Genomic DNA, 81,305 nt, shown 5'->3' on the forward strand with positions numbered 1-81,305 from the left:
GGTGCGCAGCAGGTCGCTGCCTTCGGCCCGGCCCCGCCCGACGTAGGTTCCCGGCGCGCGCCGCACCGCGGCCGTGCACACACCCCGCTCCCCCGCGGCGAGGTGGGGGACGACGGGCCGACCATCCGCGCAGATAATGCGCGCGGGGGCCAGAGCGGCGTCGCTGATGCGCACGGCGTGGGCAGGCCGGTTGCCGGAGTTGACCACCACGTAGCGCACCTGAGCCCGCTGTCGCCCTGTCACCCGGGCCGTCTGGGTGAGCGTCAGCGCGGCGCCCACACCCGCGTATCCGGAGCGCGCTCGCGCCCGCACCGTTGCACGCAGATAGGGCTGCCGGCCGGCGGCCGTGACCTCACCGATCCGCGTCCCCGGGCGGGCGCGTGCGGTGGCGGTGCAACGCGCCGAGCGCAGCCCGGTCAGCATCCGCACGCTGTCCCGTCCGCCCGGGCAGCGGATCACCGCGCCCGGCAGCCCGGGGTCGCGCACCTTGATCCCGTACAGATCGGCGCTGCTGTGGTTGACGAGACGGTACGACTTGACGACGACGGCTCCGGTGCGGATGCCCGGTCGCAACGCATCGAGCCCGGGGCGGGTGTTCACCGTGACTTCGAGGGCGAGCCCGGACGGTCCCACGCCGTCGGCTGCCGAGGGGCACGCGGCCGACCAGCAGCCGGCACTCAGCAGGAGACCGATCAGCAGCCATCGCACCGCTCGCAGAGCCCGCCGTCCGATGATCACACCGGCATGGTGGTCGCCCGCAGGGGACGTGACCGCTCAGGCACGCGCGCACGCTCGGTGATTCACCCGAGCGGCCGCAGCACTCTGCCGACGGGCGCCGCGGCGGTTCTACTGCTGAAAGTGGCACGCCGGGACGCTCCAGAGACGAGGTGGCCGAGATGCCGGCCCAGACAGTCGACACCACAGGCGAACAGACATCACAGCCGCAGCAGACCGACCCCGACCTGCTGATCGCCGCCTCAGTACTGCTCGCGGACGCCGCGCTCACCACCCGCAGGGCGGGCTCCGAAGTCACGGCGGCCGCCGCCAGTTGGCGGGTCGGCTTCGAGGCGCTGCGGCGTCCCGGTTGGGCCCTTGGCAGCGCCCTGTCGGCGGCCCGCGCCCTGTCGAATCCCTCAGGACTGGGCTTTGCCGTCAACGGAGGACTGGTCGGCGAGAGCGTCCGGTGGGCCGGCGCCCTCGCCCGCCGCCGGCCCGCGTGCGTGGCCATGGCTGTGGACGCCTTCGCGCTGCGCATCGAGGCCGCCGCCCGTGACCACCCGAGCCTGGCCGCCCCGCTCGCCAAGCGACTCACCGACGCCGTGATCGCCGGGCGGCGGCTCGAAGCGGTGCGCGCGGCGCGGGAGTTGGTCGATCTGCTCGGCGTCACCCGCACCCTGACCACGATCAGCCCCGTGATCATGGAGCTGCTCGCGCTGAACGGGCTCCTCGACGAGAACCCCACCAACGACAGCTTCGCCTGGGTCACCCTGGCGGGCGGTGTGCCCACCACCGACCCGCTGTTCGGTCTGCCCGCCGCGCTGATCCGCTATCTCAACCCGGGGCCGGGTCGTGCCGAACGCATCGAGGCCGACGCGATGCTGGCCCGGGTCCTGTCCCGCTCCGCGAACGACATCGTGCGCTACGTGGACGACATCTCCGCCCTGGGCAACCACGGACTGGCCCTGCTCCGGCGCATCGCCTGCACGGACGGGGCGCAGCGCTACGTGCTGCTGCTGCCGGGAACGAGTTTCGGACGGGTCAGCAACAGCACCCCGCAGGACCTCGTCGGCGCGTTCGACGCGTTGCTGCGCATCGACACGACCTACAGCCGTGCGGTCAAACAGCTGGTGCTGCGCGCCGGGGTGCCCGAGGGCGCGGAGCTGATGATCGTGGGGCACAGCCTCGGCGGCATCACCGCCATGAACCTGGCGAGCGACGCCGACTTCGTGGCGACGTACCGCCTCACGCATGTCGTCACCGTCGGCTCGCCCATCGACACCAAGCGCCCCGCCGACCCGACGACCCAGGTGATCAGCCTCGTCAACGAACACGACGTCATCCCGGGCCTGGACGGCCGCGGCCCCGCCTCCGCCAACGACGTGCCGGAGAGCTGGATCGAACTGTCCTGGATGGACGAGACGTACGACTACCCCCTCTCCCACGCCCCGCAGGCATACGCCGACACCCTGCGCAGCGGCACTGTCCCGCACCGCGCCCGCGTGAACGAGCTGATCACCCGCTACGACGGCGAGATCGTCGGCAACCAGCCCTACTTGCTGCGCGACAAGTGACGCCCCCGCACAGCCATCCCGAAGAGAGTCAGGCGATGAACGCCAGCGACACCACGACCGCTCCCCGCCGCCCCGCCACGGCCTGGCCCCTGGAGAACGCCCTGATCAGTGCCGCGATGGCGGCCCAGCGCGTCTCCTGGATCGACGCCCCGGCCCGCGCGCTCGGCCTCAAGCCCTTCACCCGGCACTCTCTGACCCGGCAGGTCCTGGTCCAGCTGCGCCGCACCGCGCACGGAAGGCCGACGCGGTTGCGCACCGCGTTCGGGACCTTCCTGATGCCGCTCACCACCGACGACGCCACTAGTCTGATCGGACAGGCCGAGGAAGCCGGCGTCCGAGGGCCCGTCGCCGCCCTCACCGCGGACGGCCACCGCCTGCGGCTGACCGAGCACGTGGCCCTGCCGGTGTCCCTGAGCATCCTGCGCGCCCGGGTCAGCGCGGCCGCCGCCGAGGAGGCAGCGGCGCTCCTGTCCGTACGCCAGGGCGACGACACCGTCTCCCGCAGCGACTGGTGCGCCCATACCCAGCGGCTCGCCCGCCGGATCGTCCTCGGGGACGACGCCGCGGACGACACCCTCGTCACCGACATCCTCGACGCGACGACGCGGGCGGCCGATGCCGCGGAACACGCCGACCGCATCGCCGCCCTCCACAGGCGGTTCGATCCCTACCTCCAGGATCCGGGCACCGGCCCGCTCACCGACGACCCCGTAGCTCTCCAGCACGCTCTGGAGATGCTCACCCGCGCTCTCGACGACACCGCGGCACAAGCCCTCGCCCTGGTGACACTCCAGCCTGCGCTGCCCGCAGCCGACCGGGCCGAGCGCGCCGTCGACGAAGCGCTGCACCGCTATCCCCCGCTGCCCGCCACGGTGCACGAGGTACGCGCGCCCTTCGCCTGGCACGGTCTCGCCGTAGAGGCAGGCACCGAGATCCTCTACGCGACCACCTGGCTGAACGACCTGGACGACGATCAGGAGCAGACCGGAGGCACTCCCACCGCCGGACTGTGCGCGGCGCCCGCCCCCTGCTGCGCCGCCGCACTCGGCGTCCTGGCCGCCACGGAACTCGTCCGTGCCCTCACCCAGCACGCGGAGCCCGCTCTGCGAGCCCCGCGCCTCAAGGCCGACGCACTGCCCGCCGAACTTCCCGCGCACTCACTCGCTCTCGCCTTCACGGACACAGAGGGCGCCACCGTGCACGCGGCTACCGACACCCCTCCTCCTCTCGACGCAGCGCAAGCGGCCGCCGTACGCGCAGCGGCCGCCGCCGGTCAGAGCCCGGCCCACTACGCCCTGCTCATCACGGCCAGCGCCAGCCGTCTGGAAGAGCACGCACGTCAACTGTCGGACTGCGCACGGCAGTCCGGCTGGAACCACGACGCGTTCGGCGAACGCTGCCGGATGACACTGCTCGCCCACGCCGAACGCTGCGCCCGCTCCGCTGCCGACACCCGCAAGGTCGCCGAGTGGCTCGCGAACTGAACGCCCCGCTCCCCCAGGCCGACCCCGCGGCGCCTACCAGAAGGGGTTCGTCCGACGTGCACGATCCCGGTCGACCATGCCCTGCACGGTGAACCGGACCTCGTCGCACAGCCGCCGCGCGGCCGCCGACCGCACGGCGAAGGAGGCCCCGTCGGCCACGGAGGCCGACACCGGCTCGCCGATGCTGATCCGCCACTTCACGGGCAGCGGCAACAGGGTGGTGACCGGGAAGTACGGCAGCGCGAACCGGCGGGCCAGCGACCCGATCTCACCGAGTTTCGGGTACGCCTCCTCGGCCCCCACGATCGCCACGGGCAGGACCGGCACACCGGTCTGCACGGCGGTGAGCGCGAAGCCGGGACTGAACGGCCGCAGGCGGTAGCGCTGTGAGAACGGCTTGCCGACCCCGTCGATCCCCTCCGGGAACACCGTCACGAGGTGTCCCGCTTCCAGCCTCTCGCGCCCCACCGTCGGGTCGTCGCAGAACACCTCATGCCGGCGGGCGTACGCCGCCAGCGGCTGCATCCGGAAGATCAACTCCGAGGCGTACATGTGCACAGGGCGACACAGTTCACGCAGCAGGACCTTGTGCAGGACCAACGCGTCGAGCGCCCAGGCCCCGGAGTGGTTGGCGATCAGGAACGCGGGCCCCGTCCGCGGCACGTTCTCCAGTCCCGACAGCTCGACGCGGAAGTAGTCGTCGGCGAGCCAGCCCAGCACGCCTTCCAGCAGATCGGTCGCGGACTCGTCCAGGGATCCTGCATGCGCTTGCGTCACAAGATCCCACTTTCAGCTGAAAACAGACCACCGCAAGGCTAAAGGTGCCATTGAGGTGGTCTCTCTCACTAGTGCCCGCTTTCGCGGCCACCGTTCACAGAAAGGCCCACCGCGTGAGCACCTCTGCGACACCCGCGACCGCCGACCTGATCAGCGGCATGCTCATCGACCACTTCGAGGTCGACCCCGCCGCCGTGCGCCCCGATGCCCGCATGGCCGACCTGCTCGCCGACTCGCTGATGGTCGTCGAGATGGCCATCACGCTCAAGGACGAGCTCGGCGTCCAGGCCACCGAGGACGAGCTGCGCGAGCTCACCTTCGCCGAGTTCGCGGCCCGCGTCGACGGCCGGCGCCCCGTATGACACGGGACACCGAGGTCCTGGTGACCGGCGTCGGCCTGGTCACCGCGGCCGGCCCCGACACGGACTCCACCTGGAACGCGGTCCGCGAAGGCCGCGCCTGCGCCCGGCCCGATCCCGAACTACACGGCCTGCCCGTCACGTTGAGCTGCCGCGTCGCCGACGTGGACGCACTGCGCCCGCGGCAGCCCGGCGCCTCGCACCTCGACCCTGCTGCGCGCATGGGCCTCGCGGCCGTCGCCCAGGCACTCGACGAGGCCAAGCTCGACCCGGCCGACTGGGACCCGACGCGCGTCGCCGTGGTCACCGGATGCTCCCTCGGCGGAATGCGGGCGCAAGAGGCCGCCGCCGCACGCTTCCGGGCCGACGGCCCGACGAGCGTCTCCCCCTACTTCCTGACCGGGTACATGCCCAACATGGTGTGCGCGGCCGTCTCGCTGCACCTCGGCGTGACCGGGCCCACCCTCAACGTCGCGACCGCATGCGCCTCGGGGGCCACCGCTCTGGGCACCGCCCGCGACCTGCTCACCACCGGTCAGTGCGACATCGCCGTGGTCTGCGGCGCCGAAGCACCTGTCAGTCCGCTCATCGCAACGGGGTTCTCCCAGGTCCGCGCCCTGTCCGACAGGGTGTCCCGCCCCTTCGACACGGCCCGCGACGGCTTCGTCATCGCCGAGGGCGCGGGCGCCCTGGTTCTGGAGCGGCCCGCACACGCGGCGGCCAGGTCGGCGCCGCGCCTCGCCCGGTTCATCGGTTACGGGGCCAGCAGCGACGCCCACCACCTGGTCGCCCCGCACCCCGAAGGACGCCACGCCGAACGGGCGCTGCGTGCCGCCCTCGCCGAGGCCGGGCTCTCCCCCGGCGACATCGGCCACGTCAACGCGCATGGCACGTCGACCCCGGTCGGCGACGCGATGGAGGCGGCGGTTCTGGCCCGGGTCCTCCCGCACCGCCCTCCCGTCACCTCCGCCAAGGGCACCCTGGGCCACACTCTCGGCGCGGCCGGCGCCATCGAGGCAGCGCTGACCGTGCTGGCTCTCCGTACGGACCTCGTGCCACCCACAGCTGGCCTGACCGTTCAGGATCCTGCGCTCGACATCGACGCCGTCGCCGGTTCCGCGAGGAGCGAGTCCTCGACAGCGGCGGTCAGCAATTCCTTCGGCTTCGGCGGCCACAACGCGGTCGTGGTCCTGGCGAGAGACTGACCGCCCTCAACCCCGCGCCCGCACCGCTGCGGCTTGAGGAACACGTCAGGACGCCGCCGCAGCACGCGTAGACGGCGTAGATGACGACGACGGCTCCGCTGACCCGGAGTTCTTGCGCCGCTTGGCGTGGAAGCACGGGCCGTCCCGCGAGAGATGCGAGGGGACGTGTACGCGCACGACACCCCCGTGGCTCCCGCCTGCCCGGCTCGTTGGACAGCCATGAGTGAACACGACGACGCCCAGGCCGCCGGCAGGACCTTGCGCACCACCCGCACCAACGGGCCCACCTCCACTCCTGCCCCCGGCCAACGCCGGGCACCCAGCCCCTGGCTGCCCACACAGGACCGTTTTACTGCGGGCGGGCAGCGCCGCCGCAACGAAGGCACCGCCGACCGCCTGCGGGCGGCGGTCCATCTGGGCCGGCTGCTCGCCGCGCACACCACGGCCGAGCTGGAGGAAGCGATCGGAGCGAACGCACGGCTCCGACTCACCGAGGCCTACGAGCAGTTGCGCGCCGAGACCCGGTCCCCCCTCGAACTGCCCGAGCCCGTACGCCAACTACGCGCGGCGCGACCCGACTGGTGGAGCCAGTCCGAGAACTGACCGCCCAAGGAGCGCGAGCAACGACCGGTGCCGAAGCCTGGTCATCCCCGCACGAAAGAAGCCTGGTTGCCCCCACACGAAGGGGGAACCGCGCCTCCCCGGGCCGCGCGACATCCAGCAGCCAAGATGAACAGCGCCTATTCCTGGCGGGGTTCTGCCACTGCCGGAGGGAGAGAGCCTTTGCTCAGTCGAGAACAGCGGTGGCTTCGATCTCGACCAAGTGCTCGGGTACATCCAGTGCCGCCACCCCCAGCAGCGAAGCCGGTGGGACCGGAGTCATGCCCAGTCTCGCCGCCGCGCGGGCCATCCCGTCCAACAGCAAAGGCATCTTGTCAGCAGTCCAGTCGACGACGCAGACCGTCAGCTTCGCCACGTCGTGGAAGGAACCGCCGACCTCGCTGAGGGCTGTGGCGACGTTGACGTAACACTGCTCGATCTGAGCGGCGAGATCGCCTTCGCCGACCGTGACCCCGTCGGAGTCCCAGGCGACCTGACCGGCGAGGAAGACCAGCCTCGATCCGGTCGCGACCGACACCTGACGGTAGAGGTCGATCTCCGGCAATCCTGTGGCGTTCACCTGGGTGATGGCCATGCCACCTGCCTCCTTCGCTCTGCGACACGCTCTCTTGTAGTTACTGGGAAACCGTAGGAGAGTGACCGCCGGCATGGAAGAACGCACTTTTCGGTGACAGGGGAACCCCACGGTGACCAAGCAGCTCAGCGGCACGCCCGAGGACGCGGACCTCCGGCGCGCGGACTCCCTGGCGCGGGAGATCTTCTCGGACGTCGCCAACAAGTGGGCGCTCCTGATCATCGAGGAACTGGGCGAACGCACGCTCCGATTCAGCGAGTTGCGGAACCAGATCGAGGGCATCAGCCACAAGATGCTCACCCAGAACCTGCGCATGCTGGAGCGCAACGGCCTGGTCGAACGGACGGTCTACCCCACTGTTCCGCCGCGGGTCGAGTACACCCTCACCGAAGCGGGCCAGGCCCTACGGGTGACGATCGACGGACTGTGCGACTGGACCCACCGGCACCTGCGCCACATCGAGACCTCCCGCCGCCGGTTCGACGCCTGACGACCGGCACGCCCGCCTCTCCTCCTGGTCAACTGCGGCCGGACCTCGGGCTTCAAGGACGCGCCGCCACTGACGGGCGAGTCGACCCGTGAGCATCCTCGGCACCACGCGACACACGTGAGTGCGATTGACCCGCCGACATGCTGGGCAGTTCTGTGCGTGATGCACGAAATAGTCCGGAGAGTCCATGTTGTCGCCATCCGTGCCCCTCCATCTCGCCCGGTTCCCCGCGGACCTGCCGACCGTCCTGATGTCCCTCGCCGAGGACCGCGCGTGGATCGCCGTCGCGGTGATGGCCGCCGCCACCGTCGCGGGCCTCGCGCTCGCCCGCCGTCCCGCGCGCCAGGCCGCCCTGACCCTGCTGCTCGCCTCCGGGGCGATGCTCACCGCCGTCGCGGTCGACCTCGTGCCGGAGACCTGGCACGAGAGCGTCGTGACCGGAGTCTCGCTTTGGCTCGCGCTCGCCACGGCGACCGGCGCCTACGCCCTGGTCGCCGCTCTCACCCGGCACCACGGAAAGGACCCACAGTCGGCCGTACGACCCGCGGCCGCCCACTCCCCCGGCCGGCACCGCCGGCTCCAGGAAACCGCCGGAGTGCTCTCGGCCGGACTCGGCGCGGCCACCGCACTCGCCATGCACCGTCTCGTCGAGGGCACCACCCTCACCCTGGTCTTCTCCGTGCCCGTGTGTCTGACCCTCCTGATCACCTCGGCGGGCAACGGTCTGGCCCTCGGCGCGATGCTCCACGAAGCCCGCCAACGCCTCGCCCCCTGGCTGCTGCTGGCCTGCGCCAGCCCCGCTGCCGGCGTCCTGTGCGCCCTGCTGCTCCCACTGCCCGCCGCGATCCTGCCGCTCGCCCTCGCCCTGGTGGCCGGGATCGTCGTCCGGGTCGCCGTCATCGTCCTGCGCTTCGCAGCACACAAACGCACCGCGAGAGGCCTGTCGACCTGGCAGGTCACCACCGTCCTCGCCGCCGCCTGCGCAACGGGCGTCCTGCTGCTCGCCGCACATTGACCCGCCCCGCCCCGCCCGCTCGACCACAGCTCACAGAAAGGCAGTCGGCCGTGCCAGACGCCCCGTCCACCGAGGGCCGCTCCGACCGTTTCCCCACCCGAGCCCCGGACCATCACGAGGTCGGCGAACGCCACCCCGCGCTCCCAGGCCAGGTACGCCCCCTGCTCACCCCCGACGACGTACACCACAAGTGGTTCACCACCGCCCGGCTCCGCGAGGGATACGACCTCGGCGAGGTCGACAGCTTCCTGCTCGACGTCGAGATCACCCTCGACCGGCTCTACCGCGACAACGCCGCTCTGCGTGCGGAGCGCGGCAGCGAGAACAGCGCCGTCCAGCATGACCCTGCTCACGCCTCCAGAGTCATGGCACTCGCCGACACGGCCGCCGGTCAAGCCCTGGCCGCCGCCTGCACCGAAGCCGGCCGGATCGTCGGCGAGGCCCAGGACCGGGCTGCGCGGATCGAACAGGAGGCACACAAACGGGCCCAGTACCTCGACAAGGACACGGCCGAACGGGCCGACCAATTGGAGCGCCAACTGCGCGAACGACAATCCGAGTTGCAGGCACTCGCCAGCTCACGCCGGTCCCTGGAGCGCCAGCTGTCGGGCCTGCGAAGTCTCGTCGCCGAGTACCGCGGCGGCGTACGCATCACGCTCGACGAGCAGTTCGCCGACCGTCTCGACGCCATGGAGCGGCACGCGGAGGCCCTGCTCAGCCACCCCATGGCCGGACATCCCATCGACGAAATGCACCTCGACTGACCCGCCTGCGACGGGCAGCGAGGCAGCAAGGGGCAGCGACTCAGCGTCCTCGGGCGCATTGCCTCGGGCACAGCGCCTCACGCCCCGAGCGCTGCGCCCGGCCGACAGCGCGAGCACACCGTCACCCGGGGCGAGGCCCTCCGTGAAAAGCGTGGCATGAGGACGTTCACGGGCGATCGATGCCCCCGATGCTGTCGAACGCCGTGATAGCCGCGGCCAGTTGTCGCATATCCGCTGACTGAGTCGCGTCGTACCCGGTGAGCACCTGGATTCGGCCCAGCCGGTACGTCAGGGTATTGCGGTGGATGGTGAGCGCGGCGGCTGCGGCCGCGCGATGGCAGCCGACAGCAAGGAACTCCCGGAGAGTCACGATCAGATGAGGATGCGCCATCAAAGGCGCGATTCTCCGGGCCAGTGCATCCCGGGCCGGGCTCGGCTTGGCGAGTTGATACTCGACGGCCAGGTCGGCAAGCCGATAAAGCCCCGGTGCACAGCGCAGACTCTCCCCCAGGGCCAGGACCTCGGCTGCTTCCGTATAGGCATCGGGGATCGCTTCGTGGCTGTGCGCGAGGGCCGCTGCCGCCATGCACCGTGTCCCCGCTGCAGCATTCAGTCGGGCGAACAGGCGGCTGACTTCCTGCTCATGCGCCGGTTCGCCCTGGAGGGCTGGCAGGAGAAGGGTGCCGCCGTCCCCCTTGAAGGTAGCCAGAACGTCAGGGAGACGGTCGAACTCGGCGCGGATCGCCCGGAATACGGTCGCGGTCGACCGGGCCGGGGCGAGGACGTCCGCCCTACCGCCGGGGCTCGCAGGCGTGCCAGGTGTCGGCTCGGGGAGTCGGAAGGTGATGACTTCGTACTGATCGGCCAGTGTCCGCCCGAACCGCTCCGCTGTCCGCCAGGCCGGGCGTCCCGCGAGGAGCGCACCGGCGAGGTGCTGGCGCTGTTCGCGGTGTTCGAAGTCCAGGTCCGCGTACTCCTGCTGATAGGCCTCCGCGACCCGGGGTGTGACCGTCCCGAGAAAGTCGAGCATGGCCAAGGCCAGAGCTTCCGGACTGAGTTCCGGACCCGCCGTGACAACCGCCTGCTGCCACGCCTCGCGGGCACCGAGGAGATAAATACGCAGGACTGCATGAAGAGGGACACCGTCCCGGGCTCTCTCGGCACCCCACGAAATGGGAAGGTCGAGTTCACGCTCGGTGGGTGGACGGCCTTCAGCGATCGTCGTCAGAAACAGCTCGATGACAGCTCGCGTGTTGGCGAGCAGGTCGCCTTCGAGGACGCTTGCCGGCAATTCTCGGTAGGCAGGGATCTCCCGCACGCACGTGTCGACGGCGGCCTGCGCCATCGCATCGACCTGCTGTCTCAACTCCGATACCGCGACCCCTGCTTCCATCTGCGCATTGTCATCGTGCACAAACGCGAGGGGAAGCAATCTGCGCAAACAGCCAGGGGACAGTTCCGGGGCTGGAGGCGCAGCCTGTGTCAACGGACCATCTCGCGCAAAGGAAAGGGACTTCCCATGGCGCGTATGACTGGCACGGCGGGCAGGGCACGGCACAGAGTCAGGCGATGGCTGGCACCGGCAGGACTGGCGCTCGCCCTCGTACTGGGCGGAGCTTTGCCCGCACAGGCCGCGGACAGCGGCTCTGGCTCCACGCGTGGCATCAACGACTTTTCCTGCCGGCCCAGCGCCGCGCACCCCGAACCGGTGGTGCTCCTGCACGGCACGTTCGCCACCTGGTACGAGGACCTCAACTACCTCCAGGCCGACCTGGCCGCCCGCGGCTACTGCACCTTCGCCCTCACCTACGGCGCATACCCCGAATTCCCCTTGGTCGGGGGCCTGAAGCCGGTCGCCGTCTCGAACGTCGAGATCAAGGAGTACGTGGAGAAGGTACGCACCGCGACCGGCGCGGCCCAGGTGAACGTCGTCGGCCACTCCGAAGGCGGACTGCAGGCCCTGTATCTCGCGAAGATGCAGAACATCCAGTCCCACATCAAGCGCGTGGTGGCCATCGCTCCACCCACCCACGGAACCAGCGCGGCCGGCCTGGTCACCCTCGGGGACAAGATCCTGGGCCGGGGCGTATTGGACAACATCGCCGCGACGCTCGGAATCCCCGTCCTGTCCGACGAGTTCCCCGGCGGCCCTGCCATCAACGCGCTCACCAACGGTCCCATCGCCCAGCCAGGCATCGACTACACCATCATCAGCTCCCGCTACGACGAACTCGTCACCCCCACGGAGACCGCATTCGTCCGCGAGACGGGCGTCCACAACCAGTACGTACAAGACTCCTGCCCGCTGGACCCCGTCGGGCACATAGGCGAGGCCTACGACCTCAACGTCTGGCACCTGGTACGCAACGCCCTCGACCCCCAGCACGCCACGTCGATCAAGATCTGTGCGGTCGGCTCCCCGGGCTAGTCCGACCGACCGGTGAAGTCCCCTCCGCAATGAACGGCGTCGGCCTCGTCATCTGCATCGACCTCGCCGACGCCCGGCAGGACCGCGCACGGCAGCGCGGCGTCACCCCGCTCGACCTGCGCCAATGCAGGAAGGGCTCGCCACTGAATGGGGGAACTACACATCACCTGGCCGCGCGCCACTCGGCAGCCAAGAGGATCAACGGCTAATCCTGACCGGGTCCTGCCACTGCCCGAAGGGAAATCCGCATGCAGCTCCGCACCGGCGCGGCCGGCGCCACACTCGGCGCCCTCACACTTGGTCTGACCATGGCCGTCACCTCCACGGCCGCCTACGCCGCCACCCCCGGCACCGTCACCGCCCGCACCGGCGTGATCGTCCGCGCGAAGGCCACCGCCGGTTCCGCCAAGCTCGGCGCCTACCGCGCCAACGCCCGGATCTCGATCCAGTGCAAGGTGAACGGGCAGAACGTCGGCGGCAACCGCCTCTGGTACAAGCTCAACGCCCGTTCCGGCTACGTCGCTGCCCGCTACGTACGCAACAACGGCACCGTCCCGATGTGCGGCCACGGGGGCGGCGGCGCGGGCGCGGGCAAGCAGGGCCCGCCCGGACCCCGCGGCCCCCAGGGACCGAAGGGACCCAAGGGAGCCAAGGGAGCCACCGGCCCGAAGGGGGCAACCGGCCCGAAGGGTGCCACCGGCGCACGCGGACCGGCCGGCCTCAGCGCCTTGCAGCACGTCAGCGCCGTCAAGGTCATCCCGGCCGGTGACAGTGCGGTCATCCTGGCGAACTGCCCGGCCGGCAAGAAGGTCATCAGCGGCGGCTTCAGCCGCGGCAACCCGAGCGACGTCGACATCGTGAACTCGCTGCCGCACGGCGACAACGCCTGGATGGTCCTCGCCAGGAACAAGGGCACCGGGGTGCAGAACGTGACCGCAGAGGCCACCTGCGCCCACGTGGACTGATCTACCGCGCTGAACCGCCAGTTGGACGAAGCTCCCTGCTCGTCCGAAGCCCCGCACCGCGCCACACCTGGAACAGGCTGGGACGCGTGGCACGGTACGGATGGCGATCGCGACGGACTCCTTTTCGGAGGCGCAACAATCGCCCTCTCGCCCCGTCTCAGTCTGGTAGCTGAGGCGGGGCGTTTCTCAACCCGTTGAAGGCACCTCGAGTCGACCTGCCACACCGGGGGGACCAGGGCTGATCGCCTGCATTTAGCCCCAGTTGGGGTCTGGTGGTTGCAGACGAACGTAAGTGAGGGCCTCGGTCTCGCTGTTGATCGTCCCCACCACCACACGTTCGTCAGGGGACGGAAGCGCCCTTGGACGCAGTCCCTTCGCGCAGAGCCACTGCCATCGCGTCACGGAAGGACCGCGGCGGCTGGTCGAGCAGCGTGCGAATGGCAGTGGCGTCGCCGATCATGTCGGCGTCACTGCCCTCGCCGACGAATCCACCGACCGCACCCGGCGGCATCTTCGCAACCCGTTCGATGAGCGGGGCGATGCGGGCGATGGCACGGCGGGGAAGATGAATCTTGATCGGGTGACTGCGCCCCAGGTGCTCGGCCGCCACATCCATCATCTCGTCCACTGTCAGCACATCGTCGCTGCCCACGTCGAAGTGCTCGCCGAACGAACGCGGTTCGTCGAGGAGCACCACAAGCTGCCGCGCCAAGTCATCGACGGCGACCGTACGGAACCTCTGACGTCGACTGCTCATCAGCACCGCCACCCGGCGCCGGGCACCCCGTTCAACGATGCCGAACCCGTCGCCGCCATGGCCCACGATCATGCCGGGTCGCAGGACCGTCACGTCCAGACCACTGGTGAACAGCATCTCCTCGATCCGGGCGCGGCCCCGCGTCCAGGAGTTGCGTGCGTTCGCGGCAACTCCAATGGACGTCACGTACAGCAACCGGTGAACGGCGTGAGATCGGCAAGCCTCGACGATATTGCCGACGCCTGCCGCTTCGACATCGATGTAATCGTCGTCTTCCTGTCGCCCTGGCTGCGGGGAGAGCGTGTGGACACACACGATCACCGCTCGGGTCTGCCGGGCGGCGTCGGCGACCGTGGGGGCCTCCAGCATGTCCCCCTGCACGACCTCGACCTCATCGTCGAACATGCCCGCGGCTTTGGCGGGGTTGCGGACCATGCATCGCACCCGATGACCGTCGCGCAGTAGGGCGGACACGACCCGCCGCCCCAGGAACCCAGTCCCACCGATGACCAGTACTGCCTGCTCGCCACCCGCCATGGCTGTACCTTCCCGGGACGGCCTGGAGGGTCATCCCTGCTCCTCCACCATGACGGATGCAGGCAAGAAGCGCCCACGGTGACCCGCTACTGAGGCCCAGCCGAGCTTTCTGGTTCCGTGACCGCCCGGTTCGGGTCACGCAAGGCCGCCAGGAGCTGCACCGCGCACCCGGCGTCGGCGCGGGCGCTGCCGGCCTCCGGTGCCTTCCCCGCGCCGGTCACCGGCGGCGCGCCCTCGCTCGCGTGTACTCGCCACGCTGCACGCCAGTTGGCACCGGACTGCCCGCCCGCCGCGCCCGGGGCGCCGTCAGCGCCTGTGGAACGGCCGCCAGTCATACCTCCGGTAGACCCAGATCCCGGTGACCGGTGGTAGCGCCAGCAAGGCGGCGCACGTGAGCCAGAACTGGTGTTGCCATCCCCACCACACCAGCGCCACCGGTCCGGCCACAGTGATGATGGCCGGCACCAGCGCAAGGATCACGTCGCGAGTGCCCGCTGGGACATGACCCGGTTTGCCACTGGCGAAGCCGTTCATGAACTGCACGCGCACGATCAGGAGGAAGGTCAGCCAACCCAACCCCCACAGCGTCATCGCGCTGGCGAGCGCCAGGCCGGCGTCCCACCACACATGCTGCTGCTCTCCCGCCATGCGGGCAGTGTGCGACTGCGGAACCGCAGGCACATGAGTACGCGTACTCAAGCTCCGAGCTAGCCGCCACGATCACCACGGCCCGCTCCCCTGCCAGGTCCGGGCATGGCTGGCCGACACCGCGGTCGGCCCCTGCGCGTCCGCGCGCAACAGGAGATATTCAGAGCCTCCAGGCGAAGAACGCGGGTCTGGGTTCCGCTCGCAAGTAAGACAGGCCCAAGTGCCCTTCTTGGACGCGCCGATGGATGATGACTCCAGTCGTCACCTCACGGAACTGCTGCGGCCGCCACAGACGGCGCCCATGAGACCGCTGGGACGTTAGAACCCGCCTTTCATCCTTCGGCCGCCCTGCGATGGGGAGGGGTCAACGTGATCAGCCCTCGCATCCGACAGCCCGAGCTCACCTCCTACCGGAGGCGCTCTCACGGGCGTCGGCTCCTGCCGCCAGGATCAGGGCGACCGCCTCGTCGAGGGCGGCGATCTCCTCCTGAGTGAGGGTCGGATTGGCGGACCGCCGGGCCCGGGCCTCATGCAGCAGCATGCCGTCGGTGCCGCCGAGTCGACGCACCAGGGCGGGGAGGACGGTCCGGGCGATCTCGGAGGCGGCCGGCATGGTGAGCGCCGCCTGCGCGAGGATCAGCGCGGCCATCGCGGTGTCCAAGCCGGGAGGTCCCTCCTGGGCGGTGGCCCAGTCGATCACCACGGGGCCGTCGAGGGTGAGGAAGACGTTCTCCGGATGCAGGTCGAGGTGGACGATGCGGTGGGAGGGGTCGGCCCCGGCCCGTGGCGGAACGGCGTGCAGTCGTAGCAGCAGATCGGCCAGCAACTCGCCCGCCTGCTCGCCGCTGAGCGTGCCCGCAACCAGCGCCTCAAGCATCGTCGGCCCCGACAGCCGCTGCATCACCAACTCCCCGGCCGTCGCTCCCGGCCACACCGCCGGCACCGGATACCCGTGCTCGGCCAGGTACGCCATCACGACCGCCTCACCGGTGGCGTCCTCACCGTCGCGGTAGCGCCGCACGACCCGGTCCTCGTCGAGGGCGAACACATCCGCCGTCCGCCCCGCCCCGATCAACTCCCCGATCTCCACATGGCAGAACTTACACCGAGCGTTGCCGGACCTGCGTCGAGTTCTTCATCGTCCTGGCCACTGCCATCGTCACCATCCGCAGCCTCATCCGCCGGACCTGCTACACCCACCGCTGGCACACCCCACCCACCAGCCCTCGCATCCGATGACCCACCGGCGGAAGCCTTTTTAGGGCAACGCCGCGGACGTCGCCATGATCGTGCCGCCTACTCCCAGCGAGAGCGTCGCCGCCCGGGACACCAAGTCCCCCGGTGACACTGAAGAATTCCGCACCCAGGTGACCAACGCCGTGACCGAAGTGGCTCAATCCACGGACGGCCGGGTCACTCTTGCGGCGATTCGGCTGTGGCTCCGCTCGGCACGTCAGCCACCGCAGCGGATGCCTCAGTGGTTGCCTCAGTCGTCGGCGGCGACGACGAGCGTGATCCGTCCAGCCGAGCGGTCGACGAGCACGAACTCGTGGAAGGAGTCGTGCACGCGTCCCCAGTCATGAATCGCCTCATCACCCAGCTCGGAGAGGTAGTAGATGCCATCGGCTGCGACCATGCGGGAGAACACCTCCCGCCGGAGCTCTGCCTCTAGCTCGGTGGGCGCCTCCCAGTGCGGATCCACCCACTTCCGCACGATCTGCGCGGCCTTCTCCTCGCTGATGGGCTCGTACAGGTCGGGGGTGATCAACCGCAGCCAATATGGTCCGTGCCGGGGCCCGTCCGGCAGCACTCCACCACCTGCATAATCGTCCCGGAACCGCTCATGCCCAATCAGCGCAGCAAGCAGCCCTCTATCGTCCACCGACTCCGCGGTGAAGCTGAGCTGCTTGATGTCGACCCACCGAGAACCGTGCTCCTTCGGATCCGGGACGTAGCGTCGAAAGTTGATAAAGACGCTTTCCTCGTGAGCGAGCCCGATGTCCATGGCGCCAGCCTAGAAGGCAGCAAGGGGATCCTTCCGACTCACCGGACGGGCCTCAGGGTCAGGCCAGGCGCTGAGTGGCCTCCGCCTGCCGGCGCGCCGCTTCCTTCGTGAAGGAAGCGATCACCTCCAGCTGTTCATCCGAGTACTGCGTGCACAGCTCGCGCAAGGAGGAGACGAGGTCGGCGAAGTAGTGCATGTTGCGGGCCGCGAACTCCTGGTTGAAGCGCAGCACCACCTTGCGGCCGTCCTGGGGATGCGGCGTCTTGCTCAGCGCGCCCTTGTCCTCCAGGCGGCCCACGAGCGCGGTCACGGAGGCGGGTCTGAGGGCCAGATGTCGGGCGAGGTCGCCCGCCGTCATCGGACCGAGCCGGGCAACCAGGTCCAGGGCCTTGATGTCGCTGGCATTGAGTCCCTGCCGGTCTGCAAGCGCCGTATGGAAGAGCACCGCGGCCGTGGAGAGCTCACGCCCGGCCAGCAGGACCTCACCCACCAGCCCCTCCCGGCCTTCCGGACCTGTGGCTTCCTCGCGGTTTGTCACCTCGGCATCCTACCCGTATTGTTTAGTTAGATCGATCAAACTAACTAACTTATTGTGATGGACGAACTCGAAGGGTCACCCGACAATGAAGGCACTCATCATCGGGGGCGGCATAGCCGGTCCCTCCGCGGCCATGGCCCTGCAGCGGGCCGACATCGACGCAACGGTCTACGAGTCCCACTCAGGCGGAGCCGACAACGTCGGCATCTTCATGACACTGGGCTCGAACGGCATCGACGCCCTGCGCTCCATAGACGCCGACGCCCCGGCCGTCGCCGCAGGCTTCCCCACCCCCGGCATCGACATGGTCTCCACCACCGGAAAGACACTGGGACAGGTGCGCACCAGCCGACCCGACGGCGACCTCACCAGCCGCACACTCAAGCGGGCCGACCTCTACAGCGCGCTGCGCGACGAAGCCCTGCGCCGTGGCATCGACATCCAGTACGGCAAGCGCCTGGTCGACGTCAAGGACACCGGAAACGGCATCCGCGCTATCTTCGCCGACGGCACCGAGGAGCACGGCGATCTCCTGATCGGCTGCGACGGACTCCACTCGACAGTGCGCACGCTCATCGACCCCACCGCCCCGGCGCCCGCGTACTCCGGCCTCATCGGGCTCGGCGGCTACACCCGCGGAGTCCCCGTGAACACGCCCGCAGGCAGCTACCAGATGATGTTCGGCAAGCACGCGTTCTTCGGCTACGCCCCCGCGCCCGACGGCGAGGTCTGGTGGTTCGTCAACCTGCCGCGCCCGAGCGAGCCTGCCCGCGGCGAGCTCGAAGGCACGGGAGCCGAACAGTGGCGCAGCCACCTCACCGAACTCTTCGCCGACGACGCGGGCCCCGCCGCCGAACTGATCCGCGCGAGCCACGAGATCCTGCCCGCAAGCCCGGTCCACGCCATGATGGGCGTCCCCGCCTGGCACCGCGGCCGGATAATCGCCATCGGCGACGCCGCCCACGCCCCCTCCCCGACTTCCGGGCAGGGCGCCTCCCTGTCCATCGAGGACGCCGTCGAACTCGCCAAGGCGCTGCGCGATCTGCCCACCATCGAGGGGGCCTTCGCTGCCTACGAGACGCTGCGCCGCCCCCGCGTCGAGCAGATCGTCAAACAAGCCGCCCGGATCAACAACAACAAGGCCGCCGGCCCCATCGGACGCGTCAGCCGTGACCTGATGATGCCGCTGATCCTGCCCCGGCTGGCCAACAGCAAGCACACGCGCCAGACCTACGGCTACCACATCGACTGGGACACCCCGACGGCGACAACAGCCAACAGCGGTGCGCCTGCGCGGAACTGAGTCGCTCCCTTGCTCCAGGTCCGGCACAGCCTGCCACCTGGCCGGGCGAAGTGCCCGCACACCCCTGCGGACCGCATCCGCGCCTTCGCGCCGCAGGACCGTCAACAGCTTCCCCAACGGCCTCGGACCCAACCCGGTGCGGGGGCTATCCACCAAGGTTCCAACGGCGTGATCACAACAGCCAGGAGGCAGATCATGTCAGTTGCCGACGCACCCTCCTGCAACTCATCCTGGGCACCGGACAAGCAAGGAGGAACAGGATGGGGCTCATGCTCGCCCCCGGAGACGACGCTGTGACCAGCCCGGACGTCTCCTGGTCCTACACCGGCTTCAACATGTTCAGGAAGTGGTTGGCCCAAGTAGAGGGGTTCACCCTTGCGGAGATGAACGGCTTCGGTGGAGACCGCAAATGGAGCGGCGTCTCCACCACGCTGACACCGCTGCTCGACCACGCAGACGACGAAGGCTCTCTCACACCCGCTCAATGCGCGGCCATATTGCCCAGGCTCGAAGCAATCGCCGGCCAATGCATCGAGAACGAAGACCCGGTCCATGAGCGACGTATCGACGATGTGCGCCAACTGGTCTGCGTAGTGAGGTACTGCTTGGAGAAGGAAGTCGCGCTCGTCTTCTGCTGACCACCGCGAACGGCCCATTGTCGGAGGCTCCACCAGCTGCGGCTCAGACCCTAGCGTGCCCGGCGAGTACGGCGGTGCCAGGCCCGATTGTCATCGCGGACGGATAGTAGAGGTCGATCGCGACGCATCACAGCCCTTCCGTGCGGCTCGAACCGCGCCGCAACGACACGCCCCTGGCCACGTCAACGCGGTCACCCAAACTCGCGGGGCGGATACCCGCGCTTGCCTGTGCGTTCGGCGAGACGATCTTCTGTCCGCACAGGGTCGCGAACTCGAGGGTTTTCGCGGGTCTGTGTAGAACGGTGCGGGGTGGGCCGGGCATCAACTCATCCGCGTAGGAGCGCAGCCACCTCGGGGAGAGATACGGCCCCCTCGGCTGCGCGGAAGTGCCCAGCACCAGGTACAACGACTTCCTCGGCTCCCAGCTGATGGCCTAGCTCGGTGGTCAGCGAAGGTATGACGAAGGTGTCGTTGTCGGAGCGGACGACGACGCGACGTCGAATGTTTCCGGCGACGCGCGCGAGATCAGGGACGCTCCTGGTGAACGAGTCCAGCTCTGGCAGCGCGGGCGCAGGTTCGACGAATCCGGATACGGCGACAAGGGCATCGAGCCTCCAGGGTGCGTCGAGGCGGCCAAGGGCATGCAGCGCCGTAACGCAGCCGAGGCTGTGTCCGACTACAGCGGTGCGGTCGTTGGGTTCGCCGAGTGCCTTTGCCACCGCCGGGATCCAGGCTTGAGGCTGGGGAGCGGCCGAGTTCGGCAGCGCCGGAATCTCGACCTTGATCCCCTGGGGTGTCAGTTCGTCGTGGAGCCACTTGAACCAGTGGCTGGACGGGGACGCCATATAGCCGTGCAGGATGACGACTCGCTCAAGGCCCATGGCGCATACCAACGTTACGCCGAGCAACCGATATTCCCCCGACGCGTATGTACCGGAACCGGGACAGCGGTCCGGGCAACACCGTGAGTCACTGCGGTAGCGGGCCCCGCCGTACCCAGCGAGAAACCCTCAATGTGTAGAGTCCGCCTCCAGCCCCCGATGCCGTGCCTGCAACCGAACCGCCCACCCAGTCCCGGGAATCATGGCTCATGACGCGTACCACGCCACCCCGCCCCGTCGACGTGGAGGCCGCCTTCCCCGAGCTGACCGCCGAGCGGCGGGCTGCAACCCGGCTGCACCCGCGTCGCGGCACACCCACGGCGCAGGACAGTTCGGTGGGCGGTGTGCTGCTGTGGCCTGCGGACGAGCCCTGGCCCAGGTGCACCGTCCCGCACAAGCGAAGCAGCGGCTACCGGATCAGCGACGTACTGCGGGAACGGGAGATCCTGGAACGGGCCTGGCGCCGCGATCCCCGGTCGGGGCCGAATTCTGAGGAATCCGAGATCCTCGCCGGATTCAAACGAGGTCGCCACGCCCCCCACCTGGCCGACACGGATCCCATCCCCATGCTGGCCGTGGCGCAGTTGTACCGCCGCGACGTTCCCGGCCTGCCGCACTCGGAGCAAGGGGATTTGCTCCAGGTGTTCTGGTGCCCCTTCGAAAAACACGGCGACAGCCGACACGACCTCCACGTGCAACTACGCTGGCGCCATGCGCGGGACGTGGTCGCGCCCCTCGAACAACAGCCGGCCCCCGAGGTCGTCGGCCGGCAAGAACTCGTTCCTTCACCGTGCGTCCTGCATCCCGAGGGGATCGTCGAGCATCCCTACTTCACGGTCCTTCCTTCTTCGTTGCAGACGCGTATCGACGCGTGGGAAGGACCGGAGGAGGACGACGCCCCCCAGTACATCTACGACTTGTCCACTGCCCCAGGGTGGAAGGCAGGCGGTTATCTCGCGTGGCGGCTGACACCCCCGCAGTCGACGCCTTGCCTTGAGTGCAGCGCAGAACTCTCCCCTGTCCTTACCCTCGACGAACGGGAGTGGGACCCCGGTACCACGTCCTGGATCCCGCTGGAGGACCGGCCGTACGCCGACGTGATGGACGCCAACACGCCTACCTGGGTATCACCGGGCCGTGGCCGACTCGTCATCGCAGCCTGCCCGAACGCAGCCGCCCATCCCCTCAGGCTCCTCACGCCATGAACCAGCAAGCACTCCGCCTGGCCCAACTCCTCCAGGTGGAAACCACTCACACCCGCCAGTCGCACTGGACGGGCATCGAGTCACAGCTTCGAGCCCCTCTGCCCGACGACCACAAGGAGTGCATCAACCAGGCCGGCGGCGGGCAGACAGACAGACAGATACCTCAACATCCTCGGCCCGTCCTACCGCAACCAGCACTACGACCTGGCGGACGCGGGCACCGAGCGGCACGAAGCCTACGAGGACACATCTTCGACTCCGAAGACAAGCCCGCCGGGCTGGAGGAGGACAAGCGCCCCCGTGTCAGCGGGGGGTACTGCGCTCAGCATGACGCACCTGCCCGTCGATGTGGCGGCTTCGAGGCGCGACTGCGGGTGCGATGGAGTTGGAGTGGGCGGAATCGGCCCAAGTGACCTCACCGGTAACGTCGTTGAGGGTGAACAGGTCGGCGGAGTAAAGCCGCTAGGGCAAGTGGGCGAACCGCGACCTGATCGGTGGCCGGCCAGACCTCGCTGGTGCCACCAGGAGAGCCATGCCGCCGCCCGTAGCCATCAGCCATCGCCTCCAGTACCGCTGTGAGCCTACGCATCCGTGAAGCCGGTCAAGCGCACGAAAGAAGCCGGTCAAGCGCACGAAAGCGGATGGCCACTCATCAAAGCGGATCACGGCGGCCTCGACAGGCATCCACAGGCGGGTGATCGACAAGGGCGGGCGCCGCGCTCGGCACCCGCCCTTCGATCGGCTGACCGTCACCTGCAGTCAAGCAACCGCGCGCCATCCCGCCCGCCGGAACAAGGCGGGAAGCTGCCCGGGCCGACAGGTACACGCAGTGATCAGCAGTTGCGCACCGGGTTGGTCTCGCTGGAGATCGCCGTGTCCTTCATGAAGCCCAGCTGGCCGTTGTCGGCGACGGTCATCAGCCAGCGGGTGGGATGCGGTCCGCCGACCCACGCCTGGCCATCGAGCTTGCAGTAGAACCAGCTCGGGTTGGAGTACATGTAACCGACGACCCTGCTGGGGTCCGGGTAGAGGTGATTGTTGCCGATGGTGCCGTATACCGGCGCGCCCGATACGTTGTTGCAGTACCACCTGATCCCGTCGCTGTCCGGTGCGCAGTTGGTTGCCGCATGAGCGGACGGCGCCGCTACCGAACCGATCCCCACACACAGCCCTACCGACGCCAGCACTGCTCCCAGTGTCCTGCGTAGACGCACGCGTCTCCCCCGCTTCCGCTCGTGATACGACGCACTGTTCATGATGTGTCGTCAGGTCACCGAGAGAGACGCGGCGACCGCGCGGAAGGTTCCGCCCTATTTCCGAAACAGGCGCTCGGGCGAGAGAAGCTGCGCTCCAAGTGACATTCAGGTCGCGGCCCGCCCAACTCCCCCTCACGATGCGCGCCTTCCAGTCCCCGTTGGATACCAGGGGAGGACCGGGGCCGGGCCTGGCTGAAGACAGTGGCGTCCACTGTGGCCGACGGCCAGGAGGGGACAGCTGGAAGGATCGGCCGTATCCGGATCCCATCCGCCCACCACCTCCGTGCCGCGCAGCGCACCTCGTCGACGGCGCAGACCGCGGCGGACAGGCCCCGAACGAAGCCAGCTCGGACGGCACCGCCCCCCGCCTACGAGCACTGGGCTTCTTCGAAGTGCACGTCGCTTCGGGCCTGGAGCCCACAGCGACCCGCATCCCGACGAGTGCGGGGCTCCGCCGAGCGGCCTGCCGCGCTGCCGCGCTGCCGCTCCATGGGGCGGCCAGTATCGGCTCAGGGGGTGGATAACCCCCAGGCAAGTCACGGGAAATCCCCGTGGGAAGCCGGACGTGCAGCTCGTAGCGTCGAAGACAGCCAACAGGTCCGGCCCGCTCGGGAGCCGGCCGCTTCCACGGGGAGTCCCCATGCGCAAGATCGTCATCGTTCTCGGCGTCATCGTAGGCGTCTACCTGGCGGCCCGAGCCGTGGTCGAGCCCTTCGTCATCGACTTCGGCGACGCCTCCTCCTACCGCAACGACTGGGGCGGTCCCAGCCTGTTCGGCGTACTCGCCGTGCACTGCGGCCCAGGGATCATCGCTGCCTGCCTCATCGGCCGGAACCTGCGGCGACGCCTGCACGGAGCATCAGCCAAGGCCTCGACGAGCATGTAGCACCGCTGCCGTCCGAGCACACCAGCCCAATCGACGAATCTGACCGTGCCTGTACGTGGAGCCCTGGCATGGAGCCGCATGACGCCAGCCGGGCCTGCATGTGACTCGCCCACCCGCTCACGACGGCCACACCCACTCCCCCAGCCTGATCCAGTGCCCGATCACGAGATGGACGGCCGGCCCGCGTCCTAAAGCCAGCGGACCACGCAACGGTGCAGCCGGCGCAGGAGTTCGGCGCACGAACATCGGTCTCCGGGCATTTCAGGCCAGGCCAAACATGACAGCACTCACGACGACGGACACGACAGCCACCGCCACCAGCGTCTCCCACACGGCGGGCAGCTCGACCCGCCGGCTCGGCGAGGCCAAGGTGACGGTCTCAACGGCAGCTTCGACGGTGAAAAGCTGAGCGCACCAGAGGCATTCGCGGCAGTCCTTGGCCGGAGCCTCTGGCCACGACGCGCCACGCCACGCGGAAAGGCCATCGGCAGTCGTCTGCTCGGAGGTGAACGATTCCATGCTCTTCGCAACGACACCCTCCCCGCTGTGCAACGGGTCAGACGGAACCTGAAATCAGATCGTCACCTGAGATGATTGCCGACTCCATCCGGCCTCTCACCTGCCCGGACCGATGTGACGCCGCCGCCTGAGAGTCCGCCTCGATGTCCAGCCGCCCCGCGCGCCGTGGGGGTCGTCGTGGACTGCAAGGACGCGAGCCCGACCGCCGACGGCCGAGCTCGCCCAGAAGAGGAACCTGCCCCAGTCCCTGCGACGGCTAACGTGCACACGCAGGGTTTCACCGCGGTTGAGGTGTAGCGCGAACGGCCTGGCCGCGGCACCGTTCGCCGCCATTTGGTACACAACCGGCCGGCGAGAAGGCGGGGCAGGCTGCACCGCTCCCTACGCCGCGGCAGAGTACGGATCTCAGTGCGTGGCGGGGCAGGACATCTTCGCCTCAGGCTTTGCCGGGGTCTGACCGTTCCAGGTCTGGGAGCGGTATTGCCCGCCCCAGCGAACGCATCCGTCCGCGAGGTGCGCACGCGTGGGTCCGGCGTAGCTGCGGAAGTAGCCTGCGTTGCGCACCAGGACGGAGCCGACCGGCTCGACGTAGGAGCCCATGTAGGCACGGTCCCCGTATTGGGGCGTCGCAGACTGGCGCAGTGTGACAACGCAAGCGGTGGAGCGCGCCTTGTTGTAGGTGAGGAAGGTAGTTGCTGCCGCCGCGCGGTTCTCGATGAAGGTGTGCCGCTCCAGCAGGTGGTAGCCGCTGCCGCATACCTTTCGCGCCTGCGCTGCCGGGTCGGGAAGCGGTACCGCGGCCGAAGCCGGACTCGCAACCGCCCCCAGACATACGCCGAGAAGACCGAGTACAGCGGCAAACGAGCGTACAGAACGCACGAGGGGGACCAACTTTCCTGAGGGGAGACCCCGCCTGTCCGGGGCCTCGCACACCTCAGCACAAAGGTTTCAGCACATTCCGGTGGCCTCACTCGAACAGCCTCACTTCAGGCCGCGAGACCACTCATGGTGGGGACCGGAAGGGCGTCACATAGACGACGACCGGTGGAGAGGACTGCTCATCGGACCAACACCAGCATGGCTGTCGGCCACGGTCGCGTTCCTGCCCATGTCCCTCTGCCTCAGAGGGACATGGGCAGGACATACAGGGCCATTTCCAACGCCTAGGAACGCTCGGAGATCACGGCGCCCGGAGGACAACCACCCGGACGGCTGCACGAATTGGCCATGCCGGAACCAACGCTGCTTCCATGACGCACCATCGTCGGCGCATGTGAACCAGCACGCAGTGGAGGCAAGCCCCTGTGAATGTCCACCGGGCGGAAGACATCTCAGTCCTGTTCACAGGGGCGGACCACGCATGAGGTCCACCAGCCAACGCGCCCTCGCAGCCCTGTTGGTTCCCGTCATCTATCTCCTCCTGCAGGTGGCCGGTGGCACACCGCCCACCCCATGGACCGACACCGTTCGCTACGCACGCGCCGCCGAGCAGCATGCGGGCGTCGAGCGAGCCGATGCGCAGGCCGCCGCTGTCCGTTACTTCTGCGCGAACACCGGCCGGGCCGACGGCCGTGCGGCCGAGCTTCGGCAGCTCCCTCCGGACGTAGCCGCTGTGGCAGCGGCAAGCGAGGCAGCCTGTCTGCGTCAGTACGGGCACCGCCCCGACGTCACCACCGACGATGCCCGATACCAGTCCATCTTCACCACTCGCTGGGCCTACCCCTGGACCCTGGTGCCGTTCGTCACCACGCTCGGGATCACCGACGGGCTTCGGCTGCACGCATTGCTCACCACCCTGGGGTGTGCCGTGCTGGCCTATGGTCTGCTGCGATCCGCAGGCCTGTCCCGACAGGCCGCCATGGCCGGTCAAGTAGCGCTGCTGGCCTCGCCGTTGGGATGGTGGTCACTCCAGCCTCTGACCGAAGGCCTGTCCCTGGCCTGCACTCTCGCGGCCCTATGGGGCGCGCTCGGACTACTGTCATCAAAGCGCAGGAGACTGCCTTACGCGGCCCTGCTCAGCGGATCCCTTCTCGCGTGCTTCCTGCTGCGGTACTCAACATCACTGCTGCTCAGCGGTGCACTTGCAGCGGCCGGTGCAGCCATCGCCGGTGCTGTGCACATGCGCAGGCCCACCCACGCCGCGAGAAGCGGCGCCCTGTGGGTCACCACAGTCAGCGGCTCGGCACTGTGCGCCGGTGCAGGCGCCGTCGTACTGCTCGGCCTGCCCACGTCCGAGGTCACGCTGCAGGACACCTTCACCGCACACTTCCGCCTCCCTCTGGTAGCAGACCCCTGGTCACGGCTGTGGGACCTCAACGCCGCCTACTGGCCTCAGTGGTGGAGCGCGCAGGTCACCCACCCGTATCTGCCCGCGCTTGCGGCGATTGCCTGCTGGGCTCTGTGGCACCGCGCCCGCGCCCTGTGTGTGCTCTGCGCGGTAACCGCGCTGGTGGGCGTCGCACAGGTAGCCGCGCATCCCTTGCAATCGGAGGCCGAACGCCTGGGTGTGCTGATGTGGCTGCCGATCGCCCTCGGGCTGCCGTTTATGCCCAGCGCCTGGGCGCGGCGCGGAAACGCGACCCCCGCGTCCCCACTCCCTCCGGCCCGCGCAGCCCTCCCCGACCGTGCTGAGAAGCTGCCTGCCTCGGGCTGAGCTCTTAAACACCCTTGGGCCTCCCGCATCACCGCAGCGGCAGCAGGACCGGTGCCACAGGCGCGCGACCATGGTTCAGGCCGAGACAGATGTACGTGTCAGAGCGGTGCGCAGCGCGAAGACGCCGAGCAGGCCGCCTGACGCGTACCGCTGAGCGGTCATCACGCGGGGCCGTGCGGCCAGAAACCCCGACACCCGTGCTGCCCCCAGCATGACCAGAGCGTTCACCGAGATCCCCACGATGATCTGCACGCCACCGAGCTGGAGCAGTTGTGCCCAGTCCGGTCCCGCCTGGGGATTCATGAACTGGGGCAAAAGAGCGGCGTACATGAGAGCGATCTTGGGGTTGAGCAGGTTGGTCAGGAGCCCCATCGAGAACAGGCGGGCGTCAGAGACCGGGGGCAGGCCCGGGGCCGGAGTGAAGGGCGAGCGGCCACCGGGCTTGAGCATGCCCCAGGCCAGGTAGGCCAGGTAGGCGGCTCCGGCGAGCTTGACCACTGTGAACGCCAGCGGTACCGCGGCGAACAACGCCGACAGGCCCATGGCCGCGGCCAGCAGGTAGCACAGGAATCCCACGGCGGTCCCGCTCAGGCTTACCAGGCCCGCCCTGCGGCCTTGGGTGATCGCGCGGGAGGCGAGGTGAATCATGTTCGGTCCCGGAATCAGGGCCATGCCCAGTTCGACCAGGGCCACTCCCCCTACTGCGGCCAGACTGATCAACGGTCAACTCCTGATCGTTCGCCGGGTGCCCGATACCCGGAGCGGGGCGACGGGCGGCTGCGAGACATCGCCCGTACCTGCCTCGTCTGCCCAAGGGTACGACCCTGCCGTTCGGTGTCTTCAGGCACCGTGACACCGGCGGTCGACGACATCACCGACTGCAGACCGAGTCGACGGCGGCCTGGAGACGCGAGGCCGGTCGCGCCCATCGGAGACGAGCTGATCCCCGTGATCCATGCTGGATGGTTCTTGAGGCCGATCGTGCAGAAGGGGCACCTATGCCAGAGCAGGGGCACGACGAGGACACACTCGGTCGGCTCGGCCTGGAGCGGACCATCCTGAGCGCATCGGTGTGCGAGATCGCCCGCAGCAGGCTCATGTTCATGGGCATCCGCACGTCGCCGCGCTCCCGACCCGCCGACAGGGCGAGATGGTCCGGGTCCGGATCTCGTACGAGGCCGAACTGATCCCCGAAGCGGGCGGTTCGCCCTGAACTGCCCGCTGATCACGATCGTCATGCTGTGCGCGCTGCAGCGTGAGGCGACTGCCTCCCGACCGCCCGACGTGGGGCGATTCGCACTGCCGCTGGTGTGTTCGCGGCCCGCCTTCCTCCGGTGGCGCCAGGCTTCACATTCCTGTCTGTCCCGCGAGACCGGCCGGCACCCCGGCGCCCCGCAGCAGGGTGTCCACGACGCGGGTGGCAAGCGCGTCAGGGTCACCGTCTCCCGCTCCCTCCTTGGCCGCCTCGTGGATGAGGGCGTAGTAGACGCGCCGGGTCCAGTCGAGGTCGATGTCGGGGCGGAGCACGCCCGCCTCCTGGGCGCGGCGGAAGAGCCGGATGCAGGTGGCCCGGACCTCGGCGTGGATGCGGGCCGCCTCGGGGTGGGCTTCCTCGGCCGCGTGGTTCATGGCGAACGACCAGTCGGTCTTCACGCGAAGGACGTTGGCAGTGACCTGGTAGAGGGCGACAAGCGGGGGCGCAGCGTCCGGGCGGGCGGTGTCGACGGCGGCCGCGAACTGGCGGGCTGCCCAACCAGTGAGCTCTTCCAAGAGCGCCTCACGGGTGGCGAACCGGCGGTGGACCGTGGTCCGTGCGACGCCGGCGGCCCGGGCGAGTTGCTCCATGGTCGCCGTCGGATTGGTGGCCAGAACGCGTTCGGCTGTTTCCAGGATCGTCCGCACGGTCCGTTCGGTGTCGGCCCGGAGGGGCCGTTTCGCCTGCGGTTCCGTCTGCTGCTGCTTCTGCACGGTCACACCGACATGCTACATCCACACTCCCCCACGAGAACTACTTGCAACATGACTGATGCATGTTCTAGGTTAACGGCGTCAGGCAGGCAGCAACTCGGCGGCCGACCACGGGAATTGACGACATCAAGGAGCAGTGAGTGATGCAGCACAGGAAGCTCGGCCGCACCGGCATAACGGTCAGCAAGTTCGCACTGGGCACCCTGCGCCTGGGCGCGTGGGGGAACACGGATCACGACGATGCGGCCCGGCTGATCCACACGGCCCTGGACGCCGGGATCAACCTCATCGACACCGCCGACCAGTACTCGGGCGGCGAGGCCGAGGAGATCGTGGGCAAGGCGATCCGAGACCGCCGCGACGAGGTCGTGCTCGCCACGAAGGGGCACTTCCCCGTCCGCTTCAAGGACGAGAACCCCAACAGGCAGGGAAACTCCCGCCGTTGGCTCACCAAGGCCGTCGACGACAGCCTGCGCCGCCTGGGAACCGACCGCATCGACCTCTACCAGGTGCACCGCCCGGACCCGAGCACGGACATCGACGAAACACTCTCGGTCCTTTCCGACCTGGTACGCGCGGGCAAGATCATGGCCATCGGCACCTCAGACTTCCCGGCCGAACAGCTCGTCGAGGCCCAGTGGACCGCCGACCGCCGAAACCACATCCCCTTCCGCACCGAGCAGCCCCCGTACTCCGTCTTCGTGCGCGGGATCGAGGCGGACGTGCTGCCCACCGCGCAGAAGTACGGCCTCGGCGTGCTGACCTGGAGTCCGCTCAACAGCGGCTGGCTGGCAGGGCGATTCCGCCGCGGCGAGCCGATCGAGATGAACGGGTTCCGACAGGCGATCGCCCACAAGTTCAACCTCGACCTGCCGGGCAACCAGCGCAAACTCGACGCCGTCGAACGCCTGTCAGCTTTGGCGGCCGAGGCGGAAATCTCCCTGACGCACCTGGCACTCGCCTTCGCGTCGACCCACCCGGGCGTCACCTCGGTGATCCTGGGCGCCCGCACGGTCGAGCAACTCACCGACCAGCTCGCAGCCGCCGAGGTCCGGCTCGACGACGAGATCCTCGACCGCATCGACGAGATCGTCGCCCCAGGCGTCACGCTGAACCCGGCCGACGTCGATTACAGGCGGCCGGCCCTGACCGACTCCGAGCAGCGCCGCCGACCCGCCCACCACCGCTGACGGCAGTCCGCCTGCGACAAGTTCCGACGGCACACACCGAGCCCGGCGCTCACACCTGATGAACTCGGCGGCCTCGGTGAGAGATTGGCCGAATGCACCGAGTTCCGCTCACGCCTGCAAGCGCTTGATCCACGGGTGAGGTCCGTAAGTCTGCCGGATCGCGTCGACGAGCCACAGCCGCTGCTGGTCCGTGAGCACAGGCAGTACCGAGTCGAAGTCCTCTTCATCCTTCGGCCGCGACGCCTTGGCTTTGTAGTAGAGCTGCACATCAGGCGCAAGAAAGGGAACACCCTCGCCTGACGTCATCCCCAGCGTGCTGATCGGCCTTCGCACTTGCACGTCACGCCGGGACACCCATTCCTGACCATGGGACTCGTCTAGCATGACCTGAACGCGCCAGGGCTCATCTGCCCCGGGCCGGCACCAGATGTCGTGCACACCGAAGGGTAGAACCTCACCTGGCGCCCACGGGCGCAAGCTCCCCGGCGGATCCGCAGCCCACCACTGCCAGCCCGCCAGAACCTGCTGGGCCACCAACTGGTCCCGCCGCAACAGCAGGACGTCAATGTCGCCGTGGTTTCTGAACGCATGGCCCACCGCAAGCTCGATCGCAAAGCCGCCGGCCACCCACCAACGGGTCTCCAGACCGGAGAACATGGCGACCAATTCACTCAGAGGAGCGGGATCCCACCGGCCAAACGGAGCCGAACTACGTGCCATGCCACTTGCCCTATCCTCACTGGCCGCTGACCAGCCGCCGAGGATCGCCTGTCGATCACAAACAGGGCGGGCACGCCAACGAACGACCGTTACGCACACGAACACCGACTACGCAATCAACGACGCCTATCAGCCTCAGCCCCCATCACCGTCGCGCACATCCACGCCTACCCGCACGCTACAAGCAGCAGCCGAGGGCTTGCCGACCCTGGGCGACATGGGCGACACGGGCGGCCTGGCGGCCTCGGCGCGGGCATCGCCAGCCGCATTCCACTCCCCCGACCAAAGGGCGAGTCCAAACAAGTACTTCACGTCAACACCTGCATATCAACAGCTCACTTCGGCAGGTGCCAAGCGGCAGCGAGCACACCGCCGACGAGCCCCAGCAACGACGGCACAACCTGCAGCACGTCAGGCGTAGTCCCAGCTTGACCAGCGACGTCGCCAAAGCCGTCCTCGCCTCAATGGGCTTCGGAAGTGATCATCGTGATCTTCGTTGAGAGCCTCACTGGTAGAGCCGGACCGAGACCGTCGTTCCACACCTGAAGCCAGGCCGTCCGCCTCTCGCTTGCCTGGACACCGCTACAGCAAGAGTCGTAGAAAGATCACTAGTTGGCATAGGAGAACGCAGCCGGGACAAGCGGGGCCTACCTGACATTGGTCATTTGAGCCGGGGAGGGCCTCATGGCAGCATTTGCGAAGAAGCGTGCGTCCAGGAAAACCGTGTACGGGGTGGCCGGCCTGCTGGCCGCTGCAGCGCTGGCGGGGTGCGGATCCGGCGAGGACAAGGGCGCGGACAAGAGCCAGGAGTCCACGACGAGTTCGGCACAGCGCTCGCCGACTCAAGTGGTGCAGGCGACGAACGAGAAGACCACGCAGGCCGGTTCGGCCCGAGTGAAGATGACATCTACCGTCGCTGCGGAAGGCAAGAGCGAGACGGTCACCGGGGCGGGGGTGATGGACTTCGCGCAGGGCACCAGCCAGCTCACTTTGGGCCAGGCCGGTAAACGTCTGGAACAGCGCGTTGTCGACAAGACGCTCTACCAAAAGCCCCCGAAGGGCGAGGGGAAGCTGCCCGGCGGAAAGACCTGGATCCAGATCGACCTGAAGAAGCTGGCCGCTTCCGGCGCGGCGGGCAGTGACCAGGCCAGCGACCCGGCCGATTCCTTCGCCTACTCCAAGTCCCTGTCCCGCAAGGACATCAAGAAAATCGGCAAGGAGAACGTCGCCGGGGCCGACACCACGCATTACCGGGTCACGCTCGACATCGACAAACTCGCCCAGGGCGACGCACAAAAGGCCAAGAAGCTGCGTCAACAGCTCGGGGAGAGCGTGCCCGTCGACCTGTGGATCGACGACAAGGGCCTCACGCGGCGCCAGCAGATGGAGATGACCGTCAAGGCACCCAAGTCGGGCTCCTCGCCGGCGCAGAGCCAGGGCAAGCTCAAGACAGTCATGGAATTCAGCGACTTCGGCACCGACGTCAACGTCAGCAAGCCCGCGGCGTCCGACACGGCCGACATGACCGACAAGCTCATCCAGCAGGGCTCTCAGAAGGCCTGAGCCTGAGCCCGCACGCGGGAGCACACGAGAGGGGCCCGGCCAAGCCGGGCCCCTCCTCGAACTCACGAGCACCGCTCCCCGTGCCGACCGCGGATTGAAGCTAGGCAGACAAGGCCACATGGCCCCGCATCAAATCCGGGGCCACGAATCAGATCCGGGGAGGGCGAGCGCTGAGCGCGCTGTGCCCTCGTCGGCCGCGGACGGCCAACCCGGATACGCACGCGTGAGCGCCACGTGTGCAGCGTGCCTCGGAGGGACTGTCTGGGCGAAATGCGTTGTTTGCGGGAAACGAGCGCATACTGGGAACACATCGTGGATCGGAGGAGCCATGCTCGTTCTCGGTGTCATCTTCCTCGTCATCGGCCTGATCACCGGCATCTCGGTGCTCTGGACCATCGGCATCGTGCTCCTGGCCATCGGCGCAGTCCTGTGGATCTTGGGAGCAGCTGGGCATGCCGTCGGGGGGCGTAAGCACTACTGGTGATCTCGGCGGAGCGAGGACACCCGCCTGTGCTTCCTGCCTGCCCGGCTGCGGACCACGCGATTCATCATCGCGAGATCATTAACGCCGAAACGACCTGACCCCGACAAGGCACGAAGCGAATCCGCCACCGCGAGCGCGCAAGGCAGCGAATCTGCCACTCACGGTGCCTGCTCCCAGCCACCCACAGAGTCGTCGCTGGCCGAGAGCCCGCCGCGCAGCGACGAGGGTCGACGCTGCCACGAGAGCCGACGAGGTCGGCGGCGTGCGGGGGTGTGCGCCACCCCCACCGACCCCTGCCCCCGCGCGTCAGCGGCGAACCAGCACCGCGTGCGTGACGTTCGGCGACGCGACCAGCTCGGACACCCTGTACCCGTCGATCCCGTCACCCAGATTCTCGAGCAGCCGCTCCCCGTGCCCGATGAGCATCGGCGCGATCGCCAAGTGGAGTTCGTCGATCAACCTGGCGCGCAGATACTGCTGGATGACCGCCGCGCCACCACCGATCCGGACGTCCTTGCCGCCCGCGGCATCGAACGCGCGCTGGAGCACAGTCTCGAGCGGTTCGTCGGTGAAGTGGAAGGCTGTTCCGCCGGCCATCTCCAGCGTCGGGCGTAGATGGTGGGTGTGCACGAAGACGTCGTGATGGTAGGTCGGGTTGTCGCCCCACCAGCCCTTCCAGGACTCGTCCTCCCACGGCCCGCGCTGCGGCCCGAACATGTTCCGCCCCATGATCGTGGCACCGATGTTCTGATCCCCGCGGGCGAAGTACTCGACATCGATTCCGGTCTTCCCCGCGGCGGAATCCTCCATCGCGGAGACGAACCAACTGTGCAGCTCGTCGCCCCAGCCGACACCGTCGCCGAACGGGGCGTCCAGTCGCTGATTCGCGCCGGCCGCGAATCCGTCGAGGGAGATCGTCACGTTGTGTACGCGGACCTTGGGCATGGCCTTCACCTCTCGTGTTGATGTCGTTCTCTCACCCCTGCGTCGAACGGAGCCTTCCTGGATCGACCTCCCCGCGCACATTCTCTCGGCGGGCGGGGCCAGGACCCGAGGTCTGCTAGTGGGCGCGGTGGATGCGGCGATGTTCCGTATCCAGAAGATCGATTTTGAGCTCAGTCGCCTGGCGGACAGCCCGCGCTCAGATGTCTTCGTCTGGGCCAGCCGGGGCTCATTCTGACGTACGCCTTCCACGGAACGGCCACCGTGGCAGCGATCCGCCTATGGCTCCGCCCGCAGCGAAGTGACCCGTTCAGAGGTCCTCTGCACCCGGGTAATGGTGGCGAAGTTCGCTGAGTACGCGCTCGTCGACAGCCCTGACGTCCCACCAAGAGCTGTCGACCTCGGTCAGGACGACCACCAGGCTGTCCCCGGCGAACCCCCGTGCTTCGGCGTCGATAAGCTGCAGGAAGGGGGTCGTCAACGACAACAGCGTCAACGTGTCCATGCCGGCGTCAGCGGACTGCCCCTCCATCTCGACACAGCGAGGATCGACAATCTCGTCGCACTCGACGCGCCACGTCAGATCCAGGCCGAAACTCCCGAGACGAACTAGCAGCTCAGCAAGGGTCACGTAGTGCCTTCCTTGCCAGGCAGGAAACGCTACCCCCTTCATCCCCCCCGCCTCTGCTTCGCCGGCATCACGCGACATGCGGCCCCCTTCGTCCCTACGAACTCTAGGCCGCGGTCCTGGTCACCTCACACGACCCATCGGACGGGGCCTAGCGATGGGGATGACCCTGATCCGGGTCGTCATCCGGGGTCTGCCAGCCCGTACCGTGCTGCGCCTCGTCACTCAAGGAACCGGTGGGGTTTCCGGGGGTCGGGGTTGTCGGGAGCTTGCGGCGCGCAGCGCGGCGTCGGCCCAGGGAGAACATGGTGATCAGGCCAAGAACGATGACGATGCCCACGATGATGAGCAGCAGGGCGGGGCCGGTCGAGGCAGCCAGGACGGCTGCGGAGCTGTGAGTGTGCATCCTGGTGGTGTACCCCAGAACGTCCATATCGCACCAAGGTCATCGGCAGGGGAGGCTGCATGCCATGCCGTATCCCTCGTACCGGACTGACCCGTCGGGACGTACGCGCGAGGCCACCGCGAGTTGGCGTCGCTTACCCTCGCCTCTCCCCCGCACCAGCCTCGGCTGCATCCGCAAGGTCAGTTCGCACGGCCCCATTACGGCTTCTCCACCCCTCTTTGCGCGGTCTGCCTCCTGTCCATTCGGTTCACTCTTCCGCGTGGGGCCTCGACTTGAGGTGATCCCAGGGGGTAGCCGTGGCGCGAGGTCCCAGGGCGGTCGAGACACTGCGCGAAGGGCGCGGCTGCTGACCGCGAGGGAGTCAGGAGACAACCGTGGTGCTCAGGAGTCGCCGGTGCAGGAGGCCAGCCGTCGCGATCTCGCTCGCCCTTCTCGTGCTGAGCGGGTGCAGCGGCGGAGAAGACGGGGACGGCGAGTCGGCGGCCCCCCAAGCGCCCACCGTGGTGAAGACGAGTACCGGCACCTTCCGAGGCCTCCACGACGACGGCGTCCGGACCTTCCAGGGCATCCGGTACGCGCAGGCGCCCACCGGGGTGCGCCGATGGGCGCTGCCTCGCACCGCCACGGCTCCCAAGGGCGTGCAGCAGGCAACGCGCCCGGGTCCGCGTTGCGCTCAGGCTGCCGCGACGCCCGGCGCGTCGCCGGCCCTGTCCGAGGATTGTCTGAACCTCAACGTCACCGTGCCCGGCCAGGTGCGCAAGGGGGAGAAGCTCCCGGTCATGGTGTGGTGGCACGGCGGCGGCTACACCAGCGGGGCAGGCTCCGACTATGGTGCCCGGCGGCTGGCGGACAGCCACCACGTGATGGTGGTGACCGCGAACTACCGGTTGGGGGTCTTCGGCTACCTCGGTCTTCCCGGTCTCGACGGTTCCGGCAACTTCGGCTTCGCCGACCAGTTGGAGAGCCTGCACTGGACGAAGACGAACGCCGAGCACTTCGGGGGCGATCCCGGCAACATCACCGTATTCGGCCAGTCGGCCGGCGCGATGTCCACGTGTGCCATGCTCACCTCTCCCGCGGCACGTGGCCTTGTCGACAAGGCGATCGTCATGTCCGGCTCGTGTGCCCTCAGCTGGCCCACCGGGACACTTTTCCCCGGGGCGCCCGCGCAGACGCCGTACTCCACGCTCGCCGCAGACCAGGCCGCAGGAGTCGCGGCGGCCAAGAAGCTCGGCTGTCACGGCGAGCGCACCACCGCCTGCATGCGCCGCCTGAGCGTCAAGAAGCTCGTCCCCCTGAACCAGGAGTTCGCCGACCACCTCGCGTACAACACGCCGCTGCTTCCCAAGAACCCTGCGAAGGCCCTGAGCGAGGGGGACTTCACCAAAGTCCCGCTGATCTCGGGCGGCACACGTGACGAGGCCCGCTCCTTCGTCGGCGGGGCGCTGAAGGCAGACCCCGACTCCGTGACGGCAAAGACGTACCCGCAACTCCTGCGGTCGGCGTTCGGCTCCCACGCCCAGGCGGTCAGCCAGGAGTACCCGCTGTCGAAGTTCGATGGGAACGCGGGGCTCGCATGGTCGACGGTCGCAACCGACTCGGCCTGGGCCTGCCCGACCCTGCGGGGCAATCAGGAACTCGCGCGGCGCACGAAGGTGTTCGCGTACGAGTTCGCCGACCCAGACGCCCCGGACGTGAACGGTATCGGCAAGACGGGACTGCCGCAGGCCGCCGCGCATGCGACAGATATGCCTTACCTCTTCGACCTGGGTGGCAAGAACCTCTTGCACGCGGCGCCCCAGAAGCAGCTGTCCGCGCAGATCATCGCCTCCTGGACGTCCTTCGCCCGCTCCGGAGAGCCCACCGCGCCGGACACTGACTGGAGTGCCCAGCTCGCCTCGCAGGGCAAGGCCCTGTCCCTCGCGCCCGGCCACGTACGCCCGGTGGATACCGGGAAGGAGCACCACTGCGCGCTGTGGAACAAGGTGACGCCCTCCTGACCACCGCACGTTGAACGAACGCCTCGAAGCACCGCCCTCGTCCATAACGTTCGCCGCGCGCACCGCCGGGCCAGACCGCATGCGCAGATCACCCGGACAGGCGGCTTGAGTAGGCCAATAACTGTCCTACATGCGCTCTAATCTGCGGTTCATGCAGAAGCACACGGACGGTGTCGAGATCCTTGTCCCCGCGAGTCCGGCCGAACTGGAGGCGTGGCTCGACGAGCATCACACGGCGCGGACCGCGCTGTGGGTGAAGATCGCCAAGAAGCACACCGGCATCCCGTCGCTCACCTGGGACGAGATGGTGGACACGGTGCTGTGCTTCGGCTGGATCGACGGTCTGCGGCGCGGCTTCGACGACACGTACTTCCTCCAGCGCACCACACCGCGGCGCGCCCGCTCGCCCTGGTCGCAGGTGAACGTCGACAAGGCCGAGGCGCTGATCGCCGCAGGCCGGATGCGTCCCCGCGGCCTCGCCGAGGTCGAGGCAGCGCGGGCGGACGGCCGCTGGGAGACGGCGTACGCCTCACAGAAGAACGCCACCGCACCGCCGGATCTCGTCGAGGCACTCGACGCGGCCCCGGTGGCGCGGGCGTTCTACGAGACGCTCGGCAAGTCAGACCAGTTCGCCCTGTACTACCGCCTGGTCACCGCCCGCACCGAGAAGACGCGCCAGGCCCGCCTGGAGCGGATGGTAGCGGCGATGGCGAGGTCCGAACGGCCAACCTGATCGGCCGCTTGGCCAATGCGCAGAACAACGCAGAACAAAAGGAACTCACTGCAAGAGCCCGGTGTGCTCAGCCCTGCCCGGCAGGTTCAGGCAGCTTCCTCACCTGTTCCGCGGGGCAGCGCTGCAGCGACGCTCAACGCCGCCAGGAGCGGCAGTGCCACCGCGGCCAGGAACAGCAGTCGGGCCCTCAGCTGATCGGCCAGTGCCCCTCCCAGCAGGATGCCCAACGATCCGCCGCCCGCGCTGAGCGAGGCGAACCACGCAAACGCCTTCGTGCGCAATTCCTGTGGCACACCCTCCGCGAGGGTCGTACTGGCCAAGGTGGCAACGGGTGAGGTCGCCAGGCCGGCGACATACCTCAGAGCCAATAGCATGCCGCTCACCGTCGGCGCGGAAAGCAAGGCGAACCCAGCCGCAGCACAGACCGAGATGATCACGTACTGCGAGCGGACTCCTCCTCTCCAGGAGCGAGCAGCAAAGACGAGCCCGCCCGTGACAGACCCCGCTGCCCACAGCGCGAGACAGCGACCCGCAAGGGCGGGGGTCCCGAGCTCAACAGCCCGTGCTGAAACGCCCACCTCCACCGGTTCGGGTTTCCGCTTGCGCAACGAAGAGCAACCTCGTTCCGTTCGGAGCCGGTACAGGCCAGCATCGTCAGGACACGCAACGCTGGGCCGTCAGCCGAAGTCTGCCGCCTGCACTCGCGCGGGGGGTCCAAGTTTCCCAGGATGCTGGAGATGTGAGCAATTTCGACCGGCGAACTCCACGGTCGCCACCCAGCCCACAGTGATCGGTGTGCAGGAGCAGTCGGCACAGCTGCCTGATCATTTCGCACAGGCCCCTCGCGCCCGCACGCCCCCAAGTCTCCTTCTGACACGATCAGTTCGGTCGGGAAACCCGTGCACACGAGGTCGGCGCTCGCCCGGGCGGCCAGATGGAATTTGTCGTAACGATGGTGGGGAACGGGGCGCCCGGATACTTTGTGCAGGACGCGCCTGCTTCTCATCTGGAGATGCCACTGTGACCGCTGCTCCCCCGCCGGCGGCGGGTAACCGCCCGGATCCCGTCATCGACGTCACCGTTCCGCACTCACCGCGGATCTGGAACTACTGGCTCGGCGGCAAGGACAATTACGAAGTCGACCGTGCGGTCGGGGATCAGTTCGTCGAGATCTATCCCGACATCGTGCCCATCGCTCGCCATTCCCGGGGATTCCTCAGCCGGGCGGTGACGCACTTGGCGGGAGAGATGGGGATCCGCCAGTTCCTCGACATCGGGACCGGGCTGCCCACGCTCGACAACACGCACGAGGTCGCCCAGCGCACGGCCCCCGACGCGCACATCGTGTACGTCGACAACGATCCGATGGTGCTGACTCATGCCCGCGCCCTACTGACGTCCAGTCCGCAGGGGGCCACCCACTACATCGACTCCGATCTGCGCGACCCGCAGCGGATCGTCGAACGGGCGAGCGAGCTCCTCGACTTCGAGCGTCCCATCGCCGTGATCCTGCTCAACATCCTCGGGCACGTGGAGGACACCGACGAGGCAGTGTCCATCGTCCGGAGTCTGGTGGATGCGCTCCCCACGGGGAGTTACCTGGTCACGGCCGACGGGACGAACGTGATCACGGGGGCCGCCTTCGAGAGGGCCATCTCCATCTGGAACGAGGTCGGCCGTCCGACCTACCACTTGCGCAGCCCCGAGCAGATCGCCCATTTCCACGAGGGCCTCGAACTGCTCGAACCGGGCGTGGTGTCGTGCTCGCGCTGGCGTCCGCAGAAGAACCCGTTCGGCGAGCCCGCACTGGTGGACGAGTTCTGCGCGGTCGGACGCAAGTCCTGAAGTCCTTGCCCGCTCGCGGCCGTCAGAGCGCGGAGAGCAGCCGTTCCAGGAAGCGGACGCTGCTCTCCGCGGTCTCGGCCGCCGCACTGACGCGGTCCATGACGAGCAGGTAGTTCTCCACGTCCGCGCGCTTGTCCAGATACAGGGCGCTGGTGAGCTGTTCCAGGTACACGATGTCGGGCAGGTCCGGCTCGTCGAAACGCAGGATCGTCACCGGGCCACCGACCGCCGTGGACGCGCCCGTGTCGAACGGGGCGACCTGCAACGTGACGTTGGGCCGTGCGGACATCTCGATGAGGTGCCGGATCTGGTTCCGCATCACCTCCGCGTCGCCCATCGGCCGGCGCAGCGCCGACTCGTCCACCACGAACCAGAGCTTCGGCGCACCAGGTCTGTCTATCAACTGCTGACGCTGGAGCCGCAGTTCGACCTTGCGGGTGATGTCACGCGTCACGCCCCGGGCCTCACCGAGACTCGTCACCGCCGTCGCGTACTCGGGCGTCTGCAACAGGCCGGGCACGAACTGCACCTGGTAGCTGCGGATGACGGAGGCCGCCTCCTCCAGGCCCAGGACGGTCTCCAGCCAGCTGGGCATCACATCGCTGTACTGCTGCCACCATCCCGGCGTGCCGGCGCGCCGGGCCAACTCAAGGTAACCCTCGCGCTCTTCGGCGTCGACGACGCCGTAAAGGGTGAGCAAGTCCGCGACGTCGCGCTGCTTCTGCGCCACCCGGCCGAGTTCCATCCGGCTGATCTTCGCGTGTGATCCGCGGATCGCATCACCGGCGGCTTCCCGGGTGACGCCCCTACCCTCGCGCAGACGACGTAGCTGGGTACCCAGCACGATGCGCAGCACGGTCGGCCCACCTCGTCGCTGCGCCAACGACTGTCCGACCGAGGGAACTTCTTGTGCCCGAGCGGATGTCGCACGGTCCGGCACCGCAATCGCCCCCCGTCATAGGTCGGCTCAGTCTGTCATCGGGGCGGTCTGGCTGTACAGGCATCGAGCGAGTCCCTGGGGGCCGACAGGTCGTCGAACTCCCCGCCCTTGACGCCCGCGATGAAGGCCGCGATTTCGGCTCGGGTGTAGACGAGCGCAGGTCCGGAGGGGAAGCGGGAGTTTCGCACGGCGACCTGTCCGTCCGGTAGTTCGGCGAGCTCGACGCATTCGCCGTTGGGGTTGCTGCATACGCTCTTGCGCCAGCTGACTCCGGGAATGTTCACGGCAGGAGTGCCGTTGTCATATTCCTCACCAAAGTCATGCCGAGAGTGCATTCGAATTCCCCTGACCTCGTCCCGAGCCCACCCACGGAGGAGAGCGGCGTCACGGGTGCAAGTACATCTGCACGTGCATCCGTGCTTACGATTGTACTTGCGGATGCGCTTGCAGATGTAAGGCCGCGCCTTCACCATGGCAATGTGAACCCGCCAAATCCCCGTCTTGGCACGGGAGTTCAGATGACGGATGCCGCACCCTGGACCGGTGGACTGTTCCTGGGCGACGACGTACTGGCCTACTCCGCCTGCTGCTTGCTGGTGGACGGCCCCCTATGCAAGGAGACCGCCTGGGACTTCGTCACATCGACACTGAGCTCCTGGCACCTGCCCGAGCTGATCCCGCGCGTCCGCACGGCCGTCGACGAGCTCGTCGGGAACGCACTGGTCCACGGCAAGCAGCAGTTGTGCCAACAGCCCTTTCCGCACGCCGGGATGGTGAACGTGCTGCGCGACGGACCCGACGTGGCCTGCGCGGTATTCGATCCGGGCACGGCGACCCCACGTCGGCACCACGGAACCGCCGGACTGGGAATCGTCGAGACCGTCAGCGACGCCTGGGGCTGGACGGAGCCGGGCCCGCACGGCAAAGCGGTCTGGAGCTACTTCTCGAGCTCCGGCTCCCCCGTGCTGAACGGTCTCATCGTCGAACGCCTGTCAACGCTCGTGGAGGTCTTCACCGGAAGCGACGACCTGCGGATGATAACGGCCGGTCCGTAAGGGCGCGCCGCCGTGGCGCGAGCCCACGCCGACCCGTACCTCACCCACCCTCGCGGACAGCTGATCCAGCCCTGCCCCGAGTTCGAAGACGGCCCGGCAGTCGGCCATCCCGGGCTCGTCCTGCGCGCCGTACAAGACTCCGTCCCCGACTCGCCCGCCATGGCCGAAGAGAAGGAGCGTGCCGTCGCCCTCGGCAGCGACATGGCCTCGTACGCTGCCCCGGTCACCCGCGTGAAGTGCAGCTGAAAGCTGCCGCCCTGGTCGCGTCATCGCCTTCGAGGATGAAGCCCTCACCGGCCATCCCCGCTCTCCGGCGGCGTGGCTGATTCGCAGTTCTTCTCGGACGTCTCGGTAGCGGACGCTCGAATCTCACTCCACCGTGAAGATCATGAATCCGGGCGCCCTGGCCGACCAGCACGACGCGACCGGCATAGACCAGCTTGCACCGGTTCACGGCCGGCGGTAAGCGAGGGACAGTCATCCGGGCCGTGCGCGGGGGCAGCACTGTCCACATCACTGCCGCGCGCCACAACTGCCAGGTGTGACACATGTACGAGACTGGCCGACCGGCAATCAGACCGCGCCGGAAACGGGCCCCTCCCGGAAGGGTGGCCCGTCGCAGTCTCTCCCGCATGAAGATCACGCCTGATCCCAAGGACGGAAATGCACCTGTCGCTGCCACAGCGCATGTACCTGCTCTCCTACACCGTGGACAAGGAGAAGTTCGAGGCGGTCAATCTTCAGGGGCGCGGGCAACTGCTGCGCGCAGCAGCCCTGGCTGAGCTCACCTTCGCAGGGCTGCTCACCACTCAGCAGCAGAAGGTCGTCCAGTGCGTCGGCGAACCTCCCCTCGATCCGTTCCTGGTTGATGTGTGGCGTGACATTCCCGCACCTGCGGACAAGCCCAAGAATTGGCTGCAATTCGTGCACAACAAAGCCACCACGTCGGAGGAGCCGGTTCGTGACCAACTCATCGCGGCCGGACTCATCGCGCCCGCAGCAAAACGCAGCTTGCTCTCTCCGCTCGCGTCCCACCAAGTGACCGTCAATGACCCGCAGCAAGTTCTCGAGCTCCAAGAGACGGCCCGTCGCAGCGTCCTGGGCGGCACTGACCCGGCAACCGTCCCAGTGGACGAGCTGTCCATGGCGGTGCTGCCCGTCGAGTGCGAAATGGTCAGCGTCTTCAGGTGGAAGGAGACGCGCGAGCACAAGCACGCGTTCAAGGCGTACGCCGAACAGTTCGACACCCTCGCCCCAGGGCTTCGGAAGGCGTTGCGCGACTCGTTCCTTCTGGTCAGGGGCGTCGGTGGAGGCTGGGGACGCTGAGAGGGCACTGCCGCGCTCGCTGAGTCACGTGAGGACTTCGCCATTGAAAACCTCAGGACGTCACGGGGCATGACATGGTGACGAGTCGACCTTCCTGAGGGGCGGCCCGACGTACAGGGAGATCGTCGAGCAGCTCTGCAGGAGGGGCACTGCCAGACCGTCGTGGTGACTGAACGTCACCGAATGTGTACTTAAAATTCTTAGGTGTGGCGAAACGCCACAGAAGTCAATCCGTATGCACGGGCTCGTAGAATCGCGCCAACGCACAGAGGGAATTCAACCGGCACAAGGCGTAGGAACCTGCCGAGGTGAATTCCCCGTGCGGCACTCGCTATTCGGACGTCGATCCCAACGGAGATGCCATTTTGCAACAGCTTAGCAACACCGGCCTGTCGACGGAGGGATTTGCGTCCCGGCAACTTCGTCACGCCCAGGACTGGTACTCCAAAAGCAGACGAACGCTGGTAGAGGAAGTTCTGCGTGGCGCAGCCTATAGCGTCGGCTCCGGCGTCGTGAGTGTCGTCATCGTCTGGATCCAGAGTCGTTTCTGACGGGGACGACGATGAGTAGGAGGACGAGGGTTCGCGAATCAGGGAATCAGCGCGCGCCGTTGTGGCCGGCTCGTGAGCACTCGGTGCGAGTCGGTAGTCGACGGTGGTGCTCAGATGGGCGTCAACAGCGGGCGGGCATGGCGTAGGTCCAGCGGAGCAGAGCTTCGCCGATCGTGCGGTCGTCGGGAAGGTGATCCCAGGCTTCGGCGACATGGCCGTCGGGTCTGACCAGGGCGGCGCTCGCACCGAAGGCACCGGAGGCGTGCTCAGGCAGGAGCAGAGTGTCGGGGAGTGAGACGGAGCTCCACAGCTCGGACGTGCCGTCACGCAGGGCCAACAGGAAGCGCCCTGGGCGGAGACGGTCCAACAGGTGCGGGTCCTGAAGGCGACTGCCGACCAGCGGATGGGCGTCGGGCGGGGCGGGGTACCGGACGTCAAGCCCGGAGACCCAGCCGGCCAGGCGGCGAGCGGCGCTCTCTTCCTGGGTGATCAGATCACTCATCAGGCCGCGCAGGGCGGCGCCGGCCGGACTGAACGTATACATGAGCGCGCTCTGGGCGAGCGTGTTGTGGGCCAGGGCCTGGGCCACGGGATGCCGCTCTTCGTGGTAACTCGCCTGCTCGGCAAGGATGTTGGGTGGAGCGATGCCGTTGCACTCGGCGGCCAGTTTCCAGGCCAGATTGGCGGCGTCCTGCAGGCCGACGTTCAATCCCTGGCCGCCCGCCGGGAACTGCGTGTGCGCAGCATCCCCGGCCAGGAAGACACGACCGCTTCGCAACCGCTCGGCAGTGTGGGTGGTGTCCGTGACCCTGGAGCGCCACACGATCTCGCGCAGGGCGAAGTCGGTGCCGGCGATGCGACGCATGGAGCGCCGCAGGTCCCGCCCGGTCAGCTCGGCGTCCTGCACGGCGCGCACTTTCGCGGGACTCAGGCCGGTGTCACAGGGCTGAGCCCCGAAAAGGCGATGCAGACCGCCCGGCAGCGGCAACACGCTGAGCGTGCCGGACCGGACATCCCAGTGGTGCACGGGGCGCGGTGGCGGCGCGCCCAGCCGTACGTCGGCAACGAAGGTGATCAGTGACGGGGCGGTGCCGGGGAAGGCGATGCCGGCCTGCCGACGCACCGTGCTGTGGGTGCCGTCGGCGCCGATCAGATAACGCGCTTCGTGCACAGCCCCCTCGCCCCGGACCCGAACCCGGACCCGGACGCTGTCGTGGTCCTGTTCCACCCGCTCGACCCGATGCCCGTATCGGACCGGGACGCCGCGAGAGCGCAGGTGCTCCAGGAGCAGCCCCTCGGTGCGGGTCTGCGGAACCATCAGGACGTACGGGTAGCGCGTGGGCAGCGCGGAGTAGTCCAACAGCGAAGGCAGGAGCGCGAAGTGGGCGCCGGTAATCGTGCGTCCCTGCGCCGCCAGTACGTCTCCGAGGCCGCGCCCGTCGCATGCACGCAGGGCGCTGAGGACCTCCAGGGTGCGCGGGTGGACGGTGGCGCCCTTGGAGTGCTCGCTGGGGCCGGCATGCTGCTCCAGGACGGTCACCTTGACGCCCGCCCCGTCCAGCAGGGCGGCGGCGAACAGCCCCACCGGCCCGCCGCCGACGATCAGTACGTCCGGAGCGCCACCACTGCCGGAGCTCACCGTCCTGCGGCCCTCGGACGCGTCAGGGCGACACCGCCGAGCAGCCCAACGGTCGCAGCGGTGTGCACCATCAGCGCCTGTCGGTTGGGCGCCCACACCCCGGCGGTCGGCCCGCCGGACCACAACGCGGCGCAGTATCCGCCTGCCGCGGCCGCCGTCGCCCGCCACAGATTCCGGCTGCGCCCGGGGCCGGTGAGCACACCGATGCCGACCGCCGTGAGCGCACCCGCGCTGATGAGCACCTCGCGGGCCATGTGGTACTGCAAGTGCCGTTCACCGTAACGAAGTTCAGGAGTCCGGCACGCGTCATCCGTGATGTGGGTGAAGGTGTGCCACACGGACGGGACGGCTGCGGCGATCCCGGACAAGGTGAGGCAGGTGCCGAGGTATTCACGGGCGGTGCGGGGCATCGGGGCCTTTCTTCCGATCAGGGTGGCGCCGCCCGGCCTCCGTTGTCCGCCGGCGGCCTGACGGGCTTGTGCGTGGCCTCAGCCCACTGCTTGTCGACACGGGAGATTCGGGCCTGGCGAGCGCGTTCCGCGAGGGTCGACTCGGCAGACATATCGAGTTCAAGGGGCCACGTTCCCAACGGCGTGGGGCCCGCGCCAGGTGCGCTGCTCCGGTAGAGCGTTCCGTTCACCCACATGGCGCCGCAGGAATGCAGACGAGAAGAAGAGGGCGTTCTCCCCTTTCGGCGAGCTGGCCGGCCCCGCAGGGAACTACTCCGAGCGCTGCCCCCACCGCGCTACCCGATGCCACCAATCGGCTTCGGTACTCGCGGACGCGACCCGGCGGCCCGACTGCGAACGCGCAGTCGGGCCGCCGGGACCAGGAAGGGACGCGGCATCCCGCGGATTCCCTGTCAGGGGCAGGTGACGAGGAGGACGGTGATGGCGTTGCAGGTGACGGACGCCGAGTCGTTGGCGGGATTCGGATCGGTGGGAGCGGAGGCCGTGCGCAGACCCGACACCTTGACCGGGCCGAGACTCAGCAACTGCAGCGGGACGCGGAACGTCTTGTTCACGCTCGCGTTGTTGGCGATGGCTCCGTAAGTGCACGTCACCGTCGTGGTGGCGGCGGTGCACCCGGCAGCGAGGTTGGTGGCCCTGGCGCCCGCGGGGAGCTTCGCGGTCAGGGTCGCCGAAGTGACGGCCTGCGGGCCGACGTTGTGAGCGGTGAGGGTGTAGGACAAGTACGGCGCCAGGAGGCTCAGGTGCGGCTGCGCGGTGAGACCGACCTTGATGTCCGCCTTCTCCCCCGGCGACGGTGCGGAGGCGAAAGCCAGACCGTACGGGCCGCTGAACCCGTCGATCGTGGCCGTGACGGCGTTCGTCCCGGTGTCGATGACCGAGACGGTGCCGGCATCGACGTTGGTGGCATACACCGCCGTGCCGGACGGGGCGGGCTCGACCCTGGCCGGACCGTCTCCAACCGGGACGGTCGCCGTCACGGTCGCGGTCGACGTGTCGATCACCTTCACGTCGTCGCTCCCCCGGTCGGCGACGTAGGCCCGTGCGCCCGATGCGTCGAAGGCGACGCTGTTCGGGGCGGTGCCGACCGCGATGGTGGCGCTGACGGCGTTCGTCGTCGTGTCGATGACCGAGACCGTGGTGCCACCACTGTTGGTGACATAGGCGGCGGTGCCGGAGGGGCTGACCGCCACACCGGCCGGGGAGGCCCCGACGGGGACCGTGGCCGTCACCGTGTTCGTGGCCGTGTCGATCACCGAGACCGTGGCCTCGTCGCTGTTGGTCACGTAGGCGGTGGCGCCCGACGGAGCGACGGCCACGCCGTTCGGTGAGATGCCCACCGGGACGGTGGCGCTGACGGCGTTCGTCGCGGTGTTGATCACCGAGACCGTGGTGCTACCACTGTTGGTGACGTAGGCGCGGGTCCCGGACGGAGAGAAGGCCACGTTGAGCGGGTTGCTGCCGACGGCGATCGTCGCGGTGACCGCGTTGGTGTCGGTGTCGATCGCCGAGACGGTGGCTTCGTTGTAGTTGGTCACATAGGCGTGTGCGTCTGCCGGGTCGACGGCCACCCCGACAGGTCTGCTGCCGACGTCGATGCTGCCGGTGACGGTGTTGGTGCTCGTATCGACCACCGAGAGGGTGTTGCCGTAGAAGTTGGCCACGTACGCCGTCGGGCCGGTGGCGGCCTGCGCGGGCGCGGACAGAACCGTCATGCCCGTCAGTGCCAGAGCACCGCCGACGGCGAATGATGTCAGCTGCCGCTTCCGGACGGTCGAAGCCGTTCGTCCTGGCGCGGAGCGTCGGACGCCTCCGAAGAATCTGGAGGGTCTGGAGAGTGCACGGGTCAAAGAACTGCCCCCTTCAGCGTGTCCGCACCCCGACGGCGGGTCCGTGAGGCCCCGGGGACCGGCGGTGGTGCGGTCGTGCGGGCCCCATCAGTAGCTGTCGCTCCAACCACCGGTCGACGAGGCCCTCGTACGGCGCGTACGGCGCCTGCATCGGCCGGGGATCGCACCACCGTCGCCCGTCCGAAGACCGGCAACGCCAACACCCGGCAATGTCAGGGGAATCATTGCGCTCACTCGCCGACTCAGGAGTCAATTCTTCACTGTTGTCCGAATACGGCCAGTAGCTGACCATCCGACACCTTGACGCTGGGCCGAGCGGCGCTGCGACACTCAGCCACTGAGTTGCTGGGCGGGGCCGTGCCAGACGGGTGCCGCCATCTGTACCCGCACGACTCGGAGTACGCCGCCAATGCTGCACTCTTGACCCGATCATGGAGACTCCGGCGACCTAGATGCACCGACGAATGGCAGGATTCGCCACGTGACGGAGTACACGTGGCCGAAGGGTGTCGGTGGTGCGAGGCCTGAGGACATACGGCATGCCTGGCCGGCGACGAAGGCGGCCCTACCTATCGGTGCCACCGTGAGTGGCAAGGTCGTCGGGCGGCAGCCCTTCGGCGTCTTTGTGCAGATCGACGGCGTCAACGATGCCATGGGCTTGGCAGAGATCTTCGCCGCGCCGCCAGGAAGCGTCCCTCCGCCACTGGGGTTCATGATCAGTGGGCATGTTGTCGCGCATGCAGATCACAACTGTCAGGTCCGGCTCAGGCTCGACGACTGGGGTGGCGAGCGTGCAGCCCTGCCGCTAGAACCCCATGAGCGACTCGCCGATCGCGAAGCCTTGAGCGGTTTCCTGAGGCGTCTTCGAGAAGACTTCGAGGCAGCAGGCGCCCAGTGGGAAAATCGAACACTGGACACTTTCCTGGAAGCGCTGGAAGCGTGGGTATCGGACGCGCCGGGATGGTACGCGAATCATGACCAGGAGCTACCGGCCGACGGCGACTGGCAGTTCATCGCTCGGGCCCTGAGCGCGGCTCGGTTCTACGAGTGACGCCGTACTCCTCCGCCCGCCGCGCGTACAGACCGCGGGCGCACGGCTGCGGGGGCACTCGCAATATCTGCAGGTCGGTACTGGTCAGCTCCTCCGTGACTTGATGAACCACACGGCGGCGACGGCGAGGACGACGAGGACGATCAGAAACTTCATGAGAACCTCGTGCCCACGATCACGGTGGATAGTCCGTGAACACCTCAGGCGCACCTCGCCGACGCGACAGCCCCTCGACGAGCCATGGCGCCGCTCCCGCGGATTCCCCTTGTTGCCGGCCGCTCCCCCACGGACCACCCCACGCCTCATGCAAGGCGGCCACGTCGCGGGCACTCCCCCACTCGGGCGGACCTCAGAATGCTACTTGCGCTCGCCCCTTCTCCTCCCCTGGCTGTTCCGCATGAGCCCCGTGCCTCGCTCCGCGCCTCCCCCAGCCCGATCCTGATGTCTCTGCCCACAACGCGGCGCGGGGCCGGCCCGAAGTGGGCCGGCCCCGCGCCGGGTGTGTACCGCTCATGGGATCAGTGCTTGCCCATGTCCTTCGCGGACTCCTTGGTCTCGCGGGCCGCACCCATCGTCTTGGCCGCGCGGCCCTTGGCGGTCAGGCGCTCGTTGCCGACGGCGCGTCCCGTGGCTTCCATGGCGGCGCCCGCAGCCTGCTCCGCCTTCGCCTTGGCCTTCTCACTCGCGGTCATGCTGTTCACCATCCGTTCCATGGACTGCAATGTGCTGATCTTCGACTGGCCGCTTCTCGTCCGGCTAAACCCGCCGGTGTGGAAGGAGTTTTTCGTGCTTGGGGCCGTCGTGCGGCTCCTGGTCCGGTGCATTCGTCCGGGAACGTCGTGGGGGACGAATGCCCTCGCGAAGCGCCACCCGTGAGGCGCTATCCGCGCTCGCGCCCGACGAGAGGCTTCGTGGCGGCGTCGGCCGGCCGGGGGGTCGTGTCCTCGTCGCGCAACGCGGCGTCCATGACGTGCAGCCGACGGTTCTGCAGCCCGCTGAAGTACGTCAGCCAGGAAACGAACACCACGGTCAGCACGGAGAATCCGACGATCTGCCGGGGCCCCGCCGTGAGGCCCATGAGGACGGTGATCGTCACGAACATGACCGCCATGAACACGAGCGCCGCCTTGCGATGGCGTGTCCGGTGCAGGCGCTGGTCGACCAACTGGCGCATCGCCTGTCGTTGGCCGGGTTCGGTGGGGACGTCCCCGGAGCGCAGCCTGCGGTCCAAGGAGATCAGGCCGTCCGTGTCACCGGCAGCACGCTTCTCCCTGCGCCGGATGACCAGGACGACGACGATTCCGCCGACCGACGTGGACGCGGTGCGGGACAGGACCGCGGCGAACGAGCCCTGCGGGTAGAGGAGTTGGACGAGCACGGCGCCGACTAGTACCGCCAGCGCCATCTGGACCCAGAGATGCTTGGCGAGAAAGGTGTTGACACGTTCCACGGCGGTCCCCTCCGCTCGACGGCTGGAGCACCCGCATACCCCTGCCGACACCCCGCACGCGGCCGTCGCGGCGCAGGATGCGGAGGTCCGCCGTCCGCCGTCGTGCCTCAGTCGACCTTTTCCTCGTCGCGCTCGTCCCAGGCCTGGGTGTCACGCGGCTCGATGAAGGGCTCCGAATCCTCCGGGTGACCGGCCTCCACGGCGCGCTGCCGGGCCAGCTCCGCATCGAACTCCAGGCCGAGCAGGAGCGCGAGGTTGGACAGCCAGAGCCAGACGAGGAAGACGATGACGCCCGCCATCGCGCCGTAGGTCTTGTTGTACGAGGCGAATCCGGAGACGTAGAAGGTGAATCCGCCGGAGGCCAGCAGCCATACCAGCAGCGCGAGGAAACCACCGGGTGTCACCCACAGCCAGCCGCGGCCCTTGATGTTGGGTGTGGCCCAGTACAGCAGGGCGATCATCAACACCAGCAGGATGCCGAGGACCGGCCACTTGGCGATCGACCACAGCGTGAGCGCGCTGTCCCCCACACCGACGAAGCTTCCGGCGCGTTCGGCGAAGGACCCGGTGAACACGACGATGAAGGCACTCGCGGTGGCGAGCAGCATCAGGGCGACGGTGAGGCCGAGCCGCAGCGGAAGGATCTTCCACAGCGGGCGGCCCTCGGGGACGTCGTAGACCTTGTTCGCCGTCCTGACGAACGCCGCGACGTAGCCGGACGCCGACCACACCGCGAGCACGATGCCGAGCACCGCCATCACGGAACCGGTCCCGGCGTTCCCCTTCAGCTGGGTCACGGTCGTGGTGAGGAGGTCGCGCGCCGGTCCCGGGGCGAGCGTCTCCAAGTGGTCGAGGATCTTCTTCGTCGCGCTCTCGCCCATCACGCCGAGCATCGACACCAGGACCAGGAGAGCGGGGAAGAGCGACAACACCGCGTAGTACGTCAACGCGGCTGCGCGGTCGGTGAGTTCGTCCTCCTGGAACTCCCGGAAGCTGCGCTTGAGGATCGCGCCCCAAGCCTGCCGGGGCAGTTTCAGCGGCGAGTCAGGGGCCTCGCGTTCGACCTCGTCCGCCGGGCCGTACTCCTGCGGCCCGCGGTCCGCCACCTCGGTGGCGCCTGTGTCTTCGTCGCTCTTTACGTGCGTCATGAACACCTAATCACCCGTTCCGGCGCGCGCACGCCCCTAAAGGAGGCTCCGCTTCCGGATGGGCGAGCGGCCGGGACACTGTCATCGAGCCGGTCGTGGCCACGCGTCCCGTTCGAAGGGGGTCCGTCGAAGTGATCCGAAGGGGGTCCGTCGAAGTGATCTGCCGCGCGTCATGGATGGTCGTGGTCCCGCGCGGGCAGCCGGGAGTGACCCCCTGGCGGCTGAGATCGCCGACCGGGCGTGATGATCTCGTCACATAGATGCGCAGCAGCGACAGCACATGGGGCTGCTGCCGACGGTTCCCCTGCCCGCTCTCCGAATCCGCCGAGAGCGTCCCTCAAGGCGTGCGCAGTTATGCGTCCGCCGTCTCGCGCACATGGTGGCGGCGTGCGGATTCCAGGAGGGAGCGCCACGAGGTGACGTCGGGGCGGCGGCGCAGGAGGGCGCGGCGCTCGCGTTCCGTCATGCCGCCCCACATGCCGTGCTCGATGCGGTGGTCAAGGGCGTGGGCCAGACACTCAGTGCGTACGGGGCACGGCTTACAGATGCTTTTCGCGCTCGACTGCGCGGCCCCGACGAGGAACATCTCGTCGGGATTCACGGCGTAGCAGTTCGCTTGCTCTTCCCATTCCACCGTGTCCCATTGCCCCCGAACGTCACGTGTACGCCGGTGAGTTCGTCAGCGCGACGAATGCCGAGGGCTCAAGTCGGTGTAGTCGTCGATGAGTTCGGTTGTCCGACGGCCGTGGTCCGGAGAGGCTGAGAAGGTGATCTGCTGCCGGGCGGACGCGCGGGAGGTGTTCAGCGGCGACGCAGTCGGCTGAGCCAGGCGCGAGCCTGAGCCTGCCTGCGGGGGTCCGAGGCGGTCCGGCGGGCCGTGGCGATGACCCGCTTGCCCTGCGGGCTGCGGCTGTACTGCTTGATCTGGTCGAAAATACCGGGCATGACGCCTCCTTCGTGGTGACTGTGGTGCGGTGCGGGCGGCGACTCTGCACCCCCGCTCGACATTCCGGTTACCCGGGAAGCGGTACGGAACACGAAAGAGGGCACAAGGGCGTCGACCACACCGACGAGGAACGGGAGTTCCCATGTTCGCCATCGCCGCTGCCGTGCTGTTTTTCCTGGCCTTCCTGATCAACGCCGCCGACATCTCGACGAACGACGTCTTCACCTCGGTGAACGTCATGCTCCTCGGGCTCACCGCGCTGGCCCTTCATCTTGCGGGGGCCGGCGGGTGGGCGCGCAGCAGATCGTCGCGCCGTCGTTGAGGCGGCCCGCGCGGCAGCGCGCCCCGCAACGCGTCTGTCGCTCCTGACGGAGTTGAGCCCCGCAACGGCCTCGATGAGGTCGGTACGGGGCTCAACTCCTTTTTGTGCAGGTGCTATTGCTCGGTCATCAATCCTGCCCTGAGGCCCGCGACAACACGGGAGATGAGGCGGGACACGTGCATCTGCGAGCAGCCGATCTCGTCGGCGATCTGCTGCTGGGTGCGCTCCTCGACGAAGCGCAGGTGGAGCAGGCGCCGATCACGCTCGTCGAGGTCGGCGATCAAAGGCGCGAGGGAGTGGAAATTCTCCACGAGTTCGAAGCGGTCCTCGTCGCAGCCGAGGAAGTCGCCCAGCAGCACCTCGGCATCGTCGTCCTTGCCGTTGGCCGCCGCGTCCAGGGAGACGCTGTTGTAGCCGTTCGACGCCCTCTGCGCCTCGGCCACCTCGGACGGCTCCAGCTGCATCAGCTCGGCGAGCTCCGCCGTCGAAGGCAGGCGCCCGAGTCGAGTACGCAACTCCTCGGTGGCCCGGGACAGTTCGAGCCGGGCCTCCTGGAGGCGACGCGGCACGTGCACGGCCCAGGACGTGTCCCGGAAGAACCGCTTGATCTCGCCGGTGATGTACGGGATGGCGAAGGAGGTGAATTCGACCTCGCGGCAGAGTTCGAACCGGTCGATCGCCTTGATCAGGCCGATCGTGCCGACCTGGGTGATGTCCTCCATTTCCTGCGGTCCGCGGTGCTTGAACCGCGACGCCACGTACTGCACCAAGGAGAGGTTGACCTCGATGAGCACGTTGCGCACGTAGCTGTACTCGTGCGTGCCCTCCTCGAGTTCGGTGAGGCGCGAGAAGAAGTGCCGCACGATACCGCGGGCGTCCTTCGGCGCGATCGAGGCCGGGTCTGCGTAAGCGCGGGCGAGAAGGCTCTCCTGGTCCGCTTGGTTCTTCTGGGCTGCTTCGTGGGTCTGTGCGCGTTCTGTCGTATTGATCATGCGTCCGCCCCTTCGAATCGTGTGCTGCTGTCGTGGTCGGTCATCTGCCGCGCTGGTGGCGCGCCCCCGCAGGGGGCAGGGGCGCGCCCGGCTCCGGCCGACTCGTGTCCGTGAGGGATTGTTGCCGCCTGGCCGATGACGTGGTCGACGGTTTCGGTGGTGGTCAAAAGCTGGGCCGTCCGCACCGAGCGTGCGGTGAGGTGCAAGGTCACGTGCTCCTTGTCGAGTCGTTGGCGCCGCGCCAGGAGGGGCGGCGGGTTCATGGCGTCGAAGCCGCTCGAGTCCGCGCGGTCCGGTCGCAGCCGGCGTGCCGCGGCGGGCTGGATGGCTTCGCGGGCGGCGGTCACGCGGTCCCTCCGAGTGCGCAGGCGCTGAGAGCGGTGCGTGCGGCGGCGAGGGCGCCGGTGGCGCGCGGGAAGTCGATGAGCTGGTGCTCCAGGGAGTCGAGCACGGGCAGCAGGCTCCTCGGCGGGACGCCGCGGGCCTGCAGGATGTCGGCGGTCCAGGTCAGGAAAGTGGTGAACAGGTCGGCGTCGTCCACGTACACGGCCGTGGCCAGGTACGTGACGATGTGGTCGATGTCCTCGGCGGTGCGCTCGCGCTGGTACTCGGAGTAGGAGCGCAGGGGCGGGAATGCGGCCTCGACGTCGAGGAGTGCTTGTTTGACCAGCTGTCGTTTCGTCTGCCTGACCAGCGTGTACTCCTGGTCCTTCAAGTGCGGCAGGTCCAGGTCGGGCAGGCGGGCCGCGGCCGCGGTGGGCCGTTCGAGCCCCTGCATCAGCACACGGTGGGCACCGGGGGCGTCCGGAGCCCAGGCGGCCTGCATCTGGTGGGCGTACCGGCCCCGGGGACCGAATGCGGCGCCCCCGGCCATGACGGGGACACCCGCGGCCTGGCACGTGCTGATCGCCGTGTGCGCGGTCGGCAGGTGCGCCGGGATGGAGGAGGACAGGAGGACCGCGTCCGTCGGCCGTTGATGGAGGTGGGCTATCAGGTGCTCGGTGGGCACCTGGGCGCCCAGGTAGTCCACGCGCCAGCCGCGCAGGCGCAGCACCTCGGTGACCAGACGGGCGGGCAGGGCGTGCCACTCACCGTCCACGCAGGCCACCGTGACCCGGCCCGGGGTGTCCGTGTCGGCCAGTGCTGAGGCTGCTGCGTCGGCGACGGCGGAGACGCAGCGTTCGTTCAGGGCGGTGGCCGCGTGTTCCTGCGCCACCGTGATGGCGTTGGCCGCCCACTGGATGCCGACACGTTCCTGCACAGGTGCGATCAGCCGCAGCAGCGTCCGCTCGGCCGCGGCCAGCACGTCGCGCGCAGAGCCCGCGCCCACGGCATGCCGCACCAGGGCTACGGCGTGCGTCTCGTCGCAGGCCATTGCCGCCTGCCACAGTTGCTCGCGCAGTTCGTCGTCACTGGCCGCCACCTCGTCCGTGGTGGCCTCCGGGGTCATGGGGGCAGCTGTGGTCATGAGGGGAAACCGCCTTGCGTGGTGCCGTCGACGGCCGCGAGGTAAGGGGTGCGCGGTGCGGTGATGGCCAGCACGGCCATGTCGTCGTGCGGTCCCTCGCCGACCCACTGGGCGGCGACCATCTGCAGGCGTTCGGTGATCGCTTCGGCCGGCATACCGGCGCACTCGGCCAGCGTGTTGCACAGGCGCTGCTCGTCGAACAGGACGTCGCCGAGCGGGCCGCCGCGGGCTTCGGTGAGGCCGTCGGAGTAGAGCAGACAGGTCTCTCCCGGTGCGAGGTCGACGGTTGCGGTGGCGACCTTGAGCAGGTCCGTGGGGAGGACGCCGATCAGAGGGCCCTTGGTCTGCGCCTTTTCCACTCGTCCGTCGGTCCGCAGGATCAGGGGGGCGGGGTGCCCGGCGCTGGAGATCCGCAGCCGCACGCGGCGTCGCTCGCGTCGTACGGAGGCCAGGGCCAGGGTCGCGAACCGTGTGTGGTGCGAGGTCAGCAGCGCGTTGTTGAGCAGCGTGAGCAGCTTGAGGTGGTCGGCGGCGAAGGGCAGCAGTGCCTCTATCGTGTTGCGGATCTTCCCGGTCAGTACGGCCGCCTCAAGTCCTTTGCCGCACACGTCGCCCAGGACCGCGAAGGTCTCCGGGTCGTCGCTGTCGACGGGATAGACGTCGTAGAAGTCTCCGCCGATCCGGTCGGTGGCCGAGGCCGCACGGTAGCGGCCGGAGAAGTCGATGCCGTGCACGCTCTCGAGCACGGGCGGCAGCAGCTCGCGCATCAGGACGTCCGTGATGTGCCGCTGCTCGGCATAGATCCGCGCCGAGGACAGGGCCACGCCCGCGCGGGTGGCGAAGAGCCGGGCGAAGGCCTCCTCGGTCTCGGTGAACGCCGCTTCCTCGCTGTGCCGCAGCAGCACCATCGCACCGGCGGGTACGCCGTGCCCGGGCAGCGGGACCACCACGAGCGAGCCGATCTGTGCGCGCCCGGCCGTGAACTGCTCCGGGAGCGCCCAGTCCGGCACGAGATCCGGATCGATCCATCGTGACGGCACGGGCGGGAAACCCGCCAGCGCCTCCGCGAGGCCGGGCATCTCCTCCGGGTCCAGCGCGATGGTCTCCTGCTCCACCGGCTCGCCGGTGACGCACCAGGTGACGGGGTACAGCTGTCCCGAGCTGACGCCGACGACGACCGCCGCGTCCGCGAGATGCGTGGCCGCTATGCGGGCGGTCACTTCCGCGCACCGGTTCACGTTCAGCGATGCCAGAAGCTCGTCGGACATCTCGTGCCTGGCCCGCGAGCGAGCTCTTTCCTCGGCCAACTCTGCGCGCAGATGGCGTAGTTCACTGTCGTCGACCAGCCACCACGCCACCTCGCCGCCAGCCGCGCGGCTCGCGAAGGCGTCCACGGTCGCCTCGCCGATCCGGCCGCGGACCGCCACGGAGGGGCCCGGGCCGTCGCCCACGGCGCCCCGGACGACGTCGGCGTGCGCTTCGGCCAGCCAGGAAGGCGCCACGTCCGCGAGCAGGGCGCCGGCCCGCAGCCCTGCCAGGAGGGCGCCGGCCCGGTCGTCGCAGGCCATTACGCGTCCCGCCGTATCCACCGTGACAGACGGGTGCGAGGTGCCGTGGCGGGCAGCGGGGCTGTGGTTTCGGGGGGAACGCGCCGGTTCCGTTGGGGACTTCATCACGTGGGACCCGCTGCGTGCGGGGTCCCCATCATCCTTCGCTCGGGGTCCTGGGGCGGCAATCAGTGCTGGTTGATTGGCCTAGACTGCTCCATGATCATTACGAATCACCATAGTTGCCATAGGGCAACAGTCGCATGATCCAGGGCTCCCGGGCAACCATGCCCACCCTCAGTCGCCCACGGCCCCACCCGCCGACCGAGACCGCCGGCAGTCGTGGGCAGGAGCCGAGTACCACAAGACGCAGAAAACGAACCGAATTCGCGGAACCAGTGCGCACCTTCGGCCGACTCACATCCCTTTCTGCCGGCCCTGGCCCTGGGCTCGCATCTCGCGCACCCTCAGAACCGGGCAGCGGACGGCACGTCGTATTCCCAGGCGCAACGCTTCTCGATGCGTACCACCACGCCCACCCGTGGCTCTCCCCCACAAATCTTCACGACTGCACCGGAGATCGTCACGGCGGGGCACGGATACTTTGCGCACAACGGGCACACGAGGGGTACGAGTACCGACAACCTCAGCCCGCGAGAGGTTCACTTCACCTTATGGACGACAGTGACGGTCGCGCTGACTTCGTCGGCCCCCTGAACTACCCCCGCCCTGCTCTGGCGCCGGAGACGACGGCGGCACTCGACATGCTCGTGACACTGTGGACGCACACCGCCAGGAACGGCACACCGCAGCTCTCCGCACTGCAACTCCGCGCCCTGCACACCACGCGGACCAGGCCCGGCATCAATCTCAGTGCCCTCGCGGGGACCATCGGCACCATGCCGTCGGCCGCCAGCAGGCTGTGCGACCGCCTGGAGGCCGCAGGCCTGATCCGCCGGGAGCCCAGTCCGGCCAACCGTCGCACGATCGGCCTCACGCTCACCCGGCGCGGGCACAATGCGCTCGATGCCGTGACGGCCCGGCGCGAACGCCTGCTCAACGAGGTACTCGACCGCATGCCCACGAGCCTGCGACACCAGCTGCTGAACGGCCTGCACGGCTTCGCCGTGGCGGCGCCCCCGCCCGAGGCCGACGGACCGAAGCCCCCCTGACGGCAGCGCAGCCATGTCCGAGCGCTCCACGGGCGAGCCGCCCGGCCGGAGAAGCCGCTCACCGAGTCCGATCGCACGAAGCATGTTTGCCGCGCCGCTGAGCGGCCAAGCGAAGGTCAGCACATGATGTCGATGCCAGAAGGACGGTGAGCGGACATGACCGCCAGCGAGAAGGCCAAGGCAAAGACCGAGCAGGCCAGCGGCACCGCCAAGGAAGCCGCCGGACGCGCCGTGGGCAACGAGCGCCTCACCGCGGAAGGCCGTGCCCAGCAGATGAAGGGCGACGCCCGCGAGGCCAAGGAAAAGACCAAGGACATCGGCAAGCACTGAGTTCATCACGCATGAGTGAGGGGCGGGCCCACTGCAGTGGGCCCGCCCCTCACTCATGCGTGGCTCTTCCCCGGAACGCGCATGCTCCGTTCCCGGCGGCGCGGCACGGGCCGACCTCAGGCGCGGGCGTCGCGCCCGAACCAGTCCAGGCACAACACCAGTGCGTCATCGCCGACTTCCGGGCCGGGGCCCGCATCCAGGTACTCGGACAACTCCTGCAGGATCGCGCGCGGCACGGCCGCCGCCGGCAGCAGGCGCGCCGCCTGGATCGCTCGCCCCAGCATCTTTTCGCCGAAGGCCTCGCCCTTGTCCGACAACGCGGCGAACACGCCGTCACTGACGAACACCAGACGGTCGCCCGGCACCACCTGGAACTCCTGCGTGACGTAGTCGGTCTCCTCGAACATGCCCAGCGGCAGCTGCGCGTCGAACGGGACGTGCTCCACCGTCTTGCCCCGATGCCGCCACAGCTGCGGGGAGCCTCCGTCGACGACCTCGACACGGCCGGTGTCCAGGTCGAACGAGAGCAGCAGCGTCGCCACGTACTCCTCACCGCGGTACTGCGCGAACAACGCCTGATCGGCCAGTGCCGCCTGGTCCGCGATGCCGATGCCCGCTCGTCGTGCGTTGCGCAGGGCGTTGACGGCCAGGCTGGTCAGCAAGGCCGCCTGGATGCCCTCACCCATGCCGTTGGTGACGCTGAGGGTGAGGGTGTTCTCGGTCTCGGCCCAGTCGAAGTTGTCGCCGTAGATGGCGTACGCCGGCTCCAGCTGAGCCCCGATCGCGTACTCCTTGCCGCCGCAGGCCCGCCCGGGAAGGAGGTCCCACTGCACCTCGGCCGCCAGCGTGAGGCGGTTGGCCCGGCGGGCCTGGAGGTAGACGTCCGTGTCCCGTTCCGCGACGAGGATCTCGTGCCCGATGACGTCGGCGATCGCGGTGATCTCGTCGACGACGTGCGGCGGCGCCTTCTCCTCCGGCAGTCGCACGGACAGGATTCCGAGCCGGTCTCCGTGCGCGGTCACCGGCACGTGCATCTCGATGGAACCCTCATGCCGGACGGTCTGGACACGCTCACGGCTGTCGAAGGCCCGCCCCTCGGCACTGCCGCGGACCGGCAGGGGCCGCCCGCCGGCCGGAGCGCCGGTAACGGACTGAAGCACCTTGGAGCTGTAGTCGACGAGGAGCAGATCGACGTACAGGGCTCCGTAGTACTCGGCCAGTGCGGCACGCGCCGCGGGAAGGAGGTCGTACGGTGCGGCGGTGCGCAGCGCGCGCTCCACAGCCAGGAAGTTCGTCACGGCAGCCTTCGTTGGTGGTGCGAGCACAGCTCAGCGGTGGTCGGGACATCGGGCCGAACAAATCGTCGCCGTCGAGCAAATATTGTCATGGGGCAACGGTTGAGTGTATCTCCCCCGTCTGTGCGGGAGCGCGGAAGTGAGATCCGGCCTCCGATGGCCTGCGACCTTCGACCTCAAAAGACCATGAACGCAGACATACCGGCGCGGCTGGAGAGACCCGCCCGACCGACGCCGGTGCGCGCACCCACGCAGCCCGGCCGACGTGGCGGGTCAGGCGATCGCCGAAGCGTCTTCGTCCTCGGCCGGGTGCAGGCCGACATGCGCCCTCGCGGCCTGCTGCAACTGCTCCAGCCCCTCAGCCAGGATGCCCAGGTGCGCCGGCGCCATCGTCTCCAGCACCGCCTCGACCTCGCGCATACGCGCCTGGCGCAGTTCCTCCAGGACCTTCGCACCCTGGGCACTCAAGGTCAGCTCGACCTCGCGCCGGCTCGTCGCGCTGGGAATCCGCTCCAGCAGACCCGTGGCCTCCAGCCGGTCGCACAGACGGCTGATGGAGGACGGCCCCGTGCCCAGCACGTCACCCAGCGTGCGCTGGTTGACGCTCCGCTGCGCCTCGATCACCTTCAGGGCCCGCAGCTGCGAAGGAGGAATCGGCCCCGACGGCGCCTTCTCCTGCGCCCGCCCCCACAGGACCTCGAGCAGTTCGGCCACACGGTTCGCGGTGTCTGCCACCTGCTCGGGATTACGGGGCGGAAGATTTCGGGGCATTCTTACACCCTCTCTGCTAGAGAGTGACACGGCTGGCTGTCGAGCTTACCGTCACGCACAAACTGCCCGGAACAGCAGGCACGGCGACGACGCCCCGAAGGGGCCCGGCGGAGACCTACCCGATTGCGGCACGGGCCGGGGCCGAGCCCTGTCTCACCGTGAGGCAGCTACCCGCCCCTCGCCGCGGGTGGCGACGGTACGCCCCGGACCGGCGGGATGTCTGGGGGCCCGGTCACCGCCCCGCCCCCAGCCGGCAGACCGCCTCGTCAGCCGCGGCCCAGCACACGTCGCGCGGAGCGGCGCTTGAGGTAGAGCGGCAGGCCGTACCAGCACAGCGCGAACCACAGAAGAACCGATCCTGCAAAGATCTCGGCCAACAGATCCGGCAGCACCACGTGCAGGATCAACAGCACCGTGCCGCTGATGGTGAGCGAGAGCAGCACCAGCCCGGTCACCATGAGCCGTCCGGCAATGGCCACGAGGTCGTCCTTCATCTGCTGGCCCGTCAGGAACCGGTGCAGCGAAACCGGAGCGATCAGCGCCCCGGTGGCCGCGGCCCCCAAAATCACGGTCGCCACATAGACGTGGGTGTCGAACGCGCTGAGATCGTCGAAGCGCGCGGTGAAGGCCACGCTCAGCAAGAACCCGAAAAGAATCTGGACCCCGGTCTGCGCGACGCGAGTCTCCTGCAGCACCTCGGCCCACCGCCGATTGACTCTCTCGTGAGCCTCCTCCCGACTGTCACCCGCAGATATGTCCGGTCTCGCTCGCTCGTCCGTGGTCACGACCGCCTCCTTCGTAGAGACGTCACATGCCCACCCTCCCGGCATTTACGACTGCACGTCCCCTGGTCACACCGCACCGCACCTACGGCGTGAAGGGGTCAGGCCGCTCAAGGCCGGACGGAAACAGAAAGCGAGGAGGGGCAGCCCGTCCGGGCTGCCCCTCCTCGCTCACAGGACGCGTCGGTCGACTACGCCCACGGCCTCACAAGTCGGCCTTGTCGGGATGGGCCGTCACTTCGGCGAGCTTCTGGAACTCCCCGAGGTCGTAGTTGGCCAGGGCCGCGTCGAGGTTCGTCAGGGCTCCGAGGCGTTCGATGAAGCCCTTCGGGTCGTACTCGATCTGCAGGGTGACGCGGCTCGTCGTATCGCTCAGGCGATGGAACGTCACCACGCCGGCATGATGCACACCCTCGACGGTGTGCCAGGCGATGCGATCCTGCGGAATCACTTCGGTGAGCTCGGCGACGAAGTTCTTGTCCGCACCCGGCAGTTCCAGCTGCCAGGCGAAGCGGCGTTCGTCCAAGGGCTCCACGAGGCGGACGTGGCTGAGGAAAGCAGGCCAACGCGAGACGTCACTCCACAGCTCCCAGGCCGTGGAGACGGGAGCGTTGAGATCGATGGACTCGAGCAATGACGCGGACAAGAGTGCCCCTTTCCTGAGGTGAACAGAGCGGGACCCCTTCGGTTCGTGTCGGTCGCCGCCGTACGTCACTCCGGTACCCCGCCAAAGCGGGCACACGCGGGGCACTTGTTCCTGGCGTCGCGCACAACTCCTTCGTATGAGCGGGCCGAGTCGGGACATTCGTATCAGCGAACCCGCCCCTCTCCTCCGTACCAGGGAGCACCGCCGTGCTGATGCCCGACCCGAAGTTCGTCCGCACACTCCTGGGCCGTTACGCGGAGCTGCAGATGCGCTACGCGGAAAAGCCGTGCCAGGAGATCCGCTGGCAACTGGACGATGTTGCCTACACGTTGTGCGTCAGCACCGGTACGCGCACGATCCCGGATGCTCTGGCGGTGGCCGACCGAGTACTGCAACAGGCAGCGGCCAACGGGCCGGCCCATCCCACCCAGGCGGCTTGACCCGCCAGCGCACAGCCGCGGACGAGTCCGACAGCAGCGCCGGTCCCGTCTCGGAAGTTGCGCCCATACCGTGGACATCACCCCGGACGTCGCCCTCCCCCGGCCGACCGGAAAGCAGCAGCCGGACCGCCGTGTGAAGAGATCGTGACGGGGCAGTGGATGTCGTGGCCCTGACCCCGACACCCCGGAGACTTCGTGACCACCAGCATCCCGGCCCCCACCAGCGTCGCCGTGGCCGCTGACGACCTTCCCCAGGACCCTCGTCAGCGGCTGCGGCGACGTCTGGAACGGCTGATAGGCATCGCCGCCACCGAGGGCAACGCGCTCACCCCGCTGCGCAACGGTGACGAGATCTTCCCCGCCATGCTCGACGCCATCCGTGGCGCCCGGCACACCATCGACATGATGACGTTCGTGTACTGGCGAGGCGACGTCGCCCGCGAATTCGCCGAGGCCCTCGCCGACCGCGCCCGCGCCGGTGTCCGGGTACGCCTCCTTCTTGACGGCTTCGGCAGCCGCACCATCGAGGGAGACCTGCTCTCCCTGATGGACGAGGCCGGAGTACAGGTCGCCTGGTTCCGCAAGCCGCTCCTCCTCTCCCCGTTCAAACAGAACCACCGTTGCCACCGCAAGGTCCTGGTCACGGATGAGACCACGGCGTTCACCGGCGGAGTCGGCATCGCCGAGGAGTGGTGCGGGGACGCCCGCGACCCGAGCGAATGGCGCGACACGCACGTGCAGGTCCGCGGCCCCGCCGTCGACGGCATCTGCGCGGCCTTCGCCCAGAACTGGGCCGAGTGCCACGACGAGCTCTTCGACGACCGCGACCGCTTCGTCGAACACGAGCCGAGCGGCGACGCCATCGTCCAGGTCGTGCGCGGCTCCGCCAGCATCGGCTGGCAGGACATGCAGACCCTGCTGCGCGTGGTCATCCAGTCCGCACAGCACCGCCTGCGCCTCGCCACCGCCTACTTCTCGCCCGACGTCTACTTCGTCGACCTGCTCTGCCAGGCCGCGCGGCGCGGCGTCGAGGTCGAACTGCTCGTCCCCGGGCCGCACACCGACAAGCAGGTCAGCCGGATCGCCGGCCGCCACCACTACGAACGGCTCCTGGAGTGCGGAGTCATCGTGCGCGAGTACCAGCGCACGATGCTGCACTGCAAGGTCGTCACGGTCGACGGGACCGCTTCGCTGGTCGGCTCCACCAACCTCAACCGGCGTTCCCTGGACCACGACGAGGAAGTCATGCTCGCGGTCCTGGACGAAGGTTTCACCGCACAGCTCGACGCCGACTACGAACGCGACGTCACGCACAGCATGCGTGTGACACCCGACCGCTGGTCCGCCCGCCCCCTCCCCTTCCGCGCCGCGGAGAAGGCGACCCGCGCCATCCAGCACTTCCTGTGATCCACCGCCGCAGGGCCCTCCGGCCGGCCTGAAACGGGAAGCCGCCGCCGCGCCTTGAACTGAGGTTGTGGGTGGGGACCCAGCACTGCAGCCGCCAACGCCCCGCGCACCCGGGTTCTGTCCCGGGTGCGCGGGGCGTTGGCGCGGCCCACATCGGCGATCAGGTCCGCGAGCGTCAAAGCGGTGTCAGCGCCGAGGCACTCACCGAGCTCGGCCGTGCAGATCGTCGCGGGGCACTCACCACCACCGGCATGTCCCCCACTCCCACCGCCATCCAGAACTCCGGCTCAACAACTCGGTTCCGCTCGGCTTCGGCCGGACAACAGCGCGTGTACCGACCTATCGGCGGCGCCTCTTCCACTTCTCGCGGAGACGATCCCCCACCAGCGTCCCGAGCAGCACACCGCTCGCCGTGATCGACATCCCCACCGAATCGTCCACGTCGAACACCCATCGCAGGACGACCCACACCACCACGCCCCACACCGCCGCGATCGCCAACGCCACAACGGACCGCCGAAGCCACCCCATGTCGTCCTCCCTACGGCCGGTTCGCCCGACGAATCCACACGAAGTAGAGCAGCGACCACACCACCAGCCACACCGCCCCGGCGATCAGCGCCGACGGCCACGACTCGTGCGAGGCGAACCGCCAGAACAGCACGAGCACCCCTGCGCCGATGACCGGTGCCGCCACATTCCGTAGCCGTCTCATGCCTCCCAACTACCCACAAACTCAAGCGCGATGACACCGGCTCGCTTACCGCGTCGGGAGAGGCGCACGCCGCCGGGACGGTCCGATGGGGAGTCGTCGCTGAGTTGGGAGGCGGCCGTGGTGAGGCAGTTTGCCGCCGTTCTGCGTTGCTCCGAAGAGGGCTGTCGCGTCTCTGCCCATTCACCGCGAAGAGGCTTACTATCCGGTAGCACCTTCCGGTCCCCTGCGTCTCCCCCGTAACCCCACGTCGGAGGTTTAGATGCACCGTCGAATCGCCGTGCTCCTGGCCCTGTTGACCGCGCTGGCCGGTCTGCTCTGCGTGGCACCGGCGGCATCCGCCGCCGCGCACCGCCCAGTGATCCTCGTACACGGCTACAACGCCGACCCCGGCGTATGGGGGTCACTGACCGACGACCTCAAGGCTGACGGATACAGCGACGCTGAGCTCTTCCGCTGGTCCTACGACACGCACGCATCGGTCAACGAGACGCTCGCCGGACAGTTCGCCGCGTACGTGGACCAAGTCCGGGCTCAGACTGGGGCCGACCAGATCGACATCGTCGCGCACTCCTTCGGCACACTGCCCGCCCGCTGGTACCTCGCCCATGGCAACGGGAGCGAGCACGTCGCCCACATGATCTCGCTCGGCGGCCCCAACCACGGCACGTACACGGCGTGGGCCTGCGCCGCCTGGGACCAGGCTTGCCGCGACATGTCCCCCGGGAGCTACGTCCAAAAGCAACTGGCCTCCGGGGACGAAACCCCGGGTGCCACCCGGTACGCCACGTTCTGGTCGAGCTGCGACGAAGTGATCAACCCCGACAACAGCGTGCCGCTCGCCGGGGCTACCAACACCGACGCCGGCTGCCTCGACCACAACGCGCTGCTCAGCGACGACGGAGTCTCCACGCAAGTACGCGCCATCCTCACCACACCGTGACGGGCCGCGGGATGCGGATGCCTCGCCAGCACCTCAGGGTGTTCTGGAGGGACATCAAGGACTCCGCAGAGGATGAGACCGGGCAGGGATCTTCGGGGGCAGGCGCTGTTCAGTGAAGGAGGCCTGGGCGGCGCCGTCACCAGAGTGACGTGGTGGTGTCAGCCGGGCCAGGACAAGCCTGCGAAGCGGTCCGAGTCGATCTGAACCCCGGCTGTGTGTGAGTCCGCGGTAGTCGTTCTCGATTCGCCGGCAGCCGACCATGGCACCGCCTACGGCATGCCTGTGCCCGCCCTCCTCCGGCCGACCCGCCGTTCTCCCCGCTCCTTCGCCGAGTGGTGCAACCATCGGCCCGCAGCCGATGAATTCACACCTACCCACGGCGCCGACCGTCGGGCACCGCAACCCAGCCCAATGCTCTCCCCGCAAAGCGGCCCAAACGCCGACGACCTGCGAAAATACGCTGCCGGCACGTCGAACGGTCCGTCCAACCGGCGGACGCCAGCACGGCGTTGTTGCACAGGCGTGCGAGTCCGTTCCAGGCGCACGGGGTCACCAATGGTGTGAGCGGCGAGTAGCATCCCCACCATCATCCCCGGACGAGGAGCTTCCGCTATGGCCGACGAGCCCGAGACCAAGACCACCCAGATCCACCTCGCGGAGCAGTACGCCGCAGAGGACCTCAAAGCCAACCGCGCCCAGCAGGCCGAGCTCGAGGCCGAGTTGGCGACAACGCCCTTGGGGCAGAAGCTGGCCCACCTCAAGGCCGTCGAGGCCTTTCTGGTGACGCGGACCGCCCAGGACACCCCCGAAGGTGCCGCTGCCGTCCCGCAGCCCCGACAGCAGACCCCCGCGGCTGCGGCCGCGCCGGTGGCGACGGATGACACAAAGGCCGCGCAACCGCGCACCGCTCCCACCCGCACCACCACCAAGCCCGCGGCCGCCAAGACCACCACTGCGAAGGCCCCCGCAAAGAAGACCGCGGCCAAGAAGACTGCCGCGAAGAAGACCTCCACCAAGCGGGCGCCTGCACAGAAGGCCGCTGCCAAGGCTGAGGGACCCTCGCTGCCCGAGCTGCTCCAGGCGCTGCTGCTCGCCACCCCCGGAGAGCCGCGGACCGCACGCGAGCTGGTCACCCAGTTCACCGCCGAGCACCCGAAGCGGGCCACGAGCGAGCAGACCGTGCGCAACGCCCTCGAGCGCGGTGTCGCCAAGTCGCTGATCGAGCGCAACAAGCAGGGCAGCACCGTGCTGTACACCGCAGACCCCCAGCAGAACACCGCCTCCGGCACAGGCAAGTCGACCGGCACGGACGCGGCCCCGGTGAGCACCGGCACGCCGGCCCAAGGCTAAGAACTCGCAGAGGGACAACGGGTCGCCTCCCGGTCTCGAACTCGGCAGGAACGAGTTGGAAGCTGGCGAGGCGCCGTCCGAGCGAGCGGACCCTGATCCGGGTCTCTGGCGCGTGCTGGTGGCGCTGGACGAGCCGAACGAGCCGCCAATCAGATGTCACCGGTGCGATGGACGGTGAGGCCGGTCGGCCACGAGCCTCGCGGCCGCGCTCACGCACTGCCGACACCGGGGGCGGGGTCGCCTGCGCAGGTGTATCAGTCGCAGGGAGAAAGGCTCATGAAAGCTTCCATAGCAATCGCGCAACTCCCCATAACCTGGGACCTCCACCGCAACCTGGCGGCGATCTCCTCCCTGCTGACAGACACCCGGCCGGACGAGATCGTCGTGCTCCCCGAAGGCGCCCTGTCCGGGTACGGCACCGACCTCTCGTCCCTCGATCACCTTCCACCCTCGTCCCTCGCCCTCGCCACGGACCGCCTCGCGAAGTTGGCCCGGGACAGAGCCATCCACCTGTTCTGCGGCACGTTGCTCCATGAACACGGTGTCTGGAGCAACGCCGCCCTCTACTTCGCTCCGGACGGCTCCCGGTGGACGTACCGGAAGATCAACCTGGCCATGAATGAACGCGGCCGTCTCGTTGCCGGTTCTGAACTCCCCACACTCCCCATTCAGTTGTCCGGTGGGGAGTCCGTCACGCTCGGCGTCCAGATCTGCCGCGAGATCCGCTTCCCTGAACAATGGCAGCACTTGGCCGAACACGGCGCACAAGCCTTCATCTACCTCACCCATGCTGCCAACCCCACAGAGCCCGCCGGGGTCTGGCGCAGCCACCTCATCAGCCGCGCGGCCGAGAACCAACGATTCGTCCTGGCAGCCAACGTGGCAGACCCCGGACAACACTGCCCCAGCATGGCCATCTCGCCGAGAGGCGAAGTCCTCGCGGAAGCACCCGCAGGCCAGACCGCACTCATCAGAACCACGGTCGACTTCGACGAGTCCGCCGACTGGTACCTCGGCCAGCGCCGACAGGACCTTCTCAAGTCGACTTACCGAGGACCTGCACACCACCCAAGGTGAGACCCGGAAGAGGCGGTAAGCGTAAAGGGTCTGGCCGCGTGTCACCGCAAATGCCGGGTGCCGCCTCCTCGGATTGAGGAGGCGGCACCCGGCCATCCACCACAGGATCGCTCACGCATCAACTGGCGCGCTGGACCCGACCTGAAGGGCTACTTCCAGGTGCCCCACTGACCGTCGTGGTGCATGCCGTCGTGGTGCATGCTGTCCTGGCCCCACTGGCCGCCGCCCCAGTTGCCCGATCCGTTGGCGCAGCTGTTGCCGAAGGTCGGGTTGAGCAGGCCGATGACGCTGACGGTGTTGCCGCAGGCGTTGACCGGGACGTGCACCGGTACCTGGACCACATTGCCGGAGAGAACGCCCGGCGAACCCACCGCCGCACCCTGAGCGCCAGCGTCCGCGGATGCGGCACCGGCGCCCCCGATCACTGCGCCACCGACCGCCACCAGAACCGCCGCGCTCTTCAGTACACGAGACATGAACTTTCCTCACTCACTTGCACGGCCCCCGCCGGCAGACGGGGACGAGGAACTTCTCGCTCCTCACCGGCAATTCGGGGCCCGGTACGGGACGGATTGGCCGGGAAAGGCAGGTTCACTCCTACGGAGCACTCCGCACGCTGGACCTGCGACTGCAGCCGCGGACGTAACAGCTGCCACCGATCCGCACCGCACCGTCCTCAACGCCCCCTCCCCAACTGTCCGATGCCATCCCCCGCCACGTACTTGCACCTTTGGCGCGCAGTAACGGTGCCCAAAGGGAGTGGTCATCCTCTGGGCAGGGTGCGGGGGAATCCGAAGCGGGCGAGGACTCCCAGGTCTCCGAAGCGCGTGAGCGCACGGATCTGGCTGTTCCGCAGCGTGAGCACGGTAAGGCCGCCGGCCCGCCAGATCGGCGCGCTGGGGTCGGGGAGGTAGAGGGCGAAGGCGGGTTGTCCGTTCGCGCGGGTGGGGAGGAACTTGAGGTCCTGGCCGCCCAGGTGGTCCACGAGGAAGCCGGCGACCGGCCTCGGCCCGTGGTGCTCGTCGGGCTCGGGGGGCATGGTGAGCCGGACGTCGTCGGTCAGGAGGGTCACGAGTTCTTCGAGGTCGAAGCGTTGGAACGCGCTGACGAACCGGTCGACGACGGCTGTTTCGGCCGGTGACTTGGGAACCGGCACGTCGTGCAGATCCTGGATCGGGCGCAGGCCGGCCCGGGCCCGGATGAGCGCGCTGTTCACAGCGGCCTGACTGGTGCTGAGGATGCCGGCGGCCTCGGCCGCGGGGAAGCCCAGGACGTCCCTGAGCACCAGGACCACCCGCTGTTGGGGTGGAAGGTGCTGCAGGCCCGCCACGAAGGACAGCGCGATCGATTCCCGTGCGTCGTACCGGGCTTCGGGGCCCGGGGTCAGGTCGTCCACATCGTCGGGGTAGGGCTCGAGCCACCACGGCTCGTCTGGCCGGCCCTGCCCCGCCCCGCCGAGAGCGGGCGCGGCGGCCGGCTGCGGGCGGCGGGATTCACCGCGCAGGTAGTTGAGGCAGCGGTTGGTGGCGATCCGGTACAGCCACGCCCGCAGCGACCGGCCGTCGAAGCGGCTGATCGAACGCCATGCGGCCAACAGAACCTCCTGAAGCACGTCCTCGGCATCCTGGACCGAGCCGAGGATCCGGTAGCAGTGAGCCTGCAATTCGCGCCGGTAAGGGTCGACGAAGCGCGGAATGCTTCACCGTCGCCGGTCTGGGCGAGGGCGAGGGTCGCCTCGGTCATGGGGGGACCTGTCCTTTCGCGTGGCCACCTGGATAACGGCCCTTAGAAGATGCAACACCGGCGGCGGCGTCGATTCATCGCCGCTGCTTCGACGAATCGGCAGGACAGCCGGTGCTTCACCTGGTGAGGACCTGAGCAGTGGAGACCGGAGGCACACATGACCTCAGTGGACCCCAGAATCGAAACCCGTGGCAGTGTTCCCGCGGCACTCGACGCGACGCGCCGATGGCGGGCGTTCGCGCTGCTCGCCGTGGCGTACTTCATGACGGCGGTCGACATGTTGATCGTCAATGTCGCCCTGCCGACGATCGGCGGCGAGCTGCGTTTCGCCGAGGCGGACCTGCAGTGGGTGGTCACCGCGTACGCGGTCGCCTTCGGCGGCTTCCTGCTGCTCGGCGGACGGTCCGCTGACTTGCTCGGCCGCAGGCGGATGTTCATGGCCGGGCTGGCGGTGTTCAGCGCGGCCTCGCTCGGCTGCGCGCTGGCCACCAGCGGTACGTTCCTGATCGTCATGCGCGGGATCCAGGGCGTGGGCGCTGCCGCGGTGCTGCCCGCCGCGCTGTCCATCGTGATGAGCATGTTTCCCGAGGGGACCGAGCGCAACAAGGCGCTCGGTATCTGGGGTGCCGTCGGTGCCAGTGGAGCGACCTTCGGCGTGCTGGCCGGCGGCGCCCTCACCCGGTACGGCGGTTGGCCCGACATCTTCTATCTGAACGTCGCCGTCGGCGGGGCCGCGCTGCTGCTGACGCGGCGGGTAGTACCGGAGAGCAGGCTGGTGGCCTCGCGCCGTCGCTACGACTTCCTCGGCGCCGTTACGGTGACCGGCGCTCTGGTGCTCGCGGTCTACGCGATCTCGCGGGCGCCGGCAGCCGGGTGGACGGCCGCCCGGACCCTCGGCGAACTGGCGGCGGCGATGGCGCTGCTGGCCGTGTTCGTGGTCGTCGAGGCCAGGGTGGCGGCGCCCCTGCTGCCGCTGCGGCTGTTGCGGTTGAAGACCCTGGCCGGGTCCAACGCGGTGGGGTTCCTGCTGGGGGCCGGCTTCTACGGCTACATCTTCATCGCCACCCTGTACATGCAGCAGGTGCTCGGATACTCCGCGATGACGACCGGCCTGGCCTGGCTGACCGTCGGCCTGACCGGAGTGGCGCTGGCCGCCCCGGCCCAGGTCCTGGTCACCCGTACCTCGATCAAGCTCGTGATGGCGGCCGGGATGGCCCTGACCGGAAGCGGGATCCTGTGGGCGGCCCGGGCACCCGTGCACGGGAACTTCTGGGCGGACCTGGCCGGTCCGTTCCTCCTGACTGGGGCCGTCACCTGGGGGTTCATCCCGGTGTCGATCGGAGCCCTGGTCGGCGTCACCGAACGCGACGCGGGCGTCGCTTCCGGACTCATCGACTCCTCCCAGCAACTCGGCGGTGCGATCGGCATCGCCGTCGCCTCCACCGTGACGGCCACGCACTCCCGGAGCCTGCTCGGCCACGGCCGCTCCGCAGCGGACGCCCTCACCGGCGGCTTCCACCAAGCCCTGTGGGTCTGCGGGCTGATCGCCCTGACCGCCGTCCCCGTAGCGCTCCTCATCCGGCGTTCCGACACCACCGCGGCCGCCCCAGGAACGCCAGCCGACTCAGCCACCCGAAAAGGAGAACGATCATGCGCAAACTGATCGAATCGACCCTCGTCTCGCTGGACGGCGTCATCCAAGCACCCGAACGGTGGGCCTGCTTCGACGCCGAGGCCACGGCATGGTCCCTTGAACAGCTGGGCAATTACGACGCGTTCGTCATGGGCCGGGTGACCTACGAGAAGTTCTACGCGAACTGGGGCCACGTCAGCGGCAATCCCTACACCGACCTCATCAGCGCCATGCCCAAGTACGTCGCGTCCCGATCGCTGACCGAGACGGCATGGAATGCCACCCTCCTCGGCCCCGATGCAGCAGGCGCGGTCGCCCAGCTCAAGGACCAGCCTGGCAAGGACCTCATCAAGTACGGCACCAGCCGCTTCGACGACACCCTCCTGCGAGACCACCTGATCGACGAGTTCCGCCTTTGGATCATGCCGGTCGTGGCCGGCACCGGGCAACGGCTGTTCGAGGACGTGGACACCTCCGCGCTCCGCCTCGAGCTCACCGACGAGAAGAGGCTGGAAAACGGTTCGGTGATCCTCACCTACGTACCCCGCTGACCTCGCACCGCCCAGGTACACCCCGGCCTCCTCGCTCCGTCCAGCGAGGGTACACGCGGCATACTGCGGGCCGCAGTTGCGGCCCAGCACGCCAGTATCGCGCCTGTCATGGTGCCCGTGACCGACGCCTGCTGGATCGCTCTCATGATCGGCGCGATGATCACCCACGGCCGCCTCGGCCAGCCCAAGTTGGTACTGCTGAACACGGCCACTCCCCCGGACCTCCGGTAATCGGCGACCAAAGGGTGGGCCAAGCGCTGGGAGGTACGTGCCGCAGAGACCAGCCGGAGCCATTGCCCGGCCCGCCCCAGGAGTGCAGGACAGACCGGGCAATGGCCTGCAGCCGCAGATCAATGAAAAAATCTTCCTCTGTCCATAGCTTCACCGGCACCCGGGCCGTGTAGCGTCTACGCCAGCAGTCATGGTTCCGAAGTACCGCCCGTGAACCTCACGTTCACGGGCAGCTTGCTGTTCACAGTCTCTGAGGACCAGGACGACCACCTCCGGTACCCGCACAACGCGGGCACCGACTTCTAGTCCCCTTGGAGGACACATGGCCACCGGAACCGTCAAGTGGTTCAACGCGGAAAAGGGCTTCGGCTTCATCGAGCAGGAGGGTGGCGGCCCGGACGTCTTCGCCCACTACTCCAACATCAACGCCTCCGGCTTCCGTGAGCTTCAGGAAGGCCAGAAGGTCAACTTCGACATCACCCAGGGCCAGAAGGGCCCCCAGGCGGAGAACATCACCCCCGCCTAAGTCGTCGTAACGCCGCGGCGCCCGCCTCAACTTGCCGAGGCGGGCGCCGTCTGCGAGTCGGCACCCAAGCCACTGGCGGGGGCTGGCGATGCGCCTCGGCTGCGCGGCCAGACGACGTTCATGACGTACGCACAGCCCCCCCTGCACGCGGATCCGAGCCGGTGCCGGAGCCAACAGGATCAGGCGCTCTCGGCGAGGTCAGCGCGATCGGCCAAGCGGTGACTACGTGCTCTCCCGAGACGGACGCTTCCTGGCGGACCGTCCGATGTGAACCATCCGCCGACGCCCGAGCGGCAAATAACAACAGGCACAACCTGCTGATAGCGCTGGGAGAGGCCCTAGGCCTACTGGTCCGAAGCGCAGGGCCACTCCAGCTGTTGAAGTATGCCAGGTGCCGACGCGGCACGGGGGCAGATCTTCGGCACTGAGCGGATCGGCCGCCCTCCCATCGCAGAGGCGTGCCGCTCATGCCTCCAGCCGATGACTGCACGAACAAACACCGTATGGTGCACGGTAGTTGGTCAACCGGGCCGGGGGGCAGCCATGTGACCGCCCGCTCCCCCCACCCCCCACTAGCTTCTTCGCGGTCCTGCGAGAGCGCCCCTGGCCTCAACCCGGGTATGACTGTGTCCCGCTGTCCACGCTGACTTGGGGGGGTGTTCACCGCTACCTCATCGACGGCCTCTGCGCTTCCGCGAGATGCGGCACAGGGCGAGCAGCACCAGTGCGACGATGATCACCTTCAAGAGCCACGTGGGCATCTGTGAACCTGTCACTCCCCCGCGAGCAAGGGGCACAGGAAGATTCTCCACCATCTACGCGCCCTCATCTCTAGAGCTCGCTACTTGCACTGTCGTCTGCCCAATTTCCTAAGTACTACGAGGAGATGAAGGGGCACCCCTGTCTTACGAGCCCGACAGATCATCCAGCGGGGACAGAGAGTCGGTTGAGCACGGCTTCACGAATCGTACTGATCCACAAGCTGAACCGCTGGCGGGCCGCAGGCGTCAAGGGAACGAGCGTTTACCGTCTCGTCGTCCTCTCTGGGAGAGCACTTGCGCCCCAAGGCCACCCGTTCTGTCGATATCATCACCGCTCTGACCGCGGCAATTCTGCCGACCGCTCTCTCCGGCTGCGGAAGTCAGAATGCCGCCGATGACCCAACCGCGGACAGCGACGCGCTGACCCACCGCGCCCGCCTGGTCGCCTCTGCTTGGGACGGCTCGCACGCGTCCGCCGCATGGCGCGCGGGATATCACCCGATAGGAGAAGTGGTGCAACTGCCACGTGGGGGCTGGCACAGCACTGCCGATGCGCGAGCCTACGAGAGCAGAAGTTCCGTCCTGATCGGCACGATGCCGACCCGTAGCCCCAAGACTGGCTCAGTGAAGTGGGCCAACAGCCCGTCCCTCGAACGACCGTTGACGCCCGCAGCAACCGCCTACAGCAAACTCTCCGGTGGCCGCGTGGGCGGCCGGCCCCACCTCACCGTTACCAAAACAAAGCTGGCCGAGATGACCGTCTCCACCAGCCGCGGTAGGGCGACCGTCCCGGCCTGGGAGTTCACCCTCGACGGCTACGACTCGCCACTCAAACAGGCGGCAGTCATGGCATCCGGACTCCCCCGGTCCCCTATCCACGGCACGCGTGAGCTGCCCGGACAGCCGCTCCGACTGGCTGGGGTGGCTGAGGACGGCCATTCAGTCACCGTCACTTTCCTGCAGGGCGTCTGCGACAAGCGATCCACACCGGTTGTGGTGGAGACCGGCGGCTCTGTCGTGCTCTCGTATCCCATCACGCGCCGCCATGAGACGAAGCTCTGCACCAAGCAGGCCAAGCTGGAGCAGGTGACGGTACGGCTGAAGCGTTCGGTCGGCGATCGCGTCCTCCTTGACGCGATCACGGGACGTCCTCTTGCCTACAAACCTTCCCATGGACTCTCTCCGAGCTGGACGTGATCGCCCCCTCCCGGGCCCCTCTGAGGTGCTTTGCGGGTAACCGCGAAGGTGCGGCGACCTTCGGGATCAGGGACGCAGCAGGCCCGTTGAGGTCGACAGCGCCGTCGTCATCCTGGGCTGAGCGTGATGGAGTCAGTGTGCAGGTTCGACAGTGCCATCGGGCTGGTAGAGCGGCACGTGGAAGCGCATCGAGGCGCTCTCGAACGCGCGCTGCTCGGCGTCGAGGCGTTCAGTGAAGTCCGGCTGTGCGGTGCGACCGAAGCCGACGGTGGTGTGCGAGCCGTCCAGCAGCGGGAAGACCGTGTCACAGAATTCCTCCGGGTCGGCACCGTGGTTGTGGCCGGGACCTGCGAGCTGAGTGGCCACGGCCGGCGGGATCAGTTCCACCACTCGGCACGGGGTGGCGCGCAGCGCGTGGCGCAGGTTCACGGTGTAGCTGTGCAGGGCCGCCTTGGCCGCGCTGTAGAGCGGCGCGAAAGGCTGAGGCAGGAAGGCGCCGCCAGAGGTGACGTTGACGTACACACTCCGGCGGCCGTGCCCGAGCAACTGCGGCACGAGGAGCCGGGCGAGGTGTATCGGCCCGGCAAGCAAAATGTCGATCTCGTTCTGCGCCTCGGCCCACGGGGCGTCGTCCGCCGCGATCCCCACGCGCCGCTGAATCCCGGCGTTACTGATCACGATGTCGAGGTCAGGCATGGTCTGTCTCACGTGGGCGGCCAGGTCTTCGCGCTTCCGTGGGCAGGCCATGTCGCTGGCGAAGGTCTCCAAGCCTGGCAGACCTTCGGAGATCGCGGCCAGCTTATGAGGGTTGCGGCCGGTAATCATGACTCGGTGGCCGGCCGTGAGGTAGCGGGTGGCCAGGCCGAGGCCGATCCCGGAACTGCCTCCGGTGATGAGAACGCTGTGAGAGACCTCTTGTGTTTCCATGTAAACAGAATGGGCTCTTGCGTGTTTACATGGCAACTCGGGCGTACGGTGACTCCATGACTTCCCCCCTCGATGACGCCGAGATGGCACAGTGGATCGCCTGGAAGCGCGCAAACGACACCGTCACCGCCGCCGTGTCGAACGAGATCCACGCCGCCTCCGCGCTGTCCGTCCCCGACTTCTCGATCCTGTCGAGGGTGATCGAGAACGGCGGTGGCCGCATGCCGCAGCAGGAACTGGGACTCATGCTCGACTGGCAGCGGGCACGGCTGTCGCGGCAGCTCTCCCGCATGGCCGAGCGCGGTCTCGTGACCCGCGAGGACGGCCCAGCGGGGCGCCGCGTGATCATTGCCACCGCCGACGGCCGCAGTGCGCTGGCCGCCGCCCGGCCCGCGCACGCACGTGCCGTCCGCCGCGCACTCCTGTCCCACACCGCATCGCACCGGGCGGACTTCTGGTCCGCTGTCCACGCCATCGCAGATCCCCCCACGGACAGGCCGTGAGGGGCCGCCACCAGCTGTCCAACTCCCCCGCTCCTGACGCGCGGTCACCGTCCACGCATCCACGACGTACGCGGCACCGGTGCCCTTTGCCCACCGCACGACGTTCGGGGCGGAAGATCGCGTGAGCCCCGGCCCGCCTGGCGCGCACCAAGGCTCAGATCGAGCGGGAAGTAGATGTCGGCTGACCTATCCTCGCTTCCGAGGAGCCCTCGTCCAAGCTGCTCCAGGGCCCGTAACGTGACGCCATGGTGGACGAGGAAGAACCGAGGCTCTTTGTGAACCGCTGGGGCGACAGTGCGTCTCCGGACCCTCAAGGCTCTCGCCCCCATCAGGTCAGCTGTTCATGCTTCGACCAGTACAGGTCTCATCCGCGCGCCCGCGTCGGGTTCCACACCGAGCTGCAGGACACCTCCAGCGCCGGCTGGCAGCACCTGCTCACGCTGATCGATGAAGCGGCGACCAACCGATAGACCAGGAACTGCACCAGGCCTGGATCTCCCTGCTCGTGACCACCGACGTGCTGCCACTCTTGGTCAGCGCCTGCTCGCCAGGATGCGTGGCGGCCCTTCCCAAGGGAGCCGAGGAGTACATCCCCACGCCACACCAGGGCGGTCGCGTCGACCAGCCCCCGCCCTACTGGGACTGAGAAAAACAACTGACGCCACAACGATCACCCGCGCGAGCGGAATCAGAACTCCGCTCCGGCACAGATCTTGCGGAGCGGTCTGGGGCGTCAGCGGGGTCGGGACACCTCATGCGTGAGGGCGCGGGCCCAGCAGGTGTGGCCCGGCGACTCACGCCGAGCCCGGGAAACATCAAGGACAGCGGCAAGCCGTGAGCACGCGCTCGCCGCGCGCCTGCCGTCCTTCACCGCGGCCCGCCGACAGCGGTTCAGGACATGTGCAGGGCGGGAGTGGTGCGGTCGGCCTCGTCTCGCACGAGCAGGGCGAGCAACGCCGCCACGCTCACGTCGGCCTCGGCCGGGTGGCGCAGGATCTTGGAGGGATCGATCGCGTAGACGTTCCCGCGGCCCTCGCGCATGTGCGAGAGGTAACCGGCCTCTTCCAGATCAGTGATGATGCGCTGCACGGCCCGCTCCGTCAGACGACAGTGCACGGCCAGATCTCGCATGCGCGCGTGACGGTTGTCGGCGATTGCCGCCAGGACCCGGGCGTGATTGGTCAAGAACGTCCACCCGGTCCGCGACTCGGTCTGTTCCTCCATGCGGACAGTCTAGAACATTGCCGCTGCATGAAACACGAATCTGTTTTCTGGTATCAGTTGACGTGATTCGAAGTTCGCTCCAAGCTATGGGTGCCAACAATCAGAGGGGGAGGTGGGGACGGTGCTCAACGGCACGGAGCCTGCGGTCTGGACCGCACTCCGCATGGACGGTGACCCTCGGTCCCTCCGCATCGCACCATCAGCTCCCCTCATCGAGGCCTACGCCCTCGGCGAGCGCACCAGCGTGGCAGTGCACGGGGAGATCGATATCGATGTCGCCTCGTCCTTTCACGAGGCGCTGCACGCAGCCCTTGACCGGTCGGCGGCAGGACTGGATCTGGAACTCGAGTCCTTGAGGTTCTGTGACTGTGCCGGTCTCAGGGTGCTGCTGCAGGTCCGCATGGAGGCACTGGAGGCGGGCAAGACCGTTCGGATCTGCTCGGCCAGTCCCCTCGTCTCTCGGCTGCTGGGCATCACCCGCACCCACGCCTTGTTCGATGCCACGCCCGCCAAGGCGGCGGAAGCAGGCCGCACCCCCCTCGATGACGCCGTGCCCACCCAGCACGCCGTGTTCCCGCCTGCGGCCAACTCCCACGGTGGGGAGTCGACGCCAGGCGACACGACGGGCCGGCAGCCCAAACACAGTCCGGGTCGCACCCCACCGCACCCCTCCACCATCACTCCCGCCAAGGAGGCAACCTCATGAACACCGTGACGGCACGCGAGCTCGCGCGTCACTCAGCCTCACGGACCGAGCACGACCTGATCGAGCGCGCCTACGCGGACCCTGCCTCGATCGCCCCCAGCGACGCGCGTGCCGTGGGCAAGCACTTCTTCGACCGCCTCACCCATCTCGAAGAAGGCACACGCGAGTACCAGTACGTCCGTAACGTGCTCATCGAGATGAACCTCTCCCTCGTGCAGTACGCGGCGTCCCGGTTCAAGCACCGCGGGCCCCAGGAGATGGAGGACATCGTCCAGGTCGGCACGATCGGGCTGATCAAGGCGATCGACCGGTTCGAACTCACCCGAGAGGTCGAGTTCACCTCCTTCGCCGTCCCCTACATCACCGGCGAGATCAAGCGCTTCTTCCGCGACACCACCTGGGCCGTGCACGTCCCGCGCCGCCTTCAGGAAGCACGCGTCGAACTGTCCAAGGCCAACGAAGAGTTGCAGACCCGGCTGGGCCGGACGCCCACCACCGCCGAACTCGCCGAGCTCATGCAGTTGGAACCGTCGGAGGTCGCCGAGGCCCAGAAGGCGGTCAACGGCTACAACTCCGTCTCGCTCGACGCCGCGGTCCTGGCGCACGGCGATGAGTCCGACACTCAGCTCTCCGACTTCATCGGCATCGAGGAAGACGCCTACGAACTCATCGAGAACTACCGCTCCCTGGCCCCGCTGATCGCCGAACTCGACGAGCGCGACCGCACCATCATTCATCTCCGCTTCGTCGAGGAACGCACCCAGCAGGAGATCGCCGACGTGCTCGGCTTCTCGCAGATGCACGTCTCCCGCCTCATCACCCGCATCCTGACCAAGCTCCGCGCCGGCCTGATGACCAACGCGTAGTGAGCGTGTCCGGGCGACAGCTCCCGGATGCCGGACGCTCCCGGATCACCCGCTCTGTTCCTGCCCCTGCCACCAGGGGCAGGAACAGAGCTGGGCTTTGACCGTCGTGACAACGCCGGTGTGAGCCTGAAGGCGACGAACCACGATTTGCAGACACGGGGATCACGGTAATGAGCGCTGCCGTTGGTGACAGTGTTGCGCTGACACGCGCGACAGCAGGCGCGAAGGCCTCAACCCGCAATCAGCGCGCCAGGAGCACTACGTGATGCTCACGTTCAGTCTGCTGTCCGCCGCCGACGAGGTTCCCACGTACAAGTCGAACCGGCCCGGCTCGATACGGAACTCGCCCTTCGGAGCGTTGGTCCAGAACCCCAGGTCTTCCGCCCCGAGCCGGAACCGGACCGTCGTGGCCGCGCCGGCCGCGAGCGTCACGCGCTGGAATCCGCGTAGCCTGCGCACCGGTTGGGCGATGCCGGCGGCCACGTCGTGGACGTACAGCTGCACCACTTCGTCCCCGGTCCGCGAGCCAGTGTTACACAGCGGCACCGTCACCTCGATGCTATCTCCGGCGTGCAGCGCCGCGGCCGTGATGTCCGTGCGGTCCGCCTCGGGCGCGCCGAGGGCGAACGTGGTGTAGGTGAGGCCGTGCCCGAAGGGGAACTGCGGTGTCGGGGGCAGGTCGAGGTATTTCGACGTGAACTTGTCGTCCGCCTTGTAGGGGCGGCCGGTGGACTCGTGGTTGTAGTGGATCGGGATCTGGCCGACCGCCCGGGGGAAGGACACGGGCAGCTTGCCGCCCGGGGTGACGGTCCCGAAGAGCACGTCCGCGATCGCGTTGCCCCCTTCGATGCCGGGGTGCCAGGCCTCCAGGACGGCCGGGGCGGAGTCCAGCCAGTCACCCATGGTCAGCGGGCGGCCGTTGACCAGCACCACCACGAAGGGTTTTCCGGTCCGGGCGACAGCCGCGATCAGCTTCTCCTGTGCGCCGGGCAGCGAGAGGTCGCTGCGTGCCGCGGCCTCCCCGCTCATCGTGGCGGGCTCCCCCACGACCACGACGGTGACGTCACAGGACTGGGCCGCCGCGACCGCCTCCTCGATGCCGTCGGTGTCCTCGCCTTCGGGGTCCACACCTCGCGCGTGCCTGACATCCGCCGCCGGCGCGGCCTTGCGCACCGCGTCCAGGATTCGCACCGCCGGGAACCTCTCCGCCGCGGCGGGCACTGCCCAGGTGCCGAGCAGGTCCGTCGAGTCGGCGAAGGGACCCACCAGGGCCACGGAGCCGACCGAGCGCGCCAGCGGGAGGACGTCCCGGTCGTTCTTCAGCAGCACCATCGAGCGCGAGGCCGCGGTGCGTGCGGCCGCCCGGGCGGCGGACGTCGGCCCCGGGATCGCCGTCGACTCCTCCACGTACGGGTCGTCGAAAAGCCCCAGGCTGTATTTCAGGCGCAGGACACGCGCCACCGCGTCGTCGATCCGCTGCTGTGTGATCTTGCCGGCCCGCAGCAGCGCCGCGCCGTTGGTGAGGAGGTTGCCCTCGACCATCTCCATGTCGACACCGGCGTTCAGCGCGAGGCGTGCCGCGTCGGCTCCGTCCTCGGCGAAGCCGTGCACGATCAGCTCCTGCACTCCCGCCCAGTCGCTGATGACGACGCCACCGAAGGCCCACTCCTTCTTCAGGATGTCGGTGAGTGTGTGCGGGTTGCCGTGCGCGGGAATGCCGCTGATCGTGTTGAAGGACGCCATCACCGTGGCGGCGCCGGCGTCCAACGCGGCCTTGAAGGGCGGGAGATAGAGGTTGCGCAGGCGCGACTCGGACACATCAACCGTGTTGTAGTCGCGGCCGCCCTCGGCCCCGCCGTACGCGACGAAGTGCTTGGCACAGGCTGCCAGGGTCGCTTTCGATGCGAGGTTCGAGCCCTGGTAGCCCTTCACCTTGGCTGCCGCGAACCGGGCGGTGAGGTACGGATCCTCTCCGTTGCCCTCGGCGATCCGGCCCCAGCGTGGCTCGTGCGTCACGTCCATCATCGGAGCGAACGTCCAGTGCACCCCGTTGGAGCGTGCCTCTGCCGCCGAGACCTGAGCGTCGGAGCGCGGCACGTCCGGGTCGAAGCTCGACGCCTGGGCCAGCGGGATCGGGAAGGTCGTCCAGAAGCCGTGGATGATGTCGAGGCTGAACAGCAGGGGAATGCCGAGACGTGACTCCTCGACGGCCAGGCGCTGCAGTGCGTTCGTGGCCTTGGCGCCGAAGATGCTCTGTACGGAACCCACGCGCCCGGCCCGCGCCGCTCTCTCGACCTCTGTGGTCGATCCGGAGCCGGGATTGGAGTCGAAGGCCCAGGCAAGATGCTGCAGTTGGCCCAGCTTCTCCTCAAGCGTCATGCGGGCCAGCAGGGCGCCAACCTTGTCCTCGTAAGGCTCGCGGCTTTCTTTGCGTACGGCGGACAGTGCGGCGGCGTTACCGCTCTGCCCCGCTCCCACCACAAGCGAAGCCCCGATCATCGACAGCAGACACCGGCGTCCCAGCTCCGACATGCGTATCTCCCTGCTCGCCAGAGACCCGCAACGTGCTTGCCGGTCAGGGGGAAATATGGCGAAATTATATTCCGCCTGACGGCGAGTCAAGAACTGCCTCGGCGATGACACACAGCCTCACCTGTATGTACGCCACCGCTGGCTGCTGCGCCTCGTCGAAGCGCCGGGCTGTCAGACACTCGTAGAAGGCGCCACGCTTCCGCGGACACCTTCCTCTGAGCCGCGCAGAGATTCCCCAGTTCGAACCCATGCTGGAGAAGATCTTGGTGCGTCGCGTTCAGTCCGGCAATCCGCTCACCCGGTCCGCGTGAGGGCCAACACGGCGTATGCCTCTCGCAAGAATCGAGCCTGTCTGCGGCGGCGCCACTAACTGACCGTTTCAGAATGACTTTTGTTGTGGGGCTTGGTAGTTGGGTGTTGTGTCGGCAGGATTGGTTGGGTGACTGTTGAACTGGTGCCTGATGACCTGTGGGAACGTGTGGCGCCGCTCTTACCTGCTCGTCCGCCTCGGCGGCGTCGGTATCCCGGGCGGTTGCCGGCGGATGACCGGGCTGCGCTGAGAGGCATTGTCTATGTGCTGTGCAAGAGCGTGAGCTGGCGGGATGTTCCCGCTGAACAGGTCGGCTGCAGTGGCGTGACGGCCTGGCGGCGCCTGCGGGACTGGACCGAGGCCGGCGTCTGGCCGCAGCTGCACGCGGTGCTGCTGGCCGAGCTGCGGGCTGCAGGTCTGTTGGACATGGACGATGCAGCGATCGACGGCTCGCACGTGAGGGCGCTGAAAGGGGGGCTCACACCGGACCTTCGCCGGTCGACCGGGCCCGGCCCGGCAGCAAGCACCACTTGATCGTCGACCGGCACGGCACCCCGCTAGCCGTCTCGCTGACCAGCGGGAACCGCCACGATGTCACGCAGCTGGTGCCCCTGCTCGATGCGATACCCCGCATCCG

General features: G+C 68.3%; 88 protein-coding genes and 3 pseudogenes. 45 read left to right on the top strand and 46 right to left on the bottom strand.

The annotated features are described in order from the left end of the window. Positions 1-738, bottom strand: a 738-nt coding sequence (locus G3I40_RS05115) for a hypothetical protein (protein ID WP_164300950.1), incomplete at its 3' end; no start/stop codon positions are given. Between the two features lie 158 nt (positions 739-896). On the opposite strand from G3I40_RS05115, the gene G3I40_RS05120 reads away from it, so the two are divergent. Together G3I40_RS05120 and G3I40_RS05125 are read left to right on the top strand one after the other, a co-directional pair. Beyond that, the gene (locus G3I40_RS05120; RefSeq protein ID WP_164300951.1) at positions 897-2,291 is read left to right on the top strand and encodes a hypothetical protein; all 1,395 of its coding nucleotides are present in this window, start codon (positions 897-899) and stop codon (positions 2,289-2,291) included. Between the two features lie 35 nt (positions 2,292-2,326). Next, on the top strand, positions 2,327-3,775 hold the full coding sequence (locus G3I40_RS05125; protein WP_164300952.1) for a hypothetical protein: 1,449 nt from the start codon (positions 2,327-2,329) through the stop codon (positions 3,773-3,775). Positions 3,776-3,808: 33 nt separating this feature from the next. Here the strand turns inward: G3I40_RS05125 and G3I40_RS05130 are convergent, their stop codons facing one another. Further along, positions 3,809-4,552, bottom strand: coding sequence for a 1-acyl-sn-glycerol-3-phosphate acyltransferase (locus G3I40_RS05130; protein ID WP_164300953.1), 744 nt, complete (start codon positions 4,550-4,552; stop codon positions 3,809-3,811). Positions 4,553-4,665: 113 nt separating this feature from the next. Between G3I40_RS05130 and G3I40_RS46935 the strand changes: the two genes are divergently transcribed. The 3 genes from G3I40_RS46935 to G3I40_RS05145 all read left to right on the top strand — a co-directional run bounded on the left by G3I40_RS46935 (position 4,666) and on the right by G3I40_RS05145 (position 6,719). Further along, the gene (locus G3I40_RS46935; RefSeq protein ID WP_164300954.1) at positions 4,666-4,914 is read left to right on the top strand and encodes a phosphopantetheine-binding protein; all 249 of its coding nucleotides are present in this window, start codon (positions 4,666-4,668) and stop codon (positions 4,912-4,914) included. Beyond that, a complete protein-coding gene (locus tag G3I40_RS05140) occupies positions 4,911-6,116 on the top strand; it encodes a beta-ketoacyl-[acyl-carrier-protein] synthase family protein (protein ID WP_164300955.1) in 1,206 nt (401 codons plus the stop codon). Before G3I40_RS46935 ends, G3I40_RS05140 begins: the two co-directional genes overlap by 4 nt. Positions 6,117-6,335: 219 nt before the next feature. After that, on the top strand, positions 6,336-6,719 hold the full coding sequence (locus tag G3I40_RS05145) for a hypothetical protein (RefSeq protein WP_164300956.1): 384 nt from the start codon (positions 6,336-6,338) through the stop codon (positions 6,717-6,719). Positions 6,720-6,903: 184 nt separating this feature from the next. Here the strand turns inward: G3I40_RS05145 and G3I40_RS05150 are convergent, their stop codons facing one another. Next, the gene (locus tag G3I40_RS05150; protein ID WP_164300957.1) at positions 6,904-7,311 is read right to left on the bottom strand and encodes a RidA family protein; all 408 of its coding nucleotides are present in this window, start codon (positions 7,309-7,311) and stop codon (positions 6,904-6,906) included. Positions 7,312-7,423: 112 nt separating this feature from the next. Here G3I40_RS05150 and G3I40_RS05155 point away from each other — a divergent pair, with 112 nt between their 5' ends. The 3 genes from G3I40_RS05155 to G3I40_RS46945 all read left to right on the top strand — a co-directional run bounded on the left by G3I40_RS05155 (position 7,424) and on the right by G3I40_RS46945 (position 9,580). After that, the gene (locus tag G3I40_RS05155; RefSeq protein ID WP_164300958.1) at positions 7,424-7,801 is read left to right on the top strand and encodes a helix-turn-helix domain-containing protein; all 378 of its coding nucleotides are present in this window, start codon (positions 7,424-7,426) and stop codon (positions 7,799-7,801) included. A gap of 187 nt (positions 7,802-7,988) precedes the next feature. Beyond that, positions 7,989-8,816: a hypothetical protein gene (locus G3I40_RS46940; protein WP_239091546.1), complete on the top strand. Its 828-nt coding sequence runs from the start codon at positions 7,989-7,991 to the stop codon at positions 8,814-8,816. Positions 8,817-8,866: 50 nt separating this feature from the next. Then, entirely contained in the window at positions 8,867-9,580 is a 714-nt protein-coding gene (locus tag G3I40_RS46945; RefSeq protein WP_343244828.1) for a DivIVA domain-containing protein, read from the top strand. A gap of 166 nt (positions 9,581-9,746) precedes the next feature. On the opposite strand, the gene G3I40_RS48110 is transcribed toward G3I40_RS46945, so the two are convergent. Beyond that, entirely contained in the window at positions 9,747-10,994 is a 1,248-nt protein-coding gene (locus tag G3I40_RS48110; protein ID WP_164300959.1) for a helix-turn-helix domain-containing protein, read from the bottom strand. A 105-nt stretch (positions 10,995-11,099) separates the two neighbouring features. Between G3I40_RS48110 and G3I40_RS05170 the strand changes: the two genes are divergently transcribed. Next, complete coding sequence (locus G3I40_RS05170; protein ID WP_239091548.1) at positions 11,100-12,008, top strand: alpha/beta fold hydrolase; 909 nt, start codon at positions 11,100-11,102, stop codon at positions 12,006-12,008. A 248-nt stretch (positions 12,009-12,256) separates the two neighbouring features. Further along, positions 12,257-12,973, top strand: a complete 717-nt coding sequence (locus G3I40_RS05175) for an SH3 domain-containing protein (protein WP_164300949.1) — start codon at positions 12,257-12,259, stop codon at positions 12,971-12,973. A 340-nt stretch (positions 12,974-13,313) separates the two neighbouring features. Here G3I40_RS05175 and G3I40_RS05180 read toward each other — a convergent pair whose 3' ends face one another. The 5 genes from G3I40_RS05180 to G3I40_RS46955 form a co-directional block, all read right to left on the bottom strand. Further along, positions 13,314-14,267 (bottom strand): NAD(P)H-binding protein, encoded by a 954-nt coding sequence (locus tag G3I40_RS05180; protein WP_164300960.1) that lies wholly within the window; start codon positions 14,265-14,267, stop codon positions 13,314-13,316. Between the two features lie 306 nt (positions 14,268-14,573). Further along, the gene (locus tag G3I40_RS05185) at positions 14,574-14,915 is read right to left on the bottom strand and encodes a hypothetical protein (RefSeq protein WP_164300961.1); all 342 of its coding nucleotides are present in this window, start codon (positions 14,913-14,915) and stop codon (positions 14,574-14,576) included. A 400-nt stretch (positions 14,916-15,315) separates the two neighbouring features. After that, a complete protein-coding gene (locus G3I40_RS05190) occupies positions 15,316-16,005 on the bottom strand; it encodes a phosphotransferase (protein ID WP_164300962.1) in 690 nt (229 codons plus the stop codon). Between the two features lie 396 nt (positions 16,006-16,401). Beyond that, a complete protein-coding gene (locus G3I40_RS05195; RefSeq protein WP_164300963.1) occupies positions 16,402-16,920 on the bottom strand; it encodes a hypothetical protein in 519 nt (172 codons plus the stop codon). 58 nt (positions 16,921-16,978) lie between these two features. Further along, complete coding sequence (locus G3I40_RS46955; RefSeq protein WP_164300964.1) at positions 16,979-17,458, bottom strand: MarR family transcriptional regulator; 480 nt, start codon at positions 17,456-17,458, stop codon at positions 16,979-16,981. 85 nt (positions 17,459-17,543) lie between these two features. Here G3I40_RS46955 and G3I40_RS05205 point away from each other — a divergent pair, with 85 nt between their 5' ends. After that, a complete protein-coding gene (locus G3I40_RS05205) occupies positions 17,544-18,761 on the top strand; it encodes an NAD(P)/FAD-dependent oxidoreductase (protein ID WP_164300965.1) in 1,218 nt (405 codons plus the stop codon). A 60-nt stretch (positions 18,762-18,821) separates the two neighbouring features. Here the strand turns inward: G3I40_RS05205 and G3I40_RS05210 are convergent. Then, positions 18,822-18,946: pseudogene (locus G3I40_RS05210) on the bottom strand (IS5/IS1182 family transposase); the annotation flags it as partial. 75 nt (positions 18,947-19,021) lie between these two features. Here G3I40_RS05210 and G3I40_RS05215 point away from each other — a divergent pair. Further along, positions 19,022-19,399, top strand: a complete 378-nt coding sequence (locus G3I40_RS05215) for a hypothetical protein (protein WP_164300966.1) — start codon at positions 19,022-19,024, stop codon at positions 19,397-19,399. Positions 19,400-19,725: 326 nt separating this feature from the next. Here the strand turns inward: G3I40_RS05215 and G3I40_RS05220 are convergent, their stop codons facing one another. Continuing rightward, the gene (locus tag G3I40_RS05220) at positions 19,726-20,307 is read right to left on the bottom strand and encodes an alpha/beta fold hydrolase (protein WP_275410137.1); all 582 of its coding nucleotides are present in this window, start codon (positions 20,305-20,307) and stop codon (positions 19,726-19,728) included. 215 nt (positions 20,308-20,522) lie between these two features. Between G3I40_RS05220 and G3I40_RS05225 the strand changes: the two genes are divergently transcribed. Further along, on the top strand, positions 20,523-21,485 hold the full coding sequence (locus G3I40_RS05225; RefSeq protein WP_343244829.1) for a hypothetical protein: 963 nt from the start codon (positions 20,523-20,525) through the stop codon (positions 21,483-21,485). Between the two features lie 833 nt (positions 21,486-22,318). Here the strand turns inward: G3I40_RS05225 and G3I40_RS05230 are convergent. Next, on the bottom strand, positions 22,319-22,672 hold the full coding sequence (locus tag G3I40_RS05230) for a hypothetical protein (RefSeq protein ID WP_343244830.1): 354 nt from the start codon (positions 22,670-22,672) through the stop codon (positions 22,319-22,321). 709 nt (positions 22,673-23,381) lie between these two features. On the opposite strand from G3I40_RS05230, the gene G3I40_RS05235 reads away from it, so the two are divergent. Then, positions 23,382-23,627, top strand: a complete 246-nt coding sequence (locus G3I40_RS05235; RefSeq protein ID WP_203643476.1) for a hypothetical protein — start codon at positions 23,382-23,384, stop codon at positions 23,625-23,627. Positions 23,628-23,888: 261 nt separating this feature from the next. On the opposite strand, the gene G3I40_RS05240 is transcribed toward G3I40_RS05235, so the two are convergent. Together G3I40_RS05240 and G3I40_RS05245 are read right to left on the bottom strand one after the other, a co-directional pair. Continuing rightward, entirely contained in the window at positions 23,889-24,146 is a 258-nt protein-coding gene (locus G3I40_RS05240) for a hypothetical protein (RefSeq protein WP_164300969.1), read from the bottom strand. Positions 24,147-24,551: 405 nt separating this feature from the next. Beyond that, on the bottom strand, positions 24,552-25,025 hold the full coding sequence (locus G3I40_RS05245; RefSeq protein WP_164300970.1) for a hypothetical protein: 474 nt from the start codon (positions 25,023-25,025) through the stop codon (positions 24,552-24,554). 481 nt (positions 25,026-25,506) lie between these two features. Here G3I40_RS05245 and G3I40_RS05250 point away from each other — a divergent pair, with 481 nt between their 5' ends. Next, complete coding sequence (locus G3I40_RS05250; protein ID WP_164300971.1) at positions 25,507-26,799, top strand: hypothetical protein; 1,293 nt, start codon at positions 25,507-25,509, stop codon at positions 26,797-26,799. 75 nt (positions 26,800-26,874) lie between these two features. On the opposite strand, the gene G3I40_RS05255 is transcribed toward G3I40_RS05250, so the two are convergent. Continuing rightward, positions 26,875-27,519 (bottom strand): LysE family translocator, encoded by a 645-nt coding sequence (locus tag G3I40_RS05255; RefSeq protein WP_164300972.1) that lies wholly within the window; start codon positions 27,517-27,519, stop codon positions 26,875-26,877. A 278-nt stretch (positions 27,520-27,797) separates the two neighbouring features. Here G3I40_RS05255 and G3I40_RS05260 point away from each other — a divergent pair, with 278 nt between their 5' ends. After that, the gene (locus G3I40_RS05260) at positions 27,798-27,986 is read left to right on the top strand and encodes a hypothetical protein (protein WP_164300973.1); all 189 of its coding nucleotides are present in this window, start codon (positions 27,798-27,800) and stop codon (positions 27,984-27,986) included. 160 nt (positions 27,987-28,146) lie between these two features. Here G3I40_RS05260 and G3I40_RS05265 read toward each other — a convergent pair whose 3' ends face one another. Beyond that, complete coding sequence (locus tag G3I40_RS05265) at positions 28,147-28,767, bottom strand: TetR/AcrR family transcriptional regulator (RefSeq protein ID WP_164301022.1); 621 nt, start codon at positions 28,765-28,767, stop codon at positions 28,147-28,149. 143 nt (positions 28,768-28,910) lie between these two features. On the opposite strand from G3I40_RS05265, the gene G3I40_RS05270 reads away from it, so the two are divergent. Beyond that, positions 28,911-29,957 (top strand): aldo/keto reductase, encoded by a 1,047-nt coding sequence (locus G3I40_RS05270; RefSeq protein ID WP_164300974.1) that lies wholly within the window; start codon positions 28,911-28,913, stop codon positions 29,955-29,957. A gap of 108 nt (positions 29,958-30,065) precedes the next feature. On the opposite strand, the gene G3I40_RS05275 is transcribed toward G3I40_RS05270, so the two are convergent. Beyond that, entirely contained in the window at positions 30,066-30,677 is a 612-nt protein-coding gene (locus G3I40_RS05275) for an amino acid transporter (protein ID WP_164300975.1), read from the bottom strand. Positions 30,678-31,361: 684 nt separating this feature from the next. Between G3I40_RS05275 and G3I40_RS05280 the strand changes: the two genes are divergently transcribed. Then, on the top strand, positions 31,362-32,240 hold the full coding sequence (locus G3I40_RS05280; RefSeq protein ID WP_164300976.1) for a hypothetical protein: 879 nt from the start codon (positions 31,362-31,364) through the stop codon (positions 32,238-32,240). Between the two features lie 328 nt (positions 32,241-32,568). Continuing rightward, positions 32,569-32,724, top strand: a complete 156-nt coding sequence (locus G3I40_RS46385) for a DUF6131 family protein (RefSeq protein ID WP_203643478.1) — start codon at positions 32,569-32,571, stop codon at positions 32,722-32,724. A gap of 306 nt (positions 32,725-33,030) precedes the next feature. On the opposite strand, the gene G3I40_RS05285 is transcribed toward G3I40_RS46385, so the two are convergent. From G3I40_RS05285 to G3I40_RS05295, 3 genes are all read right to left on the bottom strand, one after another. Continuing rightward, positions 33,031-33,669, bottom strand: coding sequence for a dihydrofolate reductase family protein (locus G3I40_RS05285; RefSeq protein WP_164300977.1), 639 nt, complete (start codon positions 33,667-33,669; stop codon positions 33,031-33,033). Between the two features lie 307 nt (positions 33,670-33,976). Continuing rightward, positions 33,977-34,297 carry a hypothetical protein gene (locus G3I40_RS05290; protein WP_343244831.1) on the bottom strand — a complete coding sequence of 107 codons (321 nt, stop codon included), beginning with the start codon at positions 34,295-34,297 and terminating at the stop codon, positions 33,977-33,979. A 148-nt stretch (positions 34,298-34,445) separates the two neighbouring features. Next, entirely contained in the window at positions 34,446-34,700 is a 255-nt protein-coding gene (locus G3I40_RS05295; protein WP_164300978.1) for a DUF6479 family protein, read from the bottom strand. Positions 34,701-35,074: 374 nt separating this feature from the next. Here G3I40_RS05295 and G3I40_RS05300 point away from each other — a divergent pair, with 374 nt between their 5' ends. Both G3I40_RS05300 and G3I40_RS05305 read left to right on the top strand, forming a co-directional pair. Further along, positions 35,075-36,700, top strand: a complete 1,626-nt coding sequence (locus tag G3I40_RS05300; RefSeq protein ID WP_164300979.1) for a carboxylesterase family protein — start codon at positions 35,075-35,077, stop codon at positions 36,698-36,700. A 151-nt stretch (positions 36,701-36,851) separates the two neighbouring features. After that, positions 36,852-37,433, top strand: coding sequence for a YdeI/OmpD-associated family protein (locus tag G3I40_RS05305; RefSeq protein WP_164300980.1), 582 nt, complete (start codon positions 36,852-36,854; stop codon positions 37,431-37,433). An 86-nt stretch (positions 37,434-37,519) separates the two neighbouring features. On the opposite strand, the gene G3I40_RS05310 is transcribed toward G3I40_RS05305, so the two are convergent. After that, a complete protein-coding gene (locus G3I40_RS05310; RefSeq protein WP_343244836.1) occupies positions 37,520-38,017 on the bottom strand; it encodes an MFS transporter in 498 nt (165 codons plus the stop codon). A gap of 436 nt (positions 38,018-38,453) precedes the next feature. On the opposite strand from G3I40_RS05310, the gene G3I40_RS05315 reads away from it, so the two are divergent. After that, positions 38,454-39,278: an SAM-dependent methyltransferase gene (locus G3I40_RS05315; protein ID WP_164300982.1), complete on the top strand. Its 825-nt coding sequence runs from the start codon at positions 38,454-38,456 to the stop codon at positions 39,276-39,278. 22 nt (positions 39,279-39,300) lie between these two features. On the opposite strand, the gene G3I40_RS05320 is transcribed toward G3I40_RS05315, so the two are convergent. Both G3I40_RS05320 and G3I40_RS05325 read right to left on the bottom strand, forming a co-directional pair. After that, positions 39,301-40,161, bottom strand: coding sequence for a helix-turn-helix transcriptional regulator (locus tag G3I40_RS05320; protein ID WP_164300983.1), 861 nt, complete (start codon positions 40,159-40,161; stop codon positions 39,301-39,303). 92 nt (positions 40,162-40,253) lie between these two features. After that, positions 40,254-40,553, bottom strand: a complete 300-nt coding sequence (locus G3I40_RS05325) for a DUF397 domain-containing protein (protein WP_164300984.1) — start codon at positions 40,551-40,553, stop codon at positions 40,254-40,256. Between the two features lie 183 nt (positions 40,554-40,736). Between G3I40_RS05325 and G3I40_RS05330 the strand changes: the two genes are divergently transcribed. The 3 genes from G3I40_RS05330 (at position 40,737) to G3I40_RS05340 (ending at position 42,599) form a co-directional block, all read left to right on the top strand. Then, entirely contained in the window at positions 40,737-41,273 is a 537-nt protein-coding gene (locus tag G3I40_RS05330) for an ATP-binding protein (protein ID WP_164300985.1), read from the top strand. Between the two features lie 12 nt (positions 41,274-41,285). Then, on the top strand, positions 41,286-41,519 hold the full coding sequence (locus G3I40_RS05335; RefSeq protein WP_164300986.1) for a hypothetical protein: 234 nt from the start codon (positions 41,286-41,288) through the stop codon (positions 41,517-41,519). Between the two features lie 417 nt (positions 41,520-41,936). Beyond that, positions 41,937-42,599, top strand: a complete 663-nt coding sequence (locus G3I40_RS05340) for a GPP34 family phosphoprotein (protein ID WP_164300987.1) — start codon at positions 41,937-41,939, stop codon at positions 42,597-42,599. A gap of 672 nt (positions 42,600-43,271) precedes the next feature. Here G3I40_RS05340 and G3I40_RS05345 read toward each other — a convergent pair. From G3I40_RS05345 to G3I40_RS05355, 3 genes are all read right to left on the bottom strand, one after another. Continuing rightward, positions 43,272-44,885 (bottom strand): FAD-dependent oxidoreductase, encoded by a 1,614-nt coding sequence (locus G3I40_RS05345; RefSeq protein WP_343244832.1) that lies wholly within the window; start codon positions 44,883-44,885, stop codon positions 43,272-43,274. After that, positions 44,786-45,199, bottom strand: a complete 414-nt coding sequence (locus G3I40_RS05350; protein WP_164300989.1) for a hypothetical protein — start codon at positions 45,197-45,199, stop codon at positions 44,786-44,788. Before G3I40_RS05350 ends, G3I40_RS05345 begins: the two co-directional genes overlap by 100 nt. Before the next feature lie 452 nt (positions 45,200-45,651). Further along, positions 45,652-46,974 carry a YncE family protein gene (locus tag G3I40_RS05355; RefSeq protein ID WP_164300990.1) on the bottom strand — a complete coding sequence of 441 codons (1,323 nt, stop codon included), beginning with the start codon at positions 46,972-46,974 and terminating at the stop codon, positions 45,652-45,654. A gap of 718 nt (positions 46,975-47,692) precedes the next feature. On the opposite strand from G3I40_RS05355, the gene G3I40_RS46960 reads away from it, so the two are divergent. Next, on the top strand, positions 47,693-48,160 hold the full coding sequence (locus G3I40_RS46960; RefSeq protein WP_239091551.1) for a hypothetical protein: 468 nt from the start codon (positions 47,693-47,695) through the stop codon (positions 48,158-48,160). 518 nt (positions 48,161-48,678) lie between these two features. Here the strand turns inward: G3I40_RS46960 and G3I40_RS05375 are convergent. After that, complete coding sequence (locus G3I40_RS05375) at positions 48,679-48,852, bottom strand: CsbD family protein (RefSeq protein ID WP_164300991.1); 174 nt, start codon at positions 48,850-48,852, stop codon at positions 48,679-48,681. Here G3I40_RS05375 and G3I40_RS05380 point away from each other — a divergent pair. Continuing rightward, positions 48,851-49,036: a hypothetical protein gene (locus G3I40_RS05380; protein ID WP_164300992.1), complete on the top strand. Its 186-nt coding sequence runs from the start codon at positions 48,851-48,853 to the stop codon at positions 49,034-49,036. The two genes, G3I40_RS05375 and G3I40_RS05380, sit on opposite strands and share 2 nt — an antisense overlap. A gap of 4 nt (positions 49,037-49,040) precedes the next feature. On the opposite strand, the gene G3I40_RS05385 is transcribed toward G3I40_RS05380, so the two are convergent. From G3I40_RS05385 to G3I40_RS46390, 4 genes and pseudogenes are all read right to left on the bottom strand, one after another. Continuing rightward, the gene (locus tag G3I40_RS05385; protein ID WP_164300993.1) at positions 49,041-49,610 is read right to left on the bottom strand and encodes a hypothetical protein; all 570 of its coding nucleotides are present in this window, start codon (positions 49,608-49,610) and stop codon (positions 49,041-49,043) included. Between the two features lie 107 nt (positions 49,611-49,717). Continuing rightward, a complete protein-coding gene (locus G3I40_RS05390; protein WP_164300994.1) occupies positions 49,718-50,758 on the bottom strand; it encodes a YihY/virulence factor BrkB family protein in 1,041 nt (346 codons plus the stop codon). 385 nt (positions 50,759-51,143) lie between these two features. Beyond that, positions 51,144-51,392 (bottom strand): annotated as a pseudogene (locus G3I40_RS05395) (WhiB family transcriptional regulator); the annotation flags it as partial. 167 nt (positions 51,393-51,559) lie between these two features. Further along, on the bottom strand, positions 51,560-51,703 hold the full coding sequence (locus tag G3I40_RS46390; protein ID WP_203643480.1) for a hypothetical protein: 144 nt from the start codon (positions 51,701-51,703) through the stop codon (positions 51,560-51,562). A 143-nt stretch (positions 51,704-51,846) separates the two neighbouring features. Here G3I40_RS46390 and G3I40_RS05400 point away from each other — a divergent pair, with 143 nt between their 5' ends. Then, positions 51,847-52,026, top strand: coding sequence for a hypothetical protein (locus G3I40_RS05400; protein ID WP_164300995.1), 180 nt, complete (start codon positions 51,847-51,849; stop codon positions 52,024-52,026). Positions 52,027-52,139: 113 nt separating this feature from the next. Here G3I40_RS05400 and G3I40_RS05405 read toward each other — a convergent pair whose 3' ends face one another. Genes G3I40_RS05405 through G3I40_RS05420 form a run of 4 tightly spaced genes read right to left on the bottom strand, consistent with a single transcriptional unit; the run spans position 52,140 to position 56,054 of the window. Continuing rightward, entirely contained in the window at positions 52,140-53,018 is an 879-nt protein-coding gene (locus G3I40_RS05405) for a SigB/SigF/SigG family RNA polymerase sigma factor (protein WP_164300996.1), read from the bottom strand. Next, positions 53,015-53,365: a hypothetical protein gene (locus G3I40_RS05410; RefSeq protein ID WP_164300997.1), complete on the bottom strand. Its 351-nt coding sequence runs from the start codon at positions 53,363-53,365 to the stop codon at positions 53,015-53,017. Before G3I40_RS05410 ends, G3I40_RS05405 begins: the two co-directional genes overlap by 4 nt. Then, the gene (locus G3I40_RS05415) at positions 53,362-54,468 is read right to left on the bottom strand and encodes a cobalamin-dependent protein (RefSeq protein ID WP_164301026.1); all 1,107 of its coding nucleotides are present in this window, start codon (positions 54,466-54,468) and stop codon (positions 53,362-53,364) included. The genes G3I40_RS05410 and G3I40_RS05415 overlap by 4 nt, the downstream gene beginning before the upstream one ends. Positions 54,469-54,482: 14 nt before the next feature. Further along, positions 54,483-56,054 carry a PP2C family protein-serine/threonine phosphatase gene (locus G3I40_RS05420; RefSeq protein WP_239091552.1) on the bottom strand — a complete coding sequence of 524 codons (1,572 nt, stop codon included), beginning with the start codon at positions 56,052-56,054 and terminating at the stop codon, positions 54,483-54,485. Positions 56,055-56,707: 653 nt separating this feature from the next. Between G3I40_RS05420 and G3I40_RS05425 the strand changes: the two genes are divergently transcribed. Together G3I40_RS05425 and G3I40_RS05430 are read left to right on the top strand one after the other, a co-directional pair. Then, on the top strand, positions 56,708-57,205 hold the full coding sequence (locus tag G3I40_RS05425; protein WP_164300999.1) for a MarR family transcriptional regulator: 498 nt from the start codon (positions 56,708-56,710) through the stop codon (positions 57,203-57,205). 156 nt (positions 57,206-57,361) lie between these two features. Beyond that, positions 57,362-57,535: a CsbD family protein gene (locus G3I40_RS05430; RefSeq protein ID WP_164301000.1), complete on the top strand. Its 174-nt coding sequence runs from the start codon at positions 57,362-57,364 to the stop codon at positions 57,533-57,535. 116 nt (positions 57,536-57,651) lie between these two features. On the opposite strand, the gene G3I40_RS05435 is transcribed toward G3I40_RS05430, so the two are convergent. The 4 genes from G3I40_RS05435 to G3I40_RS05450 form a co-directional block, all read right to left on the bottom strand. Further along, entirely contained in the window at positions 57,652-58,833 is a 1,182-nt protein-coding gene (locus tag G3I40_RS05435) for a PP2C family protein-serine/threonine phosphatase (protein WP_343244833.1), read from the bottom strand. A 270-nt stretch (positions 58,834-59,103) separates the two neighbouring features. After that, on the bottom strand, positions 59,104-59,565 hold the full coding sequence (locus G3I40_RS05440) for a MarR family transcriptional regulator (protein WP_343244834.1): 462 nt from the start codon (positions 59,563-59,565) through the stop codon (positions 59,104-59,106). A 302-nt stretch (positions 59,566-59,867) separates the two neighbouring features. Next, entirely contained in the window at positions 59,868-60,356 is a 489-nt protein-coding gene (locus tag G3I40_RS05445; RefSeq protein WP_343244837.1) for a DUF6328 family protein, read from the bottom strand. Between the two features lie 232 nt (positions 60,357-60,588). Further along, the gene (locus G3I40_RS05450) at positions 60,589-61,029 is read right to left on the bottom strand and encodes an SRPBCC family protein (RefSeq protein WP_164301003.1); all 441 of its coding nucleotides are present in this window, start codon (positions 61,027-61,029) and stop codon (positions 60,589-60,591) included. A 212-nt stretch (positions 61,030-61,241) separates the two neighbouring features. Between G3I40_RS05450 and G3I40_RS05455 the strand changes: the two genes are divergently transcribed. Continuing rightward, a complete protein-coding gene (locus tag G3I40_RS05455) occupies positions 61,242-61,469 on the top strand; it encodes a DUF5133 domain-containing protein (protein ID WP_203643495.1) in 228 nt (75 codons plus the stop codon). Positions 61,470-61,676: 207 nt separating this feature from the next. Next, on the top strand, positions 61,677-62,876 hold the full coding sequence (locus tag G3I40_RS05460) for a phospholipase D-like domain-containing protein (protein ID WP_343244838.1): 1,200 nt from the start codon (positions 61,677-61,679) through the stop codon (positions 62,874-62,876). Positions 62,877-63,215: 339 nt separating this feature from the next. Here G3I40_RS05460 and G3I40_RS05465 read toward each other — a convergent pair whose 3' ends face one another. After that, on the bottom strand, positions 63,216-63,407 hold the full coding sequence (locus G3I40_RS05465) for a hypothetical protein (protein WP_164301006.1): 192 nt from the start codon (positions 63,405-63,407) through the stop codon (positions 63,216-63,218). Positions 63,408-63,417: 10 nt separating this feature from the next. After that, positions 63,418-63,591, bottom strand: a complete 174-nt coding sequence (locus tag G3I40_RS05470; protein WP_164301007.1) for a hypothetical protein — start codon at positions 63,589-63,591, stop codon at positions 63,418-63,420. A 259-nt stretch (positions 63,592-63,850) separates the two neighbouring features. On the opposite strand from G3I40_RS05470, the gene G3I40_RS05475 reads away from it, so the two are divergent. The 3 genes from G3I40_RS05475 to G3I40_RS05485 all read left to right on the top strand — a co-directional run bounded on the left by G3I40_RS05475 (position 63,851) and on the right by G3I40_RS05485 (position 66,958). Next, on the top strand, positions 63,851-64,531 hold the full coding sequence (locus G3I40_RS05475; RefSeq protein ID WP_164301008.1) for an alpha/beta fold hydrolase: 681 nt from the start codon (positions 63,851-63,853) through the stop codon (positions 64,529-64,531). A gap of 612 nt (positions 64,532-65,143) precedes the next feature. Continuing rightward, on the top strand, positions 65,144-65,881 hold the full coding sequence (locus tag G3I40_RS05480; protein ID WP_164301009.1) for a hypothetical protein: 738 nt from the start codon (positions 65,144-65,146) through the stop codon (positions 65,879-65,881). A gap of 249 nt (positions 65,882-66,130) precedes the next feature. Continuing rightward, complete coding sequence (locus G3I40_RS05485; protein ID WP_203643482.1) at positions 66,131-66,958, top strand: carbon-nitrogen hydrolase family protein; 828 nt, start codon at positions 66,131-66,133, stop codon at positions 66,956-66,958. A gap of 149 nt (positions 66,959-67,107) precedes the next feature. Here the strand turns inward: G3I40_RS05485 and G3I40_RS05490 are convergent, their stop codons facing one another. Both G3I40_RS05490 and G3I40_RS05495 read right to left on the bottom strand, forming a co-directional pair. Beyond that, positions 67,108-67,434, bottom strand: a complete 327-nt coding sequence (locus G3I40_RS05490) for a chaplin (RefSeq protein WP_164301010.1) — start codon at positions 67,432-67,434, stop codon at positions 67,108-67,110. A gap of 287 nt (positions 67,435-67,721) precedes the next feature. Continuing rightward, entirely contained in the window at positions 67,722-68,621 is a 900-nt protein-coding gene (locus tag G3I40_RS05495; protein ID WP_239091554.1) for an RNA polymerase subunit sigma-70, read from the bottom strand. Positions 68,622-68,858: 237 nt separating this feature from the next. Between G3I40_RS05495 and G3I40_RS05500 the strand changes: the two genes are divergently transcribed. The 5 genes from G3I40_RS05500 to G3I40_RS05515 all read left to right on the top strand — a co-directional run bounded on the left by G3I40_RS05500 (position 68,859) and on the right by G3I40_RS05515 (position 73,600). Next, complete coding sequence (locus G3I40_RS05500) at positions 68,859-70,364, top strand: MFS transporter (RefSeq protein ID WP_164301011.1); 1,506 nt, start codon at positions 68,859-68,861, stop codon at positions 70,362-70,364. Next, positions 70,352-70,885: a dihydrofolate reductase family protein gene (locus tag G3I40_RS05505; protein WP_164301012.1), complete on the top strand. Its 534-nt coding sequence runs from the start codon at positions 70,352-70,354 to the stop codon at positions 70,883-70,885. The genes G3I40_RS05500 and G3I40_RS05505 overlap by 13 nt, the downstream gene beginning before the upstream one ends. A gap of 108 nt (positions 70,886-70,993) precedes the next feature. Next, positions 70,994-71,116: a hypothetical protein gene (locus G3I40_RS47885; RefSeq protein ID WP_275410138.1), complete on the top strand. Its 123-nt coding sequence runs from the start codon at positions 70,994-70,996 to the stop codon at positions 71,114-71,116. 322 nt (positions 71,117-71,438) lie between these two features. Then, complete coding sequence (locus tag G3I40_RS05510) at positions 71,439-71,642, top strand: cold-shock protein (RefSeq protein WP_161705202.1); 204 nt, start codon at positions 71,439-71,441, stop codon at positions 71,640-71,642. 1,055 nt (positions 71,643-72,697) lie between these two features. Then, positions 72,698-73,600 (top strand): hypothetical protein, encoded by a 903-nt coding sequence (locus tag G3I40_RS05515; protein WP_164301013.1) that lies wholly within the window; start codon positions 72,698-72,700, stop codon positions 73,598-73,600. A gap of 132 nt (positions 73,601-73,732) precedes the next feature. On the opposite strand, the gene G3I40_RS05520 is transcribed toward G3I40_RS05515, so the two are convergent. After that, positions 73,733-74,527 carry an SDR family NAD(P)-dependent oxidoreductase gene (locus G3I40_RS05520; protein WP_164301014.1) on the bottom strand — a complete coding sequence of 265 codons (795 nt, stop codon included), beginning with the start codon at positions 74,525-74,527 and terminating at the stop codon, positions 73,733-73,735. Between the two features lie 56 nt (positions 74,528-74,583). On the opposite strand from G3I40_RS05520, the gene G3I40_RS05525 reads away from it, so the two are divergent. Both G3I40_RS05525 and G3I40_RS46965 read left to right on the top strand, forming a co-directional pair. After that, positions 74,584-75,030: a helix-turn-helix domain-containing protein gene (locus G3I40_RS05525; RefSeq protein ID WP_164301015.1), complete on the top strand. Its 447-nt coding sequence runs from the start codon at positions 74,584-74,586 to the stop codon at positions 75,028-75,030. Between the two features lie 245 nt (positions 75,031-75,275). Beyond that, entirely contained in the window at positions 75,276-75,500 is a 225-nt protein-coding gene (locus G3I40_RS46965; RefSeq protein ID WP_239091555.1) for a hypothetical protein, read from the top strand. Between the two features lie 421 nt (positions 75,501-75,921). On the opposite strand, the gene G3I40_RS05535 is transcribed toward G3I40_RS46965, so the two are convergent. Beyond that, a complete protein-coding gene (locus G3I40_RS05535) occupies positions 75,922-76,254 on the bottom strand; it encodes a helix-turn-helix domain-containing protein (RefSeq protein WP_164301016.1) in 333 nt (110 codons plus the stop codon). Between the two features lie 121 nt (positions 76,255-76,375). Between G3I40_RS05535 and G3I40_RS05540 the strand changes: the two genes are divergently transcribed. Both G3I40_RS05540 and G3I40_RS05545 read left to right on the top strand, forming a co-directional pair. Next, positions 76,376-76,960, top strand: coding sequence for an STAS domain-containing protein (locus G3I40_RS05540; RefSeq protein WP_343244835.1), 585 nt, complete (start codon positions 76,376-76,378; stop codon positions 76,958-76,960). Then, complete coding sequence (locus G3I40_RS05545) at positions 76,957-77,826, top strand: SigB/SigF/SigG family RNA polymerase sigma factor (RefSeq protein ID WP_164301017.1); 870 nt, start codon at positions 76,957-76,959, stop codon at positions 77,824-77,826. The genes G3I40_RS05540 and G3I40_RS05545 overlap by 4 nt, the downstream gene beginning before the upstream one ends. Positions 77,827-78,084: 258 nt before the next feature. Here the strand turns inward: G3I40_RS05545 and bglX are convergent, their stop codons facing one another. Beyond that, the gene (bglX, locus tag G3I40_RS05550; protein ID WP_164301018.1) at positions 78,085-80,358 is read right to left on the bottom strand and encodes a beta-glucosidase BglX; all 2,274 of its coding nucleotides are present in this window, start codon (positions 80,356-80,358) and stop codon (positions 78,085-78,087) included. A gap of 439 nt (positions 80,359-80,797) precedes the next feature. On the opposite strand from bglX, the pseudogene G3I40_RS05555 reads away from it, so the two are divergent. Beyond that, a pseudogene (locus G3I40_RS05555) lies at positions 80,798-81,305 on the top strand (IS5 family transposase); the annotation flags it as partial.

Origin of the sequence: Streptomyces sp. SID14478 (assembly GCF_010548525.1) — a bacterium.
Classification (GTDB): Bacteria; Actinomycetota; Actinomycetes; order Streptomycetales; family Streptomycetaceae; genus Streptomyces.

Coding starts and splice junctions, on each gene's coding strand:
- G3I40_RS05525 (WP_164301015.1), top strand. CDS start 74,584: ATGACTTCCCCCCTCGATGACGCCGAGATGGCACAGTGGATCGCCTGG.
- G3I40_RS46940 (WP_239091546.1), top strand. CDS start 7,989: ATGTTGTCGCCATCCGTGCCCCTCCATCTCGCCCGGTTCCCCGCGGAC.
- G3I40_RS05215 (WP_164300966.1), top strand. CDS start 19,022: ATGGGGCTCATGCTCGCCCCCGGAGACGACGCTGTGACCAGCCCGGAC.
- G3I40_RS05205 (WP_164300965.1), top strand. CDS start 17,544: ATGAAGGCACTCATCATCGGGGGCGGCATAGCCGGTCCCTCCGCGGCC.
- G3I40_RS05420 (WP_239091552.1), bottom strand. CDS start 56,054: ATGGCCTGCGACGACCGGGCCGGCGCCCTCCTGGCAGGGCTGCGGGCC.
- G3I40_RS05140 (WP_164300955.1), top strand. CDS start 4,911: ATGACACGGGACACCGAGGTCCTGGTGACCGGCGTCGGCCTGGTCACC.
- G3I40_RS05415 (WP_164301026.1), bottom strand. CDS start 54,468: ATGACCCCGGAGGCCACCACGGACGAGGTGGCGGCCAGTGACGACGAA.
- G3I40_RS05475 (WP_164301008.1), top strand. CDS start 63,851: ATGCACCGTCGAATCGCCGTGCTCCTGGCCCTGTTGACCGCGCTGGCC.
- G3I40_RS05250 (WP_164300971.1), top strand. CDS start 25,507: ATGAGGTCCACCAGCCAACGCGCCCTCGCAGCCCTGTTGGTTCCCGTC.
- G3I40_RS05325 (WP_164300984.1), bottom strand. CDS start 40,553: ATGCACTCTCGGCATGACTTTGGTGAGGAATATGACAACGGCACTCCT.
- G3I40_RS05270 (WP_164300974.1), top strand. CDS start 28,911: ATGCAGCACAGGAAGCTCGGCCGCACCGGCATAACGGTCAGCAAGTTC.
- G3I40_RS05150 (WP_164300957.1), bottom strand. CDS start 7,311: ATGGCCATCACCCAGGTGAACGCCACAGGATTGCCGGAGATCGACCTC.
- G3I40_RS05330 (WP_164300985.1), top strand. CDS start 40,737: ATGACGGATGCCGCACCCTGGACCGGTGGACTGTTCCTGGGCGACGAC.
- G3I40_RS05170 (WP_239091548.1), top strand. CDS start 11,100: ATGGCGCGTATGACTGGCACGGCGGGCAGGGCACGGCACAGAGTCAGG.
- G3I40_RS05490 (WP_164301010.1), bottom strand. CDS start 67,434: ATGTCTCGTGTACTGAAGAGCGCGGCGGTTCTGGTGGCGGTCGGTGGC.
- G3I40_RS05505 (WP_164301012.1), top strand. CDS start 70,352: ATGCGCAAACTGATCGAATCGACCCTCGTCTCGCTGGACGGCGTCATC.
- G3I40_RS05375 (WP_164300991.1), bottom strand. CDS start 48,852: ATGACCGCGAGTGAGAAGGCCAAGGCGAAGGCGGAGCAGGCTGCGGGC.
- G3I40_RS05260 (WP_164300973.1), top strand. CDS start 27,798: ATGCCAGAGCAGGGGCACGACGAGGACACACTCGGTCGGCTCGGCCTG.
- G3I40_RS05355 (WP_164300990.1), bottom strand. CDS start 46,974: ATGACGGTTCTGTCCGCGCCCGCGCAGGCCGCCACCGGCCCGACGGCG.
- G3I40_RS05240 (WP_164300969.1), bottom strand. CDS start 24,146: ATGGAATCGTTCACCTCCGAGCAGACGACTGCCGATGGCCTTTCCGCG.
- G3I40_RS05400 (WP_164300995.1), top strand. CDS start 51,847: ATGTTCGCCATCGCCGCTGCCGTGCTGTTTTTCCTGGCCTTCCTGATC.
- bglX (WP_164301018.1), bottom strand. CDS start 80,358: ATGTCGGAGCTGGGACGCCGGTGTCTGCTGTCGATGATCGGGGCTTCG.
- G3I40_RS05520 (WP_164301014.1), bottom strand. CDS start 74,527: ATGGAAACACAAGAGGTCTCTCACAGCGTTCTCATCACCGGAGGCAGT.
- G3I40_RS05500 (WP_164301011.1), top strand. CDS start 68,859: ATGACCTCAGTGGACCCCAGAATCGAAACCCGTGGCAGTGTTCCCGCG.
- G3I40_RS05545 (WP_164301017.1), top strand. CDS start 76,957: ATGAACACCGTGACGGCACGCGAGCTCGCGCGTCACTCAGCCTCACGG.
- G3I40_RS05340 (WP_164300987.1), top strand. CDS start 41,937: ATGCACCTGTCGCTGCCACAGCGCATGTACCTGCTCTCCTACACCGTG.
- G3I40_RS05390 (WP_164300994.1), bottom strand. CDS start 50,758: ATGACGCACGTAAAGAGCGACGAAGACACAGGCGCCACCGAGGTGGCG.
- G3I40_RS05235 (WP_203643476.1), top strand. CDS start 23,382: ATGCGCAAGATCGTCATCGTTCTCGGCGTCATCGTAGGCGTCTACCTG.
- G3I40_RS05480 (WP_164301009.1), top strand. CDS start 65,144: ATGGCCGACGAGCCCGAGACCAAGACCACCCAGATCCACCTCGCGGAG.
- G3I40_RS05465 (WP_164301006.1), bottom strand. CDS start 63,407: ATGGGGTGGCTTCGGCGGTCCGTTGTGGCGTTGGCGATCGCGGCGGTG.
- G3I40_RS05535 (WP_164301016.1), bottom strand. CDS start 76,254: ATGGAGGAACAGACCGAGTCGCGGACCGGGTGGACGTTCTTGACCAAT.
- G3I40_RS05185 (WP_164300961.1), bottom strand. CDS start 14,915: ATGGCGGGAGAGCAGCAGCATGTGTGGTGGGACGCCGGCCTGGCGCTC.
- G3I40_RS05285 (WP_164300977.1), bottom strand. CDS start 33,669: ATGCCCAAGGTCCGCGTACACAACGTGACGATCTCCCTCGACGGATTC.
- G3I40_RS05455 (WP_203643495.1), top strand. CDS start 61,242: ATGCCCGACCCGAAGTTCGTCCGCACACTCCTGGGCCGTTACGCGGAG.
- G3I40_RS46390 (WP_203643480.1), bottom strand. CDS start 51,703: ATGCCCGGTATTTTCGACCAGATCAAGCAGTACAGCCGCAGCCCGCAG.
- G3I40_RS05280 (WP_164300976.1), top strand. CDS start 31,362: ATGGCAGCATTTGCGAAGAAGCGTGCGTCCAGGAAAACCGTGTACGGG.
- G3I40_RS47885 (WP_275410138.1), top strand. CDS start 70,994: ATGGTGCCCGTGACCGACGCCTGCTGGATCGCTCTCATGATCGGCGCG.
- G3I40_RS05145 (WP_164300956.1), top strand. CDS start 6,336: ATGAGTGAACACGACGACGCCCAGGCCGCCGGCAGGACCTTGCGCACC.
- G3I40_RS05405 (WP_164300996.1), bottom strand. CDS start 53,018: ATGATCAATACGACAGAACGCGCACAGACCCACGAAGCAGCCCAGAAG.
- G3I40_RS05195 (WP_164300963.1), bottom strand. CDS start 16,920: ATGGACATCGGGCTCGCTCACGAGGAAAGCGTCTTTATCAACTTTCGA.
- G3I40_RS05430 (WP_164301000.1), top strand. CDS start 57,362: ATGACCGCCAGCGAGAAGGCCAAGGCAAAGACCGAGCAGGCCAGCGGC.
- G3I40_RS05180 (WP_164300960.1), bottom strand. CDS start 14,267: ATGGCGGGTGGCGAGCAGGCAGTACTGGTCATCGGTGGGACTGGGTTC.
- G3I40_RS05380 (WP_164300992.1), top strand. CDS start 48,851: ATGCTGTTCACCATCCGTTCCATGGACTGCAATGTGCTGATCTTCGAC.
- G3I40_RS05275 (WP_164300975.1), bottom strand. CDS start 30,677: ATGGCACGTAGTTCGGCTCCGTTTGGCCGGTGGGATCCCGCTCCTCTG.
- G3I40_RS05305 (WP_164300980.1), top strand. CDS start 36,852: ATGCAGAAGCACACGGACGGTGTCGAGATCCTTGTCCCCGCGAGTCCG.
- G3I40_RS05470 (WP_164301007.1), bottom strand. CDS start 63,591: ATGAGACGGCTACGGAATGTGGCGGCACCGGTCATCGGCGCAGGGGTG.
- G3I40_RS05510 (WP_161705202.1), top strand. CDS start 71,439: ATGGCCACCGGAACCGTCAAGTGGTTCAACGCGGAAAAGGGCTTCGGC.
- G3I40_RS46965 (WP_239091555.1), top strand. CDS start 75,276: ATGGTGGACGAGGAAGAACCGAGGCTCTTTGTGAACCGCTGGGGCGAC.
- G3I40_RS05295 (WP_164300978.1), bottom strand. CDS start 34,700: ATGCACACTCACAGCTCCGCAGCCGTCCTGGCTGCCTCGACCGGCCCC.
- G3I40_RS05425 (WP_164300999.1), top strand. CDS start 56,708: ATGGACGACAGTGACGGTCGCGCTGACTTCGTCGGCCCCCTGAACTAC.
- G3I40_RS05120 (WP_164300951.1), top strand. CDS start 897: ATGCCGGCCCAGACAGTCGACACCACAGGCGAACAGACATCACAGCCG.
- G3I40_RS05350 (WP_164300989.1), bottom strand. CDS start 45,199: ATGCCCCGCACCGCCCGTGAATACCTCGGCACCTGCCTCACCTTGTCC.
- G3I40_RS05175 (WP_164300949.1), top strand. CDS start 12,257: ATGCAGCTCCGCACCGGCGCGGCCGGCGCCACACTCGGCGCCCTCACA.
- G3I40_RS46385 (WP_203643478.1), top strand. CDS start 32,569: ATGCTCGTTCTCGGTGTCATCTTCCTCGTCATCGGCCTGATCACCGGC.
- G3I40_RS05125 (WP_164300952.1), top strand. CDS start 2,327: ATGAACGCCAGCGACACCACGACCGCTCCCCGCCGCCCCGCCACGGCC.